Origin of the sequence: Kribbella sp. NPDC026611, from assembly GCF_040638345.1 — a bacterium.
Taxonomy (GTDB): domain Bacteria; phylum Actinomycetota; class Actinomycetes; order Propionibacteriales; family Kribbellaceae; genus Kribbella.
Genome location: NZ_JBEZYC010000004.1, coordinates 734690 through 847052, shown reverse-complemented (window position 1 = coordinate 847052; position 112363 = coordinate 734690). Strand labels below are relative to the sequence as shown.

General features: G+C 68.7%; 114 protein-coding genes (2 of these 114 cut by a window edge). 55 read left to right on the top strand and 59 right to left on the bottom strand.

The window, feature by feature from the left end; all coding sequences use genetic code 11:
- The 4 genes in view from AB0E69_RS21265 to AB0E69_RS21250 are tightly spaced (at most 9 nt apart) and all read left to right on the top strand, a layout consistent with a single transcriptional unit that may run on beyond the window.
- A protein-coding gene (locus AB0E69_RS21265; protein ID WP_360148341.1) for an HlyD family efflux transporter periplasmic adaptor subunit crosses the window boundary here: on the top strand, positions 1-12 show its final stretch. 1392 nt of this gene lie to the left of the window's left edge; only the last 12 of its 1404 coding nucleotides appear in the window; its start codon lies off the left edge, out of view; the stop codon is at positions 10-12.
- Positions 2-694 (top strand): ABC transporter ATP-binding protein, encoded by a 693-nt coding sequence (locus tag AB0E69_RS21260; RefSeq protein ID WP_360148338.1) that lies wholly within the window; start codon positions 2-4, stop codon positions 692-694. Before AB0E69_RS21265 ends, AB0E69_RS21260 begins: the two co-directional genes overlap by 11 nt.
- Positions 694-1923: an ABC transporter permease gene (locus tag AB0E69_RS21255; RefSeq protein ID WP_360148335.1), complete on the top strand. Its 1230-nt coding sequence runs from the start codon at positions 694-696 to the stop codon at positions 1921-1923. Before AB0E69_RS21260 ends, AB0E69_RS21255 begins: the two co-directional genes overlap by 1 nt.
- 9 nt (positions 1924-1932) lie before the next feature.
- A complete protein-coding gene (locus AB0E69_RS21250) occupies positions 1933-2514 on the top strand; it encodes a hypothetical protein (protein ID WP_360148332.1) in 582 nt (193 codons plus the stop codon).
- A 41-nt stretch (positions 2515-2555) separates the two neighbouring features.
- Here the strand turns inward: AB0E69_RS21250 and AB0E69_RS21245 are convergent, their stop codons facing one another.
- The gene (locus tag AB0E69_RS21245) at positions 2556-3353 is read right to left on the bottom strand and encodes a class I SAM-dependent methyltransferase (protein WP_360148329.1); all 798 of its coding nucleotides are present in this window, start codon (positions 3351-3353) and stop codon (positions 2556-2558) included.
- Between the two features lie 49 nt (positions 3354-3402).
- On the opposite strand from AB0E69_RS21245, the gene AB0E69_RS21240 reads away from it, so the two are divergent.
- The 4 genes from AB0E69_RS21240 to AB0E69_RS21225 all read left to right on the top strand — a co-directional run bounded on the left by AB0E69_RS21240 (position 3403) and on the right by AB0E69_RS21225 (position 7973).
- The gene (locus tag AB0E69_RS21240; protein ID WP_360148326.1) at positions 3403-3981 is read left to right on the top strand and encodes a TetR family transcriptional regulator; all 579 of its coding nucleotides are present in this window, start codon (positions 3403-3405) and stop codon (positions 3979-3981) included.
- Between the two features lie 257 nt (positions 3982-4238).
- Complete coding sequence (locus tag AB0E69_RS21235; protein ID WP_360148323.1) at positions 4239-5663, top strand: polysaccharide lyase 6 family protein; 1425 nt, start codon at positions 4239-4241, stop codon at positions 5661-5663.
- Between the two features lie 14 nt (positions 5664-5677).
- Positions 5678-6535 (top strand): AraC family transcriptional regulator, encoded by an 858-nt coding sequence (locus AB0E69_RS21230; RefSeq protein ID WP_360148320.1) that lies wholly within the window; start codon positions 5678-5680, stop codon positions 6533-6535.
- A 10-nt stretch (positions 6536-6545) separates the two neighbouring features.
- The gene (locus AB0E69_RS21225; protein ID WP_360148317.1) at positions 6546-7973 is read left to right on the top strand and encodes a polysaccharide lyase 6 family protein; all 1428 of its coding nucleotides are present in this window, start codon (positions 6546-6548) and stop codon (positions 7971-7973) included.
- Here the strand turns inward: AB0E69_RS21225 and AB0E69_RS21220 are convergent.
- Together AB0E69_RS21220 and AB0E69_RS21215 are read right to left on the bottom strand one after the other, a co-directional pair.
- The gene (locus AB0E69_RS21220) at positions 7970-9343 is read right to left on the bottom strand and encodes an MFS transporter (protein ID WP_360148314.1); all 1374 of its coding nucleotides are present in this window, start codon (positions 9341-9343) and stop codon (positions 7970-7972) included. The genes AB0E69_RS21225 and AB0E69_RS21220 overlap by 4 nt on opposite strands.
- Before the next feature lie 54 nt (positions 9344-9397).
- The gene (locus tag AB0E69_RS21215) at positions 9398-10150 is read right to left on the bottom strand and encodes a glycerophosphodiester phosphodiesterase (protein WP_360148311.1); all 753 of its coding nucleotides are present in this window, start codon (positions 10148-10150) and stop codon (positions 9398-9400) included.
- A 36-nt stretch (positions 10151-10186) separates the two neighbouring features.
- On the opposite strand from AB0E69_RS21215, the gene AB0E69_RS21210 reads away from it, so the two are divergent.
- Positions 10187-11320, top strand: coding sequence for an aminotransferase class V-fold PLP-dependent enzyme (locus tag AB0E69_RS21210; protein ID WP_360148308.1), 1134 nt, complete (start codon positions 10187-10189; stop codon positions 11318-11320).
- Positions 11317-11943 carry a class I SAM-dependent methyltransferase gene (locus tag AB0E69_RS21205; RefSeq protein ID WP_360148305.1) on the top strand — a complete coding sequence of 209 codons (627 nt, stop codon included), beginning with the start codon at positions 11317-11319 and terminating at the stop codon, positions 11941-11943. Before AB0E69_RS21210 ends, AB0E69_RS21205 begins: the two co-directional genes overlap by 4 nt.
- Here AB0E69_RS21205 and AB0E69_RS21200 read toward each other — a convergent pair.
- Genes AB0E69_RS21200 through AB0E69_RS21185 form a run of 4 tightly spaced genes read right to left on the bottom strand, consistent with a single transcriptional unit; the run spans position 11933 to position 17869 of the window.
- Positions 11933-12784, bottom strand: coding sequence for a carbohydrate ABC transporter permease (locus AB0E69_RS21200; protein WP_360148302.1), 852 nt, complete (start codon positions 12782-12784; stop codon positions 11933-11935). The genes AB0E69_RS21205 and AB0E69_RS21200 overlap by 11 nt on opposite strands.
- Entirely contained in the window at positions 12781-13704 is a 924-nt protein-coding gene (locus tag AB0E69_RS21195; RefSeq protein WP_360148299.1) for a sugar ABC transporter permease, read from the bottom strand. Before AB0E69_RS21195 ends, AB0E69_RS21200 begins: the two co-directional genes overlap by 4 nt.
- A gap of 5 nt (positions 13705-13709) precedes the next feature.
- Positions 13710-15038, bottom strand: a complete 1329-nt coding sequence (locus AB0E69_RS21190; RefSeq protein WP_360148296.1) for an extracellular solute-binding protein — start codon at positions 15036-15038, stop codon at positions 13710-13712.
- 56 nt (positions 15039-15094) lie between these two features.
- Positions 15095-17869 (bottom strand): family 78 glycoside hydrolase catalytic domain, encoded by a 2775-nt coding sequence (locus AB0E69_RS21185; RefSeq protein WP_360148293.1) that lies wholly within the window; start codon positions 17867-17869, stop codon positions 15095-15097.
- Positions 17870-18051: 182 nt separating this feature from the next.
- On the opposite strand from AB0E69_RS21185, the gene AB0E69_RS21180 reads away from it, so the two are divergent.
- On the top strand, positions 18052-18957 hold the full coding sequence (locus tag AB0E69_RS21180; RefSeq protein ID WP_360148290.1) for an AraC family transcriptional regulator: 906 nt from the start codon (positions 18052-18054) through the stop codon (positions 18955-18957).
- Here the strand turns inward: AB0E69_RS21180 and AB0E69_RS21175 are convergent.
- On the bottom strand, positions 18942-19628 hold the full coding sequence (locus tag AB0E69_RS21175; RefSeq protein ID WP_360148287.1) for a TetR/AcrR family transcriptional regulator: 687 nt from the start codon (positions 19626-19628) through the stop codon (positions 18942-18944). The two genes, AB0E69_RS21180 and AB0E69_RS21175, sit on opposite strands and share 16 nt — an antisense overlap.
- Before the next feature lie 88 nt (positions 19629-19716).
- On the opposite strand from AB0E69_RS21175, the gene AB0E69_RS21170 reads away from it, so the two are divergent.
- On the top strand, positions 19717-20940 hold the full coding sequence (locus tag AB0E69_RS21170; protein ID WP_360148284.1) for an FAD-dependent monooxygenase: 1224 nt from the start codon (positions 19717-19719) through the stop codon (positions 20938-20940).
- On the opposite strand, the gene AB0E69_RS21165 is transcribed toward AB0E69_RS21170, so the two are convergent.
- Both AB0E69_RS21165 and AB0E69_RS21160 read right to left on the bottom strand, forming a co-directional pair.
- Positions 20908-21366: a PGPGW domain-containing protein gene (locus AB0E69_RS21165; RefSeq protein ID WP_360148281.1), complete on the bottom strand. Its 459-nt coding sequence runs from the start codon at positions 21364-21366 to the stop codon at positions 20908-20910. The genes AB0E69_RS21170 and AB0E69_RS21165 overlap by 33 nt on opposite strands.
- A gap of 19 nt (positions 21367-21385) precedes the next feature.
- A complete protein-coding gene (locus AB0E69_RS21160) occupies positions 21386-23473 on the bottom strand; it encodes a peptidoglycan DD-metalloendopeptidase family protein (RefSeq protein WP_360148278.1) in 2088 nt (695 codons plus the stop codon).
- A gap of 209 nt (positions 23474-23682) precedes the next feature.
- Between AB0E69_RS21160 and lpdA the strand changes: the two genes are divergently transcribed.
- Positions 23683-25080, top strand: a complete 1398-nt coding sequence (gene lpdA, locus AB0E69_RS21155) for a dihydrolipoyl dehydrogenase (protein ID WP_360148275.1) — start codon at positions 23683-23685, stop codon at positions 25078-25080.
- A gap of 44 nt (positions 25081-25124) precedes the next feature.
- Here lpdA and AB0E69_RS21150 read toward each other — a convergent pair whose 3' ends face one another.
- From AB0E69_RS21150 to AB0E69_RS21140, 3 genes are all read right to left on the bottom strand, one after another.
- The gene (locus tag AB0E69_RS21150; protein ID WP_360148272.1) at positions 25125-25946 is read right to left on the bottom strand and encodes a hypothetical protein; all 822 of its coding nucleotides are present in this window, start codon (positions 25944-25946) and stop codon (positions 25125-25127) included.
- Between the two features lie 104 nt (positions 25947-26050).
- Complete coding sequence (locus AB0E69_RS21145; RefSeq protein WP_360148269.1) at positions 26051-26803, bottom strand: metallophosphoesterase; 753 nt, start codon at positions 26801-26803, stop codon at positions 26051-26053.
- Between the two features lie 9 nt (positions 26804-26812).
- The gene (locus AB0E69_RS21140) at positions 26813-28363 is read right to left on the bottom strand and encodes a substrate-binding domain-containing protein (RefSeq protein ID WP_360148266.1); all 1551 of its coding nucleotides are present in this window, start codon (positions 28361-28363) and stop codon (positions 26813-26815) included.
- 80 nt (positions 28364-28443) lie between these two features.
- Between AB0E69_RS21140 and AB0E69_RS21135 the strand changes: the two genes are divergently transcribed.
- The 5 genes from AB0E69_RS21135 to AB0E69_RS21115 all read left to right on the top strand — a co-directional run bounded on the left by AB0E69_RS21135 (position 28444) and on the right by AB0E69_RS21115 (position 33605).
- Positions 28444-29802, top strand: a complete 1359-nt coding sequence (locus tag AB0E69_RS21135) for an NAD(P)/FAD-dependent oxidoreductase (protein ID WP_360148263.1) — start codon at positions 28444-28446, stop codon at positions 29800-29802.
- 29 nt (positions 29803-29831) lie between these two features.
- Positions 29832-30038, top strand: a complete 207-nt coding sequence (locus AB0E69_RS21130; protein WP_360148260.1) for an energy-coupling factor ABC transporter permease — start codon at positions 29832-29834, stop codon at positions 30036-30038.
- 828 nt (positions 30039-30866) lie between these two features.
- Positions 30867-31649 (top strand): SGNH/GDSL hydrolase family protein, encoded by a 783-nt coding sequence (locus AB0E69_RS21125; protein ID WP_360148257.1) that lies wholly within the window; start codon positions 30867-30869, stop codon positions 31647-31649.
- A gap of 121 nt (positions 31650-31770) precedes the next feature.
- Positions 31771-32769 carry a winged helix DNA-binding domain-containing protein gene (locus AB0E69_RS21120; protein ID WP_360148254.1) on the top strand — a complete coding sequence of 333 codons (999 nt, stop codon included), beginning with the start codon at positions 31771-31773 and terminating at the stop codon, positions 32767-32769.
- A 32-nt stretch (positions 32770-32801) separates the two neighbouring features.
- Positions 32802-33605, top strand: coding sequence for an SRPBCC domain-containing protein (locus AB0E69_RS21115; protein WP_360148251.1), 804 nt, complete (start codon positions 32802-32804; stop codon positions 33603-33605).
- Here AB0E69_RS21115 and AB0E69_RS21110 read toward each other — a convergent pair.
- Together AB0E69_RS21110 and AB0E69_RS21105 are read right to left on the bottom strand one after the other, a co-directional pair.
- Positions 33594-35855 carry an excinuclease ABC subunit UvrA gene (locus AB0E69_RS21110; RefSeq protein WP_360148248.1) on the bottom strand — a complete coding sequence of 754 codons (2262 nt, stop codon included), beginning with the start codon at positions 35853-35855 and terminating at the stop codon, positions 33594-33596. The genes AB0E69_RS21115 and AB0E69_RS21110 overlap by 12 nt on opposite strands.
- A gap of 72 nt (positions 35856-35927) precedes the next feature.
- Entirely contained in the window at positions 35928-36473 is a 546-nt protein-coding gene (locus AB0E69_RS21105; protein WP_360148245.1) for a MarR family winged helix-turn-helix transcriptional regulator, read from the bottom strand.
- A 54-nt stretch (positions 36474-36527) separates the two neighbouring features.
- Between AB0E69_RS21105 and AB0E69_RS21100 the strand changes: the two genes are divergently transcribed.
- Both AB0E69_RS21100 and AB0E69_RS21095 read left to right on the top strand, forming a co-directional pair.
- Positions 36528-37238 (top strand): SDR family oxidoreductase, encoded by a 711-nt coding sequence (locus tag AB0E69_RS21100; RefSeq protein ID WP_360148242.1) that lies wholly within the window; start codon positions 36528-36530, stop codon positions 37236-37238.
- A gap of 21 nt (positions 37239-37259) precedes the next feature.
- Positions 37260-38309, top strand: coding sequence for a LacI family DNA-binding transcriptional regulator (locus AB0E69_RS21095; RefSeq protein WP_360148239.1), 1050 nt, complete (start codon positions 37260-37262; stop codon positions 38307-38309).
- A 588-nt stretch (positions 38310-38897) separates the two neighbouring features.
- Here AB0E69_RS21095 and AB0E69_RS21090 read toward each other — a convergent pair.
- The 8 genes from AB0E69_RS21090 to AB0E69_RS21055 form a co-directional block, all read right to left on the bottom strand.
- Positions 38898-39248, bottom strand: coding sequence for a YciI family protein (locus tag AB0E69_RS21090; RefSeq protein WP_360148236.1), 351 nt, complete (start codon positions 39246-39248; stop codon positions 38898-38900).
- 72 nt (positions 39249-39320) lie between these two features.
- Positions 39321-39776, bottom strand: a complete 456-nt coding sequence (locus AB0E69_RS21085; RefSeq protein ID WP_360148233.1) for a carboxymuconolactone decarboxylase family protein — start codon at positions 39774-39776, stop codon at positions 39321-39323.
- A 30-nt stretch (positions 39777-39806) separates the two neighbouring features.
- Positions 39807-40589, bottom strand: a complete 783-nt coding sequence (locus tag AB0E69_RS21080; protein WP_360148230.1) for a sugar phosphate isomerase/epimerase family protein — start codon at positions 40587-40589, stop codon at positions 39807-39809.
- Positions 40590-40592: 3 nt separating this feature from the next.
- A complete protein-coding gene (locus AB0E69_RS21075; protein ID WP_360148227.1) occupies positions 40593-41429 on the bottom strand; it encodes a carbohydrate ABC transporter permease in 837 nt (278 codons plus the stop codon).
- The gene (locus AB0E69_RS21070) at positions 41419-42363 is read right to left on the bottom strand and encodes a sugar ABC transporter permease (RefSeq protein WP_360148224.1); all 945 of its coding nucleotides are present in this window, start codon (positions 42361-42363) and stop codon (positions 41419-41421) included. Before AB0E69_RS21070 ends, AB0E69_RS21075 begins: the two co-directional genes overlap by 11 nt.
- A gap of 6 nt (positions 42364-42369) precedes the next feature.
- Complete coding sequence (locus tag AB0E69_RS21065; RefSeq protein ID WP_360148221.1) at positions 42370-43695, bottom strand: sugar ABC transporter substrate-binding protein; 1326 nt, start codon at positions 43693-43695, stop codon at positions 42370-42372.
- Between the two features lie 9 nt (positions 43696-43704).
- Positions 43705-44847, bottom strand: a complete 1143-nt coding sequence (locus AB0E69_RS21060) for an enolase C-terminal domain-like protein (RefSeq protein WP_360148218.1) — start codon at positions 44845-44847, stop codon at positions 43705-43707.
- Between the two features lie 11 nt (positions 44848-44858).
- Positions 44859-45884, bottom strand: a complete 1026-nt coding sequence (locus AB0E69_RS21055; protein WP_360148215.1) for a hydroxyacid dehydrogenase — start codon at positions 45882-45884, stop codon at positions 44859-44861.
- Positions 45885-45955: 71 nt separating this feature from the next.
- On the opposite strand from AB0E69_RS21055, the gene AB0E69_RS21050 reads away from it, so the two are divergent.
- The 4 genes from AB0E69_RS21050 to AB0E69_RS21035 all read left to right on the top strand — a co-directional run bounded on the left by AB0E69_RS21050 (position 45956) and on the right by AB0E69_RS21035 (position 49092).
- Entirely contained in the window at positions 45956-46843 is an 888-nt protein-coding gene (locus AB0E69_RS21050; RefSeq protein ID WP_360148212.1) for a LysR substrate-binding domain-containing protein, read from the top strand.
- A 34-nt stretch (positions 46844-46877) separates the two neighbouring features.
- A complete protein-coding gene (locus AB0E69_RS21045) occupies positions 46878-47834 on the top strand; it encodes an SDR family NAD(P)-dependent oxidoreductase (protein WP_360148209.1) in 957 nt (318 codons plus the stop codon).
- Between the two features lie 11 nt (positions 47835-47845).
- A complete protein-coding gene (locus tag AB0E69_RS21040) occupies positions 47846-48628 on the top strand; it encodes a putative protein N(5)-glutamine methyltransferase (protein ID WP_360148206.1) in 783 nt (260 codons plus the stop codon).
- A 146-nt stretch (positions 48629-48774) separates the two neighbouring features.
- A complete protein-coding gene (locus tag AB0E69_RS21035; protein WP_360148203.1) occupies positions 48775-49092 on the top strand; it encodes a hypothetical protein in 318 nt (105 codons plus the stop codon).
- On the opposite strand, the gene AB0E69_RS21030 is transcribed toward AB0E69_RS21035, so the two are convergent.
- The 3 genes from AB0E69_RS21030 to AB0E69_RS21020 all read right to left on the bottom strand — a co-directional run bounded on the left by AB0E69_RS21030 (position 49077) and on the right by AB0E69_RS21020 (position 52553).
- Positions 49077-51020 (bottom strand): translation factor GTPase family protein, encoded by a 1944-nt coding sequence (locus AB0E69_RS21030; protein ID WP_360148200.1) that lies wholly within the window; start codon positions 51018-51020, stop codon positions 49077-49079. The genes AB0E69_RS21035 and AB0E69_RS21030 overlap by 16 nt on opposite strands.
- Before the next feature lie 148 nt (positions 51021-51168).
- On the bottom strand, positions 51169-51876 hold the full coding sequence (gene pyrH / locus AB0E69_RS21025) for a UMP kinase (RefSeq protein ID WP_360148197.1): 708 nt from the start codon (positions 51874-51876) through the stop codon (positions 51169-51171).
- Positions 51877-51917: 41 nt separating this feature from the next.
- Positions 51918-52553 carry a maleylpyruvate isomerase N-terminal domain-containing protein gene (locus AB0E69_RS21020; RefSeq protein WP_360148194.1) on the bottom strand — a complete coding sequence of 212 codons (636 nt, stop codon included), beginning with the start codon at positions 52551-52553 and terminating at the stop codon, positions 51918-51920.
- Positions 52554-52790: 237 nt separating this feature from the next.
- Here AB0E69_RS21020 and AB0E69_RS21015 point away from each other — a divergent pair, with 237 nt between their 5' ends.
- Positions 52791-53225, top strand: a complete 435-nt coding sequence (locus tag AB0E69_RS21015; RefSeq protein ID WP_360148191.1) for a VOC family protein — start codon at positions 52791-52793, stop codon at positions 53223-53225.
- Positions 53226-53230: 5 nt separating this feature from the next.
- On the opposite strand, the gene AB0E69_RS21010 is transcribed toward AB0E69_RS21015, so the two are convergent.
- Both AB0E69_RS21010 and AB0E69_RS21005 read right to left on the bottom strand, forming a co-directional pair.
- Positions 53231-53584 carry an alpha/beta hydrolase gene (locus AB0E69_RS21010; protein WP_360148188.1) on the bottom strand — a complete coding sequence of 118 codons (354 nt, stop codon included), beginning with the start codon at positions 53582-53584 and terminating at the stop codon, positions 53231-53233.
- Positions 53585-53648: 64 nt separating this feature from the next.
- Complete coding sequence (locus AB0E69_RS21005; RefSeq protein WP_360148186.1) at positions 53649-54068, bottom strand: VOC family protein; 420 nt, start codon at positions 54066-54068, stop codon at positions 53649-53651.
- A gap of 146 nt (positions 54069-54214) precedes the next feature.
- On the opposite strand from AB0E69_RS21005, the gene AB0E69_RS21000 reads away from it, so the two are divergent.
- The 7 genes from AB0E69_RS21000 to AB0E69_RS20970 are packed head-to-tail and all read left to right on the top strand — an operon-like array spanning position 54215 to position 60967.
- The gene (locus AB0E69_RS21000; RefSeq protein WP_360148183.1) at positions 54215-55798 is read left to right on the top strand and encodes a hypothetical protein; all 1584 of its coding nucleotides are present in this window, start codon (positions 54215-54217) and stop codon (positions 55796-55798) included.
- 29 nt (positions 55799-55827) lie between these two features.
- The gene (locus AB0E69_RS20995; RefSeq protein ID WP_360148180.1) at positions 55828-56820 is read left to right on the top strand and encodes an endonuclease/exonuclease/phosphatase family protein; all 993 of its coding nucleotides are present in this window, start codon (positions 55828-55830) and stop codon (positions 56818-56820) included.
- Positions 56817-57263: a DinB family protein gene (locus tag AB0E69_RS20990; RefSeq protein ID WP_360148537.1), complete on the top strand. Its 447-nt coding sequence runs from the start codon at positions 56817-56819 to the stop codon at positions 57261-57263. The genes AB0E69_RS20995 and AB0E69_RS20990 overlap by 4 nt, the downstream gene beginning before the upstream one ends.
- 58 nt (positions 57264-57321) lie before the next feature.
- A complete protein-coding gene (locus AB0E69_RS20985) occupies positions 57322-57765 on the top strand; it encodes an AraC family transcriptional regulator (RefSeq protein ID WP_360148177.1) in 444 nt (147 codons plus the stop codon).
- Between the two features lie 10 nt (positions 57766-57775).
- Entirely contained in the window at positions 57776-58186 is a 411-nt protein-coding gene (locus AB0E69_RS20980; RefSeq protein WP_360148174.1) for a VOC family protein, read from the top strand.
- Between the two features lie 23 nt (positions 58187-58209).
- Positions 58210-60573 carry an excinuclease ABC subunit UvrA gene (locus tag AB0E69_RS20975; RefSeq protein ID WP_360148171.1) on the top strand — a complete coding sequence of 788 codons (2364 nt, stop codon included), beginning with the start codon at positions 58210-58212 and terminating at the stop codon, positions 60571-60573.
- 49 nt (positions 60574-60622) lie between these two features.
- The gene (locus tag AB0E69_RS20970) at positions 60623-60967 is read left to right on the top strand and encodes a VOC family protein (RefSeq protein ID WP_360148168.1); all 345 of its coding nucleotides are present in this window, start codon (positions 60623-60625) and stop codon (positions 60965-60967) included.
- 76 nt (positions 60968-61043) lie between these two features.
- On the opposite strand, the gene AB0E69_RS20965 is transcribed toward AB0E69_RS20970, so the two are convergent.
- Positions 61044-61835 (bottom strand): alpha/beta hydrolase, encoded by a 792-nt coding sequence (locus AB0E69_RS20965; protein WP_360148165.1) that lies wholly within the window; start codon positions 61833-61835, stop codon positions 61044-61046.
- 10 nt (positions 61836-61845) lie between these two features.
- Positions 61846-62835 (bottom strand): helix-turn-helix domain-containing protein, encoded by a 990-nt coding sequence (locus AB0E69_RS20960; protein ID WP_360148162.1) that lies wholly within the window; start codon positions 62833-62835, stop codon positions 61846-61848.
- A gap of 62 nt (positions 62836-62897) precedes the next feature.
- Between AB0E69_RS20960 and AB0E69_RS20955 the strand changes: the two genes are divergently transcribed.
- Positions 62898-64217 (top strand): hypothetical protein, encoded by a 1320-nt coding sequence (locus AB0E69_RS20955; protein ID WP_360148534.1) that lies wholly within the window; start codon positions 62898-62900, stop codon positions 64215-64217.
- Here AB0E69_RS20955 and AB0E69_RS20950 read toward each other — a convergent pair.
- Positions 64177-65340, bottom strand: coding sequence for a tyrosine-type recombinase/integrase (locus tag AB0E69_RS20950; RefSeq protein ID WP_360148159.1), 1164 nt, complete (start codon positions 65338-65340; stop codon positions 64177-64179). The genes AB0E69_RS20955 and AB0E69_RS20950 overlap by 41 nt on opposite strands.
- Before the next feature lie 127 nt (positions 65341-65467).
- Here AB0E69_RS20950 and AB0E69_RS20945 point away from each other — a divergent pair, with 127 nt between their 5' ends.
- A complete protein-coding gene (locus AB0E69_RS20945; protein WP_360148157.1) occupies positions 65468-66646 on the top strand; it encodes an ATP synthase F0 subunit B in 1179 nt (392 codons plus the stop codon).
- 7 nt (positions 66647-66653) lie between these two features.
- Here the strand turns inward: AB0E69_RS20945 and AB0E69_RS20940 are convergent, their stop codons facing one another.
- Positions 66654-67064, bottom strand: coding sequence for an Ohr family peroxiredoxin (locus AB0E69_RS20940; protein ID WP_360148154.1), 411 nt, complete (start codon positions 67062-67064; stop codon positions 66654-66656).
- A 171-nt stretch (positions 67065-67235) separates the two neighbouring features.
- Here AB0E69_RS20940 and AB0E69_RS20935 point away from each other — a divergent pair, with 171 nt between their 5' ends.
- Positions 67236-68039 (top strand): helix-turn-helix transcriptional regulator, encoded by an 804-nt coding sequence (locus AB0E69_RS20935; protein ID WP_360148151.1) that lies wholly within the window; start codon positions 67236-67238, stop codon positions 68037-68039.
- Here the strand turns inward: AB0E69_RS20935 and AB0E69_RS20930 are convergent, their stop codons facing one another.
- Positions 68040-68684: a GNAT family protein gene (locus tag AB0E69_RS20930; protein WP_360148148.1), complete on the bottom strand. Its 645-nt coding sequence runs from the start codon at positions 68682-68684 to the stop codon at positions 68040-68042.
- A gap of 97 nt (positions 68685-68781) precedes the next feature.
- Between AB0E69_RS20930 and AB0E69_RS20925 the strand changes: the two genes are divergently transcribed.
- From AB0E69_RS20925 to AB0E69_RS20915, 3 genes are read left to right on the top strand one after another with little or no spacing between them, the layout of a single operon-like run.
- The gene (locus AB0E69_RS20925; protein ID WP_360148145.1) at positions 68782-69279 is read left to right on the top strand and encodes a hypothetical protein; all 498 of its coding nucleotides are present in this window, start codon (positions 68782-68784) and stop codon (positions 69277-69279) included.
- Positions 69276-69788, top strand: a complete 513-nt coding sequence (locus AB0E69_RS20920) for a GNAT family N-acetyltransferase (protein ID WP_360148142.1) — start codon at positions 69276-69278, stop codon at positions 69786-69788. Before AB0E69_RS20925 ends, AB0E69_RS20920 begins: the two co-directional genes overlap by 4 nt.
- 30 nt (positions 69789-69818) lie before the next feature.
- The gene (locus AB0E69_RS20915; RefSeq protein ID WP_360148139.1) at positions 69819-70472 is read left to right on the top strand and encodes a nucleotidyltransferase domain-containing protein; all 654 of its coding nucleotides are present in this window, start codon (positions 69819-69821) and stop codon (positions 70470-70472) included.
- 246 nt (positions 70473-70718) lie between these two features.
- Here AB0E69_RS20915 and AB0E69_RS20910 read toward each other — a convergent pair whose 3' ends face one another.
- Both AB0E69_RS20910 and AB0E69_RS20905 read right to left on the bottom strand, forming a co-directional pair.
- Positions 70719-71480 (bottom strand): DUF3626 domain-containing protein, encoded by a 762-nt coding sequence (locus AB0E69_RS20910; RefSeq protein WP_360148136.1) that lies wholly within the window; start codon positions 71478-71480, stop codon positions 70719-70721.
- Positions 71481-71496: 16 nt separating this feature from the next.
- Positions 71497-71892 (bottom strand): tautomerase family protein, encoded by a 396-nt coding sequence (locus AB0E69_RS20905; RefSeq protein WP_360148133.1) that lies wholly within the window; start codon positions 71890-71892, stop codon positions 71497-71499.
- 217 nt (positions 71893-72109) lie between these two features.
- On the opposite strand from AB0E69_RS20905, the gene AB0E69_RS20900 reads away from it, so the two are divergent.
- Positions 72110-72964 carry an aldo/keto reductase gene (locus AB0E69_RS20900; protein ID WP_360148130.1) on the top strand — a complete coding sequence of 285 codons (855 nt, stop codon included), beginning with the start codon at positions 72110-72112 and terminating at the stop codon, positions 72962-72964.
- Positions 72965-73001: 37 nt separating this feature from the next.
- On the opposite strand, the gene AB0E69_RS20895 is transcribed toward AB0E69_RS20900, so the two are convergent.
- The 4 genes from AB0E69_RS20895 to AB0E69_RS20880 all read right to left on the bottom strand — a co-directional run bounded on the left by AB0E69_RS20895 (position 73002) and on the right by AB0E69_RS20880 (position 75477).
- Positions 73002-73520 (bottom strand): cysteine dioxygenase family protein, encoded by a 519-nt coding sequence (locus AB0E69_RS20895; protein ID WP_360148127.1) that lies wholly within the window; start codon positions 73518-73520, stop codon positions 73002-73004.
- Positions 73521-73610: 90 nt separating this feature from the next.
- A complete protein-coding gene (locus tag AB0E69_RS20890; protein ID WP_360148124.1) occupies positions 73611-74171 on the bottom strand; it encodes an isochorismatase family protein in 561 nt (186 codons plus the stop codon).
- Between the two features lie 74 nt (positions 74172-74245).
- Positions 74246-74536 carry a DUF1905 domain-containing protein gene (locus AB0E69_RS20885; protein WP_360148121.1) on the bottom strand — a complete coding sequence of 97 codons (291 nt, stop codon included), beginning with the start codon at positions 74534-74536 and terminating at the stop codon, positions 74246-74248.
- A complete protein-coding gene (locus tag AB0E69_RS20880; RefSeq protein WP_360148118.1) occupies positions 74533-75477 on the bottom strand; it encodes a WYL domain-containing protein in 945 nt (314 codons plus the stop codon). Before AB0E69_RS20880 ends, AB0E69_RS20885 begins: the two co-directional genes overlap by 4 nt.
- 89 nt (positions 75478-75566) lie before the next feature.
- Here AB0E69_RS20880 and AB0E69_RS20875 point away from each other — a divergent pair, with 89 nt between their 5' ends.
- Entirely contained in the window at positions 75567-76499 is a 933-nt protein-coding gene (locus tag AB0E69_RS20875; RefSeq protein ID WP_360148115.1) for a WYL domain-containing protein, read from the top strand.
- Here AB0E69_RS20875 and AB0E69_RS20870 read toward each other — a convergent pair.
- Entirely contained in the window at positions 76481-76915 is a 435-nt protein-coding gene (locus AB0E69_RS20870; RefSeq protein WP_360148112.1) for a GNAT family N-acetyltransferase, read from the bottom strand. The two genes, AB0E69_RS20875 and AB0E69_RS20870, sit on opposite strands and share 19 nt — an antisense overlap.
- 97 nt (positions 76916-77012) lie before the next feature.
- Here AB0E69_RS20870 and AB0E69_RS20865 point away from each other — a divergent pair, with 97 nt between their 5' ends.
- Positions 77013-77921, top strand: a complete 909-nt coding sequence (locus AB0E69_RS20865; RefSeq protein WP_360148109.1) for a toxin-antitoxin system, toxin component — start codon at positions 77013-77015, stop codon at positions 77919-77921.
- 1 nt (position 77922) lies between these two features.
- Here the strand turns inward: AB0E69_RS20865 and AB0E69_RS20860 are convergent, their stop codons facing one another.
- Together AB0E69_RS20860 and AB0E69_RS20855 are read right to left on the bottom strand one after the other, a co-directional pair.
- Positions 77923-78348, bottom strand: coding sequence for a nucleoside deaminase (locus tag AB0E69_RS20860; RefSeq protein ID WP_360148106.1), 426 nt, complete (start codon positions 78346-78348; stop codon positions 77923-77925).
- Positions 78345-79193, bottom strand: coding sequence for an LLM class flavin-dependent oxidoreductase (locus AB0E69_RS20855; protein ID WP_360148103.1), 849 nt, complete (start codon positions 79191-79193; stop codon positions 78345-78347). Before AB0E69_RS20855 ends, AB0E69_RS20860 begins: the two co-directional genes overlap by 4 nt.
- Before the next feature lie 107 nt (positions 79194-79300).
- On the opposite strand from AB0E69_RS20855, the gene AB0E69_RS20850 reads away from it, so the two are divergent.
- Positions 79301-80086 (top strand): sugar nucleotide-binding protein, encoded by a 786-nt coding sequence (locus AB0E69_RS20850; protein WP_360148100.1) that lies wholly within the window; start codon positions 79301-79303, stop codon positions 80084-80086.
- On the opposite strand, the gene AB0E69_RS20845 is transcribed toward AB0E69_RS20850, so the two are convergent.
- Together AB0E69_RS20845 and AB0E69_RS20840 are read right to left on the bottom strand one after the other, a co-directional pair.
- On the bottom strand, positions 80076-80504 hold the full coding sequence (locus tag AB0E69_RS20845; protein WP_360148097.1) for an OsmC family protein: 429 nt from the start codon (positions 80502-80504) through the stop codon (positions 80076-80078). The genes AB0E69_RS20850 and AB0E69_RS20845 overlap by 11 nt on opposite strands.
- Before the next feature lie 32 nt (positions 80505-80536).
- On the bottom strand, positions 80537-81187 hold the full coding sequence (locus AB0E69_RS20840; protein WP_360148094.1) for an SDR family oxidoreductase: 651 nt from the start codon (positions 81185-81187) through the stop codon (positions 80537-80539).
- Between the two features lie 36 nt (positions 81188-81223).
- Between AB0E69_RS20840 and AB0E69_RS20835 the strand changes: the two genes are divergently transcribed.
- Positions 81224-82000 carry an alpha/beta hydrolase gene (locus AB0E69_RS20835; protein WP_360148091.1) on the top strand — a complete coding sequence of 259 codons (777 nt, stop codon included), beginning with the start codon at positions 81224-81226 and terminating at the stop codon, positions 81998-82000.
- On the opposite strand, the gene AB0E69_RS20830 is transcribed toward AB0E69_RS20835, so the two are convergent.
- A complete protein-coding gene (locus tag AB0E69_RS20830) occupies positions 81968-83845 on the bottom strand; it encodes a propionyl-CoA synthetase (protein WP_360148088.1) in 1878 nt (625 codons plus the stop codon). The two genes, AB0E69_RS20835 and AB0E69_RS20830, sit on opposite strands and share 33 nt — an antisense overlap.
- 50 nt (positions 83846-83895) lie before the next feature.
- Here AB0E69_RS20830 and AB0E69_RS20825 point away from each other — a divergent pair, with 50 nt between their 5' ends.
- Positions 83896-84816, top strand: coding sequence for a threonine/serine dehydratase (locus AB0E69_RS20825; protein WP_360148085.1), 921 nt, complete (start codon positions 83896-83898; stop codon positions 84814-84816).
- Positions 84817-84850: 34 nt separating this feature from the next.
- On the opposite strand, the gene AB0E69_RS20820 is transcribed toward AB0E69_RS20825, so the two are convergent.
- Positions 84851-85456: a rhomboid family intramembrane serine protease gene (locus AB0E69_RS20820; protein ID WP_360148082.1), complete on the bottom strand. Its 606-nt coding sequence runs from the start codon at positions 85454-85456 to the stop codon at positions 84851-84853.
- Between the two features lie 108 nt (positions 85457-85564).
- On the opposite strand from AB0E69_RS20820, the gene AB0E69_RS20815 reads away from it, so the two are divergent.
- From AB0E69_RS20815 to AB0E69_RS20805, 3 genes are all read left to right on the top strand, one after another.
- Complete coding sequence (locus AB0E69_RS20815; protein WP_360148079.1) at positions 85565-86728, top strand: Cmx/CmrA family chloramphenicol efflux MFS transporter; 1164 nt, start codon at positions 85565-85567, stop codon at positions 86726-86728.
- Positions 86729-86764: 36 nt separating this feature from the next.
- A complete protein-coding gene (locus AB0E69_RS20810) occupies positions 86765-87718 on the top strand; it encodes a DUF389 domain-containing protein (RefSeq protein WP_360148076.1) in 954 nt (317 codons plus the stop codon).
- An 87-nt stretch (positions 87719-87805) separates the two neighbouring features.
- Positions 87806-88753 carry a LuxR C-terminal-related transcriptional regulator gene (locus AB0E69_RS20805; RefSeq protein WP_360148073.1) on the top strand — a complete coding sequence of 316 codons (948 nt, stop codon included), beginning with the start codon at positions 87806-87808 and terminating at the stop codon, positions 88751-88753.
- A gap of 7 nt (positions 88754-88760) precedes the next feature.
- Here the strand turns inward: AB0E69_RS20805 and AB0E69_RS20800 are convergent, their stop codons facing one another.
- From AB0E69_RS20800 to AB0E69_RS20790, 3 genes are all read right to left on the bottom strand, one after another.
- Positions 88761-89390 carry an HNH endonuclease family protein gene (locus AB0E69_RS20800; RefSeq protein WP_360148070.1) on the bottom strand — a complete coding sequence of 210 codons (630 nt, stop codon included), beginning with the start codon at positions 89388-89390 and terminating at the stop codon, positions 88761-88763.
- Positions 89391-89501: 111 nt separating this feature from the next.
- A complete protein-coding gene (locus AB0E69_RS20795) occupies positions 89502-90263 on the bottom strand; it encodes a peroxide stress protein YaaA (protein ID WP_360148066.1) in 762 nt (253 codons plus the stop codon).
- Positions 90260-91204: an aldo/keto reductase gene (locus AB0E69_RS20790; RefSeq protein WP_360148063.1), complete on the bottom strand. Its 945-nt coding sequence runs from the start codon at positions 91202-91204 to the stop codon at positions 90260-90262. The genes AB0E69_RS20795 and AB0E69_RS20790 overlap by 4 nt, the downstream gene beginning before the upstream one ends.
- Positions 91205-91238: 34 nt before the next feature.
- Here AB0E69_RS20790 and pepN point away from each other — a divergent pair, with 34 nt between their 5' ends.
- The 3 genes from pepN to AB0E69_RS20775 all read left to right on the top strand — a co-directional run bounded on the left by pepN (position 91239) and on the right by AB0E69_RS20775 (position 95730).
- Positions 91239-93695: an aminopeptidase N gene (pepN, locus tag AB0E69_RS20785; protein WP_360148060.1), complete on the top strand. Its 2457-nt coding sequence runs from the start codon at positions 91239-91241 to the stop codon at positions 93693-93695.
- Between the two features lie 198 nt (positions 93696-93893).
- Complete coding sequence (gene sepH / locus AB0E69_RS20780) at positions 93894-95135, top strand: septation protein SepH (protein WP_360148057.1); 1242 nt, start codon at positions 93894-93896, stop codon at positions 95133-95135.
- 187 nt (positions 95136-95322) lie between these two features.
- The gene (locus tag AB0E69_RS20775) at positions 95323-95730 is read left to right on the top strand and encodes a hypothetical protein (RefSeq protein WP_360148054.1); all 408 of its coding nucleotides are present in this window, start codon (positions 95323-95325) and stop codon (positions 95728-95730) included.
- Between the two features lie 137 nt (positions 95731-95867).
- Here the strand turns inward: AB0E69_RS20775 and AB0E69_RS20770 are convergent, their stop codons facing one another.
- On the bottom strand, positions 95868-96242 hold the full coding sequence (locus tag AB0E69_RS20770) for a helix-turn-helix domain-containing protein (protein ID WP_360148051.1): 375 nt from the start codon (positions 96240-96242) through the stop codon (positions 95868-95870).
- Between the two features lie 56 nt (positions 96243-96298).
- Here AB0E69_RS20770 and AB0E69_RS20765 point away from each other — a divergent pair, with 56 nt between their 5' ends.
- The gene (locus AB0E69_RS20765; RefSeq protein ID WP_360148048.1) at positions 96299-97081 is read left to right on the top strand and encodes an NAD(P)H-binding protein; all 783 of its coding nucleotides are present in this window, start codon (positions 96299-96301) and stop codon (positions 97079-97081) included.
- On the opposite strand, the gene AB0E69_RS20760 is transcribed toward AB0E69_RS20765, so the two are convergent.
- A complete protein-coding gene (locus tag AB0E69_RS20760; protein WP_360148045.1) occupies positions 97053-97625 on the bottom strand; it encodes a TetR/AcrR family transcriptional regulator in 573 nt (190 codons plus the stop codon). The two genes, AB0E69_RS20765 and AB0E69_RS20760, sit on opposite strands and share 29 nt — an antisense overlap.
- A gap of 95 nt (positions 97626-97720) precedes the next feature.
- Here AB0E69_RS20760 and AB0E69_RS20755 point away from each other — a divergent pair, with 95 nt between their 5' ends.
- The 3 genes from AB0E69_RS20755 to AB0E69_RS20745 all read left to right on the top strand — a co-directional run bounded on the left by AB0E69_RS20755 (position 97721) and on the right by AB0E69_RS20745 (position 104075).
- On the top strand, positions 97721-99088 hold the full coding sequence (locus AB0E69_RS20755; RefSeq protein ID WP_360148042.1) for an MDR family MFS transporter: 1368 nt from the start codon (positions 97721-97723) through the stop codon (positions 99086-99088).
- 75 nt (positions 99089-99163) lie between these two features.
- Entirely contained in the window at positions 99164-102973 is a 3810-nt protein-coding gene (locus AB0E69_RS20750; protein ID WP_360148040.1) for a discoidin domain-containing protein, read from the top strand.
- Between the two features lie 7 nt (positions 102974-102980).
- A complete protein-coding gene (locus tag AB0E69_RS20745) occupies positions 102981-104075 on the top strand; it encodes a Gfo/Idh/MocA family oxidoreductase (protein ID WP_360148037.1) in 1095 nt (364 codons plus the stop codon).
- Positions 104076-104118: 43 nt separating this feature from the next.
- Here AB0E69_RS20745 and AB0E69_RS20740 read toward each other — a convergent pair whose 3' ends face one another.
- From AB0E69_RS20740 to AB0E69_RS20710, 7 genes are read right to left on the bottom strand one after another with little or no spacing between them, the layout of a single operon-like run.
- Positions 104119-104676 carry a GNAT family protein gene (locus AB0E69_RS20740; protein ID WP_360148034.1) on the bottom strand — a complete coding sequence of 186 codons (558 nt, stop codon included), beginning with the start codon at positions 104674-104676 and terminating at the stop codon, positions 104119-104121.
- Positions 104677-104685: 9 nt separating this feature from the next.
- Positions 104686-105951, bottom strand: coding sequence for an ROK family transcriptional regulator (locus AB0E69_RS20735; protein ID WP_360148031.1), 1266 nt, complete (start codon positions 105949-105951; stop codon positions 104686-104688).
- A 51-nt stretch (positions 105952-106002) separates the two neighbouring features.
- Positions 106003-107256 carry an enolase C-terminal domain-like protein gene (locus tag AB0E69_RS20730; protein ID WP_360148028.1) on the bottom strand — a complete coding sequence of 418 codons (1254 nt, stop codon included), beginning with the start codon at positions 107254-107256 and terminating at the stop codon, positions 106003-106005.
- On the bottom strand, positions 107257-108141 hold the full coding sequence (locus AB0E69_RS20725; RefSeq protein WP_360148025.1) for an NAD(P)-dependent oxidoreductase: 885 nt from the start codon (positions 108139-108141) through the stop codon (positions 107257-107259).
- The gene (locus AB0E69_RS20720; protein ID WP_360148022.1) at positions 108138-109019 is read right to left on the bottom strand and encodes a carbohydrate ABC transporter permease; all 882 of its coding nucleotides are present in this window, start codon (positions 109017-109019) and stop codon (positions 108138-108140) included. The genes AB0E69_RS20725 and AB0E69_RS20720 overlap by 4 nt, the downstream gene beginning before the upstream one ends.
- Positions 109016-109951 carry a sugar ABC transporter permease gene (locus AB0E69_RS20715; RefSeq protein ID WP_360148019.1) on the bottom strand — a complete coding sequence of 312 codons (936 nt, stop codon included), beginning with the start codon at positions 109949-109951 and terminating at the stop codon, positions 109016-109018. Before AB0E69_RS20715 ends, AB0E69_RS20720 begins: the two co-directional genes overlap by 4 nt.
- Positions 109952-109955: 4 nt before the next feature.
- Positions 109956-111347: an extracellular solute-binding protein gene (locus AB0E69_RS20710; RefSeq protein WP_360148016.1), complete on the bottom strand. Its 1392-nt coding sequence runs from the start codon at positions 111345-111347 to the stop codon at positions 109956-109958.
- Positions 111348-111533: 186 nt separating this feature from the next.
- Here AB0E69_RS20710 and AB0E69_RS20705 point away from each other — a divergent pair, with 186 nt between their 5' ends.
- Positions 111534-111899: a VOC family protein gene (locus AB0E69_RS20705; RefSeq protein WP_360148013.1), complete on the top strand. Its 366-nt coding sequence runs from the start codon at positions 111534-111536 to the stop codon at positions 111897-111899.
- 7 nt (positions 111900-111906) lie between these two features.
- Here the strand turns inward: AB0E69_RS20705 and AB0E69_RS20700 are convergent, their stop codons facing one another.
- A protein-coding gene (locus AB0E69_RS20700; protein WP_360148010.1) for a helix-turn-helix domain-containing protein crosses the window boundary here: on the bottom strand, positions 111907-112363 show its 3' portion. 164 nt of this gene lie beyond the right edge of the window; 457 of the gene's 621 nt are visible here — the last part of the coding sequence; the start codon falls outside the window, past its right edge — the gene reads right to left on this strand; the stop codon is at positions 111907-111909.

Genomic DNA, 112363 nt, shown 5'->3' with positions numbered 1-112363 from the left:
CGTGTCGGCTGACGCGCTGATCGACCTCCGCGGCGTCACGAAGACCTACGGCAGCGGCGAGACCGCGGTTCACGCGCTCCAGGGCGTGTCGCTGCGGGTCCAGGCCGGCGAGTATGTCGCGGTGATGGGCTCGTCCGGCTCCGGCAAGTCGACGCTGATGAACATCCTCGGATGCCTGGACGTGCCCAGCCGGGGCGAGTACTGGCTCGACGGCAGCAACGTGGCCCGGCTGACCGAGGATCAGCAGGCGCTCGTCCGCGGTCGAAAGATCGGGTTCATCTTCCAGTCCTTCAACCTGCTTCCGCGCACCACCGCGCTGGCCAACGTCGAGCTCCCGCTGACGTACGCACACCTGCGCCGTGCGGAGCGCCGCCACCGGGCAGCCCGCGCGCTCGAGCTGGTCGGTCTCGCGGACCGCACCGGCCACCGGCCGAACCAGCTGTCCGGCGGCCAGCAGCAACGGGTCGCGATCGCTCGCGCACTCGCGACCGGCCCGCGGATCCTGCTCGCGGACGAGCCGACCGGCAACCTCGATGCTCATTCGACCGAAGAAGTGCTGACGATGTTCGACGACCTGCACGCTAATGGTCGAACGATCATCGTGATCACGCATGAGCACGAGGTCGCGGCGCGCGCCCGGCGGCTCGTGCAGGTCTCCGACGGCCGGATCATGTCCGACGAGGTGACGCGCTGATGTCGCCCCGCGACCTGATGGGCGCTGCCCTTCGTGGCCTCACCGCGAACAAGCTGCGCTCCCTGCTCACCGTCCTCGGGGTCTCGATCGGAGTCGGCGCCGTCATCGTGCTGGTTGCAGTCGGCAACGGCTCGGGCAAGGCGGTCCAGCAGCGGCTCGAGGCGATGGGCACCAACTTGCTGACGGTCTCGACGACCGGCGGGGGAGGAGGCTTCCTGCGCGGTCAGGCAGGACCGGCCAACCAGCAGTACAGCCTTACCCTCAACGACGCGGCCGCGCTCGCCGACAAGCGCCTGGCGCCCGATGTCGCCTCGGTGGCCCCGGTGATGACCAGCTCCGGTACGGCGACCAACGGCGACACCAGCTACACCGTCAACCAGGTGATCGGTACGACGCCGGCGTACCTGCCGGCCACCAACACGCCGGTGCAGATCGGTCGATCGTTCACGCAGGAAGATGTCGACACCTCGCAGCGGGTCATCCTGCTCGGGCAGACCGCCGCGACCGAGCTGTTCTCGCGACCGAACAGCGCGGTCGGTCAAACGATCAAACTCGGCGCGGTCGACTTCACCGTCCTCGGCGTACTCGCGAGCAAGGACAGCACCGGCTTCAACGACCCGAACGCGACCGCGATCGTTCCGATCACCACGCTCCGGGCCACCCAGGCTGGGTACGGCGCCCTGAACCAGATCGTCGTACAGGCGGCCGACACCGACCGCGTGGACACCGCGCAGGCCGAGGTGACGCAGCTGCTGACCGCTCGCCACCGGGTGCCGACGGATCAGACGTCGCCGTTCCGGATCACGAACTCGGCGCAGATCCTGCAGACCAGCCAGGACACCGCGGCGACGTTCACCGCGCTGCTCGCGACCGTCGCCGCGATCAGCCTGGTGGTCGGCGGGATCGGCGTCACCAACATCATGCTCGTCACGGTCACCGAACGGACCCGCGAGATCGGCATCCGGAAGGCGCTCGGCGCGCGCCGGCGGACGATCCTCGGCCAGTTCCTGATCGAGGCGACGCTGTTGAGCCTGATCGGCGGTGCGGTCGGCGTCGGGATCGCGCTGCTCGTCACCCAGTTCCAGCTGGCCGGTGTGCAGCCGGCTCTGGTGCCGTCGTCGATCGGACTCGCGCTCGGCGTGTCCGCGGCGGTCGGCCTGTTCTTCGGCAGCATGCCGGCGCACCGAGCCGCCGGCCTCCGTCCCATCGATGCATTACGTCACGAGTGAGAGGCAGCTATGAGTAACGAAAATCCCGACGAGTTCGCGCAGATCGGGTCCGACGAAGAGGTCGACGCGGCGCTGAAGCCGAAGAAGACCCTCAACCTGCCGCTCGCGACGGCGATCCTGGCCGGGGTCGTCGTCCTCGCCGTCGGGCTGGCCGGCGGCGCCGGGCTGCACGCGGCCTTCGCCTCCAGCAGCACCCCGACCCAGAACCAGGCCGGCGGCCGCAACTTCGGCGGCGGGTACGGCGGCTTCCGCGGCCAGAACGGGCAGAACGGGCAGAACGGGGGCACGGGCCAGAACGGCACCAACCGGGGGTTCCCAGGAGGTGGCGGCACGATCGGTATGGTCGTCTCCGCGTCAGGGACCGAGCTGGTCGTGAAGACGCAGTCGGGCAACGTCACCGTGAAGCTGACCGGCAGCACGACGTACGACATCACCAAGCAGGGCACCTCCGCCGACCTGAAGGCCGGGGAGCAAGTGGTCGTCACCGGTCAGGACAGCAACGGCACCATCACTGCGAACACCGTCCGCCAAGGCGGCACCGGCTTCGGTGGCGGCTTCCGCAACCCGAGCGCGACCCCCTCCTCGCGCTGACCAGGACCGTGCGCCCGGCCAGCACCCCGGCCGGGCGCACGTCATCGCCGGCCTGCGGTGAGCGCGACGACCTCGGAGTCGATCGTGAACTCGCCGCCGGTCGCGTCGATCGCCCCGCCGACGCCGGCGAGGATCGCGTCCAGCTTGCCGGTGGATGCGAGGTGCTGGGCGGTGCCGGCGGTACGGATCTGGTCGAGCCACTTGTCGCGCGTGTAGTGGCGAGTCCAGGGGAACGTCGGGCGTTCGACGTCCTCGAACGCGCCGGTGGCGAGCAGGCAGTCGGCGGTCCGGTCCATGAAGCGCGCGTATGCGGACCCGGGAGCGACTGCGGCCTGCGGATTGAGCGGACTGTCCGGGAGGACCTCGCGGTAGACGGCGGCGAAGGCCTCGGCAAGCTCGGGCGGCGGCTGCAGGACGTACCAGAAGATCGCGAACCTGCCGCCGGGACGCAGTACCTCGGCGGACTTGCGGGCACCGGCTTCGGGCTCGATCCAGTGCCAGGTCATGCCGGCCGTCAGCGCGTCGAACGTCCGACCCGCGGGGTCCCAGACCTCGAACGGCGACACCTCGACCTCGACACCGGTACTGCGGGCGTGCGCCGCCATCCGCTCGTCGACGTCCAGGCCCAGCCCCCGGCACCCTGCCGCCTGGAACTGGCGCGACGTGATGCCGGTCCCGCACCCGACGTCGAGCAGATCGCGGCCCGGAGCGGCGGCGACGACCGCGTCGATCAGACCGGCCGGGTACTGCGGACGGACTCGGTCGTACAGCGCCGGGTCCGTCCCGAAGGACTCCGCCATACCGCGCTGCTGATGGGGCTCGGGGGTTAGAGTGGGCATGTGCCCACAGTAGTGGGCGAATGCCCATTTGCGTCAACAGGAGGTTCCGGTGCCGACCGGTGTGGCGATGCGGGACGCGCGCGAGCAGTTGTTCGACGCGGCTGAGCGGGTGCTGCTCAGGGAAGGCCCGGATGCGCTGACGAGCCGGGCGGTGACGACCGAGGCGGGCTGCGCCAAAGGTGTGCTGCACAAGCATTTCACCGACTTCGACGGGTTCCTCGCGGAGCTGGTGATCGACCGGATCCGGCGGCTCGAGGGACAGGCGGAGGTGCTGCGGGCGTCGGTGGGCCAGGGGAGTGTCGTGGACAACCTGACGGGGTTGCTGACCGAGCTCTTCGCGTCGGTCGCGGTCGCGATCATCAGCCTCACGATCTCGCGGGACGGGCTGCGGGCGCGGCTGCGCGAAGCGGTGCCGACCGGCGTACCGATCCTGACCGAGGCGGGCCGGCACGTGCGCGAGTACCTCGCGGCCGAGCAGGGGCTGGGGCGGATCGCAGCGGAGGCTGACCTCGACGGACTGGGGTTGAGCCTGATCGGTTCTGCACACATGATCTTCGCCGATCGCACCGGCGCACGACCGAACGAAACCGACGTCCGGCGACTGGTCAGCTCCATCCTCGCGCGCTGACTCTTTCGAAGCAGACATCCGATGAGTCATTGACTTGTTCGCTTGGAAAGCGCTATCTTCCGACGAACTGAGCTGCAAAAAGTACAAATTACCCTCGCGTCGGCAGGAGTTGCCCGGATGTTGAGGACGTTGACGCAGGCCGCGGACGAGGCCCGGCGAGCCGGTCTTCAGCCCAGGTGTGGCGTCGGCGGCTGTCTTCCTGTTCCAGCGATCGTTCGCCGGGGGCTGGCCTCGGGTGACTTGAAAGGGTGAGTTCGATGAACCGCCGTACATTCCTCGCCACCGGCGCTGTCGCCGCCGGCATGTCCGTGGCCGCTGTCCCCGCGCACGCACAGGCGGGGGACCGGCGGTACGTCAGTTCGCTTGCCGAGCTTCGGTGGGCGCTTGCCTTTGCCGAGCCGGGCAGCACGATCACGGTTGCTGATGGCAACTACGAGGTTCCGGACGGGGAGTCGATCGCGATCTCCGGGAAGCGTGGGCGTCCTGGTCGTCCGATCACCGTCCGGGCACAGTCGGTCGGCGGGGTGGTGCTGACCGGCGAGCAGAGCTTCGTCCTGGCCGGTTCCTCGGACATCACCCTCGAGGGCTTCGCCTTCCGGCAGCGTGCGACGTTCGACGTACCGCCGGACTGCCGGCGGATCCGGCTCAGCCGGAACGACTTCCAGCTGGCCGACCTCGACGGCGTGCACTGGGTGATGATCCGGGCGGACCACTCGACGCTCGACCACAACGCCTTCCACGGCAAGAGCACGCTCGGCATCTTCCTCGGCGTCGAGGGCGCCGGGGACGACCAGATGGCCCAAGGCGTGCACATCTATCGGAATCACTTCTACGACCACACCTTCCCCGGCGACAACGGTGGCGAGCCGATCCGGCTCGGTCTCAGCCCGCGGGCGTTGTCGGTGGCCGGCGGGCTGGTCGAGTCGAACCTGTTCGAGCGTGCGAACGGCGACCCGGAGGCGATCTCGGTGAAGTCGTCGGGGAACCTGATCCGGCACAACACGATCCGGGACAGCCTCGGCGGGATCGTGCTCAGGCACGGGAACGACAACCGGGTCGAGGGCAACTACTTCCTGTCCGGGAAGAACGGGATCCGGATCTACGGCAACGATCATCTGGTCGTGAACAACTACCTGGAGAACATCGCCGGGACCGCGGTGGTGCTGGGCAGCGGGAGCGAGCGCGACCACACGCCGGGCGAGCCGCCGGAGACGCGGCGCGGCAACGACGCGCCGGACCGGGTCCGGATCGCGCTGAACACCGTGCTCGACTGCGACAACGCGATCGCCGGCGAAAGCCACCGGACCGTCCCGCCGCTCGGATGCTCGATCACCGACAACCTCCTGGTGGGCGATCGAGGACAACTGATGAACATGCCGTTCCAGGACGGGGTGACTTGGGCAGGCAACCTGCACTGGGGCGCGGCGTCGGACGGCAACGCACCCGCGGGTGGCTTCCGCCGGCTGGACCCGAAGCTGGCCGCTGGAGCGGACGGCGTACGCCGCCTGACCGCGAGCAGCCCAGCGATCAATGCCGCGACCCAGACGTACCGCGATGTCGACACCGACCTGGACGGCGACCGGCGGACCGGCTGGGCGGACGTCGGCGCCGACGAATACTCGCGGCGTAAGCCCAGCCGGCACCCGCTGACCGCCGCCGAGGTCGGGCCGCACGCCCGATGACGCACCAACCGTCGGTGAGCCCGCCAGGGCCGGCAGCCGGCGCCGCGCATGACGACGAGGTGATCCGGACGCACCTCGACCGGCTGCGGCTCGATCTGGTGGTGGCGGCCCGGATCACCAAGGTGCACCGGGAGTGGTCGCGGCCGCTCGAGCCCGACCCGTTCTCGCGGCTGTACCTGATCCTCGAGGGCGAGGGCCGGCTGGTCGTCGGCGATGTCGAGCTGTACCCGAAGCCGGGGGAGCTGTGCTACCTCCCGGCCGAGGTACCGGTGTCGTACGAAACGATCAGCGACAACGTGTTCCGCAAGCACTGGCTGCATTTCTCCGCGCTGATCGGCGAGCGCGACCTCGGCGAGGTGCTGAGCCTGCCGTACGTCGTGCAGAGCAAGGCGCCGGCCGAGGCGGCGATCCTGTTTGAGCAGGTTGGCGCCGCGGACCGCGACCCGCCAGGGCTGTCCACTCCGCTGCGGTTGCGGTCTGCCCTGACCGCGCTCTTCGCGCACTACCTGGAGAGCGCGCCGCCCGGCTCGGTTCGACTCGTGCCGCAGGAGACGGGCGAGTCCGGCGTCGTGCAGTACATCCAGGACAACCTCGGCGACCCGCTGGCCGTCGAGGACCTCGCCGCCCGGTACGGCCAGGACCTGTCCACCTTCGTCCGCCGATTCCGGGCCGAGTACGGGCTGTCGCCGAAGCAGTACATCAAGCGGGCCCGGATCGAGTGGGCCCAGCGCGAGCTCGTCACCACCACGCGCCCGATGGAGGAGATCGCCGCCGCCGTCGGCCTGGACCAGTCGTACTTCTCCAAGGTCTTCCGCCAAGTCAGCTCGGTCACCCCGAGCGAGTACCGAAAGCTGTACCGCCCACGCAGTTGAGGAGACTCGCATGAGACGACGTACCTTCCTGGCCGGAACCATCGGCGTCACGGCCCTCGGCGGCACCCGCCCTGCGACGGCTCGGACGGCGGCGGCTCGGACTACGGCGCTGGTGACGTCGTTGTCCCAGCTGCAGTCCGCGATCAACTCGGCCACCGCCGGTACGACGATCACGCTGGCGAACGGCTCGTACGCCGTGGGCTCGAGCGGGATCACCGTCTCCGGCCGCAACGGCACGACCGGTGCGCCGATCACGATCCAGGCCGAGAGCCGCGGCGGTGTCACGCTGACCGGGTCGAAGAGCTTCGTGTTCGCGAGCTCGTCGAATGTCACGATCAGCGGGTTCGTGTTCCGGCAGACGACCACGCTGGATCTGCCGGTCGGCTGCAACCGGATCCGTCTCACCCGCAACGAGTTCGCGCTCGGGTCCGCGGCCGGCCACTCGGTCGTCGTCCGTGGCGACGACGTGAAGATCGACCGGAATCTGTTCCGGGACAAGCCGACCGTCGGCTGCTACCTGGTGATCGACGGCCCGAGCGGTGAGACCGTCGCGCAGCGCACGTACATCTTGCGCAACTACTTCCGCGACCACAGCTTCGGTGGTTCGAACGGCGGTGAGCCGATCCGGCTCGGCGTCAGCAGCCGGGCGCTCGCGGACGCCGACGCGACGGTCGAGTACAACCTGTTCGAGCGGGTGAACGGCGACCCCGAAACGATCTCGGTGAAGTCGTCCGGCAGCACGATCCGCTACAACACGATCCGGAACAGCCTCGGCGGGATCGTGCTCCGGCACGGCAACCGGAACCGGGTGGAGAGCAACTACATCCTGGCCGGGAGCAACGGCATCCGGGTCTATGGCAACGACCACCTGGTCGTGAACAACTACGTGGACAGCGTCGGCAGCGCCGGCATCGTGCTCGGCAGCGGGACCGAGCGCGACCACACGCCTGGTGAGTCCGAGGAGGACCGCCGCGGCAACGACGCGCCCGACCGGGTGACGATCGCGCTCAACACAGTCCGGAACAGCAACGGCGCGATCGCCGGCGAGAGCCAGCGGACCGTTCCGCCGCTGGCATGCCAGGTCGCCGACAACCTCCTCGTCGGAACGAGCGGTCAACTGACCGACTTGCCGTTCCAGCAGGGCATCAGCTTCGCCGGCAACATCCTCTGGGGATCGGCGGCCAACGGAACGATCCCGGCGAGCGGCTTCACCCGGGTCGACCCGAAGCTCACGGTCGGCCCCGACGACGTCTACCGGCTCGGCTCCGGCAGCGCGGCGATCAACGCGGCGGCCGTGAACCACACGAGCCAGGTGGCCGACGACCTCGACGGACACGCCCGCACCACGCCGTACGACGTCGGCGCGGACGAGTTCTCTACCGCACAACCCGTCCGGCGCCCGTTGACCGCGGCCGACGTCGGACCGAACGCGACCTAGACCAGGCTCGGCTGCGTGTTACCCGCTTCCTCGATGCCGCGGCGCATGTCGACGCGGTAGAGCAGCACGAAGCCGATGACGAAGAAGAGGCCAAGCGCGACGATCGCGGGCCGGTACGACCCGGTCAGCTGGTGGACGAGACCGAACACCAGCGTGCCGAGCCACGACGTACCGCGCTCACCGGCCTGGTAGAGGGAGAAGTACTCCGCCTCGCGGCCCTTCGGGATCAGCTGGCTGAAGGCGGAGCGGGACAGTGCCTGCGTCCCGCCGAGCACGATCCCGATCGCGACGCCCATCGCCAGGAACGGCGCGATCTGGCGAGCCGGCAGCAGGAACCCGGCGATCACGATCAGCACCCAGATCACCAGCCCGCCGGAGATCGTCCGGTGCGCGCCGTACCGCTGGGCGAACCGGCCGAAGGCGAGCGCGCCGAAGAACGCGACGAACTGGACGAGCAGGATGGTCGCGATCAGCACCTGGGTCTCGAAGCCGAGCTGCTTCTCGCCGTACGTCGAGGAGACCGAGATGACGGTCTGGATGCCGTCGTTGAAGAACAGGTAGGCGATCAGGAACAGCATCGTCATCGGGAACGCCCGCATGTGCTTCAGGGTCGCGGACAGCTGGCCGAAGCTCTGCTTGACCAGGCCGCCGCTCCGCACCTCGACCACGCTGGTCGGCGGCCGGTCCCGGAGCCGGATGAACGGGATGAACGTGAACAGTCCCCACCACAGCCCGGCGCTGAGCAGGCTGAGCCGGACTGCCGTGCCTTGGGACATGCCGAGCGCGTCGTGCGCGGTGACCACGGCCAGGTTGACCAGGAGCAGCAGGAAGCCGCCGGCGTAGCCGAAGGCCCAGGCCCGGGAGGAGACCGCGTCACGCTGGTCAGGTGGAGCGATGTCGATCAGGATCGAGTCGTAGACGACCAGGGATGACCCGAGGCACAGGTTGCCGAGGAAGAGCAGCAGGGCTCCGAGCGCCCAGCGGCCGCCGCCGACGAAGACCATGCAGCAGGCCGCGAGCGCGCCGGCCCAGGCGAGCGAGCACATCAGCAGCTTCTTACGGGACATCCGGTCCGCGATCGCGCCGACCACCGGCAGGAACAGCGCGGACACCAGCGTCGCCACCGTGACGACGTAGAACGCGAGCGAGCCCGGCGAGATCCCGAGGCCCAGGACGTCCAGGTTGGTGTTGCACGGTTTGTCGGTGGTACCGACGTACCCGCAGGCGGCGGTCTCGGCGACCGAGGTCAGGTACGGCGCGAACAGCACCGTGCCGACCGTGGTGACGTAGCCGGAGTTCGCCCAGTCGTACAGGCTGAAGCCCCAGTACTCACGCTTGTCCACACCCGCGGGGGCGGAGAGAAGTCCCATGCGCGGAAGTGTGTCAGGTCCTGGGGACTGCGCGGCGTACTGGCCGATAACACTTCAGTGCCACTGGCCTCTTTCCAGCAGGACGTCGCGGAGCAGGTCGGTCCGGTCCGTGATCAGCCCGTCCACGCCTTCGTCGAGCATCCGGCGCATGGTGGCGGGGTCGTCGACGGTCCAGACGTGCACCTGCTTGCCCCTGGCCTGCGCTCGCTTGATCAGACCGGGGGTGAGGACCTGCAGGGGACCGTAGTGGTCGGGGATCTGCAGACACGCCCCGCCCGACGGCAGCGCGAACGGGAGGAAGCGGATCAGCACCGTCTCGATGTCGCCGTACCCGGTGCACAGCCGCGGCCCGAGCTCCTTGCGGATCCTGCGGACCCGGGACTGGGAGAACGACGAGACGCAAACCCGGTCGATCGCGTTCGCGGCCCGCAGTACGCCGGCCGCGGGCTTGAGCGCGCCCTCTTCCTTGATGTCGAGGTTGAAGCGGGTGTCCGGGAAGTGCTCGAGCAGCTCGTCCAGGCGGGGGATCGGCTCGTGGCCGTTGATCTTGGCCTTGCTCACCTCGGACCACGGCAGCTCGGCGATCACGCCGGTCCGGTCCGTGACCCGGTCGAGCTTGCTGTCGTGGAACGCGATCACGACGCCGTCGCTGGTCGCGTGCAGGTCGGTCTCGAGGTACCGGTAGCCGAGGTCGACCGCGTGCTGAAACGCGTGCAGCGAGTTCTCGTAGCCGACGTTGTCGGGGTGCTTCGCGCCGCCTCGATGGGCCATGGCGATCGGCCCGTCGTGGTCGAGGTAGGGGTACACGCACCGAAGTATGTCCTGTTTTGTAGCGTTCGGGTGGTGACGGTACTCAGCCCCCGCCCCGACCTGTGGACCCTCGACCCGGACGTCCTCCACCTCAACCACGGCTCGTACGGCGCCGTGCCGCGCCGGACGCAGGAGGTGATGGCCGCGCTCCGGGCCGAGATGGATGCGAACCCGATGGCCTGGTTCCGCTCGGTCGCCGACCAGCTGACCGCGAGCCGGCTGGCGCTGGCGGCGTACCTGGAGACTGACCCGGCCGGCTTCGCCCTGGTCCCGAACGCCAGCGCCGGGGTCACCGCCGCGCTCGCCACGCTCCCGATCCCGGCCGGCAGCCGGCTGGTGCTGACCGACCATGCGTACGGAGCGGTCCGGTATGCCGCCGAGCGCTTCGCGACGGCCCGCGGCGCCACCGTGCTCAATGTCAGCATCCCGTTGGAGGCCGACGACGACACCGTGGTCGCGCTGATGGCCGCTGAGCTCGACGGCGCGTCGGTCCTGATCGTCGACCAGATCACGTCGGGTACGGCGAAGGTCTTCCCGATCGACGCCCTCGTCACCGCTGCCCACGAGCGCAACGTCGCCGTCGTCGTGGACGGCGCCCACGCGCCCGGTCTGATCGACGCTCCCGCCTCCGCTGGCGCCGACTTCTGGACCGGCAACTTCCACAAGTGGCCCGCCTCCCCGCGCGCGACCGCCGGTCTGGTGGTCGCCGAGCGGTGGCGCCGGGCGACGATGCCGCTGATCGTCTCGTGGTCGGAGTACGACGAGCGCCTCCCCGAGCGCTTCGACATGCAGGGGACGTACGACTACGTCCCGTGGATCGCCGCGCCCGAGTCCCTGCGCGTCCTCGCCGACCTCGACTGGCCGACCCGCCGCCCGCAGCTCACCACGCTGATCGAAGAAGGCGCCGGACTCGTTGCCAAGGCCCTGCACACCGGCGTCGCCGACGTCATCCACCCGCCCGCGACGATGCGCCTGGTCGAGCTCCCCGCGTCGGTCGACCTGACCGTCGCCGAGGCCCTCAAGACCCGGATCTCCCAGGAGCTGCACGCCGAAATCACCTTCACCGGCTACGGCAACCGCAAGTTCATCCGCCTCTCCGCCCACGCCTACAACTCCCTCGACGACTTCCGGAAACTGTCGGAGCGGCTCCCTAGAGTCCTCGCGTGAACGACATCCAAGGGTCTTACAACGCCGCTGCCGCCGACTATCACGCGATCCTGAAGGACTACCACCACCGGGACCCCTTCGAGCGGGGTGCGCTGGACTACTTCGCGGCGGTCGTCGGCCCTGGTCCGGTTGGTGATCTCGGGTGTGGCACGGGCCGGATCACGATCGATCTGGCTCAGCGTGGGCTCGACGTGTTCGGCGTCGATCTGACGCCCGGGATGATCGAGGTGGCGCGTGCGGAGTATCCGGACCTTCGGTTCGAGGTGGCGTCGTTGTTCGACCTGGAGCTGAAGGACGGCGAGCTGGCCGGTGCGCTCGCGTGGTACTCGCTGGTGCACACGCCGGGGGAGGACCTGCCTGCCGTGTTCGCCGAGCTCTTCCGCGTGCTGCGGCCCGGCGGCCACCTGCTCCACGGGTTCAAGGTCGGCGGCGGCGTCCGGCACCTGGCGCAGGCGTACGGCCACGAGCTCGATCTGGAGGTGTACTCGTACGCGGTGCCCGACGTGCTGGACCTGCTGACGAACACCGGGTTCACCGAGGTCGCCACGCTGACCCGGACGGCGTTCCCCGGTGAGAAGGACGCCGCCCAGGCCGCCGTGATCGTCCAGAAGGTCAGCCTTTGACGGCCCCGGAGGTGAGGCCGGCCACGATCTGCCGGTTGAAGAACAGGAACATGATCAGCGGCGGGATCGTGATCAGCAGGATGTCCATGAACAGCAGGTTGTACTGCGTCGTGAACTGGCTGGAGAAGTTGTACAGCGTGAGCTGAACGGTCGCGTTCTTGTCGCCGGGCAGGAAGTACAGCGGGTTGACGAAGTCGTTGAAGACGTTCACCGACTGGACCACCACGACCGTGACGATCACCGATCTCAGCAGCGGGAACACGACCTGGAAGAACAGCCGCAACGGTCCGGCGCCGTCGATGATCGCGGCCTCGTCGAGCTCCCGCGGGATCGTCGCCACGAACGCGCGGAACAGCAGGATGCAGAACGACAACCCGTACGCGATCTCGATCAGGATCAGCCCCGGCATCGTCCGGAACAGCCCGAATTTCTGCAGCACCCAGATCGTCGGCACCACGGCCGGCGGGATGATCAGCCCGGCCAGCACCAGGAAGTTGATGAAGCCGTTCCACCGGCTCTTCCGGCGCTGCAGCACGAAGCCTGCCATCGCCGCCAGCACCACCATCCCGGTGACGCTGGCGACGGTCAGGATCGTGCTGTTGATGAACGCGATCACCAGCATGTAGTCGCGGGCCTGGACCACCTCGACGAAGTTCTGCACGAACCGGAACTGGTGCGGCCAGGAGAAGCTGAGGTCGGCCGACTGGGTCCGGTCCTTGACCGCGGTCAGCACGATGAACGCGAACGGGATGACGAACACCACGATCGAGACCAGGATCGCGACCGTGCTCAGGATCCACTTCCGGCCGGGCCGGTGGTCGACGAGCTCCGCCGTACTCACAGGTCCACCTCCTTCCGGTTCAGGAACCATGACAGCGGCAGGATGACCGCGGTGACGACGACGAACAGGATCACGTTCCCGGCCGTCGACAGGCCGTAGAACCCGGCCTGGTACTGCTTGTAGATCACCGACGCGATCACGTCCGAGGTGAACCCGGGCCCGCCGCGGGTCATCGCCCAGATCAGGTCGAACGAGCGCAGCCCGCCGATCAGCGACAGGATGATCACTGTCACCGTGGCCGGCCGGGACAGCGGCAGCACGATCTGCCAGAACTGCTGCCACGACCCGGCGCCGTCCACCCGGGCCGCCTCCATGTACTCGCGCGGGATCGACACGATCCCGGCGATGTAGATCAGCGTGGCCAGGCCGACGCCCTTCCAGACGTCGACCGCGGCCACCGACAGCAGCGCCCATTTCGGGTCGGTGAGCCAGCCCGGTCCGGTGATCCCGAGCAGCCCGAGCGACTCGTTGATCAGGCCCTTCTCCGGGTTCATCAGCACGGTGAAGGTCAGGCCGACGCCGATCGTCGAGACCAGCACCGGGAAGAACACCACCGACCGGAGGTAGCCGCGGGCGATGATCTGCGAGGTGAGCAGGACCGCGAGCAGCAGCCCGAGCACCACCTTCGACCCCGACGTGACCACGGCGTAGATCAGTGTGTTCGTGAAGCCCTTGACCAGCGCCGGCTCCTGGAAGAACAGCTTGAAGTTGTCCAGCCCGATGAACTTCGACTCGAACAGGCTCCAGCGGGTCAGGCTGAAGTAGAGCGAGGCGAAGGTCGGGACCAGGAACAGCACGCCGTAGATGACGGCGGTCGGCAGGTAGAACCAGTTCGAGTACGGCTTGTAGACCTTGGCACCCGCCTTGTCCGCGGTGCGCGCCGTGGCGGGTGCTTCCGGGCGGGTGGACGTGATCGCCACGGACCTCACCAGCCCGCCAGTCCGAGCTGTTGGGCCTGCTTCTTCACATCCTCGTCGTACCGGGCGGCGCCGTCCTTGGCCTTCCGGATCCCCGACCCGACCTCGACCGTGATCTGCTCGAGCGACGGGCCCTTGACCGGCGACAGGAACTCCAGCGCCAGGCTGGACGCGCCCTCCTTGTCGAGGTACGGCTGCATGTCCTTGATCGCCTGCGGTACGTCGGCCGGCAGCTCGCAGCCCTTGACGGCGTACGGACCGGTCGGTGCTCCGGCGGTGTTCTGCGACTTGCAGCCGTCCGGGCTGGCGACGAAGGCGGCGAACTTCTTGGCCGCGTCCAGCTTGTCGCCGGTGGTCGTCTTCGGGATGTAGATCCCGCCCGGCGTCCACACCGTCAGGCCGTTCTTGCTCGCGTCGTCACCAGGCAGCGCGAACAGGCCGACGGTCTTGGCCGCGTCCGGGTAGGTCGCGACCATGTTCGCCACCACGCCGGACAGGATCGGGTAGTGCGCACCCTTGCCGGTGGCAAGCATCTTGAGCCCGTCCGGCAGCTTCGCCGAGGCGAAGTCCTTGTTCTCGTAGCCGGCGTCGTGCACCGCCTCGGTGTGCTCGAACCCCTTGAGCGCCGCCGGCGAGGTCGCGTACTTCGCCTGGTTCTGGGTGTACTTGTCGGCGAAGTCCGGCTCGGCCGCGGCGACGTTGTGGAAGTCGCCGAGGACGAACAGCTGCGACGTCCAGGTCTCGCCGTACGTCTGGATCACCGGCGCGACGCCCGGGTCGCCGGCCTTGATCTTGGCGTTGTTGGCCATGAACTCGGCCCACGTCGTCGGGACCTTGAGGCCCAGCTTCTGGTACACCGGGATGCTGTACAGCACCGCGCCGCCCTGGAAGCCGCCGACCGGGACGCCGTACACCTGGCCGTCGGCGGTCACGGTCTTCTTGAAGTTGTCGTCCAGGTCGCCGATGTACGGCTGGTCGTTGAGCGAGACCAGGTTCTTCTGCGGCGCGATCGCCTGGAACAGTGACCCGGTGTTGTAGTTGAACACCTCGGGCATGTCCCCGGTCGAGAGCCGGGTCTTGACGATGTTGTCACCCTCGGTGCCACCCGGCCGGGTCTCTACCTTGACGGTGATGTTCGCGTTCTTGGCGTGGAAGTCCTTGGCCAGTTGCTCGGCTTCCTTCACGTCCTGGTCCTGGTTCGTGGTCAGGTACGTGAGCTCGACCGAGCCACCGCCCGAGTCCGAGCTGGAACCGAGGCTGCCCGCGCTGCACGCGGTCAGAGCGAGCGAGCAGACGGCCAGAACGGCCAGTCCGCTGGCTGCTGGGCGGAACGTCATCGCGACCTCCAAGGGGATGTGTTCACGGCGGCGGGGCGGTGTGGTTGGGTATTGGGTCAGCTGTTGAGAAGGGTGTCGAGGGTGGCCTTCAGCGCCTCGGCGCTCGGGGTGAAGCCGCGGGGGCTGACCGCGTCGACCAAGCCGGTGGCCGGCTGGTCGAGGTAGCGCTCGAGCCGGGCGGCGAGGTCGGCGTCGTCGGCGACGATGCCGTTCGCCACAGCCGCGCTCGCCAGCGCGGTCCAGGTCGGCTCGTGGTCCATCAGTTGGCGGATGCTGGCCTCGGCGGGCAGCGCGGGTGCCTCGGCGTACGGGTCGGTGCCGGTCCACTCGTGCGTGCCGTGCTCGACCTCGACCTCGCCTTCACCGGGTACTTCGACCCGCGCCCGCGAGCCGACCGGCACGGTGACGCTCAGCTGGACCTGTCCGTCCGAGCGGGTCCATGCGACGGCTGCTTCGCCGTACGGCGTGAGGTGCTTGGCGGAGGCGGTCGTGAGCTGCTCGGTGTAGAGCGGTCGTACGTCGATGACCCGGTAGCCCGGCTCGGCAGGCGCGAGCCCCGCGACCCGGCGGTGCATCCAGTCGGCGACGGCGCCGAGGGCGTAGTGGTTGAACGACGTCATCTGGCCAGGGTTGATGCTGCCGTCGGGCAGCATGCTGTCCCAGCGTTCCCAGACCGTCGTGGCTCCCATCGTCACTGCGTACAGCCAAGAGGGGCAGCCTGTCTGCAGCAGGAGCCGGTAGGCCAGGTCAGGATGTCCGGAATCGGCCAGCGCGTCGGCCATCAGCGGCGTGCCGACGAAACCGGTGCTGATCCGGAAGCCCGACGTACGGACGAGGTCGGCCAGGCGTTCGCCGGCGCGCTGTCGCTGGATGTCGGTCGGCAGCAACGCCCACTGCAGCGCGAGGGCGTAGGTCGTTGCCGCGTCGCTCAATACCCGGCCGCCGTCGGTCGCGTACTCGGTGGCGAAGGCCTGCCGGACGCGGTCGGCCAGCTCGGCGTAGTCGCGGGCGAGGTCGGTCTGGCCGGTGACCTCGGCGGCCTTGGCGACGACCTCGGCCGAGCGAGCCAGGTGCGCGGTGGCGATCACGTCGGGGTCGGCCTTGGCGCGGAACGGGTTCTCCGGCGGGGCCGTCGGGTCGAGCCAGTCGCCGAACTGGAACCCACCGGTCCAGAGCAGGTCGTCGCCGGCCAGGTCGGCCATCCTGTCCACCCAGGCCCGCATGCTCGGCAGCTGCTTCGCCAGCAGGCCGGCGTCGCCGGAGCTGGTGTAGACGACCCACGGGACGATCGTTGCCGCGTCACCCCAAGCGGCCGTGGCCGGACCCGGGTTCCGCAGTACGTCGGGGATGACGTACGGGACCGAGCCGTCCTTCTGCTGCTCGGCCGCGAGGTCCGCGAGCCAGTTGGTGAGGAAACCGGACGTGTCGAACAGGAAGCCGGCGCTGGGGGAGAAGACCTGGATGTCACCGGTCCAGCCGAGCCGCTCGTCGCGCTGCGGGCAGTCGGTCGGTACGTCGAGGAAGTTGCCGCGCATGCCCCAGACCACGTTGGAGTGGAACTGGTTGAGCAGCTCGTTCGAGGACTCGAACCAGCCGGTGCGCTGCAGGTCGCTGCCGACGACGACGGCTTCGAGGTCCTCCTTCTGGAGCGCGTTGACCCCGGTGATCTCGACGTACCGGAAGCCGTGGAAGGTGAGCGGCGAGTCGAGGGTGACTTCGTCGGAGCCGGCCAGGATGTAGGAGTCGGTGGCCTTGGCGGTGCGGAGCGGGCGGACGCCGAGCTCGCCGTTCTCCAGGACCTCGGCGTGCCGGACCACGATCTCGTCGCCGGCGTTCCCACCGCGGACCGTGAGGCGGATGCGGCCGACCAGGTTCTGGCCGAAGTCGACGAGGGTCTTACCAGCTGGAGAGGTGGTGATCTCGACCGCGGGCAGGACGTCGGTGATCCGCACCGGGGGTCCGTCGGGTGCGACGAGCAGGCCGAGGTCGGCGTCGAGGACTTCCACGGGGGACCGCTCTCCCGGCTGCCGACGGAGATCCGTGCGCTGGCCGTCGTACAGGTCGTCGGCCAGGACGGCGCTCTCTCGGGAGGTCCAGCTGTCGTCGGTGCCGAAGGTGTGCACGGATCCGTCGGCGGTGGTGACCTCGAGCTGGGCGAGGACGGCGAGCCGCGTCCCGTAGACCTCCTTCTGGTCCTGGAAGCCGAGACGGCCGCGGTACCAGCCGTTGCCGACCAGGAACTCCAGCGTGTTCTCGCCCGGCTGGACGAGGTCGGTCACGTCGTACGTCTGGTAGCGCAGGCGGAACTGGTACGCCGTCCAGCCGGGCGCGAGCTCCTCGGTGCCGACGCGCTGCCCGTTCAGCTCGGGAAGGTAGACGCCATGGGCGGTCGCGTAGAGCCGCGCCTTCACGATGTCGCCGGGGAGGTCAGCCGTGCCGGCGATCAGCGGTGCGGGGGAGCCGTACGCGTTGTCGCGCGGGCTGACGAAGCGGGCGGACCAGTCGTCGCCGGCGAGCAGCCCGGCCTCGACCGTGGCCGGTTCGCTCCACTCACTCCAGTTGTCGATGCCGCGCACCCGGACCCGGACCTGTGCGGACTCCCGCGACCGCAGCGGCTCGGCCGGCCAGGGTACGAGGATCTGGTCGGGCGACTGCACAGTGAAGACCTGGGTGCGGCCGGTGGTGATCTCGACCTCGTACGCCGACTGTGCATAGCCGGCGTCGGCCGCCGGGACCTGCCAGGAGATCCGGGGTGTCGCGGTACCCACGCCGACAACGGGGGCGGGCCGCTGCTCGAAGCGGAGAGCGGTGGGTGCGGCGAGGTTCGACATGAGACTCCAACCGACGAGTGAAACGATTCATTGGGTGTTCCGGCGAAACGCGACGAGCTGGATGGAAGGGGGTGGCGGGACGTTTCGCCTGTGCACCGATCCTGCGACCGACGGTGGCTCGACGGTAGCCCGAAGTGCACTCGGTCTAGCACGAAATGCACCTCGACCCCTATCGTGAGGCTGTGCCTGAAGGGACCGGCGAGCCGGTCAGGACCCGAGGGACCGTGCTGCACTTCGTCGAAGGGACGGTCGTGCACGCCGGCCCGCACACCCATGCCAGGTCGCACCCGCTGCACACGCACAGTTTCTTCGAGGTGCTGCTCGTGATCGGCGGATCGGGGGTCCATCACAGCCTCGCGGGCCGGCAGCCGCTCGAGGTCGGCGACGCGATCCTGCTGCGTCCGGGGGTCTGGCACGAGTACGTGGACTGCGCCGATCTCGAGGTCTACAACTGCTGCTTCGCGGCCGATCTCGTCCGGCGCGAACTGGCCTGGGCGCGCGAGGATCCCTTACTGGGTTACCTGTTGTGGACCGGACCGTTCTCGGCGCAACGCCGCGGCATGCTCGGCACGCACCTCGATCCACCGGAGCTGGCCGAGGCGATCGGCCACCTCGAGGGCCTGCGTCAGCTCCGCGACCAACCGGTCAGCCGGCACCGCGGGGAGATCATCGGGTGGCTTTCGCTGTACCTGAGTTGCGTCGCGCGGACGGTCGCTGTGCGTGACGAACGCACCGAGCAGACGCACCCCGCTGTCCTCGACGCAATGCGGATGATGGAAGCCGATCCGGCCCGGCAGTGGATGCTGACGGATCTGGCCACCGCGCTGCACCTCGCGCCGGGCTACTTGGTGCGGCTGTTCAAGTCGGTCACCGGCCTGCCGCCGATGGCCTACTTGTCCCGGCACCGGGTCGAGCTCGCGGCCGACCAGTTGTTGCACACGGACCTGCCGATCAGCCGGATCGGGGAGGCTGTCGGATGGCCCGACCAGAACTATTTCGCCCGCCGATTCAAGTCGCACTACGGGCTCTCCGCGTCCACCTATCGACAACGTTTCAATGTCGTGCGGCACGCCTATCCGCGGTCCTGAATCAGTCGTTCTAGGCCGTCCAGGATCCGGTGCAGGCCGAACACGAGGCCCTGGTTCTCGCTGCCGGCGAGCGTTTGCAGGGCAGCGGTCAGATGCGGGAAGCGCGCCGCCTCCGTGCGCAGGATCTCGGCCAGCGACTGGTTGACGTCGTCCTCGGTGAGCCCAGTGGTGGCGCCGGGGAATGTCGTCGACTGCTGCGCGATGTTCCGGACGTGGCTGGTGATGACCAGGATCGAGTCGAACTGCTCGCCGCCGGTGAGTCCGGAACCGGCCAGCGCAGAGATCCCGCTCTCCATCCAGGCCAGCTCGTTCGGCCCGAGCAGCCGGCGGCCGATGGTCGACTGCAGCAGCCAGGGGTGGAGCAGGAATCCGTCGTACAGATCCATCGCCCACGTGTACAGGGACGTGCGCCACGGTACGGCGGGCCGCTGGGGCGGAGCGCCCATCGCGAGATCGCTCATCACGGCGACGAGCTCCGCCTTGCCCGGGACGTACCGGTAGAGGGCCATCTTCGTCACCGGTAGCTCGGCGGCGATCCGCTGCATCGAGACCGCATCCAGGCCCTCGGCGTCGGCGATCCGGATCCCCACCTCGGCGATGGCGGCCAGGGTGACAGCCGGCTTCGGGCCGCGGCTGGGGAGCGGTTGCTTGCCCCAGAGCAGTTCGGTCATCGGTGCGTCCTTCCGAAATCGCTTGAACTGTGTCTACCATACACTTTACTGTGTCCAGCGGACACAATTAATCGATCGGGAGGCGACGATGAAGGTTCTGGTATCGGGTGCGAGTGTGGCGGGTCCGTCGGTGGCGCTCTGGCTGGGGCGCGCCGGGCACGAGGTGACGGTGGTCGAGATCGCGCCGGCGCTGCGCAAGGGTGGGTACGCCGTGGACTTCCGCGGCGAGGTGTTCACGACGGTCCTGCGCCGGATGGGCGTGCTGGACGAGCTGCGCTCGGTCCAGACCGGCGGGACCGCGATGCGGTTCGTGGACGAGTCGGGCAAGCAGCTGATGCGGTTGCCGGTCGAGTTCGCGGGCGGCGAGCTGGAGGTACTGCGGGCAGACCTGTCCCGGGTGCTGTACGAGCACAGCCGCGCGGAGGCGACGTACCGCTTCGGAGACTCGATTGCGAGCCTGCACGAGCACGCGGACGGCGTGGACGTGCGGTTCGAGAGCGGGCTCGAGCAGACGTACGACCTGGTGGTCGGTGCGGACGGGATGCACTCGGTGGTGCGTCGGCTCGCGTTCCCGGCGGAGCGCGTGCGCGAGCGCCATCTCGGGTACTACGTCGGCGGCTGGGAGGTCCCGAACACGCTCGGGGTGACCGGAGACACGCTGATGTACAACGTGCCCGGCAAGCTCGCGAGCGTCGGCGTGGACCGCCGCGACCCGGCTCTGGCGGGAACGTTGTTCGTGTTCAAGTCGCCGGAGCTGAAGTACGACCGGCGCAATCTGGACCAGCAGAAGGCGATCATCCGCCAGCATTTCGCTGGCCTCGGCTGGCACGTCCCGGAGCTGCTCGAAGGGTTGCCGGCAGCAACGGAGTTGTACTTCGACTCGATCAGCCGGGTGCACGTGGACAAGTGGTCGCTCGGCCGCGTCGTCCTGCTCGGAGACGCCGGGTACGGCGCGACGTTCGGTGCACTGGGCACCGGGACAGCGGTCGTCGGCGCGTACATCCTGGCGGGGGAGCTGGCCGCGGCCGGGGGCGACTACCGGACCGCGTTCGACCGGTACGAGACGCGGCTGCGCAAGTCGGTCTCGACCGCGCAGGACGGCTCGCGCTCCGGCCAGTTCATGGCGCCGGCCACCCGGTTCGGCATCGTGGCCCGGAACCGGATCCTGAACGTGCCGTTCTTCCTCCACCAGATGCTCAAAATGGCGCAGAACCTGAGCGAACTGGTTGACCTACCCAACTACCCCAACTACCCCAACTACCCCAACTACCCCAACTACTCAGTGCAGGAGGGGGAGCTGGTGGAGGAATGACTCCCACGAGTCCGGCAGCCAGCCGGGCACGCCCAGGACGGCCATATACAACCAGATCGCGACCAGCACGCACACGAACAGCGCGAACGTCCCGAGCGCCTTCAGCCAGGCGGGCTGCTTGCCGGTCCAGGCGGTGAGTGCCTTCACCCAGTCCTTCACCCGGTACAGCACCCGCTGCGCCCACTCGAACTCGCTCGCCAGCACGGCCAGACCCGCGATGAACAGGGGGATGCCGCCAGGGCCCGGCAACCAGCCGGTGAGCGGTGCCGCGATCAGCAGCAGCCCACCGACGACGCCCACGCCGATGCGGTAGATCAGGTGTTTCCTCGGGTTCGCCCGGATCCGGCGCCGCCACTCCCACCGGTCGTCCTCAGCGTCCAGGGTGATGTTGTGATCAGTGCGGTCGGGGCTTCTCTGCTCGGCCACGGTCCCAGACTACCCAGGACTACGTGCTGGCCGGTTTGCCGAACTCCCAGTGCCACGGTTCCTCGCGGCTGCCGCCCTGGTCGGCCCAGGCCGGGTGCACCCAGCCGAAGTGCCCGGCGTGGGACTTCATCCACTGGTACTGCGCCGTGCCGTACTTGTCGACGCCGCCGCACAGGTCCACCGCGACACCCCAGCCGTGGTTCGACGTACCCGGGAGGGCGGCCAGGGACGGCTTGCGCTGGTACAGATCGACCTGGGAGGCGTACGAGCGGTAGGAATCGGTGATGCACAGCGACTTGCCGAACTGGGAGCGGTAGGCGGCCGACAGCTGCTGGTACGCCGCGGACGCGTCGCAGCGGAGCATGTGCCCGGCCGTGCCGATGCTGCACAGCTTGTTGGACGGGATCATGCCGTTGCTGTAGCCACCCCAACCAGTGGTGGCCGAACCGGTCGCGAGGAACGGCATCGGGTTGACCGACTCGCCGCCGAGGCGGACCTCGAAGTGCAGGTGCGGGCCGGTCGCGTTGCCTTGCTGGCCGACGGCGCCGATCTGCTGCCCAGCGGTCACCTGCTGCCCGTCCGTGGCGTCGATCCGGCTCAGGTGTGCGTAGAGCGTCTCCAACCCGTTGCCGTGGTCGATACGGACCAGGTTCCCGGCCCAGGCGGGGTGCTCGATGTGGACGGTGCCGGACGTCACCGCGCGGACCGGCGTACCGATGGCGGCGGGGAAGTCCTGGCCGGTGTGGTAGCCGGTCGACCACATCGACCCGGCCTGACCGAACGGCGTACCGATGTCGTAGGTCCCGTCCGGCAGCGGCCAGGTCCAGTCGCCCGAGCCGACGTTGTACGACGTCGCGGTGTTGCCGCAGCGGAACGACTCGGCGCCGTCGGACAGCTGCGGCGCGACCTGCGGGGTGGACGGCTTGCCGAGCGTCGGGCGGAGAGCGGCGTACAGGTTGTCGGGCACGCGGGTGACCGTGACCGAGCCCTTGGACTCGTCCGCGGCGATCATCTGGTTGTCGTCGAGCGCGATGCCGATGTGGACCAGTCCGAGCGAGTTGCTGCCCATCACGAGGAGGTCGCCGGGCTGGATGTCGTTCACCGGGACGGCCTGGTAGTCCGGGTAGACCTTGGTGACGTCGTTGGGGAGCGTGACGTACGGCAGCCAGGCGGTCCGCGCTGCGCCCAGGCAGCCGTAGCTGCCCGGGCCGGTCCCGCCGACGGCGTACGGCTTGCCGACCAGGAGGAATGCCTGGTTGACCGCACGGATCGTTTCGGCCGAGAGGACCTTGAGGGTCTTGCCGCCGGCCACGGCGACGGCCGCGACACCTGGGACGGCGACGCCGCCGCTGGTCAGCGCCGAGAGCCCGGCCGGGAGCTTCGACGGGTCCTTCAGCAGGGCAGCGGCCGGGGGAGTGATCTTCGCGGCGGCCAGCTCGGCCAGGTAGGTCTGCCACTGGTTGCGCGCCTGCTGCACACGGGCGATCTGGATCTGCTTGGACAGCTCAGACGCGCCGTCCAGGTCGGCCGTCTGGTCCGCCATCATCGCCGTAGCGGCCTCGGCCTTCTTCTGCACGTCCTTGCTGAGCTGCTGCGCCTTGGCCTCGGCCTCGTTCGCGGCGGCTCGTTTGGCTGCTGCCTCGGCCTTCAGCTTGTCGGAGACGGCGCCGGCGTTCATGGCTGTCTGGTACTGCGACACCTGGGTGCTGCCGAGCTGCTGGATGGCCGTCTGCCGGTCGGCGATCTCCTGCAGGTTCTCCGCGACCGGGGCGAGCGACCAGAGCATCGACTCGGTGCCCATGACGGTCGGGATGCCCAGCTGGTACGCCTGCGCGGTGATCACACCCAGTCGCCGGCGCTCCTCGTCGGCCTTGCCCTTGGACACGGTCGCGTTCGCCTCCGCCTGCTTCGCGGCGGCCTCGGCGGTCTGAGCCAGCTTGAGGGCGTTCGTGTAGGCGATGGTCGCCTTGGCGAAGTCGGCCTGGACCTGGGCGGCTTCGGCCTGGAGCTGCTCGAGCGAGCGGTTCACGTCGGTGACGGACGCCGGCGGCAGGTCCGTGGTGGTGGGCGGCGTGGGGTCATCGGCGTACGCCGGCAGTGCTATCACTGCCAGCAACGTGCCGAGTGCCGCGAGCCTGAGCCCTCGGCGGCTCCCCAGATGCATCATTCCCCCATATCAGCTCGCCTCACGCCAGGCCAGCGTAGGCGGCGAACGGTCCTTACGGAACCCTTCTCTACACACGGTGACCATGAGCGGGGTCACAGTGGTCGACGGGCCTGTCCGCGCGCCTGGACCGACCCACTAAAGTTCATGGCATGGCCTCGCACTTTGACGTTGTTGTCCTCGGCGCAGGTCCCGGTGGGTACGTCGCGGCGATCCGCGCCGCCCAGCTGGGGCTGAAGACCGCCATCATCGAGAAGAAGTACTGGGGCGGTGTCTGCCTGAACGTGGGCTGCATCCCGTCCAAGGCGCTGCTGCGCAACGCGGAGCTGTCGCACATCTTCCGGACGGAGGCGAAGACCTTCGGCATCAGCGGCGAGGTGACCTTCGACTTCCCGACCGCGGTGCAGCGCAGCCGGAAGGTCGCGGACGGCCGGGTCAAGGGCGTCCACTTCCTGATGAAGAAGAACAACATCACCGAGTTCGACGGCTGGGGCTCGTTCACCGACGCCAACACCCTGGACGTCACGCTGAACGACGGCTCCTCGGAGACGGTGACGTTCGGCAGCTGCATCGTCGCCACCGGCGCCACCACGAAGCTGCTGCCGGGCACGCAGCTCAGCGAGCGGGTGGTGACGTACGAGGAGCAGATCCTGACCGAGGAGCTGCCGGGCTCGATCGTGATCGCCGGCGCGGGCGCGATCGGCGTCGAGTTCGCGTATGTGCTGGCCAACTACGGCGTGAAGGTGACGATCGTCGAGTTCCTCGACCGCGTCGTACCGCTCGAGGACGTCGAGGTGTCCAAGGAGCTCGCCAAGGCGTACAAGAAGCTCGGCGTCGACGTCCTGACCGGGACCCGGGTGGACTCGATCGACGACTCCGGCGCCTCGGTCAAGGTCACGGTGACCGGTAAGGACGGCGCGCAGAAGACGATCGAGGCCGACAAGGTCATGCAGGCGATCGGGTTCCAGCCGCGGGTCGACGGGTACGGCCTGGACAAGATCGGCGTCCAGCTGACCGAGCGCGGCGCGATCGGCGTCGACGGCTTCTGCCGGACCAACGTGCCGAACATCTTCGCGATCGGCGACGTGACCGCGAAGCTGATGCTCGCGCATGCGGCCGAGGCGATGGGCGTGATCGCGGCCGAGACCATCGCCGGGCACGAGACGATGGAGCTCGACTACAAGATGATCCCGCGGGCGACCTTCTGCCAGCCGCAGATCGCCAGCTTCGGGTGGACCGAGGAAGAGGCCCGGCTGGAGGGCTTCGACGTCAAGGTCGCCAAGTTCCCGTTCACCGCGAACGGCAAGGCGCACGGCCTCGGCGACCCGACCGGCTTCGTCAAGGTGATCAGCGACGCCAAGTACGGCGAGCTCCTCGGCGCCCACCTGATCGGCCCGGAGGTGACCGAGCTCCTCCCCGAGCTCACCCTGGCCCAGAAGTGGGACCTCACCACCAAGGAACTGGCCCGCAACGTCCACGCCCACCCCACCCTCAGCGAAGCCCTCCAAGAAGCCTTCCACGGCCTCGAAGGCCACATGATCAACTTCTGACCAACCACTGCAGCAGAACGGGCGCCCGGCCGGGCGCCCGTTCGTCATTTCAGCGTCGCGTGCATCCGGGCATAACCCGGCGCGAATTCGCGGATGATTTCCGCAGCGGCGAACAATTCACCACGAACCAGCGGGAATTGGGCCCGGCCGAGCAATCGCGCCTGCCCGCGGGAAATCCGGGCCGCCGCTTCGGCGCCGATCCGCTCCAGCCAGGTGCCGGCGTCATCCAGCCGGCGGGCACCGGAGCGCAGGATGAAGCCGCCCAGCATTTGCAGCAGCTGGACGTCGATCCCGTCCTCGAGCTGTGCGGCCAGCCGGAGGGCGTGGGTGGCAGAGTCCTTCGAGAGCCACTCGACCGCGCGCGGGATCGAGGCGCGGAGCGCGTCCTCGACGGCGACCTCGCGGAGGCGGCGGAAGCCGGTGCGGAGGACGTACGGGCCGGCGCAGGCGAGCTTCTCTGCTCGCCAGGACTGGACGAACTGGTCGATCGGCAAGGTGGCGTACGGGAAGCCTTCGGGGTCGTGCATGACGACGGTGTCGCCGACCTCGAGTACGACGACCCAGTGGTCACCACCGATCGCCGTACCCGCCGCCCACGGCTGGTGTGTCAGCAGACCGATGTCCACCGGCCCGACCAGCACCGGACCGTCCGCACAGGCAGCCCGCAACCGCTCCAACGCCTCTCCCGGCGTCCCGCCCTCGCTTCGCTCGCAGGTCCACCCCATCAGCTCGATGGCCGCGTCCAGTCCGAGGTCCGGGTTCCATCCGGGGGGATCGAAGAACGCCAAGCCGGAGTCCTCGAACTGCATGCCGAACGGGGACCCGGTCAGCACCTCGATCGCTTCTGGTGGGAATTCACCCGTCACCATCGCCAGTGAATTCGCGTAACAGTAGGTTCCGGAACCGATATAACTCGTCATGCCCGCAGGATGACAGCTTGAATTTCTCTTGTCAGCCTGGGAATTGTTGTTCAGGGGAAGCGGTAGAAGGTTTGGAGGGGGTCGGTGGGGGTGTGGACGTGGAGGGCGAGGCCGGGGTGGGCGGTGGGGTCGACGGGGGAGTCGGTGGGTAGGGGTGGCTCGAAGGGGAGGGGGACCGTCGAGCGGATGCCGGGGGCGCCGAGGACCTGGTGACCGGCGAAGGTGGTGACGACGGCGTTGTGGACGTGGCCGGTGAGGATCGCGGTGATCGGTTTGCCGGTGAGGACCTCGGCGAGCGGTTCGCGGTCGAAGAGTTTCCACTGGTCCATGACCGGGTGGTGCAGGTCGAGCGGCGGGTGGTGCATGGCCAGGAACAGCGGGCCGTCGTGGGGGTCGCTGAGGGTTTTCTCCAGCCAGTCGAGCGTTTCCGCGGAGAGCAGACCGTGATCTTCACCAGGGACCGTGCTGTCCACCAGCACGAAGCGCGCCTCGCCAACGTCCCTCACCTGATGCACAGGGTGGTCAGCGCCGGGCGCGTCGACGTACGACGTCAACCCCGCCCGCAACGGCGAGCTGACGTCGTGGTTCCCGGGGAGCATCAGCACCGGCACGTCCAGCGAGAGCTCGCGCGCGACCTCGGCGTACTCCTCCGCGAGCCCGTGGTCGGCGAGGTCGCCCGTCACGAGGACCACATCGACCGGCCGGGTGTAAGCGGCCAGGTACGCCGTGATCCGCCGCAATCGCGACCGCGGTTCCGCAGAGCCGTCGAGATGAGGGTCACTGAGGTGCGCGATCACATACATGTCAGCACACTAACCGCAGAACCCCGTCGGTAGATCGCTGCAGGGAACCAGCCCGCCGCGCTCCAGGACCGGCTTGGCCTGGGTCGAGCGGACGTAGTCGAGGAAGGCCGCCGTCAGCGTGCCCTGCGCCGGGGTCTTGTACGTGTACGCGTGCTCCACCTCCCAGAATCGGTACGAGCGGTCCGCGACCTTGGACGTGTCCGGTACGACGTTGTCGATCGTCACGACCGCGAGATCCGGGTACTTCCGCGCGCTGCCGAGCTCGGCGTACCCGATCGCCCCATCGATCCCGTTGACGCGGGTCAGCAGCTCCTCCGTCGTACCGACCTCACACCGGTGGTACTTCGTCACCGCTGCGTCGTCGTCCGTCCGGCAGTCGTCCGACGTGATGCCGAGCTCCTGATCGCCGGCCAGCACCTTCTCGCGGAATACCAGCCGCGACCCGGACGTCGGCCCGACCCGGCTGACCATCCGGATCGGCAGGTTCTTCCCGCCGAGCTGGTTCCAGTTGGTGAGCTTGCCGCCGTAGATGTCGCGCAGCTGGTTCGTGGTCAGTGAGGTGATGTCGGCCGCCTTGTTCACGACCACCGCGAACATCACCACCGCGACCGCGTCGCCGTGCAGGTTCGGCGCGTTCTCGGCCGGCCCGTCGGACATCGCGATCTGTTTCGCGGCGGCGGCCGGGTCCTGCGCACCGAGGTCGTTCAGACCGCGTACGCCGTCCCGGCTGCCGTTGGCCGCGATCGTGATGTCCGCGCGCGAGCACCCGGTCGCGTACGTCGAGCGCAGCTCCCGCATCGTCGGCTCGACCGCGGTCGACCCGATCACCCGCAGCTGCCCGGACTCGCAGTCGTCCGGCGGCTGCAGTACGTCGACCAGGAACAGCGCGACCAGCGCTCCGACCAGCACGAGCGACAACGCCCCGAACATCAACGTACGGCGGCCCGGGCCGCGCGGCCGCGGCTCGTGGTACACCCCGCCACCGGTCGACCCGCCGGCCAGGTACCCGGAGTGGCTGACGCCTCTCCCCGTCCCCGACAGCACGAGCAGGAACTTGAAGTGGTCGCCGCGGTTGATCGCGATCCGCGGCAGCACCAGCTTGCTGGTGTCCACGAAGTTGGCCGGCACCATCCGCCGCTGCAGCATCTCGCCGAGGGACTGCGGCTGCGCCTCGGTCACCCGGAGCCCGACGATCTTGCGGTCCGGGAACGCGAACGACACCTTCTCGTGCATGTCGTGCGGGTCGATGTCCATACCGCCGGCGTTGTCCAGCCGGAGCAGCACGATGCTCGGGTCCTCGACCACCACCCCCTGGTGCCGGACCTCGACGTCGACCATCCGCTGGGTCTTCTCCTCGCCCGGGTAGACGCCGATCCGCGCGTCCACCTGGACCCGGTACACCAGCCGTTTGCGGCGGAGGATGTAGCGGTCGACCAGCCAGGCGATCGCCGTACCGATCAGGGCGATGGCGGCGATGACGGTCTCGAGGTTGATGTTGCCGAAATTCGAGAAACTGAACAAGACTCCCCACTTCTCCGAGCCCTCGACCGTAGTGGTCACCGGTGAACGGCTGCTTACCGCGCGATGACGCGCCGGGTGAGGACTTGGCCGGGTTGGGGCCGTCTGGGAGATTGGTCCGCATGGCTGAGAACGTGGATGTGGTTGTGGTCGGAGTGGGCGTCGGCGGCGAGGAGACCGCCGGCCGGCTGGCGCTGGCCGGGCTGCGGGTGGTCGGGATCGAGTCCCGGCTGGTCGGCGGCGAGTGCCCGTACTACGGGTGCATCCCGAGCAAGATGATGATCCGGGCCGGCAACCTGATCGCCGAGACCCGCCGCGTCGAGGGGATGGCCGGTACGTCGACGGTCCAGCCGGACTGGGCGCCGGTCGCGCGGCGGATCCGCGAGGAGGCCACCGACACCTGGAACGACAAGGTCGCGGTGGATCGCCTGGTGAACAAGGGCGCCACGATCATCAAGGACAAGGCGACGATCACCGGGCCGAGCACGGTCCGCGCCGGCGACCGCGAGTTCGAGGCGGCCCGGGGCATCGTGATCGCGACCGGCACGATCCCCGCCGTACCGCCGATCGACGGCCTCGCCGGTACGCCGTTCTGGACGAACCGCGAGGCGATCGAGGTGGAGACGCTGCCGGCGTCGCTGCTCGTCCTCGGCGGCGGCGCGATCGGGATGGAGCTGACCCAGGTGTTCGCGCGGTTCGGCGTGGATGTGACCGTGATCGAGGGTGCGCCCGAGGTGCTCGCGATGGAGGAGCCGGAGGCCGGGATACTGGCCCGCGAGGCGCTCGAGCGCGACGGCGTCACGTTCCGGCGTGGCGCGCACGCCACCAAGGTCGAGTACGCCGGTGACACGTTCACCGTGACGCTGGCCGACGGCGCGGTCGTCTCCGGCGAGAAGTTGCTGGTGGCAACGGGTCGGCGGATCGCCACCGACGATCTCGGGCTGGAGCACCTCGGGCTGGACCCGAAGGCCCGCCGGATCGAGGTGGACGAGCACGTCCGGGCCGGCGACAGGGTCTGGGCGATCGGCGACGTCACCGGGGTCGGCGTGTTCACCCACAACGCGATGTACCAGGCCGACATCGCGGTCCGCGACATCCTGCAGGAGCCGGACGCGCCGACCGCGAGCTACCACGCGATGCCGCGGGTGACGTTCACCGACCCGGAGATCGGCGCGGTCGGCCTGACCGAGCAGCAGGCCCGGGACGCCGGGCTGAACGTGCGGACCGGACTCACGCAGATCCCGGCGTCAACCCGCGGCTGGATCCACAAGGCCGGCAACGAGGGCTTCATCAAGCTCGTGCTGGACGCAGACCGCGGAGTACTGGTCGGCGCAACAAGCGCAGGCCCAACCGGCGGCGAGGTCCTCAGCGCACTCGCGGTCGCGGTCCACGCCGCCGTACCCGTCCACACCCTCCGCCAAATGATCTTCGCCTACCCCACCTTCCACCGCGCCATAGGCGCAGCCCTCGCGGAGCTGTGAACTCATTCGGTCGCATTTAGCTTCAGAATGTGGCCGCGCATGTCCCTGATGGGTTCTTCGACGGTCCGACGTCCGCGGCCACCGGCCTGCTCGCAGCCGGGGCGGTCGGGTTCAGCCTGCGGCGGGCGAGCCGCGAGACGGGTCCGGCGCTGGCCGGGCTGGTGGCGGCGTTCGTGTCCGCCGTACAGATGGTGAATTTCCCGGTGGGTTCGGGTACCAGTGGCAGTGGAGTTTGACCGAAGATCTCGCCGAAATGGCTGTAACCGGTCGCCGCGATCAGCGCGTGGGAGTGGTAGTCGTTCTCGATCAGCCCGTTACGTCTCCGCACATATCAATTCCGCAGACCGAAGTCGTCGGTAGCGAAGGTCCCTGGCCCCCGGGACTCGATGCCGGGTTTGTCCTCCCGCCATTTCTGAAGGTGACTGATGTTGGGATGATGCGTCTTCGAGTCCTCGAAGCCAGCCGCAGACACGGGCCGACCGCCGACCTGCGTCGACGTGCGTTCTGACACACTGACGCGGCTAACTCCCAGTCGGTCACGGAGCCGGCCACCACTCTAAATCTCTTCTTTTCTTTGATCTTGTTCTTCAATCTCTTCTCTCAAACCTCGCCGAGACTTCTGAATAGCCCTCTCTTCTGTTCTTTGCTCTGGTCTTTCATCACTCTCGTCCTGGCTCGCAGACTCAGGACTTCCTGAATAGCCGTCGTTGTAGTTTCGTGTAGAAAACCTCCGGCCAGGCACTGAAGCCAGTCACTAATCTATCTCTTCTTTTGCCTTGCCTTTTCTTCAATCTCTTCCCTGAGAGCTCAGCCCGTACTTTCTGATTGCCCCTCTCTTACCTTCTTTCTCTGAGGATCTGCCGGCCGGGGCGGGCTCGTCGGTGGGTGCTGGCCGCTTCCGCCGGGGCTGGCCGGCCTCCTGCGGCGACTGAACGTGGGCTACCGGGGGTGGCAACTGGTGGTGAATTTCTTACCTGGGTCTTGTGTGTTACCCGTGAGTTGGGTGATGGTGACTTTGAGTACTTCCTTCGCCACCCCCCGCAACATGCAAAGGCGGTCCGCCCATGAAGTCCATCGCCAGTTTGCTGTCCGTCGCGGCTGTCGGCGCCGCGATGATCCTCACGCCGGGAGTCGCGCACGCCGCCACGAACTACGTGGCGCTCGGTGACTCCTACGCCTCCGGTGTCGGCACCCGCACCTACATCTCCAGCAGTGGGTCCTGCCAACGATCCACCAAGGCGTACCCGTACATCGACGCCGCCCGGATCGGCGCCGCGCTGACGTTCGTCGCCTGCTCCGGCGCGAAGGTCGCCGATGTCACCGCGAACCAGCTGCCGTCGGTGACGAGCTCGACCAACATCGTCTCGGTCCAGGTCGGCGGCAACGACGCCGGCTTCTCGTCAGTGATCACCGAGTGCGCCAAGCCGTCGTGGCTCGGTGACTGCACCGGCGCGGTCGCGAACGCGCAGGCGATCATCAACAACACCCTGCCAGGCCGGCTGAACACCCTCTACGCCTCGATCCACAGCCGGGCCTCGTCGGCCACGGTCGTCGTGGTCGGGTACCCGCGGCTGTTCAACGGCACCGACTGCAACGCCGGCACGTTCTTCAGCCCCGACGAGATGACCCGGCTGAACGCGACCGCCGACCTGCTCAACTCGAAGATCCAGGCCTCCGCGAACGCGGCCGGCTTCCGGTTCGTGAACCCGACCAGCCTGTTCATCGGCCACGCGGTCTGCGGCAGCCCGGAGTGGATCAACGGCCTGTCCAACCCGATCAGCGAGTCCTACCACCCGAACGTCACCGGCCAGGCGAACTACGCCAACCTGGTCCAGCCCCAGCTCTGAGTCCAGCCCAGCTCTGAGCCGGCCGAATCGCCCCCGCGACCTGGTGCGCGGGGGCGATTCTCGGGTTCGAGATGCGGACTGGCCCAGTTCGTGGTGTCATGCTGGGGTGGCGCGGAGGTCGGTGGACTGGCTACTGGCGGCCAGGATGCAGGCCAACAGCCTCGCGCGTCCGGTGAACGAGGCCGGCCCCGGAGGGGTGGCCGACGTCGTACGCCGGACGGGGGGACTCCAGGCGCAGACCTGGCGAGGCGCCGCGTACGCCGTCCGCGCCCGCTCCACGGCCACCACTCTCGCCGATGTCTCCGTCGCCCAGGAGGACGACCGCTCGGTCATCCGCGGCTGGTTCATGCGCGGCACCCTCCAACTGGTCCCGACCGAGGACGCCGGGGCGTTGCTTGCTCTGCTCGCCCCGAAACTGATCAGCGACACCGAACGCCGGTACGGCGAGCTCGGCCTCACCGAATCGATCCGCGCGCAGGCGGCCGACGTACTCGAGGAACACCTCCTGGCGCACGGACCGTCCAGCCGCGCCGAGCTGGCCGACGTACTGGTGGCCGCCGACCTCATTCCCGAGCCGAAAGGCCAAGCGGTCTACGCACTCATCCGCCACACCGGCCTGCTCGGCCGCCTCTGCTACGGCCCGGGTCACGACCGCTCCGAGACCTGGGTCGCCGTCCGAGCCTGGCTGGGCCGGCCGTTGGTCCTGGAGGGCGATCTCGAAGCCCTGGCCCACCGCTACCTCACCGCCTACGGTCCCGCCTCACCTCAGGACTTCGCCACCTGGTCCGGCCTTCCCGTCCCCATCGCCCGCCGCGGCCTGCAGGCGGCCGCCACCACAACCTTCAACATCTCCGGCACCGAGCTGCTCGCCGTCGCCGACCTACCGGGCTGCGAGGACCTCCGCCTGCTCGGCGAGTTCGATCCCTACCTCCTGGGCCACAAGGTCCGCTACCAGGACCTGCCGGCCCAGATCTTCCCCGGCGGCGGCATGCTGCGCCCGGCCATCGTGCGATCCGGCCGGGTCGTCGGCTCCTGGCGGCACGCCGACCGCAGCACCGAGCTCTTCGGTACGGCGGTCGACCTGTCCGCCGAGCTCGCCGACCTGGCCCGCTTCGCTTGATCGTATATGCCTGAGGCGGTATATATGGAGTCATGACCGAGACCCTGAGTGCGGAGAACGGCCGGACCGTCCTACGGATGCGGCGCGAACTGCGGCATCCGGCGGAGAAGGTGTGGCGCGCCATCACCGAGCCGGAGCAGCTCGTCGCCTGGTTCCCGACGGCGGTGGAGCTCGAACTGCGGGTGGACGCCCCGATGACGTTCACCTTCCAGCGCGACCCGGGCGCGCCGGTCGACAGGCAGACGTACGGCGTGGTCCGCGTGGTCGACCCACCGCGCCTGCTCGAGTACTCCTGGGGGGACGAGCTGCTCCGCTGGGAGCTCACTCCCACCAGCACCGGCTGCACGCTCGACTTCACGGCGACGTACGACGACCGCGCCGGATCCGGGAGCTTCGCGGGTGGCTGGACCCTCTGCTTCGACGCCCTGCAACGCGTCCTCGGTGACACCGTGCCGGAGCAGGACTACCGCGTCGTCCACGAACACTTCGTGAAGGTGTTCGGTCTTGACGAGGGTGCGGTGACCGACGGCGGCGAGGTCCGCTTCGAGCGGCAACTGGTCGAGCCGAAGGAAACGGTGTGGGAGCGCCTCGCCGGCCCGGAGACAGTCCGCGTCGGCGCCCCGCCACCGTCCGGGTTCGTTGCCAAGGGCATTGAACCCGGACCGGTTACGAAGGCTGACGTGCCACTCGAGCTGACCTACTCGTGGTCCGATGGTGAGGTCACCTGGACCCTGCGGGACGGCAACGGCGGCGCGCGCGTGACGCTCACCCAGACCGGCGCGGCCGCGGAGTATCTGAACGCGTGGCACGACCTGATCGAGGAGCTAGCCGGCTGAGACGTACTGCCGGAGGTGCTCGGCGGTCACGGTCGGACTGCTCTCCACCAGGTCGGCCGGCGTACCGGTGAAGACGACCCGGCCGCCGTCGTGACCGGCGCCGGGGCCGACGTCGATCAGCCAGTCGGCGTGGGCCATGACGGCCTGGTGGTGCTCGATCACGATGACCGTGTTGCCCTGGTCGACGAGCGTGCCGAGCATCGCCAGCAGCTGATCCACATCGGCGAGGTGCAGCCCGGTCGTCGGTTCGTCGAGGATGTAGATCGACCCGGTCTTGCCCATGTTGATCGCGAGCTTGAGCCGCTGCCGCTCACCGCCGGACAGAGTGGTCAGTGGCTGCCCGAGGCCGATGTACCCGAGACCAACCGTCGCCAGCCGCTCCAGGATCGCCCGCGCCGGCCCCTTCACGAAGAACTCCCTGGCCTCGGCCACGGTCATCCGCAGTACTTCGCTGATGTTCTTCCCGCGCAACCGATAGAACAGCACCTCCGCGGTGAACCGGGCACCGTTGCAGTCCTCGCACACCGACGCCACCTCGGCCATCATCGCAAGATCGGTGTAGACCAGCCCGATGCCCTTGCAGGTCGGGCAAGCACCCACCGAGTTCGCGCTGAACAACCCAGGCTTCACCTTGTTCGCTTTCGCGAACTCGGCCCGGATCGGGTCCAGCAGCCCGGTGTACGTCGCCGGGTTGCTCCGCCGCGAGCCGCGGATCGGCTCCTGGCCGGCGATGATCACGCCGTCCCGGCCGGCGAGCGAACCGTGGATCAACGAGCTCTTCCCCGACCCGGCCACACCGGTGACGACAGTCAGCACCCCAAGCGGTACGTCGACGCTCACGTTCCGCAGGTTGTGCAGCGTCGCGTCGGTGATCGCCAGCCGGCCGGTTGGCGTCCGTACGTCGTCGCGCAGGCGGACGCGATGATCGAGGTACCGCCCGGTTAGCGTCCCGGACTTCTTCAGGCCGTCGAGGTCGCCGGTGTAGCAGAGCCGCCCACCGGCCAGACCGGCGCCGGGGCCGAGGTCGACGACGTGGTCGGCGATCCGGATCGTCTCCGGCTTGTGCTCGACGACCAGCACGGTGTTGCCCTTGTCCCGCAGTTGCAGCAACAGGTCGTTCATCTGCCGGATGTCGTGCGGATGCAGGCCGACCGTCGGCTCGTCGAACACATACGTCACGTCGCTCAGCGACGACCCGAGATGCCGCACCAGCTTGACCCGCTGCGCCTCGCCACCGGACAACGTAGCCGACTCGCGGTCCAGGCTGAGGTACCCGAGTCCGATCGTCACGAACGACTCGAGCGTCTGGCGAAGCCCGTCCAGCATCGGTCCGACGCCCGGATGCTTGACCTCGGCAACGAAAGCCGCGAGGTCGCTGATCTGCATCCGGGAGCACTCGCCGATCGTCCGCCCGTTCACGGTCGCGCTCCGGGCCGCCGCGTTCAGCCGGACACCGCCGCACTCGGCACAGACCTCCTGCTGGAGGGCGCGCTCGGCGAACGCCCGGGCCTGCCGCTGCATCGACTGCAGGTCCTTGCTCAGGTACAGCCGCTTGAGCTTGGTGATCAGGCCCTCGAAGCTCAGGTTGCTCTTGCCGACCTTCACCTTCGTCGGCTCGGCGTAGAGGAACTGTTGCCAGGCCTCGGCCGGGTAGTCCTTCAGCGGCAGGTCGGGGTCGAACAGCCCGGAACGTGCCATCAGCTGCCAGTACCAGCTGTCGACGGCGAACCCGGGCGCCTTGATCGCGCCCTGGTTCAGGCTCTTGTCGCGGTCGACCAGCTCGTCGAGGTCGAACGACGTGGTCCGGCCGAGGCCCTCGCAGACCAGGCACATCCCCTCGGCCCGGTTGAAGCTGAAGGCGGAGGGCGGTCCGACGTACGGCGTGGCCGCGCGGCTGAAGAGGACCCGGAGCATGGTGTGCGCGTCAGTCGCCGTACCGACGGTCGATCGGGCGTTGGCGCCGATCCGCTCCTGGTCCACGATGATGGCGGCGGACAGGTTCCGCAGCGCGTCCACGTCCGGGCGGCCGAGGCTGGGCATGAAGTTCTGCACGAACGCGGTGTAGGTCTCGTTGATCAGCCGCTGCGACTCGGCGGCGATGGTGTCGAAGACGAGGGAGGACTTGCCGGAGCCGGAGACCCCGGTGAAGACGGTGAGCCGGCGTTTCGGGATGTCGAGCGAGACGCCGCTGAGGTTGTTCTCGCGGGCGCCGCGCACCTGGATGACGTCATGGCTGTCAGCAGGAAGCATCCTTCAATGGTGTCATTGAACCACCCATGCAAAGTTTCCCTTGCCTGCGTGGCCTGAGCTTCCGTGGAACCCTCAACGCCGCGACGAAGGTTTGCGGGCCACTCGGCTGACCTCGTCGAGCAGTTTCTGCAGTTGGGTCGCCAGTCGGTCCCGGGCGTCGGGGGACAGGGACGCGATCAGCTCGGACTCCCGGACCAGGACCTGCTCGACCGTCCGCTCGACGAGGTCGTGCCCGGCCGCGGTCAGCGTCACCACCACCGCGCGGCTTCCGTCGGCTGCGGCCCGCCGGGTGACCAGCCCGGCGTCCTCCGCCCGGGCGACCCGCTGCGAGATCGCACCGGCGGTGACGAGGGTACGGCGGCTCAGCTCGCGCGTGCTGAGCTCGTACGGCGTGCCCGCGCGCCGCAGCACGCTGAGCAGGTCGAGCGTCGCCGGATCGACGCCTGCGTCGGCGAGCACGCGGCGCCGGTCGTCGGCGAACAGCTTGGCCAGCCGCCACAGGGGAGTGACGATCTCGATCGAGTCGGTCGGCGTACCGGGTCGCTCGCGCTGCCAGGCGCGGGCGATCTCGGCCGCCGGGTAAGGGCTCGGTGGATCGAACGGGTAGTTGTCGGGCACGCCCACCATGCTACGTTTAGGTCTAAACATTTAGGTCTAAACGTGAGGATCGAGATGCGAACGATTGTGGTGACCGGGGGAGCGACGGGGATCGGCCGGGCAACCGCCGAGCGGTTCCGGGCCGACGGCGACGAGGTCTACATCACCGGCCGGCGAGCCGACGTCCTCGCGAAGACCGCAGCGGATCTCGGCGCGCACCCGGTGGTGTGCGACGCGACCGACCCGGAGCAGCTCGAGCGGTTGCTCGGCGAGCTGCCGAAGCAGGTCGACGTGCTGGTCAACAACGCCGGCGGCAACACCGACTTCGGCCGCCCGGACGGGGACCTGGCCCAGCTCAAGGCGAACTGGCTGGCCAACCTCGACGCGAACCTGGTCAGCGCAGTCCTCACGACGACAGCGCTTGCGCCACGCCTCACCACCGCCGTCATCCACCTCGGCTCGATCGCCGGTGCCCGCGGCGGAGGTGGGTCGTACGGCGCAGCCAAGGCCGCGCTGGCCGTCTGGAGCGGCGACCTCGCAGCCGAACTCGGTCCGCGGGGCATCACCTCCAACGTGGTCGCGCCCGGCTTCACCGCGGAGACCGAGTTCTTCCAGGGCCGCCTGACCGACCAACGCCGGCAGACCTTGCTCGAACAGACCCTGACCAAGCGCGAGGGCCAGGCGGCCGACATTGCGGACACGATCCACTTCCTCGCCTCACCCGCGGCGCGGCACCTGACCGCCCAGGTCCTGCACGTGAACGGCGGTGCTTACCGAACGCGGTAACCGGGTGTGACAATGGGGCCTATGCGTCCCACCGTCAAAGATGTCGCGAAACTGGCCGGCGTATCGCCGAAGACGGTGTCCAACGTGATCAACGGCGTCGTGTTCGTCCGGCCGGAGACCCGGGAGCGGGTCGAGAGCGCGCTGGCCGAGCTCGACTACGTTCCGAACATGAGCGCCCGCGGCCTGCGCAACGGCCGGTCGGGGATGATCGCGCTCGCGCTCCCGGACCTGCTCCGGCCGTACTCCGCCGAGATCGTCCACCTGGTCGTCGAGCTCGCCCACGAACGCGGCTGGGGTGTGCAGATCGAGCAGACCGCGGCCGAGCCGAAGCGCGAGTTCGAGCTGCTGTCCAAGGCTCGCGCGTACCTCGTCGATGGCCTGATTCTGAACCCGGTGAACCTCGACGACAGTGCGGTGACGACGGCCGGCCCGCTGCCGCCACTGGTGCTGATCGGTGACGTCGACCAGGACGTGGTGAGCCAGGTCGCGATCGACAACGTCGTCGCCGCCCGCGACCTGACCAAGCATCTGCTCGACCAGGGCTGCCGCCGGATCGCCGCCGTTGGTGCGCCGGAGATCCCGCGCGGCTCGAGCGGCGCCGGCGTCCTGGCCGGCTCGGCCCAGGCCCCCGGTACGGCGGCGTCCCGGCTGCGGACCCTTGGGTACCACCAGGCGCTCGAGGAAGCCGGCGTACCGCGTGATCCGGCGCTCGAGATCGCGCTGGACCGGTGGCGGCCGGAGGGTGCCGCGACCGTGGTGGCGAAGTACCTGACCGAGCACGAGCTGCCGGACGCGTTCTTCTGCTTCACCGACTCGATGGCCTCCGGCACGCTGTCCGCGCTGTGGAGCGCGGGCATCGACGTACCGGGCCGGACGCTGGTCGCCGGGTTCGACAACATCCTCGAAAGCCAGTTCATGATCCCGCCGCTGACGACCATCGACTTCGACCGCCGGGCGTTCGTCGCGGCCGCCCTCGACCTGCTCGCGGAGCGGATGGCAGACCAGCACGCGGCACCACGACGCGTGATCATTCCACACCGCGTGATCGAACGCGCCAGCACCGAACGCTAGCGGCCGCGGGATTGCTACCACCGGCTTCGGTGGTCAGTAGTTCCTTTCTGGGCAGCGATCTGGACACAGGTTCCGGCCCGCGGGATTCCGGTCACCATCCCTTGAAAACGTGATCACTCTCAGCGAGGGTTGCCTGATCAACAACCCCTCGGGGGTACCACGAAGAGAAGGGGGACGTGTGTCTGCGATGACAAGGCTCGCCGAGCAGTGCCGTGATGTGAGGAGTCACGGCAACGAGGGCCTCGGACGAGCCGCAATCCAACCAGCGGTCTGCACCGGCATCCACGAGGTGACCTCGTCGATCCCGTCGGTCCGGCCGCGACGCGTGGCGGTGCTCGAGCTGAGCAACGGCATCACCACCACGCTTCGACTCCGTGCCGGAGAAGAGCTCCCGGCACGCGGTGCCACAGTGTTCGTCCGCGGAGGCCGAGGGATGGGCGATCAACCCGCTTCAGGTGGGGTCGTCCTCGCGTCGGTCGCACCGCGCCGGACACGCATGGGCTGAGTCAGCGACTCGCCGGTCCCAGCTGCCAACGCCCAGCTGAGGCCGGCAAGTCCCTGGACAGCCAAGGCTTCCTGAGCAGGCTCTCAGGTCTCGAGCGGATCGGTGAACGACCTGATCTCGATCGGTGAGTAGCGTGCCTCCGGCAGCCGGGTCGCGATCTCGGTCGCCCGCTCCAGGCTGCAGTCGACGATGTAGTAGCCGGCCAGCACTTCCTTCGCCTCGGTGAACGGGCCGTCGGTGATCGCCGCTACGCCGTCGTTGACCGTGACCACGCGGGCGCCCGCCGCGGTCAGGCCGATCCCGTCGACGAATTCGCCCTTGGCCATCAGTTCCTCGGAGAGCACGCGGTGCTGATCCAGCACCCCGTCGATGCCCTCGGCGTGCAGCGCGTCCCAGGTCTCTTGGTTCCCGTAGATCAGCAGCATGTACTTCATCGGTCTGCCTCCATTCACCCGGTACGTCGGAGCGCCGGACATCTCCTCGACATCCGGCGCTCCAAGCTACCGCTACCAGGTGGCGCCGGCCGGCGCCCGCACCGTGGTGTTGAGGCGGTTGAACAGATTGGTCAGGGCAATCATCAAGATGATCGCGGACAGCTCCGTCTCGTCGAAGTGGTCCGCGGCGGCGTCCCAGATGTCGTCGGTGACGGCAGTCGGGTTGTCCGCCAGCCGGGTCGCGGCCTCGGCCATCTCCAGCGCGGCTCGCTCGCCGTCGGTGAACAGGTCGCTGTCGCGCCACGCCGCGACCTGGTGCAGCCGCTCGTCGGTCTCGCCGTTCTTCAGCGCCGACTTGACTCCGCCGAAGACGCACGGCGAGCAGCCGTTGATCTGGCTGGCCCGCAGGTGCACGAGCTCGAGCACCTTGCCGTCGGTGCCCGACTGCCCGATGGCCTTGTAGATGTTCTGGATGCCCTTGGTGGCGTCCGGGAGGAGTGCGGTCGGGTTCTGCATCCGTGCTGACATGGGAGGTTCTCCGTCTCGAGTGTGTTGATCTCACTCGGTTGACGGATACTGCGCGGCGGATGTGACAGCAGTGCGCAGATCTTTTTCCAGCCGGTCCTCGACCGGTACGGCGGGGTCAGAGTACTGCCCGGTGAGACAGATCGGCCCGCTGTAGTTGAGTTTGTGCAGTGCGGCGAACACGGCAGTCCAATCGGACAGCCCGTCCTCGGCCTGGACGAAGTACGTCTTCCAGCTGCCGTTGCTGCGAACGTAGTGGACGTTCTTCAGGTTCACGATGCCGAGGCGGTCGGCGCCGAGCTCGAGTGTGATCGCGGGGTCGTCGCCGGCGAGTGCGTCGTGTGCGGCGTCCCAGATCAGCTTGAACCGGTCCGGCAATCCGTCGAGGAGTTGCAGTACGCCGAGCGTCGATGAGATGAACCGGCCGTGGTGCGGTTGTACGCCGACCTGTACGTCGTACCGCTCGGCCAGCACCGCGGCCTCTTCCAGCCGCTCCCGGTTCCGCCGTACCGAAGCGGCGTACCCGTCGGGGCCGAGCTCGGCCATGATGCGGATCATCGGTACGCCGGCTTCGGCGCAGGCGGCGAACACCTGCTCCGACAGGTCGGAGGCGACGCTGATCGGTTCGATGCCTTCGGCCCGTAGTTGCGCGGTGAACTTCGGCAGCTCGGCCTCGGCCGTCGCCGCCGTGACGTACGCCGTGTCGCGCACCGGCAGCTCGATGCCTCGGAAGCCGAGCCCGGCGACGAGCCTCGCCAGCTCGTCGCCCGGCAGCCCGGACCAGGGCTTGGTGAAGACGGACCAGAGATACGTCATTGCTCAGCGGCCTCCCAGCCCACTCATGGTGATACCTCGGACGAACCAGCGCTGCGTCAGGAAGAACAGGATGATCAGGGGGATCGTGGTGACGGTCGCTGCCATCAGCAACAAGTTCCACTGGGTGCCGTTGGTGTCCTGGAAGACCTGGAGGCCCACGGACGCCGTCCGGGTGGCGTCGCTGTTGGAGATGACGAGTGGCCAGAGCAGGTTGTTCCACTGGCCGATGAACTTGAACACGGCGAGCGTGGCGATCGCGGGGACCGCCAACGGGACGATCACCCGGACGAACGCCTGCCAGCGGTTCGCGCCGTCCAGCCGGGCGGCCTCCTCGTAGTCGCGCGGGATGCCGAGGAAGAACTGCCGGAGCAGGAAGACACCGATCGCGGTGAACGCGTGCGGCAGGATCATGCCGGGCCAGGTGTCGATCCCGTGCAGCTTCGCGACCAGCACGAACTGCGGGATCAGCGTCACCTGCGACGGGATCATCAGCGTGCCGAGGTAGATCCCGAACAGCCAAGTCCGGCCGGGGAACTGCAGCCGGGCGAACGCGTACGCCGCGAGCGCGGCCGTCACCGTCTCGAGGATCGTCGTACCGCCGGCGAAGTACACGGTGTTCAGCAGGTACTTGCCGAGCGGGACCAGGTCGAAGGCGCGGGTGAGGTTCTCCGGGTGCCAGCTGCTCGGCCAGAACGACGGCTTGGCGGCCATCGACTCGGCGTCGGACTGGAACGCGACGAGCACCATCATCACGACGGGGATCAGGGTGAGGGCGGTGACCAGGAAACAGCCGAAGACGATCAGCTTGCGGCGCACGTCAGTTGTCCCGTTAGTTGTCATAGTGGACCAGCCTTCGCTGGAAGAGGAACTGCGCGGCGGTGATGATCACGATGAACAGGAACAGGACCAGCGACTGCGCGGCGGCGTACCCCTGGTCGTAGTTCTCGAAGCCGGTCCGGTAGATGTACATGACCAGCGTGGTGGTGCGGGAGCCCGGACCGCCGTTGGTCATGATGAGGGCCTGGTCGAAGACCTGGAACGAGCCGATGATCGAGGTCACGATCACGAAGAACAGCGCCGGGGAGAGCATCGGCAGCGTGATGTGCCGGAAGCTGTTCCACGGCGACGTACCGTCGACGCGGCCGGCTTCGTAGAGCTGCTGCGGGATGGCTTGCAGACCGGCCAGGAAGACGACCATGCCGAAGCCGAAGCTCTTCCAGACGCTCATCAGGATCAGCGCGGGCATCGCCCAGTGGTCGGAGATCAGCCAGGCGGGCCCGTCGATGCCGAACCAGCCGAGCACGGCGTTCACCAGGCCGTCGTGCGGGATGTAGAGCCAGATCCAGACGAACGCGACCGCGACCGTGATGGTTGCGTAGGGCAACAGCAGGAGCGAGCGGAAGACCGCGATCCGCCGCAGGCCCTGGTTGAGCAGCAGCGCGAGGGCGAGGCTGACCAGGATCGTGAGCGGGACGCTGACGAGGGTGAAGTACGCCGTGTTGCCGAGCGCGGACCAGAACGTCGGGTCGGGGCCGAGGCGGGCGAAGTTGTGCAGGCCGGCCCAGCGCGCGGGGCTGAACAGGTTCCAGTCCAGCAGCGAGATGACGCCGGCCGCGACGACCGGGCCGGCGGTGAAGATCAGGAAGCCGATCAGGCTGGGCAGGATGAACAACCAGGCGGTGAGCGACTCCCGGTTGCGCCAGCGCGGTGTGGGCTTCGCGGCGGGTCGCGGTGGTGCGTTCGTGGTTGTCGCGGGGACGGTGTCGACGGCCATCAGGGGTCACCCCTTCCTGGCGGTGGCTTGGCGGAGGTTGTCCTGGTGCTGGCGCATCAGGACGTCGAGGCGGGGCGTGAGGCCGTTGATCGCGTCCGGGACCGAGACCTGGCCGAGGAAGGTGCGGGGGAGGTCCTGGCCGAGCAGCTGCTTGACCTGGTTCCAGTTCGTGGTGACGTCGAAGGCGTGGCCGCCGGCGACCTTGCCGGCCAGGATCTGCTGGACGATGCCGAGGTTGTCGGGCGGCGGCTGGAACGCGCTGCCGGCGCTGAGCCGGGCCGGGTTGTTCCGGCCGGCCTTGGCGTAGATGTCCAGGGCGCCGGTGCTGGTCAGGGTCTTGAGCAGCTTCCAGGCGAGGTCGAGCTGGGCGCCCTCGCGGACCCCGGACGGAATCGCGAAGCTGGAACCGGAGACCCGCGGTGTGCTCCCGGCCGCACCGGCCGGGAACGGGATGATGTCCCAGTCGAACTTGGCCTTCCGCGCGTTGACGACCTGCCAGGGGCCGTTCTGCATGAACGCGACGTTGCCCTGCAGGAAGTTGGACAGCGAGCTCTCGGTGACCAGGTTCTTGATCGGCGGCGTCACCTTGTCCTTGACGAACAGGTCGATCACGAACTGCAGCGCCGCCATCGCCTCCGGGTCGCCGAGGATACTGCGGTCGGCCGCGTCGTTCATCACGTTGCCGCCGGCGCAGTAGATCCAGGAGACCAGGTCGTCGATCGCCGGCGCGCAGGTGAACCCGTACTGCTGCCCGGGTGTGGTGAGCTGCTTGGCCAGGTCGCGGAAGGTTGCCCAGGACATCGGCTCGGTCCTGCTCGGGAGCGGGATGCCCTGCTTCTTCAGCAGGTCCTTGTTGTAGTACATGACCGTGGGCGCGACGTCGAACCCGATCGCGTAGGTCTTGCCGTTGAAGCTCGAGATCCGCCGGCTGGTGGGGTAGAAGTCGTCGAGCGTGAAGTCGGGGTCGGCGGCGATCAGGTCGTCGAGCGGGCGGTGCGCGCCACGGGCGGCGTACGTCGGGATCAGCGTGCCGTTGAGGGCGGTGACCAGGCTCGCGGTGCCGCTGACGAGCTGCAGGTCGAGCTTGGTCGGGTAGCCGGTCGACGGGGTCAGGGTCGCGACGGACCTGACCTTCAGCTGGTTCTCGACGTACTTGCCGAAGTCTTGCCAGACCTTCTTCTCGGCGGCACTGCTGGACCACATGGACCAGGTGGCGGTGCCTTGCGGTGGTCCGGACGAGCAGCCGGCCAGGCCGGCGGCGAGCCCGGCACCGGCCAGACCCGTCCGCGCGAGGAAGCTGCGGCGGGACAGCGTAGGGGAGTGAATGGGCACTGTTTCTCCTCACCGGTAGAGCAGGTCGATCGACTCGGCGCGGATGCGCTCCTCGTCGACCTCGACGCCCAGACCAGGGGCGGTGGGGACCGTTGCGACGGCCTTCGTGATGCTCAGCCCTTCGACGTACAGATCCGTCAGCAGCTCCGGCCCGTTGAGCTCGGCGGGCAGGGCGAGCTCGAGCTGACTGAACACGTGCAGCGCGGCGGCGAACGCGACGCCGCAGTCGGTCAGACCGCTGGCGAGCAGCTCGACGCCGCCGGCAACAGCGGTCTGGGCGGTCTTGAGCGCGTTGCGCAGACCACCGGACTTGCAGATCTTGACCACGACCAGGTCGGCGGCGTCCAGCCGGATCACGCGGGCCAGATCCTGGGCGGAGAAGCTGCCCTCGTCGATCGCGATGGGCAGGTCGATCAGGCCGCGCAGCCGCTGCATCGCGAGCGTGTCGGTGCTCGGCACTGGTTGCTCGACGCAATGAATCGTGCGGATCGCCCGGGTCCGGTCGAGGAGTTGCTTCAGGGCGGCCGGGCGGTAGGACTGGTTCGCGTCGAGCCAGAGCGGCTTGCCGCCGGCCACCTCGGCGACGGTCTCGATCGCTGCGGTGTCGGCGTCCAGGTCACCGCCGATCTTGACCTTGTACGCCGAGTAGTCCGACGACTGGAGCGCGTGCTCCCGGATCGCGTCCGGATCGCCGACGCCGATCGCGGAGCAGAGCGGGATCTCGTCGACGAGCTTGCCGCCGAGCAACGCGTGCACGGGAACCCCGGCCAGCTTGCCGGCCGCGTCGTGCATCGCGACGTCGATCGCGGCCCGGGCGAACGGGAACCCGTTGGAGACCGCCGGGCTGAGCCGTTTCGACGCCCGTTGGTGGAAGAGCTCGACGTCGAACGGCGTCAGCTCCAGCAAGATCGGCGCGAGGTGCCGCCGGATGACGACGGCCATCGTCTCGGCGGTCTCGTAGCTCCAGTTCGGGAGCGCTCGCTGCTCACCCCAGCCGACCACGCCGTCCTCGGTGGTCAGCTTCACGAAGATGACCGCGGCAGCCTGGTCGGGCGCCGTGTCGGGAGCGCCGACCGCGCCGCTGCCGAGCACGAAGCGGCGAGCGAACGGGACCGCGACGGGAAAGACCTCAACCTGTGTGATGCGGGACATCGGTCGTCCTTTCAGGCCGCGATCGACCAGGTGGCGGGATCCACGAAGCTCGGACCTCTGCTTCCGGTGTCGAGCCAGCTCAGGGCGTCCTCGACGACGTACCGGGCGAGCGCGAGGTGACCCTCGGCGGTGTCCCCGGCGACGTGCGGTGTCAGGAGCAGGTTCTGGGCACTCAGGACGTCACCGTTGAAGTTCGGCGGTTCGGGGTCGTAGACGTCCAGCGCGGCGTAGATCCGTCCTTGCAGCACATGGTCCAGGAGCGCTTGTTGATCGATCGCCGGCCCGCGCGAGGAGTTCACCACTACCGCACCGTCGGGCAGGTCCGAGATCAGCGCGCGGGTGATCATGCCCTTGGTCTCAGGCACGTTCGGCACATGAATGCTGAGGAACCGACCGGACGCAGCCTCCTCCAGGGTGGCTATGCGGACGCCGAGCTCTGCAGCGTGCTCGGGTTTCAGGTACGGGTCGTAGACGACGACGTCGCAGCCGAACGGCTTGAGCAGCATGATCAGCGCCCGCGCCGTGCTGCTCGCGCCGATGATCCCGACCTTGGCGCCGGCGAGTTCGTGACCGCGGTACTCCGTCTGCTTCCAGCCGCCCGCGCGGATCGCGCCGTCGAAGCGTGGGAGACGGCGGGCCAGGGTCAGCATCGAGGCGAGGCAGTACTCGCCGACCGACCACGCGATCCGCGGTCCGGCCGAGAACACGGCGACGCCTTGGTCGAGGATGGCCGGGTCGATCAGGTTCTTCACCGAGCCGGCTGCGTGCGCGACCACCTTCGGGCCGGCGCCGTCGGACCACAGTTCCTTGCCGAGCGACGGCGTACCCCAGCTGGTCAGCAGGACGTCCGCGCCGGCGGCGAGCTCGGGAACGGCGGCCGGGTCCAGGGCCGGGGGTTTGGCGGCGGATCCCGAGCCGACGGCGTGCGCGGACGTTGCCCACACCACCTCGAAGCGGTCCTCGAGCCAGCGGCGGGTGTCCGGGTCGACGACATCGGTGGCGCGTTCGGGGGAGAAGAGGGCAGCGAGTCTCGGCATGGAACCGACGGTAAGCGCGTTCCGTTATGCAGGTCCAAGCCCATTTCTGAATGAACCGATACCGTGAGCGCATGGATCTCTCGCTGCAGCAACTCCGTGGTTTCGTGGCGGTCGCCGAGGAGCTCCACTACGGTCGCGCCGCCCAGCGCCTCAACCTGACCCAACCGCCGCTCACCCGGCAGATCCAAGGTTTGGAGCGCACGCTCGACGTCCGGCTCTTCGACCGAACCGGCCGCGGCGTCCGGCTGACCGCGGCAGGGGACGTCTTTCTCGAGCACGCCCGCCGCGTGCTCGCGTTGCTCGAGGTTGCCCCGGAGGCGACTCGTCGCGCGGCCGACGGGACCACGGGAACGCTGCGGCTCGCGTTCACGGCGATCGGGGCGTACGCCGTTCTCGCGGATTTCCTGACCGCGGTCGGGAAGCGCACGCCCGGCGTGACCGCGGAGCTGACCGAGCTGGTGAGTCCGGCGCAGTTCGAGGCGCTGGCGAACCTGGAGATCGACCTCGGGTTGGTGCGGCCGCCGATCCCGTCCCAGTTCGAGTCGATGCTGGTGCACTCCGAGGACCTCGTGCTCGCCGTACCGGCCGCGCATCCGCTGGCGTCGGGCGACGGGCCGGTGTCGCTGGTGGACGCGACCGAGGACTACATCGGATACAGCCCGGAGGGATCGCAGTACCTGCACGACATCTGCGCGGCGATGATCGGCATGGACCGGTACGCCGTCAGCCAACTCGCCTCGCAGGTACCGACGATGCTCGCGCTGGTCCGCGCCGGCCTGGGATGTGCGCTGATCCCGCGGTCGATCAAGGCGATGGGCGTCGAGGGCGTCCGGTACCGCGAGCTGGAGGCGACCGATGCGCACTCCGTGACGCTGCACGCGTGCTGGAGCCCCGACAACCCGAACCCTGCGCTGCAGCGGCTGGTCCAGTCGTTACGGGACGACCCGTACGCGCCTTGACTTTGAGCGCACTCGAAGCCGTACGGTCGGTGCTATGACTGCATCGACGGCACAGCACAAGATCGGCTCGGGGTTCGGGCACGACAGCACCGCGGACGAGGTCCTCGCCGGCATCGACCTGACCGGCAAGCTCGCGATCGTCACCGGCGGGTACTCCGGCCTCGGCCTGGAGACCACCAAGGCGCTCGCCAAGGCCGGCGCGTACGTCGTCGTACCCGCCCGGCGGCCCGACGCTGCCCGGGAGGCGCTGGCCGGGATCGACAACGTCGAGGTCGACGAGCTGGATCTGGCGGACCTGGAGAGCGTCCGGGCGTTCGCCGAGCGCTTCCTCGCCTCCGGCCGGTCGATCGACATCATGATCGACAACGCGGCGATCATGGCCAGCCCGGAGACTCGGGTCGGCCCGGGCTGGGAGGCGCAGTTCGCGACCAACCACCTCGGGCACTTCGCGCTGGTGAACCGGCTCTGGCCGGCCATCGTGGCCGACGGCGGTGGCCGGGTTGTCTCGGTGTCGTCGACCGGCCACCGGCGGTCGGACATCCGCTGGGACGACCTCGAGTTCCGCCAGGGCTACGAGAAGTGGCAGGCGTACGGGCAGGCGAAGACCGCCAACGTGCTGTTCGCGGTCCAGCTGGATGCCCTGGGCAAGGACTCCGGTGTCCGTGCGTTCGCGCTGCACCCGGGCGGCATCATGACTCCGCTCCAGCGGCACCTGACGCGCGAGGAGATGGCCGGCTACGGCTGGCTCGACGAGGACGGCAATCCGGTCGTCGGTTTCAAGACGCCGGAGCAGGGCGCCGCAACGCAGGTCTGGGCCGCGACGTCGCCGCAGCTCGACGGGCTGGGTGGCGTGTTCCTGGAGGACTGCGAGGTCGCCGAGGTGTCGACCGACGACGCGCCCGGCGTTCGGCCGTACGCGATCGACAAGGAGTCGGCGGCGCGGCTGTGGACCCTGTCGGCGGAGCTCACCGGGGTCAACGCCTTCGGGTAGGTTCGGCTTTCGTGTCTGCCTCCTCTGCTGTCGAGCTCGGTCCGGTGATCGAGCGGCTGCGTGCTTCCGGGTGTGTCTTCGCCGAGGACGAGGCAGCGTTGATCGCGGAGACCGCCCGGGACGCCGACGAGTTGGCGGCGATGGTCGACCAGCGGGTTTCCGGGTCGCCGCTGGAGTACGTCGTCGGGTGGGCCTCGTTCTGCGGGTTGCGGATCGCGGTCGATCCGGGGGTGTTCATCCCGCGCCGGCGGACCGAGTTTCTCGTCGCGGAGGCGCTGAAAGTCACCGCTGTGGATGCCGTGGTGGTGGACTTGTGTTGTGGGGCAGGTGCGTTGGGTGCGGCGGTCGCCTCGGAGCGGCAGGTGTCGTTGTACGCCGCCGACATCGAGCCGGCCGCGGTGCGATGTGCCCGGCGCAACCTGGCTGCGTTCGGCGGGAACGTGTACCAGGGCGATCTGTTCGCCGCGCTGCCGGTGCGGTTGCGCGGGCGGATCGACGTACTGCTGTCGAACGTTCCGTACGTGCCCACCGACGAGATCCGGCTGCTGCCGCCTGAGGCGCGGCTCTACGAACCGCACGTGACACTCGACGGCGGGCCGGACGGTCTCGCGACGCTGCGCCGGGTGGCTGCCGAGGCACCGGACTGGCTGACGCCCGGCGGCCACCTGTTCGTCGAGACGAGCGACCGCCAGGCACCACTCGCCGCTGCCGCCATGCGCGAGCACGGGTTGGCGACAGCGGTCACGACGGACGACGAGCTCGGCGCGACGGTGGTACGCGGTACCTGCCCTTAGAGGCAAATCCGTTGGTCGCCGAGCTGGTACGACGCGGTCCCCGGGTCACGTACGCGACCGGACCCGCGTTCCGCAACGCGGCTGTTACGGCAGGCGCCGAGTTCGTCGAGCTGGACTAGGCGCCGAATCGGCCGGACCTGCACGTCGTGTTCGTGCCGCGCGAGTTCCAGGTTGCCGGCGACACCTTTAACGAGAACTCGGTGATGGAGGCGCTGCTGTATCGGGTGCCGATGGCAACCTTTCCGCAGACGCCGGAGCAGCAGCTCAATGCTGAGCGCGTGACCGAGCTCGGGTTGGGCCGGCGGCTGGCCGATCTGGATCCTGGCGCGCTGCGGGACGTCGTCGACGCGGTTGCCGGCGACCCGCTGGTCCGGGAACAGCTGGAGGTGATGGCCGGTCACCTCCGTCGCGCCGGCGGGGCGGTGGCGCCCGCCGACGCGGTGGAGGCTTACACCCGGCGCTGAACGTGCAGCAGGTACTCGCGGCGGTTGAGCGGGTCGTGGTCGGTCCGCGGGCGGCTCGGGACCGGGCCGGTCACCGGCTGGTAGCGCTCGAACGCGGACTCCAGGACGCCCTCGCCGCGGGTCAGCGCAGGGAGTTGCTGGTCGAGCTCGTAGACCGCTGCCGCGGGGATTTCTCCTTCCAGGGTTGAGGTTTCCGCGGCCAGCGCCGGCACCTGCGGGACGGCGCGCAGGCGGGCAAGGGTCGCGAGGACCGCGCGGGTGGTGTCGGTCGGGATCTCCAGCTGGAAGCGGTGCATCGGCTCGTGGACCGTCGTACCGGCGCGCTGGATGGCGGTCATCAGGACCAGCGGGGTCAGGTTGCGGAAGTCACCGGCCGTGCTGGACATCGACTTGTCGAACACGGCGTGCGCGTGGCTCTGCCGGGCCCAATAGCCGGAGTGCGTCATCATCACGGTGGCGTCGGGGATCTGCCAGCCGTGGATGCCCTGCTGCAGGGTTTCGCGGACGGTTTCCTCGACGGCCTTGATGAACGCGTACGGCATCGAGCCCAGCTCGACCTCGAGACCGAAGGTGACGCCGGCGCCGGGCGGCGCGGCGTCGACCCGGAGGCCGATCGTTGCCAGGAACGGGTTCGGGTCCTTCTTGTTGAACTCGACCGCGGCTCCCGAGCCCCGCAGACGCTCGATGCAGATCGTGGTCGTCTCGCGGAACTCGACCTCGATGCCGAACTCGGTGGCCAGTGTGGTCTCGATGACCTCCTTCTGGACCTCGCCGTACAGCGAGACGTAGGTCTCCTGGCGAAGGTCGTCCTGGCGGAGGTTGATCAGCGGGTCCTGCTCGGCGAGCTGCGTGAGCGCGACCCGCAGGTTGCCCTTGTCGGACTGCTTGCGCGGCGCGACAACGGTCTCCAGGGTGGGCGGGGCGAAGTACGCCGTCGTGGTCCGCGGGACCGGTTCGTCGGTGATGCGGTCGCCGATCTGGACGTCCGGTAGCCCCCAGACCTTGGCGATCTGGCCGGCCTGCGCGGTCGTCGTACCGCCGAACACGTGCAGGGCGGTGACCTTCGCGTCGTGGTCGCCGTACCGGACCTTGTCGCGGACGTGGAGCGCGCCGGTGTTGAGCCGGACGTACGCGATCTTCTCGCCCGCCCGTCCGCGCTCGACCTTGAACACCTGCCCGTCGAGCGGTGTCGTGGCGGTGCCAGCGCGGGGGAGGAGCTCGCGAATCCCGTCCGTGAGCGCCTCGGTCCCGGCGCCGGTGATCGCCGAGCCGGTGTACACCGGATGGACCCGGGCCTGCTGGGTCTGCTTCCGCAGCAACCTGTCGAGCCGGCCGAGCTGTTCACCGTCGACGTACCGCCGCAGCAGCTCGTCGTCCTGCTCGGTCAGCACCTCGAGCAGGGTGTCCGTCTGCACGATCGGCTTGAAGCCCGCGTTCGGCGTCCCCTGGAGCACGGCCTCGCCCATCGGCACGATCGCCGGAGTGAGCTTGGCCCGGATCTGCTCCAGCACCGCGTCGTACTGCGCGCCCGCGCGGTCGAGCTTGTTGACGAAGATCAGCGTCGGGATCCGCAGCCGCTGCAGGGTCCGCATGATCACGCGGGTCTGCGCCTGCACGCCCTCCACGGCCGAGATCACCAGCACGGCACCGTCGAGCACGCTCAGCGCCCGCTCCACCTCGGCGATGAAATCGGGGTGCCCCGGCGTGTCGATCAGGTTGACCATCAGGTCCCCGATCGCGAACGACGCCACCGCGGACTTGATCGTGATCCCGCGCTGCCGCTCCAGCGCCAGCGAGTCGGTCTGGGTGTTCCCGTCGTCGACGCTCCCCACTTCGTCGATGACGCCGGCGGCGTACAGCAGCCGCTCGGTCAGGCTCGTCTTCCCGGCGTCAACATGCGCCAGAATCCCAAGATTGAGTACTTTCACGCAGCTTCATGTCCTTGTTCGAGGTGACAGTCCTTTCCGCGACAGACATGAAGCGAGCTCGCATCTCAGTACTCCTTGCTAGGTGGTTTCCTCGAGTACACCAACCGACAACCAACCAGCACAAACCATTTAGCCGCCACCTACAACCTCAGCTGACCAAGGTCCCCACCTGGACACCGTTGGTGATGGCGGCGGCGGCGCCGGGGCGGTCTATGTCGAAGACGTGGAGCGGGAGGTGGTGGTCTCGGGCGAGGATGAACGCTGACTGGTCCATGACGCCCAGGCCGCGGTCGATGACCTCGGCGTAGGTGAGGTGGTCGAAGCGGCGGGCGTCGAGGTGCCGGTTGGGGTCGGCGTCGTACACGCCGTCGGTGCCGTTCTTGGCGACGAGCAGGGCGTCGGCGCCGAGCTCGACAGCCCGTTGGACGGCGGGGTAGTCGGTGGTGGTGAAGGGCTGGCCGTTGCCGCAGGCAAGTACGACGATCGAGCCCTTCTCCAGGTGGCGGAGGGCGCGGAGGCGGATGTACGGCTCGGCCAGGTTGTCGATCGGGATCGCGGTCATCAGGCGTACGCCGTGAGCGCCGAGCGCGGCGACCCGGCCGCGGAGGAGGACCGCGTTGATCACCGTGCCGAGCATGCCGATGTTGTCCGCCTCGACCCGGTCGATACCCCACTCCTCGGCGCGGTTGCCGCGGAAGATGTTGCCGCCGCCGACGACGACCGCGACCTGTACGCCGGTGGATCGCAGCGCGATCACCTCTGTCGCGAGGTGGGTCAACCGGTCGCTGCTGAAGCCGAACTCGGCGGAGCCGGCGATCGCTTGTCCGGACAGCTTGAGGACGAGCCTGCGGTACATGCCGCTCCGTTTCTGCGCTTTCTGACTTGTGTAGTTGGGCGTCAGAAGGCGGTGATGGTTGCCGGGGCGCGTTCGGCCCGGGTCAGCGCGCGGACCACGGCGGCCGGGCCGTGGCGCCGTACCGACAGCCGTGTCAGCAGATCTATCACGGCGGTGGTCACGCTCGCCGGGAATTCCGGCGTTGCGATCCCGGCGCTGACGGCGAGGTCGTCGGCGTGGACGACCAGTTCCATCGTCCGAGTGAGCAGCATGTCGTCGAGCGCGAGCGACCACGGTCCCCAGAAGGCGATCCGGACCGGGCGGTTGGCGGTACTGCGGAGACGCGCCCGCAGCTGTTCCAGCGTGCTGGTCAGTTGGGCGGCCAGTGCTGTCGGACCTTCTGCGGCGACCTCCTCGCCGCCGGTGCGGATGCGCACGTTGATGTCGGCATCGAGGTCGGCGTCGACCCAGGCGACGCGGGCGTAGTGCTCTTCCACCGGGACCATCGGCTCGGCCGGGTGCGGCGCTTCGAGGATCTGCGGAATCGCGAGCACCTGGAACGCCAGATGCCCCGCAAGCCCCGCCACGCTGAACTCCGCCAACGCACTCGGTTTGTCCCAGGCAGCTGCGACCGCCGGATCCGTCAGAAGCTTGGCTGCGACCTCGCCGGCCGCGATGAAGTCCTCCCGAACACCCATGCCGCCATTCTCAACCCGAAGCTCTGTCGGCGCCCCCACCTAAGGTGTGCCTGACACTGCGACCTGCCCGAGGAGCCCGCGATGACCCACCCCATACCACCCGACTGGCGCAAACTAGTCACCTCCCTCCACACCCGCTACCCCACCACCTCCCTGACAGAGTCAGCCAACTTAGCGACCGCCATCGCAGCTCACGTTAGTCCTGGGTCCCCGGAGGTTCGGCTTGGTGGGACCTTCGTGGATGTGAAGGTGGAGTCGGCTGAGGTTGCGGAGCGGATCAGCCAGGTGGCTGCGGACCTTGGGCTGAAGGCAGATCCTTTGCAGGTGACCAAGCTGGAGGTTGGGCTCGACACCTCCGACCGCGAGCTGGTCGGTCCGTTCTGGGCGGCTGTTCTCACCGGTGATGCGAAGAACTTCGACGAGATCGAGGTCTGCGACCCCACCGGCCGCTTCGACGCCCTCTGGTTCCAGCTGACCGACGCCCACGAGACCCCACGCCAACGCTTCCACTACGACCTCTGGCTCCCGATCGAGCTGGTCCCCGCCCGCATCGAAGCAGCCGTGGCCGCCGGCGGCACCGTCGTCTCCACCGACGAGGCGCCGGCCTTCACCGTCCTCGCCGACCCCGAAGGCAACAAGGTCTGCCTCTGCACCTCAGAAGGCCGCGACTAGAGCTGTCAGCTCGCATCAAGGAAGGCGGTAACGGCGTCGAGGACGAGAGCGGTGCGGGCGAGGCCGGTGAAGTGCGTGGTGCCGGGGAAGACGGCGAGCTGCGAAGGTGGCAGGACCTTCATCCCGCCGACGGCGCCCGCGTTCTCCGGCCGGTCGCCGGAGGTGTCGAACGAGACCGACGAGAGGATGGCTTTGCGCACGAGCTCCGGGTTCCTGATCACCAGGCGGAGCGCGACCGCGCCACCGACGCTGAAGCCGAAGAGGTCGACCTGCGATACGTCGAGGTGCCCGAGCAGCCCGACGACGTCCGAGGTCGATGGTGAACAGGCCGCCGTGGAGGAGCAGCAACGGAGTACCACCGGGATCCGTGGATCTCGTAGTACATCCGCAGGTCACCGAGCTCGGCGTACCCGGTTTGCATGGTCATGGAGTTCCGACGAGTAGACAGAACGGGTGGCCGGCCGGGTCGGCCATGACGTACGACGGCTCCAAGCCCTCGCCGGTGCGGTCCAGCAGCAGCTGAGCGCCGAGCTCCTCGGCCCGCCGCCGGTGACGGTTGAGCTCGTCGAGCGACGGTACGGCGTAGTCGATGTGCAACTGCATCGGTACCTCGGCCGACGGCCAGGTCGACGGCTTCAACTCATCCACCCCCTGAACCGCCAACTGCCGCTGCCCGTCGTCGTCAACCAGCACCAGCCAGTCCGCGTCATCCGTCGTACCGTCGGCCGGCGGCTCGTCGCCGTCCCGGTACCGCAACCCGAGCAGGACCCGGTAGAACTCGGCCAGCCCGCGCGGGTCGGTGGTGTCGAGCGCGGTGTGCATCCGTCGTGGATACGTACCCATCCCCAACCTCCAGATCGAGGGCTTCATTCGACAATGCTCTGCCGTCCGGGGCAACCCCCGAGAGCGGCTGCGGGCTGGCGCCTGGCGCGGGAGAATGGGAATCCCCTGCTGAACGTTCCGCCCGCGGTCAGCTGGAGGTGGTTGTGGTGGTTGAGGGGATTTCGCGTCGCGATGTGCTGAGGATCGGTGGGCTCGCGGCCGGTGGGCTCGTCAGCGGGGTGGTGCCATCGCGGGCCTCCGCGACGGGAGTAGCGGTCGACTACACCGCGCGGGAGACGTTCGATGCGTGGGATCGGCTGTTCCAGCAGGGCGGGCCGGGGCAGCCGGATCAGCCCAACGACAATACCAACCGAGACGGCCGGTCCGGGATGCTCGCGTGGAGTCAGTCCTATGTGTTGCTGGGGCTGGTGAGGATGTACGAGCGGTACGGCGACACGTATTACCTCGACCGGCTGGTCGACAACGTGGACCAGGTGCTGGGAGTGCGGGACAGCGTTCGTGGCGTAACGGATTACCGCGGCCTGTCGCTGCCGGCATGGCGGGCGGACCACCCGTACACGACCGGCTACGCGACTCTTGCCGACAGCAACGGCCGACCGCTGCTCGATCTCCGGGAAGCGCTCTCGTACGCCGAGGACACCGTCGTCACCGTGTCCGCCGGATCGCGTCCGGACACGTTCTCGGTGCAGCTCGTGAACACCTCCGTGAACCGCCAGACAACGCTCTCCGATCTCTCCCTGGATCCCGCCGACGCGGACTACGCGGTGAACCGGATCTACGCCGCCGCCCCAGGCCCACTGCAACTCACCGCCGCCGACCGCCGAGAAACGCCCAGTGCCGGCGATCTCCCCGCCCTCGGCGAGTACCAGATGCACACCAAGCCGGTGATCTTCGCCGTCCACACCGGCATGATCACCTACCCGATCGCCAGCTTCGTCCGACTCGTCGTCAGCTCGCCGCGACTGAACAGACGCTACCGCCGCAAGGCCATCGAGTACCTCGACGCCTGCCGCCAAGCCGTCGCCGTCCACGACTGGGAGTACCGCGAGGACGGCGGCTACCTGATCTGGCCGAAGGGACAACCGCTCCCGTACGACGGCTGCGAACAACCGATCAACCAGACCGTCGCCCTCGGCCAGACGCTGGTCGAGCTCGCCCTGGCCACCCGCGACCGCGACTACCGCCGCAAGGTCGCCGCCATGGCCAAGATGCTGACCGGACAACTGACAGTCGACGCCGGCGACGCCTACCAATGGCACTACTGGCCGTCCGGCGGCCGGATCTACGAAGGCTTCACCAAGACCGGGAGCCCGGAGACCGATGTCTCGATCTTCACCCCGTCAGCCGGCCCGGCCCGTCAGTTCGAGGACATCAGCCACGGCGCGATCGACGTCGAGTTCGCCGTCCGCGCGTACCGCGCGCGCCTGGCCTTCACCGCGCAGGACATGGCCCGCATCGCTCGCGCCTTCACCCAGAACATCGCCACCACCGACCCCGCCGGCCTGCCCGCCGTCCACACCACGGTCGCGGGCGGCCCTATCGGCGCCGCGTCCGTGGCCCACCAGGCTCCCCGCTGGATGCAGGCGACCGCCTGGGACCCTCAGATCCACGCCCACTGCGTGGCCCTCTACAACCGCTACCAACCCACGCCCGAAGTCGACGGCCAACAGGCCATCGGCTTCGGCTGGCTCCTGGCCAACGTCGCCTACCTCAACTGGGCCGCCCGCTGATCACGACGCCGTGTGACACTAGGAGGGTGGTGGGGAGCGAAACAGGGGTGGGGACAGGTACGTCGTCCGTGCGGAGCCGGCGGTACGCCGGGCTCCTGGTCGGGGGATTGTTGCCGTGGGCATGGTTCCTGGTCCGGGACCGGCTGGGCGTGGTCACGGACGTGGCAGCGATCCTGCTGCCGCTGCTCGCGGCGGGTACGGCGCTCGTCGTCGGGCTGCTCGGGAGACGCCGCCGCGCGCTGGTCGCGTTCGCGATCTCCACGCTGCTGGTCGGGATCGTCGGAACCGTGGTCCCGTGGATCCCGGACGGCGTCGGGGCCGTGGACACCAGCCGGGGCGTTCGGATCGCAGCGGGCAACATCGGGATCGGCGAGCTGGACGGAGCTGACAACCTGCTGGCGCTCAAGGCCGACGTTCTGGTCGTGTCCGAGATCGGGCCGCCACTCACCGGACGGCTCTCGCAGTCGTACCCCGAACAGGTGCACGAGTGGAACGGCCCCGCGATCGGGATCTTCAGCCGCTGGCCGCTCGAGATCCTGGAACGGCCGGGACCTGACCTGCCCGGATTCATGCTCCGGGTCAAGGCGCCCTCGGGTGACTTCGACGTGATCGCGGTGCACGTTCCGCGGCCGTGGTGGACGTCGGGCGGGTCGACGTACAACTCGAGCACCGACAACGGAGCGTCGTACCAGACGACCGTGGCTGGGCATCACCGGTTGATCGAGCAGATCGCGCTCCGGGTCGAGCGCGCCGAGCAGGAGCACACGCCGGTCGTCGTCACCGGCGATCTCAACACCACGGACCGCGGCCGGGACTACCGCGTCCTCACCAAGCACCTGGACGACGCGATGCTCGACCGCTGGGGACGCCCGTCGGAGATCGGGAAGTGGACCGCTCTGATGGTCCGGATCGACCACCTGTTCGTGAGCCCCGGCTGGTGCGCGGACGACAGCGAGTGGTATCCAATCCCTGTGTCCGACCACAACGGCCTCGCCGCAACGATCGGCCCGTGCCGACGATGACCGAGCTCGAGCAACTCCTGGAAACCCTCGAAAGCCTCCGGGCCGGGGTCCTCAAGAAGCTCGCCGGCCTGAGCGAAGCCGACGCCCGCCGCACCACGGTCGACTCCGGGACCAATATCGCCGGCCTGATCCAGCACCTCACCTTCGTCGAGTCCCACTGGTTCGAGGAAATCGTCACCGGCGGCAAGCCCAGCCGCGGCAAGCGCTCCATGCAGGTCGACCCCGCGACCAGCCTCGCCACCCTCCGCGCCAACTACCGCGCCGCGTGCGCCGCCTCGAACGACATCGTCACCAACCTCGGCGACCCCGACACCCCCGTCACCCGCAGCGGTAAGACCCACAACCTCCGCTGGGCCATCCTCGCCGTCATCAACGAAACCGCCCGCCACGCCGGCCACGCCGACATCATCCGCGAACAGCTCGACGGCACGACCGGCCGCTGAGGATTCGGTCCCGGCCGGAGGTATGACTTCCGTGCCTGGCCGTGGCACGATCTCAGGGATGAGTACCGGGACGAGTGACGCGCAACGGCTGGCCGATCTGGTGCGGCTGCGGCGGGTCAAGGATCGGATCGACCGCGAGTACGCCGAGCCGCTCGACGTCGACGCGCTGGCCCGGGGTGCGCACATGTCGTCCGGGCACCTGAGCCGGGAGTTCAAGCGCGCGTACGGAGAGTCGCCGTACGGGTACCTGATGACGCGCCGGATCGAGCGCGCGATGATGCTGCTGCGGCGCGGCGACCAGAGCGTCACCGACGTCTGCTTCGCGGTCGGCTGCCAGTCGCTCGGCACCTTCAGCACCCGTTTCGCCGAGCTGGTCGGGATGCCGCCGAGCGTGTACCGCGAGCGCGCGGCCGACGCGACGCTCGGGATCCCGTCGTGCGTGGCGAAACAGGTCACCCGACCGATCAGGAATCGAGAAGCATCACCGGCGTCCAGCACGTAGCGTGACGCCCATGGACCTCAAGATACTGCACAGCTTCCTGCCGCACACCGACCCCGAGGCGGCGATCACGTTCTACCGCGACGTCCTCGGCTTCGAGGTACGCAACGACGTCGGGTACGAGGGGATGCGCTGGATCACGGTCGGCCCGGCCGGTCAGCCGGACACCTCGATCGTGCTCACTCCGCCGGCCGTCGACCCCGGAATCACCGAGGACGAGCGCCGTACCATCCTCGAGATGATGGCCAAGGGCACCTACGCGACGGTGGTGCTGCAGACCGACGACCTGGACGGGTTGTTCGAGCGGCTGCAGGCGACCGACGCCGAGGTGATCCAGGAGCCGATCGACCAGCCGTACGGCATCCGGGACTGCGCCTTCCGCGACCCGAGCGGCAACCACATCCGGATCAACCAGGCCTCCTGAGCCAGGACCACGAGGGGACACCGATGGCCGCCAAGCAGCACGAAGCAGACAGTCACGACCTGATCCGGGTCACCGGTGCGCGGGTGAACAACCTGAAGGACGTCAGCATCGAGATCCCGAAGCGCCGGCTCACGGTGTTCACCGGGGTCTCCGGCTCGGGCAAGAGCTCGCTGGTGTTCGGCACGATCGCGGCCGAGTCGCAGCGCCTGATCAACGAGACGTACTCCGCGTTCGTCCAGGGCTTCATGCCGAACCTGGCCCGCCCGGACGTCGACGTACTCGACGGCCTGACCACCGCGATCATCGTCGACCAGGAGCGGATGGGCGCGAACCCGCGCTCGACGGTCGGTACGGCGACCGACGCGAACGCGATGCTGCGGATCCTGTTCAGCCGGATCGCCACGCCGAACGCCGGGCCGCCGACGGCGTACTCGTTCAACGTGCCGAAGCGGATCGCGACCGGCTCGATGACCGCGGACAAGGGCGCCGGTGAGCGCAAGGTCGTCCGCGAGGCGGTGTACGCCGGCGGCATGTGCCCGCGCTGCGAAGGGATGGGGTCCGTCACCGACTTCGACCTGACCGCGCTGTACGACGCCGAGAAGTCGCTGAACGAGGGCGCGCTGACCATCCCCGGCTACAGCATGGAGGGCTGGTACGGGCGCATCTTCCGCGGCTCCGGCTACTTCAACCCGGACAAGCCGATCAAGAAGTACACCAAGAAGGAACTGCACGACCTGCTCCACCGGGAGCCGACCAAGATCAAGGTCGAGGGCATCAACCTCACCTACTCCGGCCTGATCCCGGCGATCCAGCGGTCGTTCCTGTCCAAGGACGTCGAGGCGATGCAGCCGCACATCCGCGCGTTCGTGGAGCGCGCGGTGACGTTCACGACCTGCCCGGACTGCGGCGGGACGCGGCTCTCCCAGGAGGCGCTGGCGTCGAAGATCAAGGGCAAGAACATCGCCGACCTGTGCGCGATGCAGATCACCGATCTCGCCGCCTGGATCCGGGCGCTGAAGGAGCCGTCGGTGGCGCCGCTGCTGAAGGCGCTCGGCGACGCGCTGGACTCGTTCGTCGACATCGGGCTCGGGTACCTGTCGCTCGAGCGGCCGGCGGGCACGCTCTCCGGCGGTGAGGCGCAGCGGACGAAGATGATCCGGCACCTCGGGTCGTCGCTGACCGACGTGACGTACGTGTTCGACGAGCCGACGATCGGCCTGCACCCGCACGACATCCAGCGGATGAACGACCTGCTGATCCAGCTCCGGAACAAGGGCAACACCGTGCTCGTCGTGGAGCACAAGCCGGAGACGATCGCGATCGCGGATCACGTCGTCGACCTCGGGCCGGGTGCCGGCTCCGGTGGTGGCGAGGTCGTGTTCGAGGGTTCGATCGAGAAGCTGCGGACGAGCGGGACGCTGACCGGACGGCACCTGGACGACCGGGCCTCGGTGAAGCCGACGGTGCGGACCTCGTCGGAGGTGCTCGAGGTGCGCGGCGCCTCGACCAACAACCTGCGGGACGTCGACGTCGACATACCGCTCGGGGTACTCGTGGTCGTGACCGGGGTGGCCGGATCCGGGAAGAGCTCGCTGATCCGCGGTTCCGTCGCGGACCGTGAGGGTGTCGTGGCGATCGACCAGGGCGCGATCCGGGGGTCCCGGCGGAGCAACCCGGCGACATACACGGGCATGCTGGAGCCGATCCGGAAGGCGTTCGCGAAGGCGAACGGGGTGAAGCCGGCGCTGTTCAGCGCCAACTCCGAGGGCGCGTGCCCGGCGTGCAACGGCGCGGGCGTGATCTACACCGAGCTGGGTGTGATGGCGACGGTCGAGTCGCCGTGCGAGGAGTGCGGCGGGAAGCGGTTCCAGGCGTCGGTGCTCGAGTACAAGCTGGGTGGCCGCGACATTGCCGAAGTACTCGCGATGCCGGTGTCGGAGGCGGTGGCGTTCTTCGAGGACGGCGACGCGAAGGTGCCGGCCGCGCACAAGGTGCTGGAGCGGCTCGCGGACGTCGGGCTCGGCTATCTCTCGCTGGGGCAGCCGCTGACGACCCTGTCCGGCGGCGAGCGGCAGCGGCTGAAGCTCGCGACGCACATGGGGGAGAAGGGCGGCATCTACGTCCTCGACGAGCCGACCACCGGGCTGCACCTGGCCGACGTCGAGCAGCTGCTCGGGCTGCTGGACCGGCTGGTGGACTCCGGCAAGTCGGTGATCGTGATCGAGCACCACCAGGCGGTGATGGCGCACGCGGACTGGATCATCGATCTGGGGCCGGGCGCGGGTCACGACGGCGGCAAGATCGTGTTCGAGGGGACTCCCGCGGAGCTGATCGCGAAGCCGAAGACGCTGACCGGGAAGCATCTCGCGGAGTACGTCGGCAACTGATCAGGAATCAAGAAGCACCGGGCGGGGCCGGGCGCCTAGCGTGATGGACATGACCACAACGCAAGGAATTCAGACCGTGCTCCACCCGGTGACCGACCTCGAGAAGGCCAAGACCCTGTACGCCGCCCTGCTGGGCGTCGAGCCCGCCGCGGACTCGCCGTACTACGTCGGCTTCGAGGCCGAAGGCCAGCAGATCGGACTGGTCCCGAACAGCGACATGGCCGCGCCGATCTCGTACTGGCACGTCGCGGACATCGAGGCCAAGCTGGCCGAGATCACGGCGGCCGGGGGCACCGTGAAGTCCGCCTCGAAAGATGTCGGCGGCGGCCGGTTGGTTGCCACCTTCGCCGACCCCGACGGCAACGTCCTCGGTGTCCTGCAGGACCCGTCCTGATCTGTCCAACGTGATCGAGGGGGAGAGACCTGGTCTCTCCCCCTCGAAAGGTGGTTGCCCAATGTGCAGACTTCCCCTAGACGTCCGCGCCGCCCTGTACGGCGGTGAGGCTGTTGGCTTTCAGCCAGGTGTCGAGGTGGGACATGGTGGTGTGCAGGATGGCGCCGGTGAGCAGCATGTGGTCGGCGTCGGTGAGCTCTGTGTAGGTGGCGTTGGCGTACTTGCCGGCCGTGGTGCGGCAGATGGCGGGGACGACGGTTAGGTCCTTCTGACCACCGAAGACGAGGACGGGTGCGGAGACGGCCGCGTAGTTGACGCGGGAGGCCTTGCGGCGGTCCAGCTGCGGAAAGGCCATCTCGCAGTACGCGCGGCCGGACTCGCAGACGAGGTCGGCGTACAGCTCCCTGGACGCCTCCTCGGTCTGGGTGATCCGGCCGCCGGTGTGGAACGCCTTCCAGGTCGGGTACAGCGGCTTGTTCCACGGGCGCGGCTGGAGGTAGTGGTGGAGGAACAGCCGGCTCATCGACGGGTACATGGCGAAGATCCCCTCCGCCGGGGCCGGGCAGACCAGGACGAGACCCGCGAGCTCGGTCCGCGCCGCGACCAGCTGGACGATGAGACCGCCCAGGGAGTGACCCAGGAGGATCGGTGGCTCGTCCAGCGACTCGCACAGCTCGACGAGGTCGTCCGCGTAGTCGGTGAGGCTGAGTGGGGCGATCTTCGTCGCGCCCTCCTGCAGCGAGAGTTCGTGGTGGCGCAGGGTCGGCGTGTGCACGACGTACCCGCGTCCCTCGAACTCGGCCCGGGCCTCGTGCAGATGCTCGCCACGACCCCAGGTGCCGTGGACCATCACCACATGCTTCGCCATGGAGCACAACCTAGTCGCTCGGCAGGCCGACCGCGGCCAGCTCGTCGCCGAGTGACGTGCGCCAGTAGAGGACCTCACGTCCCGACCTGCGTCTTACGACCGTGGCCGCCTCGAGTAGGACCCGGAGGTGGTTGCCTACCGCGCCGAGCGGCAGCCCGGTGAGCGCGGCAAGCTGGGTGGTCGATCTTGGCTCGTCGAGGAGGAGCAGGACTCGGGCGCGGTTGGCGCCGACCAGCCTCGCCAGACCGTCTGGTGACGACCGCTCGACCTCCGCCAGCGCGCCCGAGACCGGGTAGACGAGAGCGAACCGGTCCGGCAGGTCCCACGCGGCCCAGTGGCCGTGGCTGTGCACAGGGACGAACGAGAGCTCCTTGGCGGCGGTCAGGTCGCGGCTGGGGAGGTCGTAGCCGTTGATCTGGAGGTGGCCGTCGCCGACCCAGCGGTGCCGGGAGCCGAGGCCGTTGAAGACGCCCTCCCAGCCCTGCTTGGCCAGCTGGCTCGTCCTCGACACAACGTCTGCCTCGAGCACGCGCCGGCGGCGTGGCCAGTCGGAGAGCAGCGTGGCGGTCCAGACCCAGCGCAGTACGTCGGCCATCGCCTCGCGCAGACCTGGTCGTTGCAGGGTCGTCGGCAGCGGACCGCCGGTCATCGTGCTGATCTCGGTGCGGATCCGCTCGTCGTCCCACGTCTGGAGCTGGGCGAGCTCGTCCTCGAAGGACGCGTCGGGGCCCAACGGCGGGAACGAGACGAAGTCGACGAGCCAGCCGGGTTTGACGCCGCGCGGCCGCCAGAGTCGCTGGGCGAGGTCCCGGCGTACGTCGTCCTCCGCGAGCATCTCGGCGTACGCCTCATGGTGCTGGCTGTAGAACGTGCGCTGCCAAGGCGCGGCCGGCGGGCGCGCGTCGCTCAGGATCATCAGCGCGGCGACGGTCTCGGTGAAGCGGGACACGACGAATCGGCTGCGCGCCAGCAGGTCGGTCGAGACCACCCAAGTTCCCATGTTTTCGCCTCCTCGCGAATCATTATCGCCCCGGCTTTCGGGGGCGGCACGATCTCTGAGTGATGACGTATCGGGAGTTGTTCGCTGTCCGCGAGTTCCGGGTGCTGTTCCTCAATCGCTGCGCGGTGATGATCTCGGTGGCGGCGTCGGGGCTGGCGCTGGGCACGGTGGTGTACGACGCGACCGGGTCGGCGTTCCTCAGCGCGTTGTCGATGTTCGGGGGACCGCTGGTTGCGCTGGTGACCTCGCAGTTCTTGCTGGCCACGTCGGATCTGGTCCGGCCGCGGACTGCGTTGATGCTGCAGATGGTTGGTGCGTTCGTCTCTCATGCGCCGCAGGTGATCCCCGGGTTGCCGTGGCAGTTCCGGTTCGTGTTGCTGGCGATTCCATATGTGGTGAACTCGATGTTCTCGGGGACGCAGTGGGTGATCGTGCGAGACATCGTGCCGGCGGAGTCGTTCGTGCTGGCTCGGTCCGCGCTGAACCTGGCGGTCGGCGCGATGCAGGTCGTCGGGTACGCCGCCGGTGGGGTCGCGCTGATCTGGTTGACGCCGACGGAGCTGTTCATCCTGGCGGCGGTGGCCGATCTGGTGTGCGTCGTGAACATCGTTGCCGGGATCAAGGATCGGCCGGCCCGCGGCGGTGGCGGTGGTGGTGGCGGGAGCGTCGTACGGCGTACTCGTGCGGTGAACCGGCGGCTGCTGACGTCTCCGGTGACTCGGCCGCTCTACCTTGCGTTGTGGGTGCCGAACGGGCTGATTGTCGGGTGCGAGGCGCTGTTCGTGCCGTATGCGCACAGTCCGGCCGGTGGCGCTGTGGCGGCGGCCGGGTGGCTGTTCGCGGCGTCCGCGGCGGGGATGATGCTGGGGGACCTTGCGATCGGACGTTATGTCAGGTCTGGTCTGCGGGATCGGCTGATCGAGCCGTTGCGCTTGCTGCTGGCGGTGCCGTACGTCGCGTTGCTGCTGTCGCCTCCGTCGGTGGTGGTTGCTGTGCTCGCGTTTGTCGCGTCGGCGGGTTATGCGGCTTCGTTGCCGCTGCAGGATCGGTTACTGCATCACACTGACGAGGCGTCGTCGGGTCAGGTGATGGGGCTCTATGGCCAGGGCATGATGATTTGGCAGGCCGTGGGGGCTGGGATCGCGGGGGTTGTCGCCGGGGTCGTCGCGCCTGCGCGGGCGATGGGGATCATGGCGGTCGCCTCTGTCGTGGTCACGCTTCTGCTGACCCGTGGCCTCCGCCGGTCGGTGGTCACCTCGCCCGCCTTGCCCGACAGCGATCGCAGCTCGGGCGGCACGAGCGGCACTGACCACACCGGCGACACGGCCGGTTCGGGCGGCGTCAGTTCGGGCGGCGGAGATGGCGTGGTACAGCCGACATGACGCGGCCGAGGTCGTCGGTGATGGCGGCGACGCGTTCGGAGCGGCCGTCGTCGTCGATGTAGATCATCACGGTGCGGACGTCGGCATGACCGGACAGCTCCTGGATGTCCTCGGCACCCAGGCCGCGACGCTTCTGGTCGGTGATCGCCGTTGCTCGGAGCGCGTGCGGGGTGACCTTCTCGGGACGAGGGATGCCTGCGGCCTTCGCCAGGCGGCGAAGCATGCGGGTGACATCGTGCCGGTCCAGGCGTTGGCCGGTTGCGTCGACGATCAGGGGTGCAGGGCCCGTGCCGGTCCAGCGGGGGCGGATTGCGACGTACAGGTCGAGTAGTTCGGCGACGGTGGTTTCGAGGGGCACGCGTACCTGAAGGCCGCCCTTGCGGGTGATGACCAGCCAGGTGCGGCGGCCTTCGTCTTGGCGGTCGGCGTCGTTGGCGGCGCAGAGCTCTGAGACGCGTAGCGCGCCGGTGAAGAGGATGCCGACGACGAGGGCGTCGCGGACATCGGTGGCGGCGGCGACGATCGCGCGTACGTCGTCTGCCTCGAGCACCCGCGCTGACGTGGCTCGGCGGCCGCGGCGGAACTTGGGCCGGTGGTCGTCGTCCGAGATCGGGCTGACGACTTGGAGGCCCCAGCTCGCGGCGTACCGGTAGAGGCTCGAGAGCGTGGACAGCCGACGAGCGACCGACGACTCCGCAGCGCCGGCGTCCTGCTGCTGGGTCAGCCACATCGTCACCTCGGCTCGGGTGAGATCGAGTGCGAACCGGTCACGACCCAGCTCACGCCGCGCCCAGTCGGCCCAGAGCAGGAGGTCGTCCGCGTAGGCGATCCGCGTCTGTGGGCTCGCGCGCCGGGTCCCGCCCAGCCAGAGCACGGTCAGCGCGACCACCTCCGGCGTCAGCGCTTCACTCAGCAGATCGAGCCTGTCGACTATTTCTGGCGTTGGGCCGGGGGAGTCCGGGGTGGTGGTCTCGGGGGTTCGCCTGACACCGATCGGTTTCCTGGCGCCGAGCGCTCGGCGTACCGCGGCTTCGGTGGCGGCGTCCGGGCGGGGATCCTCTACGGCAGTTCCTGGAACAGTCCGGACCAGTTCTCGGGATGCGTCATCGCGCTCGTCGTCCACCTCGCCGAGACTAGCGCATAACGGGGATTATGCGCTATCTCATCGTCAGTTTAGTTTAATCGAAATCGACGTAATGGAATGGACTTAAGACGAAACAGAATGGACCGAATCGAGTAGGATGCGATCCATGACAACGGCTGAGACCGACGTGATCGCGCCGTCCCGTGGCGGTTTGTGCGAGTTCCCGGGCGTCGACTGCCCGAACCCCAAGCAGCTCGACCCGGGGACGCCGGGGCGGCCGCCGAAGTACTGCGGGGTGGAGGGTCCTGGCGTCGACGGGCGCCTGGTGCTGCACAACAAGGCGAACGCTTGGGTCGCGAAGAACACGGTGAAACGCCTTGTGGAGCGCGGGACCGGCGACCTGTCGGAGTCCACCGGGCTCAGCGGGGGACTGGGTAGTAGGCCTGGCGCGGGGGCTCGGCGTGCCGGGGTTGCGTCGGGTCCGGTGACAGGCGCTCGGGTGACGCTGGAGAAGCAGATGGGGGAGTTGCCCGTCCGGCTGGAGCACCTACAGACGTTCCTGACCGGTGTCGTGGACGCGGTCCGCGCGTACGGCGACTCCGCGGCCGTCGCCGCCGAGGTCGAGCAGCTGCAGGCGGCGTCCCGCGCCCAGCTGGCCGAGGCCGAGCGGCAGCGTGGGGAAGAGGAACACCGCCGGCGCCAGGCCGAACAGCGCGCCGCCGACGCAGAAGACGCCCGCGACGAAGCAGACGCCGCCGCCCAGGACGCCGTCCTGGCAGCCCAGGAGGCCGCGGCGGAGTTGGAGGCAGCACGCGCCGAGCTCGCAGAGGCGCTGAAGGCCGCCGACCAGGCGCGGCGCGAGGCCGACGCCGCCCGAGAGGGTGCCCGGGCTGAGGTGGAGCAGGCGCGAGCGGAGGCCGAGGATTCGGTGCGAGAGTTCCGGAAGACTGCCGACCGGCAGATTCAAGAGGCCCGCACCGAAGCCGAGACCGCCCAGATCGCCCGAGTCACGGCCGAGGCGGAGCGCCAAACCGCCCAGCAATCAGCAGATCGCCTCGCCACCGAGCTGCAGGAAGCGCTGCAAGAGCTCAGAGACTCCCGCGACCACCACCGCCGCGAGCTCGACACCCTGAGAGCCGAACACCGAGCCGACCGAGACCAACTCCGCACCGACCACCAGTCCCAACTAGCCGACGTCAAACAAGCTGCGACCGATCGCCTGGCCGCCCTGACCACTGCCCATCAAGCAGCCGAAGAGGTCGCTGCCACCCTCCGCCGCCAACTCGAAGCGCACACCCGCCCGTCCAACCCGGCTCCGGAGGAGTCTGAGACGGCGGGGGAGTAGGGCCTCGCTACTCGGCGCGGATTTCGACTGCGATGTTGCCCTGGACCGCGCGGGAGTACGGGCAGGTGTTGTGGGCGGCTTCGAGCAGCTTCTCGCCGGGCTCGCCGCGGAGATGGTCCGGGAGCGCGACGCGAAGTACGCCGGCCAGGGTGAATCTGCCGACAGTCGGGACGAGGCTCACCTCGGCGGTGACGGAGACGTCCTTGGCGTCCAGCCCACGGAGCTCGGCCAGGCGGTCGAGGGTGGTGGAGAAGCAGGCGGCCCAGCCGGCGGCGAAGAGCTGTTCTGGGTTCAGGCCGTCGCCGGTGCCGCCGAGTTCCGGGGGAGAGGCGAGTTGTACGTCGAGTCGTCCGTCCGAGGTGACGGCTCGGGTGCCGCGGCCGGACGAGGTTGCGATGGCGGTGTAGGTCGGTTTCATGTCGGGTCCCTCCAGAGCGGGTCAGGTTGCGAACGTCCTCAACGATCGCGAGCCGCGGGGGAGAGGCTCAATTACCTCTTTGGTGCAGTGAATCGCGTTACCCAGCAGGTAATGGATGGTCGGCCCGGCAGCGCCGTACGCTGAGCTGGCGACCGAGACCTTGGGGATGCGATGACCGTTCTGGACGAGCCACGGAGTGTCGGTGAGCTGCTGCGGTTCTGGCGTACGCACCGGCGGTTGAGTCAGCTCGAGCTGGCGCTCGAGGCCGAGATGTCGACGAAGCATCTGAGCTTCGTGGAGACCGGCCGTGCGCAACCCAGCCGGCAGCTGCTGGCGCACCTGTCCAACCATCTCGACCTGCCGATGGCCGAGCGAAACCGGTTGCTGCTGGCCGGGGGATTCGCGCCGATGTACCTCGATCAGCCGTATGAATCCAAGTCGATGCAGCCGCTGCGGGACTCGCTCCGCCGGCTGCTCGACGCCCACATGCCCAGCCCGGCGCTCATCGTCGACGGCCTGTGGAACCTCATCGACGCCAACCCAGCCGCGTCGCTGCTCTGGGACGGCGTGGACCCCGAGCTCCTGAAGCCGCCCATCAACCTGCTCCGCCTGTCGGTCCACCCCGGCGGCATCCCCAGCATTTCGTCGATGACCGCGGCCTGCAGCGTGCCGCTCATCCACCAACTTCGCCGCCGATCCCGCGAGGACGCCAACCAGGCGCTGTCCGACCTCCTTGAAGAAGTCGAGCCCTACCTCCCGGACACCCCGCTGACCGCCGCGGCCCAGCAACCGATGGTGACCCTCAACCTCCGCACACCACTAGGCGAGGTCACCCTCTTCAGCACGATCGCCACCATCGGCGCCCCACTGGAAGTCACCGCCGCAAGCCTCGCGATCGAGACCTTCCTCCCGACCGACCCCACAAGCGCAAGCCGCCTCCGCGAGCTCTTTCCCGAGGTTGGTACGACGCAGTAGTCACGAGTGCAGCGGTAGGAAGGTCTCGCAAGCTTCGACGTTGTGAAGCGTGATGTCGTCCCGGCGACGCTTCTCCCAGGCATCTCGGGTGAGTCGCCAGCAATTCAGAAGAGCTGGCTCGCCTCGGCGCGTAGCCCAGTCGGCGCCGTTGGGTTCGTAGCCGAGGGTTTGTGAGATGGCGTTGGAGCTGTGGTTGTCCACGAACGCGTCGCTGGTCGCTTCCTTCGCGTCGAGACCCTCGAACCCGAGATGCAGAATCGCCTCGCGCATCTCCCGCCCGAGCCCGCGGCCGCGCAGGTCCGACGACAGCCACGAGAACGTCGTGAACGTCCCGAAGGTCGAGAAGTTCACGCCGCAAAGGTCCTGCATCCCGACCGGCCGCCCGTCGACCACCACCACGAAGTACAGCCGCCACTTCTCGGCGTCGACGTGACCTCGCCCGCGCCAGATCGCCCGCAACCACTTGGCCACGCGCAAGTCGGGATCAGGCTCGTAGAGCGAGATCGGATCGTCGTACGGCAGCGGCTCAGCGTGCGTCTTCCCGGCACGCACCACGTCAGCGAGCTCAAACAACAACTCATCCGAAGCACCCTGAAGCTCCAACCGCGGCGTACTGACCCGCACATCGAACAACGGATAGCTCACACCGGACCCACCACTCGCCATGCGCCGATCTAACCCGAAGCCCCACGCCGACGCACACGGTTTAGTCAGGCATGAGCGAGGCGGGTACGGTGCTGACATGCGGGCCCGATGGGAAGATGACGAAACCGGACGCGGCGTCGGGGACGCCAAGCGGTTGGTCGCCGGTGCGAGTGATCTGCTCGCGGCCTTCCAGGAGTCGCTGTGGGTCGCCGAGCAACCCGAGGATCATCTCCTGCCGCATGTCGAACGATGGTGTCAGGACGACGGGCGGCTTGCGCTGCGAACTACTTCGATCGACGACCAGCACACCTTTGTCCTCGACCTCGAGTGGCGCGGCGAGCTGACGGGCGTGGGGCAGGTACGCGCGGCTGTGTTCTCGCTCATCGGATCGTTCGCTGAGAGCGTCACGTATGTTCGCCAGCGCCGGATGCTGAGCGAGAGTGACGGGTCACTGGAGGCGCTGCGGTTCGAGATCGGAACCGGCGAACTAGCACCCGACACAAGATTCCACCCGCACGGCCACACCGTAGTCATCAACGTGACCGGTGCTGTCGCGGCAGGCAGTCAGCGCGGTAGTGGTTCGCTGGTGCGGTGACGATCCAGATCCGCCTCGCGACTCAGGCCGATGTCGAGGACCTCGTTGCGCTCGAGGGTCGGTTGTTTGCTGTGGATGCCGGCGTGCACGATCCCATTGTCGACACCACGTGGCCGCAGCGGCGTGGGGCCGCCGACTTCGCGGGGTTACTGGGCAACGAGAAGGCACTGGTGCTGGTCGCCGCGGACGAGTCAGGAGCGTGCGGGCATCTGGTCGGCTGGGTGAGCGAGTCGAGTGAGGTACGCCGGGGTGTGGTGACTGGCTATCTGCGCAGCCTGTTCGTCGAGGAACGCGCCCGCAGGCACGGCGTGGCCAGGGAGCTCGTGGAGCGGTTCGTGGCGTGGGCCGAGGGCGAGCATGGTGCTGTCACGGTCTCGGTCACGGCGTACGCCGATAACCAGAACGCCCGCGCGTTCTACGCAGACCTCGGCTTCGAAACCCTCAGCGTCGTACTGACCCGCGCCCGCCGACTCGGTCAAGCGACGCCGGACACACCCTCGTCCCACTAGCCGCAAAGCAGCCTGGATAGCCTCCGTCGGGTGATGCGGGATGAGGCTCGGAGTGTGGTGGCTGCGTTGGCTGCTGGGCGGGCGCGATGGTTGGCGGAGACTGTGCCGGTGCTGCAGGCCGAGGGAGTCTGGCTCGTTGGTTCGCTCGGGTCCGGAAGGGGCGACGAGTGGAGTGATGTGGACATCATCGTTGTCGGCGGGGAGTGTGTACTCGATGAGACGCTGCTGACCCTCGACATGCCGGCCAACGGACCGGCCGGCGGCGGGTATGTGGGGGCTATGTACGACGTTGGGACCCTTCCGCTGTGGGTCGATTGGTATCTGTGGCCGCCGGGTGCGCCGATACCCCGAGAATCTCGGCTGCTGGCCGGTGCCGCAACGGCTGGCAACCTCGGCCTGTCGGAGACGCTCGAGCTGATGGGCCGCGGTCTACCGGGGCCTGCGCCGGACCCAGACGTGTTCGCCCTTGCCATGCTGCCGCTGGCGGCGAAGCACATCGCTCGAGGCGACTTGGACAAGGCTGCGGAGATGGCGGCGATGCTCAATGCGCCCTCCGACGTGGAGGTCGGCGCCGGACTGTCCGTCGTACTCTCGCGGGTCGAAGGACACAAGACAGCTTCTGCAGCGGTTCGTCGCTATCTGGAGGTTGTGAGAGCTATCGCTGGACCGGGTTCTTGGGAGTAGCTCGTGTGGCTGCGTAGCCGAGGGAGTCGGCACCGGCCAAGGTGGCGTGCCCCATCGCCGTCGCGACTGGTGGCGCTCAGGCGCGAGTCGCCGGACTCGCGCCCGCAGAAGTCAGCGCCCTCCAGCAATGGATGACCGACGCCCTCCTCAAGCAGGCCCTCGAAACACCACCGACCTGAGAGACCCGTGCACTGATCGTCGACATCAAAAACCTGAGCCCGCTAAGTGCCGATAAGGAGCATTATGTCAACTAATGGGTTCTGGGGCGCTCCCCGGTTGGGTTTTGCGGCCGAAGCGGGCCAGGCAGTGCCAGAGGTGTTTTAGGTCTTGGGGTGGGGCGTCTGCGGTTGTGAGGACTGCGGGGGTCAGTTCGGGGCCTAGGGATTTTGCGAGGGTGATGATGTGGGGGCCGCGGTAGGTGGGATCCAGGTCTGAGGGTGTTGCGGTGAAGCCGGGGTGGAATTCTGTTGGGCAGCCCAGGTGGGCGGCTGCTGTGTGGACGGGTGTGTTGGCGAAGGACGGGTCCAGGACGAGCGCTTCCACGTCGGTGGTGAAGTTGACTGGGCCGTGGACATGGGCCTCGACATAGTTGTCCAGGTCGTCCAGGGCTGGGTCGTCGGCCAATGTGCACAGGTGTGGGAGCAGGGTTTTGTCGCCGAAATCCTGTGGGTCTCGGTAGGAGTCCGGGAAGCAGAAGGTTGCCCGGTCGACGGCCTCCGGGCGAAGTCGCAGGTATGACGAGCCGAAGCGGATGGCGCCGCCGTACGGGTCGGCGCGGTGGTTCCAGGCGCCGTAGACCGGGCGAGTGTGGGCGGGCTGGTCGTCGTACCGGCCCGCGAAGAGCCTGCTTTCCCAGCTCCAGCGGGCGCCGCCGGGGAATGCCGTCAGTCCCCCGTTGGAGATTCCGATGACGAATTGGGAGAAATAGCATCCGTCGGCAGCCATGGATTCGATCACCAGGCGGCCGTTGTGCAGCCGGTCCGGATGGAAATGCAAGGTGATCGACACGGTACTCCCCGGGTAATTACACGTTGACCTTGAAACCGAGGTCGATATCTGTGGCTGCTTGGCCACCGCGGATTCCCCAGCTTTCAGCAGGAAAGTCGCGGACGAGGATTGTGATGTGGTTGGCGGGGATGCCGAACGGCTCCAGGTTGGTCACGAGCGCGCGGTAGAGGTTGCGTTTGGCATCGAGTGAGCGGCCGGCGAAGCAGTCGATGTTCACGATCGTGGCGAACTCCGGGTGCGCAAGGCCCGGTGGTACGGCGAAACGGTGCGGCGCGTGGACCACCAAGCGGACGTGCTTGTCCCCCGGCGGGATCCGGAACGCGCTCACGAGCGCTGCGTGGACGGCGTCGATCAGGGCGACCTCGTCGGCGTCCGAGTACTGCCGGCGTACCTCGATGAGCGTGCTGGGCATGGTTCCTCCGTGCGGGGAGAGCTCGAGGGTACGACGATCCCATCGGCGCCGTGGCGGCTCAACCGCGTTTTGCCCTACTCCCCCGTCACAGCCGCGAAGAAAATCGCTCAGAAAGCTGGACGGAATTGCCGGGGAGAATTATCCTGGCGGGATGGAGAATACCCAAAAGAATGCATTCTCTACTTCTAACTTATCACCAGGAAATGGGGAGTGCAAGTTGACGGAATTCTGGCAGTTGGGGGACGTCGCGGTACGGCGGGTCGGGTTCGGCACGAAGCGGTTGGCGGGCGCTGACGGGAGCAACTCGCGCGAACAGGCGGCGCGGCTGCTGCGCCGGGCGGTCGAACTCGGGGTGAACCATCTGGACACCGCGGCGTTCTACCCGTCGGTATCGCCCGAAGGAGACAGCAGGCAGTTCGAGGGGCTGGACTGGGCGAACGCGGTGGTGCGGGACGCGCTGGCGCCGTACCCCGATCAGTTCGTCGTCGCGACGAAGGTCGGCCCGACAAGGCACGGGCTGGCGCGACCGGACGAGCTCCCAGCTCTGGTCGAGCGCGATCTCGGCCAGGAGACGCTGGACCTGGTGTACCTCCGGCAGACCGGGCTGACCTCGATCGCCGAGCACTTCGGCGTACTGGCGGGCCTGCAGGAGAAGGGCATGATCCGGCACCTCGGGCTGTCCAACGTGCGGATCCCGCATCTCGAAGAAGCCCGGCAGATCGCGCCGGTGGTCGCGGTGCAGAACAGGTACGGCGTCGGCTTCGGGCGGGTCAACGACGCCGTTGTGAGCTGGTGCGGCGAGCGCGGGATCGCCTTCGTGCCGTTCTTCGCCCTCGCGGCCGACGCCCGCGAAGCCGGCGGCGTCTCGCAGTCGGACACGATCCAGGACATCGCCCAGCGGTACGACGCGACGCCGGCGCAGGTCCGGTTGGCGTGGACGCTGAGCAGGGGCGACCATGTCCTCGCCATCCCCGGGACTTCAAGCGAGCGGCACCTCGAGGAGAACCTGCAAGCGGCCGACCTCGACCTCTCCCCCGCCGATCTGGACCTGCTGGACAGCTTCATCGACTGAAGCGACCCGAAGCGATTGAGCAGACTGAGCCGACAGATCAGTCGTAGTACCGGCGCGCACTCGACCCCACGCGGGTGACGTCGGTGCCGTAGATGTGGAGCGAGATGGCGGTCTCCGGATAGGTGTTGTGGACTCGGTGGATGTCACCAGGCGGTGCAAAGGCGCTGACCTCGCCGACCTGGTTCTCGGCCGAACCGACCAGCCGGAGACCGTCATCGGTCATCGTGTACAGATCTTCGTGCTCGGTGCCTTGCAGTACGCCGACGACGCACCAGGTGATGTGGTCGTGGATGCGGGTGATCTGCCCATGGCGCCACACGATCGCGATGATCGAGAACGAGCCGTCCGGCTCGACATGCAGCGTGTGGCTCTGGTAGTTCTCCGGCGAACCGAGCCGCTGCTCCGCGGTCAGCACGTCCGGACCCGGCAGATGCCGGCGGAGCTGATCACCGACGAGCGCGGCGGTCGCACTCCAATCGGCGTGCTCGTCGACCGCGGTCCGGACGCCGGCGATCAGCTCTGTCAGAGTGCTGGTGGTGAGCGCTGTAGTAGTCATGTTTCGAGAGTGCGTCCGCCCGACCCATGACGTCTAATGCCAACTTTCTCGCTCATTCATAGACAGACTTGATACATCCACGACACCCATCTACTCGGTGCCAGTGAAGGTCACCTCTTCGGTGGTCTGGACGGCGGCGGTGCGGCCGGGGGCGCGATGGTACTGCCAGTAGAGGTTGGTGTGGGCAATGACCTTGTCCGGGGTCGGTGCGCCCCACTCGCTCATGTCCTCGGTGGTGTGGGCGTCACCGACCAGCGTCACGTCGTACCCGCGGACCATCGCGCCGTGGATGGTCGAGCGGATGCACTCGTCGGTCTGCGCACCCGAGACGAAGACGCGGCCGATGCCGCCCGCGGCGAGGACCTCCTCGAGGTCGGTGTCCTCGAAGGAGTCGGCGTACGTCTTGTGGACGAGCGCCTCGGACTCATCGGGTTTGAGCTCGGGGACGAACTGCCACTCGTCGCTGTCCTTCACCAGGTTCTCGCTGGAGTGCTGGACCCACACGACGGGCACGCCGCCGGCGCGGGCCTTGCTGACCAGAGTGCTGACGTTCGCCACCACCCGGTCGCGCTCGTGTGCGTTGCCGACGACACCGTTCTGCACGTCGATGACCATCAGGGCTGTGTTCGGCCGGCCGGCCAGCGTGGACATAGGCGCAATCCCTTCCTCGGATCAGGTACCGCGAACGCTAGACCCGGCCACCGACAGTTTCCGCCGAACCGAACCTAGGCCCGGATCCGCAACCGCACCATCGGTACGTCGCCGTCGTCCAGATCCTCCGCCCGCCGCACCGACGTCTTGATCGGCAGCACGTACGCGCCGTCCTTCGGGAACATCGACGTGTCCCACACCGTGCCGCCGATCTCCGCGGTCACCGGGATCATCCCCCAGCCGTAACTGACGAAGCCGGACTCGGCCTGGAAGAACGCACACTCCTCGTCCGGGACCGTGATGAAGTACCACGGCGCCGGCCCGCGCCAGTACCAGATCTCGCCGGCGAACTCGATGTCGCTCACGCTTCCGTCGCCTCCAGGAGCCGCTGACCGAGGGCCTTCGACGCCGCGATGATTTCCGGGCTGCCAAGAATGTGGTACGTCGACCTGATCGCCGTCAACTGCGCCGCGTACCAGTCGGGCTCGTCGGTGCTGGCCAGCAACCGGGTGTGGGTGGCGTCGATCGCTTCCATCCGGCCCATCGAGCGCGCGATCCACCACGACGCGTCCTCGAGGCTCGCGTCGATCACGACCTCGATCGGGTACCGCCAGCCCATCGCCAGATGCTCTTCTACCGCCGCCAACGGGTCGAGATCCGCGGGCGGCGTGAAATCAAGGTCCAGCACTTCGACCCGAGTGACCTTGTCGACGCGGAGTACCCGCTGCGCGTCCTTCGTGTGCGACCACCCCAGCAGGTACCACCGGCCCCGCCGTACGACGACCGCCCACGGGTCGACCTCCATCGGGAACTCCTCGTGGTGCCGGCGGTACTGGATCCGGACCCGCCGGCAGGCCGTGCTGTAGCTGACGAGCTGCGCCGTGATCTCCGGATCCGGCGTCCGCGCGCCAGGATCGGGCCCGCGTGCACTGACCTTCCGGATCGCGTCGGTCGAGCGGGCCATTCGCTCCGGGAGGACGCGAATGATCTTCCCGAGCGCGCTCTCCACCGGATCCGCGGCGCCCCGCGGGCCCTCGAGAACGGCCATCACCAGGCCCAGGGCCTCGGTCGTGCTGAACATCAGCGGTGCCAGCCGCAACCCGCGCCCGACCCGGTACCCGCCGTACGGCCCGCGGACCGACTCGATCGGGATGTCGGCCTCGCGCAGGATCGCGACGTACCGGCGGGCGGCGCGCTCGGAGACGCCGAGCTTCTCGCCGAGGTGCTCGGCGGTGATGCCAGGACTGTTCTGGATCAGCTCCAGCACCATCAGCGTCCGGGCCGTCGGACTCACGTCGTGCGCCATTGCTCCCCGTTCCGGAAGGCATCCGTCCGCAACAAACGTAGTACAAGAAGTGCTCAGCGGGTGAGCGCTTTGTCTGCGACGATCAACGGGTGAGGGCGGATCGGTTGGTGGCGGTGCTGCTGCTGATGCAGTCGCGCGGCCGGGTCACGGCGGCCGAGGTCGCCGCGGAGCTGGAGATCTCGGTCGCCACCGCCCGGCGCGATCTCGAAGCGTTGTCCACCGCCGGGATCCCGGTCTATCCACAGCCCGGCCGAAACGGCGGTTGGCAGCTGGTCGGTGGCGCGCGGACCGATCTCAGCGGCCTCAACGCGACCGAGGCCCAGGCACTCTTCCTCCTGGTCGGGCCGGCCGCCTCGATCGCGCCAGAGGCGAAGGCGGCGCTCCGGAAGCTCGTTCGGGCGCTGCCCGGCACCTTCCGGGAACACGCCCAGGCCGCCGCCGAGGCCGTGGTCATCGACCCGGCGCGCTGGGGTGCACACGTCCGCGAGCGACCGGAACTCGTCCGGCGGCTGCAGGATGCCGTCGTACGGCGACTCCGCGTCCAATTGGTCTACTCCGGCCGGGACCGGCTCGTGGATCCGCTCGGGCTCGTCGACAAGGACGCCATCTGGTACCTGATCGCGGGGACCGACCACGGCCGGCGGACGTTCCGGGTCGATCGCATCCAGGACGCCGGCGTCACCGGCGAGTCGTTCGAGCGACCCAACGACTTCGACCTCGCGCAGGCCTGGGAGGAGATCGTCGAGCGGATGGAAGAACGACGCTCCGGTCTCACCGCGACCGTGCTCATGGACCGCAAGCACGTCTGGGTCATGCAGGACCGGCTCGGCCGCAACTGCGAGGTCGACGGCGAGGTCGGCGACCGCGTCCGTCTGCGGATCACCGCGCCGACGCCGCTGATGATCGCTCAGGACCTGGCGGGTTGGGGCGGGTTGATCGAGGTCACCGGACCGCCCGAGGTCCAGGCCGAGCTGGCCCGCCTCGGTCAGGAGCTCGCTGCGCGCTACAGCGGGATCGTGTAGACGATGAAGCCGCGGTTCTCCGCCACCTGGTCGTAGAGCCGGCGCGCGGTGGCGTTGCTCTCGTGAGTGGACCAGTACACCCGTCCGCACCCGCGTTCCTTCGCCCACTCGGTCACCGCGGCGATCAGCAACCGGGCTGCTCCTTGCCCGCGCGCCTCAGGTGCGGTGAACAGGTCCTGCAGGTAGCAGGAGTCCGGCGCGGTCGTGCTGGCGTGGGTCAAGAAGTGCACGATGCCCACCAGCCGTCCGTCGAGGTACGCACCGAGTGCATGGACCTCCTCGTCATGCTGGAACCTGTCCCACGCGTGGTCGTAGAACTCGTCCGGCATCACCCGTCCGTAGAACTCGTTGTAGCCGGCGAACAGCGTCTGCCAGGTGTCACGGTCTGTAGGCGTGAGTGGGCTGATGGTGAGCATGTACCGAACGGTGTCACGGAGGCGGTCCAGTGGACCACTGAGGTGAGTAGGGTGCGATGGTTCAGCGTGTCCCGACAAGCAGGTACAGGATCGATCCGTGACCACATCCCCTCCTCAGCCGCCCCAGGGCCCGTACGCCGGTCAGCCGGGCGGCTACGGTCCGCCGCCGCAACAGCAGTTCCCGCAGTACACGCAGCAGCCTGACCAGCAGGCCCAGCCGCCGCAGTACGGCGGTCAGCCGTACCAGCAGGAGCCGTACCAGCAGCAGGCTCCGCAGCAGGACCAGGGCCAGTACCCGCCGCCGTACCAAGGCCAGTACGCCCAGCAGGACCAGCACTCCCAGCAGCAGTATCCGCAGTTCCCGCAGCAAGGTCAGCAGCCGGGCTTCGCTCCGCAGGGTCAGCTGACGTGCAGGTTCTGTGGCGGCTACCCGGCGGTCGACGCGACCGTGCGCGGCCACCAGGGCCTGGTCATCCTGATGCGCTTCCTCAAGCTGCGCGGCCCGTTCTGCAAGACGTGCGGTACGGCGTCGGTCCGGGACATGACCTCGAAGAGCCTGTGGCAGGGCTGGTGGGGTATCGGGTCGTCGATCATCAACCCGATCACGATGCTGACCAACATCGGACCGAGCCAGAAGTTCAAGAACCTCCCGGAGCCGACACCGGGTCAGGGCCGGCCGATGGATCCGGGCAAGCCGCTGTTCCAGCGCCCGGCGATCTTCGGTCTGCTGATCCCGATCGCGGTGATCGCGCTGATCGTGATCGCGAACCTGAACTCGACCGAGTCGAAGGCCCAGGTCGGCGCCTGCGTGGTGAACAAGGGCACCTCCGGCAACCCGAACGTGAAGGTCGTCGACTGCACCTCGACCGAGGCCGAGTACCGGATCGTCGGCAAGATCGACGACTCGACCGACGACAGCAAGTGCGACCAGTTCGCCGGCGCGGAGGCGTCGTACGTCTACGAGAGCGGCTCGACGAAGTACACGCTCTGCCTCGCTCCTAAGTAAGTCAGCTGTAGTACCCGTCCACCGGCACGCGTGCCTCGTCGTACAGCGCGGGTCCTTCCTGCGGTACGGCGGGGAACGCGCCGGTGGACTTCAGTCCGTTCAGCTGCTCCCCCGACAGTGCGTACACCACGCCGCCGAGTCCGGAGCGGGCCAGCGCGCCGGTGCACATCTCGCACGGCTGGCAGCTCGTGTACATCGTCGTACCGGCGGCCACCTCGGGCGTCAGCTCCCGCGCGGCCCACACCGCGAGCTTCAGCTCCGGATGGAAGCTGATGTCGCGGTCGGTGATGGTCGTGTTCTGCGACTCGATCAGCACGGTCCCGTCCGGGCCGACCAGCAGCGAGCCGAACGGCGGGTTGCCGGCTTCGCGCGCGGCGGCGGCCAGGGCAATCGCCCGACGGAGAAAGCCTTCGGCTTCGGGGGTCATGTCGTCTCCTTCTGTCGGTGCGCGGCGATCGTCGCCAGCGCTTGCCAGGCCGGTTCCGGCCGTTCGGTCTCGGACGGGTCTCCGACGAACGGATCGAGTACAACGCTCCGCGCGCCGAGCTCCCGCAGTACGTCGAGGTCGGCGAGCACCTGGTCCAGCGAACCCTCGCCGGCGACGCGCTCGTCCTCGGGCAGCGGGGACGTCGTGAGCCGGAGCAGGATTCGGGGCGCGAACTCCGGTACCGGCCGGTCCTCGGCGGCGGCCAGCTCGCGCAGCCTGACTGTTGCCGTGCGCAACCAGTCGGTCCGGTTGCGGAGCGGGTGCCAGGCGTCACCGAAGCGGACGACACGGCGCATGGCCGCCGTACTGCCGCCGCCGACCCAGATCGGGATCTGGCCGCTGCCGTAGTCGGCGGTGTCCTTCCAGACCCGCCGCAACTCTGCCAGGACGAAGTCGGTCTGCCGCCCGCGCTCAGCATGATCCGCGCCGAGCGCTTCGAACTCTTGCTGCGCCCAGCCCGCGCCGACCCCGAGGACGAACCGCCCGCCGCTGAGGTCGTGCAGGTTGGCTGCCATCCGGGCGACGAGCAGCGGATGCCGGTACGGCGCGATCAGCACGGTCGTGCCGAGCCGGATCCGGTCGGTGATGCCGGCCAGCCAGCTCAGTGTTGTGAACGGCTCGTAGAACGGCGCCGGGTACTGCTCCGCCACGTCCGGTGTGACCACGACGTGGTCGGAGACCATGAGCAGGTCGTAGCCGAGCCCTTCGACTGTCCGCGCCCAGTCGCGCAGCCGCGCCGGATTCGTCCCCGGGCCGAAGTTCGGCACATTCACCCCAAGCTCCACGCCCGCCAGGCTATCCACCCGGCCGGTCAGCCGCAGACAAATTCTCCTGACAACCCGGCGCGCCGCGCACACTGCCGGGGTACGTTGCGGCGGCATAAGCTGACGAGGTGCGGCTGCTCGTCACCGGAGCCACTGGACTCCTGGGGAGCGAGCTCCTGCGACTGGCCGACCACGAGCTGATACCGGCGTACCACTCTCAGCCGATCGCCGGCGGTGTCCGGCTTGATGTACGGCGACGGTCCGAGGTCTTCGAGGTACTTCGTGCTGTCCGCCCCGACGGCATCATCCACACCGCCTACCGCCAGGACGACTGGACCGCGACCGCCGACGGCGCCGTCAACGTGGCTCTCGCCGCGGACGGCCGACGGCTGGTCTTCGTGTCAACAGATGCGGTCTTCGGCGGACGCCCCACGCCGTACACCGAAGACGAGCCGCCGTGCCCGATCACCCCGTACGGCGCCGCCAAGGCAGCTGCGGAGACGGCGATCCGCGCGATCGTGCCCGATGCGGTGATCGCGCGTACTTCGCTCATCGTCGGCTCGGACGGCAGGTCAGCCGAGGAACGCCGCGTCCACCGTGCCGCGACAGGACAAGGTGGCGCGTTCTACACCGAAAACATCCGCTGCCCGATCCACGTCACCGACCTGGCATCCGCACTCCTCGAGTTGCTGGAGTCAGATGCATCCGGCGTAGCCCACGTGGCAGGCCCCGAACCCCTCAGCCGCCTGCAGTTGGGCCGGCTGATCGCGGCAAGAGACGGACTCGACCCGTCGCAGCTGCCGTCGATCCCCGGCGACCTGTCCCACATCCACCTCGACACCACCAGAACAACCCAACAGCTGAAAACGAGGCTCCGCCCGCCGGCCGAGTTCTTGGCAGTCCTCAGTCGTTGACGGTCGTCGTGACCGGCGTGCCGAGCTCGACGGTCCGGCTGACCGTGCAGAGCCGGTCGTGCGACATCTTGACCGCCCGCGGCAGCGCCCCGCGCGCCTTGTCGCCGTCCTCACCGTCGGGGAAATGGATGGTGAACTCGACCGCAAGGTTCTCCATCCGGTTGCCCTCCTCGGCGTCCCGGAGCTTGTCCCCGCGGACCACCGCGCGGAACTCGGTCGGCTCGGCCCGCCGGCTGACCACGACGTCGACGTCGATCGCCGAGCAGGTCCCGATCGCCGCTAGCAGCAGCTCGACCGGCGTGAAGTCGGTGTCCGCGCCGCCCGACCCGATCCGGAGCGTGCCGCCGCGCTCGTTGCGCACCTCGTAGCTGCTGTTGGCCAGGCGCTCGAACGTCACCTGCCGGAGAGTGTCCGCCATATCCCGTCACATTCCCGTTGCTTGTGGCAACGTCAGAGGTTCTTCAGGGCCACGCTCACCGCGGTGTCACCGGCGATGAGCTCGAGGGTCCGGCCGATCGCGGCCGGGGTGTCGCACAGGCCGGCCAGGACCAGCGCCACGTCGTCGCGGCTGATCCGGCCACGGCCGGTCTTGTCGCCCAGCAGCACCTGGCCGGTGCCGGGGTCGTTCGTCAGGCTGCCCGGCCGGAGCACGGTCCAGTCCAGGTCTCGCGCACGCAGGTCCTCCTCGGCCGCCCACTTCGCCCGGAGGTAGATGGTGAACGTCTCGTCGTCGGTCAGCGAGGGTGCGGAGTCCGCACCCATCGAGCTGACCTGCAGGTGCCGCCGTACGCCGGCCTCCTCGGCCGCGTCGGCGAACAACACCGCAGCACCGCGGTCGACCGTGTCCTTGCGCGCGTTCCCGCTGCCCGGCCCGGCACCGGCCGAGAAGATCGCGACATCGGCACCACGCAGTACGTCGGCCACTGCCGCCGGGTCGGCCTGCTCGAGGTCGAGCACCGCGGCCTGCCCGCCGGCGGCCGCGATGTCGGCTTCGTGGTCCGGGTTGCGGATCAGTCCGACCACCTCGTGCCCGTCCGCGCTCAGCAGTTTGGTCAGCCGCAGCGCGATCTGTCCATGTCCACCCGCAATGACGACTCGCATACCCCGAGCCTAACTCGCGTACGGGACACTGCTGCCGTGCCGTACGCAACTACCGCTGACGAATGCCGGATCGCCTACCAGGTTCGGGGCGATGGGCAACCACTTGTGCTGCTCGCTGGGCAGTCGAACAACCACACGTGGTGGGATCCGATCCTGGAGGACTTCGAGAGGTATCGCCTGATCACCCTCGACTGGCGAGGTACGGGCGCGAGCGACAAGCCGGACGAGGTGTACAGCACGCGCGGGTTCGCAGCCGACGTGGTGGCGGTGCTGGACGCAATGGGGCTGGACCGTGCGCATGTCTACGGGACCTCGATGGGCGGCCGCGTTGCGCAGTGGCTGGCGATCGACTACGCGGAGCGGGTGCAGGCATTGGTCCTGGGATGCACGTCCCCTGGAGCCAAGCACGGCTACGAGCGGAGCCAGGAGATCCGCAAGGCGCTCGCCGCGGACCAGTCGCAGCGCGTGCTGCTCGAGCTGATGTATACCCCGGCGTGGCTCGCGCAGAACCCCGGCCCGTACTACGTCCTCGGCGACACGACCATGCCGTCGTACGCGAAGGGCCGGCACCTCGTCGCGAGCGACAAGCACGACGCCTGGGACGGTCTCCCCAGCATCCAGGCACCCACGCTGGTCCTGCACGGCAGCGACGACATCTTCAGCCCGGCCGCCAACGCCGAACTGCTCGCCGAGCGCATCCCGAACGCCCGTGCTGAGCGGATCCACGGCGCTAGGCACGCCTACTTCCACGAGTTCCGGGAGGTCGCGAGCCCGCTCGTCCTAGCCTTTCTCGACGCGCAGGACCGGGCGTAGCGCGTCGAGCACCGCCGGATCCTCGATCGTCGACGGCACCGGTTCGTCCCGCCCGTCGGCGATCCCGCGCATCGTCCGCCGCAGGATCTTCCCGGACCGGGTCTTGGGCAGCGCATCCACGACCGACACGTCCCGGAACGCGGCGACCGGTCCAATATCCCGGCGTACCGCAGCCACCAGTTCGTCCCGCAGTACGTCGTCGGCCACGGTCGCGCCGGCCTTCAGTACGACGAGCGCCCGCGGCAGCTGACCCTTCAACGGATCGTGGACCCCGATCACCGCGCACTCCGCCACGGCCGGGTGTGCCGCGACGACCGCCTCGATCGAACCGGTGGACAACCGGTGGCCGGCCACGTTGATCACGTCGTCGGTCCGGCCCATCACGAACAGGTAGCCGTCCTCGTCGAAGAAGCCGCCGTCACCGGTCAGGTAGTAGCCGTCGTACTCCGTCAGGTAGGAGTCGATGTAGCGCTGGTCGTCACCCCACAGCGTCGGCAACGCGCCCGGCGGCAGCGGCAGCTTGATCGCGATCGCGCCCTCCTCGTGCGGCTGCAGCTCCTTGCCCTGCGGGTCGAGGACCTGCACGTTCCACCCCGGCATCGGGACCGTCGCCGAACCCGGCTTCGTCGGCAGCGGCTCGAGCCCGCGCGGGTTGGCCGCGATCGGGTACCCGGTCTCGGTCTGCCACCAGTGGTCGACGACCGGTACGCCGAGATGCTCGTGCGACCAGTGGTACGTCTCCGGGTCGAGCCGCTCGCCCGCCAGGAACAGCGTCTTGAAGGTGTCGATCGGGTACTTCGCCAGCTCTGCCGCCTCCGGGTCGACCTTCTTGATCGCGCGGATCGCGGTCGGGGCGGTGAACAGGGCCTTCGCGCCGTGTTCCGAGATCACCCGCCAGAACGCGCCGGCGTCCGGAGTACCGACCGGCTTGCCCTCGTACAGAACTGTGGTGGCGCCGACGAGGAGGGGCGCGTAGACGATGTACGAGTGGCCGACGACCCAGCCGACGTCCGAGGCGGTCCACCAGACATCGCCGGGGCCGATGTCGTACACGTTGCGCATCGTCCAGGCGAGGGCGACCGCGTGGCCGCCGTTGTCGCGGACGACGCCCTTCGGCTTCCCCGTCGTACCCGAGGTGTAGAGGATGTAGAGCGGGTCGGTCGCGGCGACGTCGACCGGGGCGGCGCGCTCCGCTTGCAGCGAGGACCAGTCGAGGTCGCGGTCTCCCAGCTGGGCGACCGCTTGCGGGCGTTGCAGGACGATCGTGTGCTCGGGCTGGTGCTGCGCGATCTGCAAGGCCTCGTCGATGATCGGTTTGTACTCGACCACGCGGGTGGGCTCGATGCCGCACGAGGCCGCGATGATCACCTTGGGCTCGGCGTCGTCGATGCGGGCGGCGAGCTCGCGGGGGGCGAAGCCGCCGAAGACCACGGAGTGGATCGCTCCCAGTCGGGCACACGCGAGCATCGCGACGACTGCTTCGGGGACCATGGGCATGTAGATGATGGCCCTGTCACCTTGTGAAACACCTAGCGACTTCAGAGCGCCCGCGAACCTGGCGACCTCGTCGCGGAGCTCGGTGTAGGTGTAAGCGCGGCCGGTGCCCGTGACCGGTGAGTCGTAGATGAGCGCGGTGCGGTCGCCGTGGCCGGCTTCGATGTGGCGGTCGAGGGCGTTGTACGACGTGTTCAGCGCGCCGTCGGGGAACCAGCGGTAGAGCGGCGCGTTACTCGCGTCCAGGGCCCGGGTCGGTGGGTGGCTCCACGAGATCGCTTCCGCCGCCTCCAGCCAGAACCCTTCCGGGTCCTCCAGGCTCCGCCGGTAGCTTTCGTCGTACGCGCCCATCCTGTGGCCTCCCGTCCGTCGACTAGTGCCCATCGTGGCAGGGTTGTCGTATGACGGTAAGTCTCGACGACATCCAGGCGGCGGCGGAGCGGATCCAGGGCCGGGTACGGCGTACTCCGGTGATCGAGGTCGCGCCGGGGCTGACGTTCAAGCTCGAACTGCTCCAGCACACCGGCTCGTTCAAGCCGCGCGGCGCGTTCAACCGGTTGCTCAGCGCGAAAGACACCGGCGAGCTGACCGGCACCGGGATCGTCGCGGCCTCGGGGGGAAACCACGGACTCGCTGCGGCCTACGCGGCGCGCGAGCTCGGGGTGCCGGCGCGGATCTTCGTGCCGGAGACGGTACCGGCGGCCAAGTTGGCGAAGCTGCGCACGCTCGAGGCGGACATCGTGCAGGTGGGCAACGAGTATGCGGAGGCGTACGAGGCTGCACTGACCGCGCGGGATGAGTCTGGGGCGCTGCTGGTGCATGCCTTCGACCAGCCGGAGGTGGTGGCTGGGCAGGGCACGGTTGGACTGGAACTGCTCGAGCAGGCGGGGATGTTCGACACGGTGCTGGTCGCGGTCGGCGGTGGCGGGCTGATCGGCGGTATCGCGACAGCGATCGGCGACAACGCGCAGGTCGTGGCGGTCGAGCCCGAGGCGGCGCCGACACTGCATCGCGCCCTCGAGGCGGGTCAACCGACCGACACCGTCGTGGGCGGAGTGGCCGCGGACTCACTCGGAGCCCGCCGAATCGGCGACCTGGCGTTCGCGGCAGTCCAGCAGTTCGCGGTGAAGTCCGTCCTGGTCACCGACGACGCGATCATTGCCGCCCGCAACGACCTCTGGCGCAACCACCACCTAGCCACCGAACACGGCGGCGCCACCGCATACGCCGCACTCCTGTCCAGCACCTACCGCCCCGCGGCCGGCGAACGGGTCGTCGTAGTGGTCTGCGGCGCCAACACCGACCTGACCACCCTGACCTGACGACGAGCGCGGAGCACTCAACCCAGGTCAGCCGCTACCTCGTCTTCTGTTTGTCGTCTGCGAGCACCCAGGCCGAGAGGATGCCGGCTATGCCGCCGAAGAGGTGGCCCTGCCAGGAGATGCCGTCTTGGGGTAGGAGGCCGCCTAGGAGGGCGCTCCCCCAGACCATCACGACGAGTACGCCGACCAGGACCTGGCCGAGCCGGCGGTTGAAGAGGCCGCGCATGATGAGGTAGGCGGCGTACCCGAAGACCAGGCCGCTGGCGCCGATCGTGATCGTGTTCGGTGGCGACACCAGCCAGGTGCCGAACCCGCCGATGACCACGACGATCGCGGTCACCTGGAACAACCGGGCCGCGCCGCTCACCGCGATCAGGGCGCCGAGCGTCACCAGCGGCAGCGTGTTCGAGATCAGGTGACCGAAGCCCAGGTGCAGGAACGGCGCGGTCAGGATCCCGATCAGCCCGCGGGGTTCGCGGGAGATGATTCCGTACTGGTCCAGGGATCCGTGGGTCGCGGTGTCGATCACCTCGCTGAGCCACATCAGCCCCACCAGCGCGACCAGCAGCTTCAGTCCGCCACCGATCTTGCCGGTGTCGACGCTACGCCCGGTCCGCTTCGCCGGGGTCTGGGAGCTCATACCTCCACGATGCCGCATCACCCCAAGTCTCAGCCCGTGGCGGACGCGGCGACAGCGGACAGTGATCTCTGAGACACTGCGAGTGGCCATCGCCAGTGAGGGGGAACGATGCCGATAGCTGTCTACGTCCTGGGTCTGAGCATCTTCGCGCAAGGCACGTCCGAACTCATGCTGGCCGGCCTGCTGCCCGAACTCTCCACCGACCTGCACGTGTCGATCCCACAGGCCGGCCTGCTCATCTCCGCGTTCGCGGTCGGCATGCTCCTCGGCGCCCCGATCCTCGTGGTCCTCACGCTCAGATGGTCCAGACGTACGGCGCTGCTCCTGTTCCTGGCCGTCTTCGCACTGATGCATGTCGCCGGCGCGCTCACCACGAGCTACACGGTCCTGCTCGCCACCCGCATCATCGGCGCCTTCGTGTACGCCGGCTTCTGGTCCGTCGCCGCCGTCACCGTCGTCGCGCTGGTCCCGTCCACCAGCCGGGCCCGAGCGATGAGCATCGTGACCGGCGGTCTCACCATCGCGACCATCGTCGGGCTGCCACTCGGAACCGTCCTCGGCCAGCACCTGGGTTGGCAATCCGCGTTCTGGACCGTCGCCGCGCTCTGCGTCCTAGCCATGTCCGGCGTCCTCGCCACGGTCCCCGCCGAGAAACCCGACCCAGCGACCGCTCCCCGGCTCTCCGCCGAGCTGAAAGTCCTGGTCAACGCGAGACTGTGGCTGGCCTTCGGCACCACAGCGTTGGTGACGGCAACGATCCTGGTCGTCTTCAGCTACCTCGCCCCACTGCTCACACGCAGCACAGGCCTCTCAGCGGGAGCTGTCCCCGCGGTGCTCGCTCTCTACGGTCTCGGGTCATTCATCGGGATCACTGTCGGCGGCCGATTCGCCGACGCCCTCCCGTTCCACACGTTGTTCATCAGCATCACCGGCCTGATCGCCCTCTCGGCCGCGCTCGCCCTGACGGCGACCACTCCGGTGCTCGCGATCCTCGTGATCAGCCTGCTCGGTGGCTTCGGGTTCGCGGCCAACCCCGCGCTGAACGCGCGCGTCTTCAGTCTGGCCGGGGACGCGCCGACGCTGGCGACCGCGACCAACTTCTCCGCGTTCAACGTCGGCATCACGGTCGGCCCGTGGCTCGGTGGGCTGGCGATCGACGCCGGCGCGGGCTACCCGACGCTCGGCTGGATCGCGGTCGCCACCGGGTCCGCCGGCCTGCTCACCGTCCTGCGCGCGGCGTTCCTGCCGCTCAGCAGGGAGTGCGTCACGTAAAGCTTCACACTGACAGCTGGGAACATGTGCCGTGTGATGCACCTTCGACTCATCGTGCCGCCGGATCGCAGCGAGCGCGTCCTGGACCAACTCGTCACCGACCCGCGGGCGACCAGCATCGTTCGGCTGCCGGGCGCCGCCCACCGGCCGGACGGCGACGTGATCGAGTGCGACGTCACCCGGGAGGCGACCTCGGACATCCTGTCCTGGCTCAAGAGCCAGGGCCTGTACGACGACGGCGCCGTCGCGCTCAGCTCGGTCGACTCTTCTCCGTCGCGGAATGCCCACGCAGCGGAGAAGGCCGCACCGGGTGCTCCCGACGACGCGGTGATCTGGGACGCCGTCCTCGACCAGGCCTACAACGAGGCGAGCGGTTCCTGGGTGTACTACGCCTTCCTCACCTTGGCGACGATGATCGCATCGGTGGCGGTGATCACCGACTCGTCGATCCTCGTGGTCGGAGCGATGGTCGTCGGCCCCGAGTTCGGTGTCGTGGCTGCACTGGCCGTCGGGCTGTTCCTGCGCAAGGGCGGCCTGACGCGACGGTCGCTCTCGTTGCTCGTCCGGGGCTTCGTGCTCGCGATCGCCCTGACCGTGCTGGCCGCGTTGCTCGCCCGCGCGGTCGGCTGGGTGGATGCCGGCGATGTCACGGCAGCACGACCCCTTACCGGTTTCATCTGGCGACCTGATCGCTGGTCGGCAGTCGTCGCCGTCCTGGCCGGCTGCGCCGGGGTTCTGTCGCAGACGGCCGGCCGCGGCAACGCGCTGGTCGGCGTCTTCATCTCGGTGACCACGGTGCCGGCTGCGGGCGACCTGGCGTTGTCGCTGGCGTTGTGGGCACCCCGCCAGATCGGCGGCTCCGCGGCGCAACTCGGCATCAACCTCGCGGGCATGACCGTGGCCGGCGTCGTCACGCTGCTGCTGCAGCGGGTGGTCTGGCGCAGCTACCTGCGGGTGAAGCGTAAGGCGGGCGCGCGCGTTGAGGCTTGACCGGGCGTCCCCTGTCCGGTCCGCGCGCGCCCAGCATCTGTAGGCATACCCCACCAGAGGGGCACCTGCACCAGATAGTGTGATCGAATGCTGGAGTCGCTGGGGGTCGAGCCTGACGACGAAGCGGCCTACCGAGCTTTGCTGCAGACGCCCGGGTGCACAATCCCCGAGCTCGCTCAGCACCTCGGCTGCGACGACCAGGACACCACCGCCCGCGTCGGCCGCCTGGAGAAGCTCGGCCTGCTCACCATGACCTCCGACGAGCCGGCCCACCTGTTGCCGACCCGGCCGGACGTCGCAGTCGACGCGCTGGTCGCAGTACGGCGTGCTGAGCTCGACCGGGTCCGCGCCGAGGCCCGCGTGATGCTGTCGGAGCTGCGGGCGCAGGAGCAGCACCGGCCGGAGAACCTCGTCGAGGTGATCGTCGGGCAAGAGGCGATCGCCGCCCGGTTCTTCCAGCTGCTCAACGGCACGCAGCAACAGCTCCTCGTCCTCGACCGGCCGCCCTACGCCTCAGAGGCCGACGAGTCGGACACCCAGGTCCGCGGGTTGCTGAGCGAGGGCGTGGTCGTGCACGGGATCTACTCCCCCGACTCGCTCGACATCCCGGGCGGCGTGGACGAGGCCTTCAGCGCTGCCGATGCCGGTGAGACGTCGCGGGTGCATCCGCAGGTGCCGATGAAGCTGGCCGTGTTCGACGGCAAGGCCGCGCTGCTGCCGTTGTCGGTCGACCAGCTCGTCGACAGTGCCCTCGTCGTCCACCCGTGTGCGCTGCTCGACGCGCTGAGCGAGATGTTCTGGCTGCTGTGGGAGCAGGCCGTGCCCGTCGTACCGCGCACGACGACCGACCCGACCGACGCCAGGCTGATGACACTGCTGACGGCCGGGTTCAAGGACGATGCGATCGCGCGGCAGCTCGGCCTGAGCAGCCGGACGGTCGGGCGGCGCGTGGCCGAGCTGATGGAGGCGCTGGGCGCACGGACCCGGTTCCAGGCCGGCATCCACGCCCAGCGCCGCCAGTTGCTCGAGGACTAACCAAGGACTAACAGGTCCCGAGCATCTGCTGGAGAGCAGTCTTCTCAGCGGACTGCAGCGACAGGCCGTAGGTGTACTTCACCCAGATCCACTCGCGCGCGTAGATGCAGTGCACCGATGCGTTGGTCGGCTGCCACGAGGCCGGGTCGGAGTCGCCCTTCGACCGGTTGCTCGACGCGGACACAGCGATCAGCTGCGAGATGCTGAGGTCGTTCGCGAACTGCTGGCGGCGAGCCGTCGTCCAGGCGTTCGCCCCGGATTTCCACGCCTCGGCCAGCGGCACGATGTGGTCGATGTCGACACCGGACGAGTCGTTGATCCAGGTGGCGTCGTACACGCTGTACCACTGACCGGCGGTCGGGTGGCAGCTGCTGTCGACGGTCACGCCGGTGCCGTCACGCTTCAACACCTGCTCGCGGGTGTCGCAGGTCCCGGACTGGATGATCCAGTGCGGGAACAGGTCGCGGCTGTAGCCGCTGGTCGAGCCCTCCGTCTTCACGGTCAGGCTCGCGAGCTCGCTGGTGGCGGTCGAAGCGGACGGCGGGGTGGGTGGGTAGGCCAGCGCCGGTCCGGCACTCAGGCCCCAGGCAGTGGTCGTGGCAACGATGGCTGCCACGAGCGCAGTGAGACGTCGCATCGGTCAGGTCCTCCGAAGGGTAGGGCGGATCCCCCCTGACGTTGCTTGCCCTTCAGCCTTCCCCGATCACGCTGTGTAGGAAACCACTCACCAGTGACCGTCGAGTGAACGTCAGTCGTGTTCCACGACGGTGAGAGTCCAGCCCGCGGCCGCGCGGTCCAGCTCGGCGTTCCAGCGCTCGTTCACCAGCTTGTGCAGGGCTTTCGGCGTACCCGGGTCCTTGCCCGACTCCAGCAGGTGCCGCGCGACCAGCCCGCGGGCGTGCTTGGCCATGTGCGAGACGACCGACCGCATGCCGTCCCGCTCACGCACCACGTTGACCGACACCCACTTGTTCGCCTGATCACCGGTCGGCCGCCAAGCAGCGACGTACGTCGATGAGCGGCAGTCGACGATCACCCCGTCGACGTCGGCCAGCGCAGCGCGCAACGGATCACGCCACACCGACGCCAGCGGGCCGTGCCCGGGGAGCGTCGTACCCATCGAGAGCCGGTACGGCGGTACGCGGTCCGCCGGGCGCAGGGCGCCCCACGCGGCCGAGATGACCAGGAGCCGGTTCGCCGCGCGGCGCTTGGTGCCTGCGGAGAGCGTGGAGTATCCGAGGGCGTCGTACAGGACACCGGAGTACAGCTCGGAGACCGGCACCGACGGCTCGGTCCGCCAGCGGGTGTTGCGCTCGACCTCGTGCCGCAGCGAGGCGCCGACGTCGAGTACGTCGAAGGCGTCGGCGGACGCGGAGACCTTGGCCAGCGTGTCGAGGACCTGTTCGCGGACCGCGTTGAGCTCCGGGAACGAAAGCGCTGCGAGGTCGACGGCACGGCCGCGCGACCGTCCGGTCTTGCCTTCGGACGGCGGCAGGAGGATCAGGGTCACGTGAGCTCGTCCAGGATGGCCAGGTCGGCCGGGGTCGGCTGCCAGGTGCCGGCCGCGACGTTCTGCGCGATCTGCTCCGGCGTCGTCGCGCCGGCGATCACCGAGGCGACCGCAGGCTGGGCCGCGAGGCCGCCGATCGCGACGTCGATCATGCTCAGGTCACGCTCGGCCGCGAACGTCTCCAGCGCCTCGAGCTTGTCGAAGTCGGCCTTCGCGAGCCGGTCCGGCTGGGTGGCCAGACGGCTGCCGTCCGGGGCGGCCGCGTCCCGCTTGTACTTGCCGGTGAGCAGACCGGAGGCGAGCGGGAAGAACGGCAGGATGCCCAGGCCGAGGTGCTCGCAGGCGGGCACCAGCTCGTCCTCGACGTCGCGCTCCAGCAGCGAGTAGTGGTTCTGGGCGCTGATGAAGTGCTCCAGGCCGTTGGACCGGGCGGTCCAGTCCGCGTCGACCACCTGCCAGCCGGCGAACTGCGAGCTGCCGAGGTACCTCACCTTGCCCTCGGCAACCAACTCGGAGAGCGCCGCGAGCGTCTCCTCGATCGGGGTGACCGGGTCCGGGACGTGCAGCTGGTAGAGGTCGATCCAGTCGGTCCCGAGCCGCTGCAGGCTCGCCTCGACCGCCTTGCGGATGTACCGGCGGGAGCCGCGGACGCCCCAGTCCGGGCCGTTCAGGCCCTGCATGTCGCCGCCGAACTTGGTCGCGACGACCACCTGGTCGCGGCGCGCGCCGAGGGCCTTGCCGAGCAGCTCCTCGCTGAACCCGTGCTCGCCGCGGTACACGTCCGCGGTGTCGAACAGCGTGATCCCCGCGTCGACCGCGGCGTTCACCACCGCGTCGGTCCGGCCGGCATCGAGCCGCCGCCCCAGGTTGTTACAGCCCAGCCCGACCACACTGACGGTCAGGCCCGAGTCACCAAGCTGCCGGTACTCCATATCGCTCATGTGCTCAGCCTAATCTCGGCATACAGTGGCCCCCATGCCGAGCCTCACCATCGACGGCGCCCGCACTCGGGCCGCCGCCCTCTCCGTCCAGTCGTACGACGTCGATCTCGACCTCACCCAGGGCGAGCGGACGTTCGGGTCCACCACCACGATCCGGTTCACCGCGTCGAGTCCGTCCAGCTGGCTGGACGTGAAACCGGACGAGCTGACCTCGGTGACGCTGAACGGTACGCCGGTCGACGTCGCCGGACTGAACGACGGACGGCTCGAGCTGAGCGACCTCCAGCCGGAGAACGAGCTGGTCGTGGTCGCCTCGATGCTGTACTCGCACGATGGCGAGGGCCTGCACCGCGCGGTCGACGCCGCCGACGGTCTCGTCTACACGTACGCGATGTCGTTCCTGGACGCCGCGCCGCGGATCTTCGCGTGCTTCGACCAGCCCGACCTCAAGGCGCCGTACCGGATGAAGGTGACCGCGCCGGAGGACTGGCTGGTGCTCGGCAACGGCGCCGCGACGCAGGTCTCCCCCGGCCGCTGGGAGCTCGCCGAGACCCAGCCGCTGTCGACGTACTTCGTCACGGTCGTCGCCGGGCCGTACCACCAGCGCACCGACTCCCACGACGGCATCCCGCTGAGCGTGGTGTCGCGGCAGTCGCTCAAGGACGCGCTCGACCGCGAGGCCGCCGACATCTTCGAGGTGACCAAGCAGTCCTTCGACGAGTACCACCGGATGTTCGGCTACCGGTACCCGTTCGGCGAGTACCACCAGGCGTTCGTGCCGGAGTTCAACGCCGGCGCGATGGAGAACCCGGGCTGCGTGACGTTCCGCGACCAGATGGTGTTCCGGTCCGCGGTGACCGACGGCGAGCGGAGCAGCCGGGCCCGGACGATCGTGCACGAGATGGCGCACCAGTGGTTCGGCGACACCGTGACGATGAAGTGGTGGAACGACCTCTGGCTGAACGAGTCGTTCGCCGAGTACATGGCGCACCGGGTCTCGACCGCCGCGACGCGGTACACCGACAACTGGATCGACTTCGCCTACATCCGCAAGTGGTGGGGCCTGCAGTCCGACCAGCGGTCGTCGACGCACCCGGTCGCCGCCGACGCGGTCAAGGACGCGCTCGCGTCCCTCGACGACTTCGACGGCATCTCCTACGCCAAGGGCGCGGCGGTGCTCAAGCAGCTCGCGGCGTACCTCGGCGACGATGTCTTCCTGGCCGGCGTCAACGCGCACATCGCGGCGCACGAGTTCGGCAACGCGACCTTCGCCGACCTGCTCGGCAAGTGGACCGAGGCCGGCGCCGTCGACATCGAGGGCTGGGCGCAGAGCTGGCTGCGGACCGCGGGTGTCGACACGATCAGCGCGTCCCGTACGGCGACGGGCATCACCCTGCAGCGGAAGGCGCCGGCCGAGTTCCCGGCCGCGCGGCCGCACAAGCTGACCGTTGGCGGGTACGACGCGGACGGCCGCGGTACGACGGTCGACGTACTGCTGGACGCTGACGTGGTCGAGGTCGCGCTCGATCCGTCGGCCGCTGTCGTGATCCCCGACGCGGGCGACGACACCTGGGCGAAGATCCGGCTCGACGCGGACAGCCTCGCGAATCTGCCGGCCGTGCTGCCGAAGATCGCCGACGGCGTCACGCGGGCCGTCGTCCTGAACAGCCTGCGGGACGCGATCGCGGATGCCGAGCTCGACCCGAAGCTCGGGTTCGAGGTGATCCTGGGGCTGCTGCCGACCGAGGAGAGCGACATCGCGGTCGGCACGATGCTGAGCTGGGCCAACGCGCACCTGCTCGGCGTCTATCTGCCGTACGAGCCGAACCGCGGGCGGCTGGCCGAGGTGCTCGCGGCGCGGCTGGAGACCGTGCCGGCCGGGACGAGCGTGCAGCTGTCGGTGGTGCGCGGGTTCGCGCGGTTCACCGACGACGTCGAGCGGCTGAAGGGCTGGCTCGCGGGTGACGGCGTACCCGAGGGCGTCACGATGGACGCCGATCTGCGCTGGATCGTCACCCTGCAGCTCGCGCGGCTCGGCGCCATCGGTACTCCGGAGATCGACGCGGAGCTCGAGCGCGACGCGTCGTCGGAGGGCGTCGTGCACGCGACCCGCTGCCGGGCGGCGTTGCCGACCGCGGCGGCGAAGGAGCTGGCCTGGACGCAGATCATGACGGACGCGGACATCGCGAACTACGAGCTGTACGCCGCGTGCGACGGGTTCTGGCACCCGACGCAGGCCGACCTCACCGCGCCGTACGTCGACCGGTACTTCGCCGAGATCGCCGGCACCGACAAGCTGCGCTCCGGCTGGGTCGTGGCCACCACGGCCACGCGCGCGTTCCCGCGCTTCGCGATCGAACAGCGGGTCGCGGACCGGGCCGGGGACCTGGTGGCGGACGAGTCGCTGTCGTCCGGGATCCGTCGGGCCGTCGGTGACAGCGCCGACGACCTGAGGCGTGCGCTTGCGGTGCGTTCGCGCTTCGGAGCGTAAGCTCCGCATTCCGCGGAGTTCGCCGTCACACCGTGTTGTGACTACTGTGACTGATGTGACCAGGAGGACCCTGGTGACCAGGCAAGATGTGATTTCGTGACGTAACCTCCACAATGACCGCGCGGCACGGCGCGCCGGTCTTGGTCAGGCCCAGCGTCCGGGAGAGACTGTCTAGAACCGCACAGGAGAACAAGGTCAATGCGCGAGGCGAGGCTCGTCGGTCTGAGCCAGGACGGTCAACAACTCGTCCTGGCGATGGCAGAGACGGGTGAGGAGTTCGCCGTTCCGGTCGACGACCGGTTGCGTGCGGCCCTCCGCGGCGACCGTGCCCGACTCGGCCAGCTGGAGATTCAAATGGAGAGCGCGCTGCGCCCACGAGACATCCAGGCTCGTATCCGCGCCGGCGAAAGTCCCGAGGCGGTGGCGGCCGTCGCTCAGATGCCGATGGAGCGCGTGATGGCGTTCGCCGGCCCGGTGCTGGCCGAGCGCGACCACATTGCCAGCCTCGCGCAGCGCGCCTCCGTCCGGCGTCGTGGTGGCGGCGACGCCCCGACGCGCAACCTGGGCGCCTGGGTGACCGAGCGGCTGCGCACGCGGGGAGTGGATCCCGCGTCGGCCGAGTGGGACGCCTGGCGGCGCGAGGACGGCCGCTGGGCCGTGCGCGTCTCGTACTTCGTCGAGTCCGAGGACGAAGCGGAGAAGAAGGACGAGAAGATCGCCATGTTCGCCTACGACGCCCCGGGGCGGTACGCCGTACCGGATGACGACGAGGCGCGCTGGCTGGTCGGCGAGCAGGCGCAGGTGATGCCCACTCCCGTGCAGCCGCAGCCTGGTGAGCGTCGGCTGACCGCGGTCGCCGACATCGACCCGACGCTCGCGCCGGACCATGGTGCGGACGTCTACGAGGCCGGCTTCGAAGACACGATCAGTCTCCCCCGCCGCAATCACCCCGCTCCGCGCGAGCCCCGCGAGAGCGTGCGTGACCTCCCGCGCGAAACCGCTCGGGACAGTTCTGGGCAGGCGGAGCGTGGCGCTCGGCGGGTGCATTCGGTCCCGGATCCGGACGAGGAGCCGACGCTGATCGACGTACCGGTCGACCAGCCGCCGGCGCCGCGCCCGACGGTGCGGGCTGTCGAGCGACCGGCCGATCCGCCGGCGTTCGCCTCCCCCGCCCACGAACCTCGTCAGCCCGAGACCCGTCGGACCCAAGAGCCGGAAAAGCAGCAGGACCCCGAGCCCGTTCGCGAACAGGTTGCCCGCGAGGCTGTGCAGCCGGCCGCTCCGCCCGTGGAGCAGAAGCCCGCCGCTGAGCAGCCCGTGGGTGACGAGCCTGCGGCCGAGGAGACTGCGGCCGAGCCGAAGAAGAAGGCGGCCCGGCGCGGGAAGCGGGCCAGTGTGCCCAGCTGGGACGAGATCATGTTCGGCAAGAAGGCCGACTGACCCGTCACGGACCGTCGTCCCAGATGGCGGACGGTGTTTGGCAGTGCCCCCGGGCTCTGCCATGATCTTCGGCATGCAGATGCTGCTGTGTTGTTGCTGTTGTCGCTGACGCGCGCCGACTCTCGGCGCACGAGGCCCTGTCCTTTCCGTGGCCCGCCCGCCGACACAGCACTCACAGGAAGATCGCATGAATCTCCCGGCGTTCGCCGACCTGCTCGCGTCCCGTGGTCTCCGGCTGCTCCCCGGTTCGCACGCCGTCCCGGTCGAGCTGCTCGTTCAGTTGCCTGACGCAACGATTGCCCGGTTCACCGCCCGCGGCACCACGCTCCGGCTGCGCACCTACGCGCCCGGCGCGCTGACCACGATCACCATCCCGGCCGAGTGCGGCTGCGGCGACCACCACCCGCAGAGCGGCCCGTCCCGCGTGACGCTGAGCCGGTACGCCGTACCTCTCGAGGAGCGCATCCTCGACGGCGAGCTGCTCTTCGGCTGGCAGCACCACGAAGCCGGCCTGCTCTCCCTCGCCGACGCCGGCACCCACTTCTTCACGCTGCTCGAGACCGTCCGCTCCCGCCAACTCGTCGGCGTCGCCTGACCCCGCTCGAGGGGATAACCCCTTCAGTTGAGGCTTCTCCCCTGGTATGCGAGGGGAGAACCCTCAAGTCAAGGGGTTATCCCCTCGAACGGGCGTCGGCGGGCCGGCCGCGGGCGGGGTAGGGGCGGGCGGTTGGGTTAGGGGCGGCGGTGGGCGGGTTCGGTTTCGTCGAAGTGCCGGCGGGCTGCGTCGACCTTCGCGAGGTTGCCTGACCATTCGGCGAGCGAGCGGAAGAGCGGGGCGAGGCTGCGGCCGAGGTCGCTGATCTCGTACTCGACCCGGGGCGGCACCTCGGCGTAGTACTCGCGGACGACCAGGCCGTCGCGCTCGAGTTGGCGGAGGCGCTGCGTCAGGACCTTCGGCGTGATCACCCCGATCCGGCGCTGCAGCTCGATGAACCGCATCCGGCCGTACTCGTTCAGGGTCCAGAGGATCGGGGTGGTCCAGCGGCTGAAGACCAGGTCGACGACCGGCGCGATCGGACAGGCTTCGAGGGCTGTGGGCTCGCTCACAAAGCCAATACTATCCTCTAGGTACCTACTATCCCGCGGCCAGTAGCGTCATGGCCATGATCGTGATCACCGGAGCCACCGGCAACGTAGGCCGCCCACTCGTCGACGCCCTCGCGGGCCAGACCGTCACCGCCGTCTCGCGCGCGGACGGCGTCGACCTCACCCACCCCGAAACCCTCAAGCCGGCCCTCGACGGCGCGGACGCACTCTTCCTCCTCACCGCCGGCAGCTTCCTCGCGAACGGCAGGATGACCGACGTCATCGAGGTCGTGAAGTCCGCCGGCGTCCCGAAGGTCGTGCTGCTGTCCAGCCAAGGCGTCGCGACCGGCCGTCACCCGTCCGTCCACGAGGACGCGGTCACCGGCTCCGGTCTCGACTGGACCATTCTCCGCGGGAGCAACTTCGCCTCCAACGCCTTCCAATGGGCCGAACCCGTCCGCACGCAGCGCATCCTCGCCGCACCCTTCGGCGACGTCGCCGTACCGGTCGTGGACCCCGCGGACATCGCCGCGGTAGCCGCCGTCGCGCTGACCCGACCCGGCCACACCGGGCAGGTCTACAGCCTGACCGGCCCGGCCGCCCTCACGCCGCGGCAGCAGGCCCAGGCCATCGAGGACGCGCTCGGCGATCCCGTGCAGTACGTCGAGCTGACCCGCGCCGAGGCCCGGGCCGGCATGCTCGCGTTCATGCCCGAGCCGGTCGTCGACACGACCCTCGACATCCTCGGTACGCCGACGCCGGAAGAGCAGCAGGTCAGCGACGACATCGAGACCGTGCTGGGCCGCCCGGCCGGGACGTTCGCGGACTGGGTCAGCCGGAACCTTCCCGCCTTCCGTTGATCAGTGGCAGGAAGACGTCGTCGACGAGCTCGACGAGCGTCGACGGCGTCACGGGCTCCCGGGCGAACAGCATCTCGTACCGGAGCAGGTTGGTCGGGGCGGTGAGTACCCGGTCCGGGACCTCCACGGCCGGGATCTCGCCGCGCTCGGCCGCCCGCTTCACTAGGGTCGCCATCGCGCCGGTCATCCGCCGGTAGATCTCCGGATCCAGGTCCGGCGCCTCGGACAGCAGCCCGTGGGTGATCTCCGGCCCGATCGTGGCGAATCGGTCGGCCATCCGCTGCAGCAGGGCCAGGGTGTCGCCGCGGAGGGTCCCGGTGTCGGGCAGGTCCTCGACGATCGACCCGGTCCGGTGCCGCATCGCGGCGATCACCAGGTCCGCCCGGTTCCGCCAGCGTCGGTACAGCACCTGCTTGCCGGTATGCGCCCGCGCCGCCACGGCCTCCATCGTGAACCGCGCGTACCCGGACTCGTGCACCTCGTCCCAGGCGGCATCGAGCAGGGCGGCCTCGAGTTCGGCACCTCGCCGGCGCTGCTGCTCCATCGGGCGACTCCTAACAAGAGACCTTGCGTCTCTTACCTCGACGAGCTTACTCTAGCAATCGATAAGAGACGCATAGTCTCTAAGGAGATTGCTGAATGACCACCACTACGACAGGCCTCGACCGGGGCGTGCTCAAGCTCGCCTCGGTCCTCGTCCTCGGCGCACTCGCACCACTGCTCGACAGCACGATCGTCACGGTCGCGCTACACACCCTCGGCTCCGAGCTGCACGCGCCGGTGTCCACGGTCCAGTGGGTGAGTACGGCGTACCTGCTCGCCCTGGCCATCGCCATCCCGATCACCGGCTGGGCGTCGAACCGCTTCGGCGCCAAGCGGATGTGGATCGTCGCGCTCGCCCTGTTCCTGACCGGGTCGATGCTGTGCGGGATCGCCTGGAACATCGAGTCGCTGATCGGGTTCCGGGTGATCCAGGGCATCGGCGGTGGGCTGATGCTCCCGATCATGCAGACCCTGCTGCTCCGCGCCGCCGGCCGGGACCGGATCGGCCGGCTGATGGCGGTCGTCTCGCTGCCCGCACTGATCGGACCGATCCTCGGTCCGGTGCTCGGCGGCGTCCTGGTCGGCCATCTCGACTGGCGCTGGATCTTCTACGTGAACGCGCCGATCTGTGTCCTCGCGATCGTCTTCGCGGTCCGCGTCCTGGCGCCCGACCCGAAGCCGACCGCCGCGGCTCTCGACGTACCAGGACTGTTGCTCATCTCCCCCGGTCTCGCCGCCATCATCTACGCGCTCAGCCAGGTCGGCGACCGAGGCGGGTTCGTCCACCCGAGTGTGCTGATCCCGCTGGTTGCCGGAGTGCTCCTGCTGGTCGCCTTCGTCCTGCGTAAGACTGCCGAGCCGATCATCGACCTAGCGCTCTTCCGGACAAGGTCCTTCACCGCCTCGACCGCTCTGCTCTTCCTGACCGGCTTCGCGCTGTACGGCGCGATGCTGCTCCTCCCGCTCTTCTACCAACAGGCCCGCGGCGAGACCGTCACCGCAGCCGGACTTCTCCTCGTCCCGCAAGGTGTCGGCAGCCTGCTCGCCCGCGTCGCCGGCGGCCTCACCGACCGGTACGGCGCGCGCCCGGTCGTGCTGATCGGCATCGCGCTGACCACCCTCGGCACGATCCCGTTCGCCTTCAGCGGTACGGCGTACTGGATGCTGGCGATCGCTCTGGTGATCCGTGGGGCCGGACTGAGCGCGGTCAACCTGGCTGTGCTGGTCGGCGCCTTCCGCGATCTCGAGCCGGCACAGCTCCCCCACGCGAGCAGCACGACGCGGATCCTGCAGCAGCTCGGCGGGGCGTTCGGCGCGGCGACGCTGGCGGTGATCCTGCAGAGTCAGCTGATCGGGCACGCGCCGTCAGCGGCGTACGCGCACAGCTTCGCGTGGGCGATCGGGTTCATGGCGGTGGCCGCCGTACCAGCCCTTTTCCTGCCGCGGCGCCGGGCTCTTGAATAAGTAACACGCTTGGTTTAACTTATCCGCGCAGCTGCTGTCTCGTGTCCTTCCAGCCCGCCACCTGGAGGTTCCACCATGTCCAGACGCCTGCTCGCGCGGGTCCTCCCCGCACTACTACTCACCAGCGTCCTCGCCGTACCAGCGGCGCACGCCGCCACGATGTACCCCAGCGGGGTCGGTGCCGACCTCGGACCGACCCCGACCACGCTCGGCGTGCAACCCGCTGCCGGTGACGATCCGGCCGGGCTGCGGACCGGGACCGAGCAGGGCAAGACCTACTGGCAGACGAACCAGGCGGCCGGGACGGGCTACCTCGAGTTCGATGTCGACCACGATTACGTCGACGAGATCGGTACCGACGACGTCCTGGTGACGGTGACCTATCTCGACAACGGCTCGGGCACACTCGAACTGCAGTACGACGCCAAGGCCGACCCGGCGCAGGACGCGACCGCCATCCAGCTGACCAACAGCGGCCAGTGGAAGACCGGGGTGTTCTCGCTCGACGGCATCTCGTTCACCAACCGGCTGGGTGACGCCGACGTGCGCGTCTTCGGCAGCACTGACGTCACGATCAACCGCCTGCGGATCAGTACCGCCGGCGCCTCGGTCCAGCTCGGCACCGCGCCGGTGCAGAACGGGATCAGTCCGCGGGCCGGTGACGACGGCTCGCACCTGATCACGGGTGTCGTCGACGGGCGTTCGTACTGGCAGACCGACCGGACGGCCCCGCCTCCGGGCACCAGCTTCTTCTACCTGAACGTGGCTGACACCTACCTGTATGACAACCACGGGCTCGTCCTGGTCAGCATCGACTACTTCGACGAGGGCAACGGCCAGTTCGGGCTGCACTACGACTCGCCCGGCGAGACGGTCCCGGAGAAGTTCAAGAACTCCGAGGTGGTGCGGTACGGCGACACCAAGACGTGGAAGACGTACACGTTCGCGCTGCCGGACGCGGTGATGACGAACCGGTCGAACGGCGGCGACTTCCGGATCCACAACGGCGACGGGTCGGTCGACCTCAAGGTGGCAGCCGTCCGGGTCGCGAAGGTCGCGTCGACGCTCGACGTCACCGAGGGGCTGGTCGACCTGATCGACCAGGCCGCCCGCGTCGAGAAGGCTGCGCGGGAAGGGACTCGCGACGGGCAGTTCCCCGCCGGGAGCAGGGCTACCTTCCGGGCTGCGATCGACGACGCGCGCGCGGTCGCGGCGACGCCGGGCGTGACCGACGTACAGGTCAAGGCGGCGCTGCGGACGCTGCAGGTCAAGCTGGACGCCTTCAACGCCTCGGTCGTCGACACCAACTTCGCGGACGACGGTACTGCGTCGGCCAGCGGTGGCACCGGCGCTACGAACGTCAACGACGGGAACCACGACACGGCCTGGACGAGCGGGCCGGGCGACTCCTGGCTGCAGCTGGACCTGGGCAAGCCACGGCCGGTGAACGACGTCCGGGTGGAGTGGGCGCAGGCGTACTCCCCCGACTACACGGTCCAGGTGTCGAACGACGGCAAGAACTTCACCGCAGTCGGCCGGACCGGCTCGCCGGGCGGGAACCAGATCAGCCGCACGCGGTTCGCAACGGTCAGCCCGCGGTACGTTCGGGTCGCAATGACCGGCGCGGACTCCTTCATCGTCAATGAGCTGCAGCTCCGGCTGGCCCCGGTCATGACTCCGAAGCCGCGGCTCGTCCAGACCGCCAATCCGACCGAGGACGGCGTGGTCGCCGACTTCGACGCGACGCAGTACGGCGCTGATCGCACGGGCCGGCGGGACTCGACCAAGGCGATCCAGCAGGCGATCTACGCGTGCCAGGACGCGGGTGGCGGGACGGTCTGGCTGCCGGCCGGGACGTACAAGGTCACCGACACGATCGAGGTGCACGCCTTCTGCAGTCTGCGCGGTGATCACGGGCCGAAGCTCGGCACCGGCACGGTGATCGTCGCGGATCTGGCTCCCGGCGACGACGGACCGAGCCTGTTCCGGATCGGCGGCAGCGCGGGCGTCCTCGGCGTGACGACGTACTACCCGAACCAGAACGCGGCGGACCCGGTCCCGTACAACTACACCTTCGAGATCCCGGGCGGCGCCTGGATCGGTAACGAGAACTACATGATGTCGACCGTTTCCGACGTCACGATGCTGAACTCGTACCGCGGGATCGGCGTCAGCACGATGCCGAACGACCATGGCAACGCACCGAGCTCGGGTCAGGTACACGAGTCCACCACGATCCGCAACGTGACCGGTACGGCGCTGCTCGAAGGCGCGCGCGCCTACAACGGCGCCGATGTCGGGACCTGGGAGAACGTTGCCTTCAGCAACTCCTACTGGGCGTCGGCGCCGGCCGCCTTCCACCCGCCGGCCCGGGCGGCGCTGGACGCGTGGACCCGGGCGCACGGGACCGGGCTGGTGCTCGGTGATCTCGAGTGGGACCAGTTCTACCGGATCTCGCTGTCGGACTACGCAGTCGGCGTGCACGTCGTCGCCGGGCAGCGGGCGCAGTTCACCGGGAGCATCCTGCAGCCGGACATCCGGCGGACCGGGACCGGCGTTCTCGTGGACGTGATGGACGACCGGTGGGGTATGACGCTGGCCGGCGGGCACGTCGAGGGCGGGATCACGAACAACTCGCGCGGCTACGTGAAGCTCACCGGCACCGAGGTCACCGGGCCACAGTCCGGGATCATCCACCACATGTCGGGTACGGCGCCGACGTACACGCAGAAGCCACTGCCGAAGCCGGTGCAGAGGCTGTACGTCGTGGACGCGCCGCACGGAGTCGGGTACCTGCCGGCCGCGGACGCGACGCGCGCCGTACAGCAGGTGCTCGATCGCGCCGGGCGGGACGGGGGCGGGATCGTGTATCTCCCGGCCGGCTGGTACCGGATCGGCACGCATCTCAGCGTGCCGGCGAAGGTCGAGCTGCGGGGCGCGTCCGCCGTACCGAACCGGGATCAGGGTGGGGCGAGCGGCGGGACCGTTCTCCAGGCGTTCGAGCGAAACACGGACACGGCCCTCGTGACGCTCGGGAAGAGCGCGGGTGTGCGCGGGCTGCGGGTCTTCTACCCGGAGAACAACCCGGGATCCGCGGCCGGGGTCGTCGCGTACCCGTACGCGATCCGCGGGCACGCCGGCGCGAACTACGTGATCAACGCCGGGTTCCCGAACGCGTGGAACGGGATCGACCTCAGCGGTGACGACGTCGTGGTCCGGAAGGTCGCCGGGGCGTTCTTCGACCACGCGATCGCGATCGGTCCGGGCCGCAACGGCCGGGTCGAGGGCGTGCTGTCGAACGGGAACGCGGTCACCCGGGTCGGGTACCAGCAGCCGTACTGGATGAACGAGGGCAGCATCTTCGAGCTCGTCATCGACAAGTACATGCGCAAGATCGCGAAGATCGTCACCGTGGACGGGGCCCGCGGGCTGACGTTGCTGAACGTGTTCGCATACGGGTTCCACGACGGACTGGTGGTGAACTCGGGCCAGTTGGCCGCGTTCAACCTGGGCACCGACAACCTCGGCGCTGACGGGCACACGATCCAGGTGGTCAGCGGTGACGTCGAGGCGACCAATCTCGCGCGCTACAACGGCGCCACGCTGAGCGGGCCGGCGACGTTGCACAACGTGATGGTGATCAACGTCGTGCAACGAAGCATCAAAGTCGGGGCGAGTGGGAACGGGACCGTCGCGATCGCCGGGAACGAGTCGGAGCCCGGGACGTACGAGGTTGGCGCGCAGGTGACCGTGACGGCGGCGCCATCTTCGGATAGCGTTTTCCAGAACTGGACCGTCGATGGCACAGTGGTGGCGACGACGCCGTCGTACACCTTCACCGTCAGCGCAGATCAGATATTGATCGCCAACTTCACACCCCGGTAGGAGCGAGATGGCTGACACACCTCAGCAGCAGGTCGCGATCGTCGGCTGCGGCATCATCGGCCGCACCCACACGGACACCATCGCGGCGCGGCCCGACGCGGTCGTGACGGTGCTCGTGGACCCCGATTCCGAGGCCAGCGCGGCGCTGGCCGCCCGGTTGAAGGAGGCGGGGCAGCCGGCGCCTCAGGTGTACGACGACCTCGGCGAGGCGCTGAGCGGATCGCCGGAGGTGACGCTGGTGGCGATCTGTACACCGAGCGGGACGCACGCGGAGCTGGCCGAGCAGGCGATCCAGGCGAAGAAGCACGTCGTGATCGAGAAGCCGCTCGACGTCGACCTGGGTAAGGCCCGCCGGCTCGGAGCGGTGGCGGCCCGGACGGCGAGCGAGGGGCTCGTGGTGTCGGTGATCAGCCAGCACCGCTTCGACGCCGGGAGTGCGGTGATCAAGCAGGCGATCGACAGCGGGCGGTTCGGCCAGCTAACCTCGGCGACGGCGACGGTCGCGTGGTGGCGAAGCGACGAGTACTACGCGTCCGCCGGGTGGCGCGGGACCTGGGCGCAGGACGGCGGTGGGGCGCTGATGAACCAGGGCGTGCACACCGTCGACCTGATGCTGTGGTTCATGGGCCGGCCAGTCATCATCCAGGCCCAGGCACTGCGGGCGGCTCACCACGCGATCGAGGTCGAGGACACGGTCGTCGCCACCCTCACCTTCGAGACCGGTGCCGTCGGCACGCTCCACGCCACCACCGCCGCGTTCCCCGGCGGCCGCACCCGCGTCGCGGTCCACGGCACCGAAGGCGGAGCCGAGATAGAGGACGACCTGCTCAGCCGCCTCAACCTGGACGCGACCAAGGACGAGGCCCCGACGGACGTCGGCGATCCCGGCGGCCACAAGGCGCAGTACGCCGACATCCTCCAGGCGATCGCCGACGGAGGCCAACCTGCCATCACCGTCCAGCACGGCATCGAGGCTTTGGCCACCGTCCGGGCCGTCTACATCGCGTCCACCCTCCAACGCCCGGTGAAGTTCCAGGACGTGCTCGAGGGCAAGTACGACGACGTCGACGTCTCCCGCAGCGTCGGCCTCCCACCCAGCTGATCCACCGACAGCTGATCCACCGACAGCGGGCCCGGCGTCGCGGTCAGGCGCCGGGTTCGCGGTCGTTGAGGATCCTTTGGTAGAGGTTGCAGTCCTGCCAGGCGCCGCGGATGTGCAGGTAGGTGGGCGCGAAGCCGATCTGCTGGAAGCCGGTGCGTTTCAGGACTGCTTGGGAGGGGGCGTTGCTGGTCATGCAGCTGGCCTCGATGCGGTGCAGCTTGAGCTCGTGGTCGGCGATCTCCGCGACCGCGTTCACGGCGAGGGTGGCCAGGCCTTGGCCGACGGCGTCGATGGCCAGCCAGTAGCCGAGAGCCGCGCTGCGGAACGGACCCGGGACCAAGTCGTTCAGCGTGAACCCGCCCAGGACCCGGCCGTCCGAGATCAGCAGCCACGGGACTGCCTGGCTGTTCCGGTAGCGGGTGAGGTTCGTCTTCAGGCGGTCGGCCTGGGCCTCCGGGGTGAACCAGTTGTCGGGGCGGGCGGGTTCCCACGGTGACAGGTGGTCCCAGCTGCGGGCGTACGCGTCGGCCAGGGCAGGAGCATCGTCCAGGTCGGCGATGCGGAGCTGAACCTGGGGCGTGAGTTGGCGGGGTTCGATCACTGCGGAAGCCTACTTCGGCAGCCGCCGCGCCTGACTCGACCCCGACACCCGCGGTGTGAACGCATCGTGGAAGATCGTCGACGCCGCGCCGACGGCGGCCGCGTCCTTTTGCAGCATCGACTCCTCGACCGCCACCTCGCGCGTCTCCCGCGCCAGCGGGTGTGCGTTCACCGCCCGCCCGATCTCGCTCAGGAAGATCTCCGAGACCTCCTGCGAGTACGCAGGCCCGCCGAGCACCAGCAGGTCGATGTCGAGCAGATCGACGAGCCCGACCGCGCCCTGCCCGATCACCCGCGCCACCTGCCGCACCGCCCGCACAGCGGCCTCGTCCCCGGCCGCGGCCGCCTTGCACACCGCCTTGTACCGCCGCGCCTCGTCCGTCGCGCCCGGATCGGTCTCGACGTACCCGAACTCCGCCGCGATCACCGGCAACGACGCCGTCGGGTTGCACTCCGGCACCAGCCGCGGCCCGTTCTCCGGGTCCCACTCCCCCATCCGCAACGCCGCGACCTGCCCGAACTCGCCGGCGTTCGACGTACCGCCGCGGTAGATCGACCCGTTCAGGATCAACCCGCTGCCCACGCCGGTCCCGAGGTACAGGTACGCGAAGTCCCGCGCCCGCGCCGACCGCCCGATCCACCGCTCCCCGATCGCGGCCGCCGTACCGTCCTTCTCCACCAGCACCGGATGGTTCAGCCGCTCCTGCAGCAACTGCCGGATCTTCAGCCCGCGCCAGGCCGGCTGCAGCGGCAGCGCCAGGAACGACCCGTCCGTGTCGATCGGACCCGGTACGGCGACGCCGACGCCGAGCATCGAGTCCAGGTCGACCTGGCTGATGCTCAGCGCCGCGGTCACCGTCGCCGCGGTCAGATCGACGAGCTTCCCGGCCTCCAGATCCTCGGCCAGGTCCACGGTCTCGCGCCGGACGATCTTCCCGTCCAGGTCGACCACGGCGACCGTGAGCAGCTCGGGATCGATGTGGATCCCGACCGCATGCGCCGCGTTCGACCGCATCCGGACCGGTGTCCGCGGCTTGCCCAGCCGTTCGGCGCGCTCCTGTGCCTCCTCGACCAGCAGACCCTGCTGCAGCAGGATCCGCAGGATCCGCGACACCGACTGCTGGGTGAGACCGGTCCGGCGGGAGATCTCGGTCCGGCTGATGATGCCGGCCAGCCGGATCGTCTCGATGATCACGGCCTCGTTGAACGAACCCAGGTCGTACTGGTTCGCGCCCGCCTGGCGCAGCTCCGCCAGTTTTTCTCCGGAGTCAGCCATCTCCCACCTCCCCGTCTCCATTCAGCGGATCGTACTGCGGGTAACCACCAACTACGGTGCTTCCAGCGCCCCGTCGATGCGTCGTACCCCGGCAGCCCACTCGTCGTGACCGGACAGTTGCGCGGGATAACGGGCCGCGGCCTCGAGATCGAGGTCGATCCCCCAGCCCGGCGCGTCGTTCGGCCGCAGCCAGCCGTCCTCGATCCGCAGCGTCCCCGGGAACACCTCGTACGTCGCCTCGTTGTACAGGTGGCCCTCTTGGATGCCGAAGGCAACCGACGTCACGTCCAGCGCCACGTTGGCCGCGGCACCGATCGGCGACGTGTCGCCCGGCCCGTGCCACGCCGTACGCACCCCGCACAGCTCGGCCAGGTCGGCCAGCTTCCGCGCCGGCGTCAGGCCGCCGATGTCCGAGACATGCGACCGGATGAAGTCCACGCCCAGGTCGCGGATCAGCCGGACCGCGTCGGTCATCGAGGTGGTCAGCTCACCCACGGCCAGCGGCACCGGCGACGCAGCGCGCACCTCGGGCAGCCGGTCCCAGTGCTCCGGCGGCAGCACGTCCTCAAGGAAGAACAGGCGGTGCGGCTCCATCGATCGCGCGAGCAGCACGGCCTCCTTCGGCGTCAACCGCGAGTGCACGTCGTGCAGCAGCTCGATGTTGTCGGGCAGGGCGTGCCGTGCCTCAGCGAGCAGTTCCGGTGTGGTCCGCAGGTAGTCCCGAGCCGACCAGCCGTTCCGGTACGGCGCGTCCGGGTAGAGCGTTGGTACCTGCGGAGCGCCGTACCCTCCGCCGCCTGGTGTGGACATCTGGAGGCGGATGTGACGCCAACCCTGAGCGATGAGCTTCTGCGCGTGGTCGATCGTCTCCTCGATCGTCCGCCCGCTGGCGTGGATGTACGTGTCCGCGGCCGCGCGCACCTTGCCGCCGAGCAGCTCGTAGACCGGCATACCGGCCCGTTTACCGGCGATGTCCCACAGCGCTTGGTCGATGCCGGAGATCGCGTTATTCGTCACCGGTCCGCCACGCCAGTAGCCGGAGTACGACGCGAGGCGGGTCAGGTCGCCGATGTCACCGGGGTAGCGACCGACGAGCAGCCGGGACAGGTGCTCGTCGACGAAGGTCTGGACGGCCTTCCACCGCTGGGTGAACGTCGCGCAGCCCAGCCCGTACAGGCCCGGCTCGGTGGTCTCGATCTTCACCACCACCAGCGGGATGCCCTGAGGTGCGGTGACGACGGCCTTCACCTCCCGGATCCGGAGGTCGTCGCGGACCGGCCACGGCTGGTCGAAGTTCGAGGGCATTCACAGCTCCTGTGCGGGAAGGTCGAGGGTGGGCAGGTCGAGCTCGTGCCGGGCCTGGAACCCCAGGACCGAGCGGATCGCGGTCAGGTCGATCGGTACTTCACGCCCCACGAACGGCCGCAACCGCGGCACCCCTGGGGCGTAGGCGTCCAGCAACGCCTCGGTCGGGTACGGCGCGATGGTCGTGTCGGCGGTGGCGAAGAACGTGTACGCACCGAACAGCGGCGCGGTCAGCCCGAGCTCGATCGAGTACGCCGCGTCGCGGGTGTCGAGGTAGCTCCACGCCTCCCGCATCCCGCTTCGCGGCTCTTCCCGCATCCGGTCGGCGATCCGGTGCAGCTCCGTCGGCGAGTTGACGTGCGGGAACCGGAGCGCGACCACGTCGATCCCCCACCGGCGCCACGCCATCCGGGCGGTGTTCTCGTCGTTCTGCTTGGACAGCGAGTACCAGTCGCCGATGTCGGTCGGCAGCCGCTCGTCCCACGGGAAGTACGCCGGCTTGATGTCGTGCGGGTTGAACGGCATCCCGGTCGCGTTGATGCTGCTCGCGATCACCGCCCGCCGGATCCCCCGCGCCCCCGCCTGGGCGAGCACGTTGAAGGTCGACACCACGTTGATCGTGTAGACGTCGTACGGCGTCCCCGCCGACGGATGCGCGAGCGCCGCCAGATGTACGACGTACTCCACCTCGTCGAGCGCCGCCGCCACGTCCGCCTCCGACCGGGTGTCGCCGATCAGCACCCGGTCCGCCTTCAGATCCGGATTCTCGACGTCGGACAGCGTCGTCACCCGCGCACCCACCTCGTTCAGGTGCCGCACAGTCGCCATCCCGATCCGCCCCGCACCCCCCGTCACCAGCACCCGCCGGCCGTTCAGTTCAGTCACTCCTTGATTCCTCCTGCCATTCCCACGCCGCGCAGGAACTGTTTCTGGAACACCAAGAACAACACCACAGGTATCAGGACCGCCAGGAAAAGGGCACTCATTTGCAGCGAGATCTCTGTGGTTTTCTGTACCCGCGGCAACGCCACGGAGATCGGCTGGAGCCGTGGGTCGGGGAGGACGAGGAGGGGCCAGAGGTAGTCCTTCCAGGAGCCGATGACGGTCAGCAGGGCGACGACGCCGACGATCGGCTTCGAGAGCGGCAGGATCAGGGCGGTGAAGAGGCGCAGGTTGCTCGCGCCGTCGATGCGTGCGGCCTCGATCAGCTCGCGCGGGATCGAGTCGAAGTACCGCTTCATCACCAGGACGTTGAACGCCCCGGCCGCCGACGGCAACCAGACCGCCCAGAACGTGTTCTGCAGGCTGATCCCGAGCAGCGGCATCCTCAGCACGGTCATGTACAGCGGGACCAGCGAGATCACGCCCGGCAGGAACAGCGTCGCGAGTACGGCGCCGGTGACGACCGGGCCCCATTTCGGGCGCAGGATGCTGAGCACGAAGGCTCCCGTCGTACAGACGAACAGCGTCGAGATCATCGACCCGATCGCGATGAACGCGGTGTTGCCGAGGTACGCGCCGATCTGGACCCGGTTCCAGGCGTCCGGGATGTTCTGCGGCTGGATGCCGGACGGCCAGAGCTGCATCGGGCCGCTCAGGATGTCCTGGCTGGTGGAGACGCCGGACTTGAGCAGCCAGAGCAGCGGACCGACCCCGGCGATCAGGACCGCGACGAAGATCAGCACCTGGATCGCCGGCAGTCCGTAGCGGATGACGCCGCGATGGCGGTCCGCGGTCGAGATGATTCCGCGTTCGTGGCTCATGTGGTGCTCCAGCGGCGGGTGACGAAGTGGTAGACGACCGACAGCACGCACAGCACGCCGGCGAGCAGCACGCTGAGCGCGGTCGCGGCGCCGAAGTCGCCGTTGATGAACGCATACCGGTAGATCAGCAGCAGCACCGTCGTGGTGGCGTTGTTCGGGCCGCCGCCGGTGAACAGGAACGGCTCGGTGAACACCTGGAACGTCCCGATCAGCTGCAGCAACATCATGATCAGGATGATGCCGCGGATCTGCGGCAGCGTGACGTGCCAGACCCGGCTCCAGATCCCGGCGCTGTCGAGCTCGGCCGCCTCGTAGAGCTCCGTGCGTACGCCGGTCAGCGCGGCCAGGTAGATGATCGAGGTGGCGCCCGCGCCGGCCCAGGTCGCCTCGAGCACGATGGCCGGCATCGCCAGCGACTGCGAGTTCAGCCAGGCGAACGGCCCGATCCCGAACCAGCCGAGGATCGAGTTGAACACGCCCGACCCGCTCGGGTCGTAGAAGAACGTCCAGAGCAGGATCGCGGCCACCGGCGGTACGACGGCCGGCAGGTAGGAGATCACGTTGTAGAGCCAGCCGGTCTTGCGCAGCTCGCTGATGAACACGGCCAGGAACAACGGCACCGGGAAGCCGAAGATGAGGGCCAGGACGGCGAAGTACAGGGTGTTCAGGGCCGCCTGTGGGAGCTGCGGGTCGGTCAGCACGTAGCTGAAGTTCGCCCAGCCAACCCACTCCGGCGGGGCGACCAGGTTGTTCTTCTGGAAGCTCAGCACCAGGCCGCGGACGATCGGGCCCCAGGAGAAGTACAGGAAGATCAGCACCAGGGGCAGGGCGAAGAAGATGCTGCTGAGCCCGCCGGAGCGGTACCAGGTCGCAATGGACCTGGCACCGCCCTGGCTCTGCGTCTCTGTTGACGGCGTACGTCGCTGGAACATCGACTCACCGCGCCAGGCGTGCGTCGACCTTCGAGGCCGTGTCGCTCAGCAGCTTGTCGATGTCCGCGTCCTTCTTGGTGAGGACCTGCTGGACCACTGGGTCGAGCAGGGAGTAGACCTCCTGGCCCTTGTTCGACGGCTCGGGCAGCAGTTTCAGCGACGTGGTCGAGTCGATGTACCCCTGGAACTGCTTGACCGGGACATTGACGTACGGCTCACGCCACTTGTTGAACCGGTCGTAGGTCTCCTGGCTCAGCGGGGTGATGCCGGGCCGGCCGACGAAGCCCTTGTCCGCGATCGTGGTCTTCGCGTCCTGGACCGCGACCGACTCGGTCGTGTACTTGTCGAACTGGTCGAACTTGATCCACTTCAGCGCCGCGACGATCTCGTTCTTGGTCGCCTTCGGGCTGATCATCTTCAGCGAGCCACCCGTCAGCGTGCCGTACGGGCCGCCGTCCTGCGGCAGCGCGCCCTCGCCGAAGTCGGCCGGCTTCATGCCGAAGTTCTTCACGCTCATGTCGTAGGCGTCCGGCGCCTGCAGCACCATGCCGATCTTGCCGCCCGCGAAGTCCTGGCGGACCTCCTCCTGGTTGTACAGGAACCGGCTGCCCATCGAGTTGTCGGTCCAGCGCATGTCCTTCAGCAGCTGCAACGCCTTCTTGGTCGGCGCATCGTTGAACGTGCTCTTCATGCCGTCCGGGGACTCGACCGTGCCGCCCATGCTGTAGGTCATCGTGGTCAGCATCCAGCCACCGGTGTTGTTGGTGGTGAGCTGGGCGTACCCGGCCTTGCCGGTCTTCTCGCTGATCTGCTTGGCGTACTGGCGTACTTCGTCCCAGCTGGTCGGCGGCTTGTCCGGGTCGAGTCCGGCCTGCTTGAACAGCGCCCGGTTGTAGGCCAGGCCGACCGAGAAGACATCGATCGGTACGCCGTAGATCCGGCCGTTCGCGTCCTGGACGATCTTCAGCACGTTCGGGTTCAGGTCCTTGGTCAGGTCGACCAGCTTCAGCTCGTCGGTGATGTCCGGCAGCTGTTTGTTCGGGATCATGTTGGCCGGCTCGGTGAAGCTGATGTTCATCACCGTCGGCAGCGTCCCGCCGGCCACCTGGGCCTGGAAGGTCTGCGCCTGCCACGAGGTCTCGGTCGACTTCACGGTGATGTTCGGGTTCTTCGCCGTGAAGTCCTTGATCTTCTGCTCGAACGCCTTGATGTCGTTCGGCTTGTCGGGGGTCGGGCGGTCCCCGATCGTGATGGTGACCGGCGCGTTCTGGTCGATGTCGCCCGCCGCGCCGGACGACGAGGGCGTCGTGCTCTTCGCGCACCCCGCCGCCGCGAGCGCCAGCCCGGCGACCCCGAGGACCGCGCCGAACCGGCCCCACCTGTTCACTCTCGTCATCGGAACTCCTCAGGTTTCCGGATGCCGCCGATGTGCTCTGAGCCACACACCGGCCAGGTCCCGAGTAAGTTAAACCAAGCGTGTTACTAACTCAAGACCCAAGCCGGCGGCAGTCACATTCGTTATGTCGAGACCCTCGGCGAGGCTCCGACGTCCCCGATGACAGCGACGACAAAGGAGGAACACATGGCGAACCAGGTTGTGCACTTCGAGATCATCGGGACCGATCCGGCCCGGCTGCGGGACTACTACCGCGACCTCTTCGGGTGGAGCTACGATCTCGGCGACACGGTTTCCGGACAGGTGTCGGAGCCGGGGCAGTACGGGTTCGTCGGCAACGCCGGCCTCAACGGCGGAGTCGGCGGCGGTACGTCGCTGCGGGCGAAGGTGCTGTTCTACGTGGGCGTCGACGACGTCGGTACGGCGCTCGCCCGCGCCGAGGAGCTGGGCGGCACGCGTGTGTTCGGCCCGGACGGCGTACCCGGAAAACTCGTCGTCGCCCAGTTCACCGACCCCGATGCCAACCTGATCGGCCTCGCCGGCCCTCAGTAGTCCCGCTTCAGGAAACCCGCAGGACCAGCCGCTCGGCGGCGGTGGCCATGAGCTCCGTCACCTCGTCGACCGGCAGGCCCCGCCCGGTGTAGAGCTGATCGAAGAACTCGAACCCGGTGACTGCCCACAACAGATGGGCCGCCTCAGCGGCGCTGACGCCTCGGCGGAGCGCGCCTTCGGCGGCCAGCCGTTCGGCGTGCCAGGCCAGACCTTCGGCACGGCCCGTGCCCAGTCGCTCCACGACGCCGCCAACGGCCCGCGGGTCCAGTGCCGCCATCGAATAGAGCGCTCGCAGCACCGACCGGTGTTCGGCGAAGGTCGCGACCGAAGCCCGGATCGAGTCGAGCAGGCTTCGGCGGGCATCCTGGTCGTTGCCCCCGTTCGGCGCGCGGTGAAAACCACCACGCCGGCGCAGTTCGTCGCCGAGGGCGTCGAACAGTCCTGCCCGGGACCCGAACGCCGTG

Coding starts and splice junctions, on each gene's coding strand:
- AB0E69_RS21255 (WP_360148335.1), top strand. CDS start 694: ATGTCGCCCCGCGACCTGATGGGCGCTGCCCTTCGTGGCCTCACCGCG.
- AB0E69_RS21250 (WP_360148332.1), top strand. CDS start 1,933: ATGAGTAACGAAAATCCCGACGAGTTCGCGCAGATCGGGTCCGACGAA.
- AB0E69_RS21245 (WP_360148329.1), bottom strand. CDS start 3,353: ATGCCCACTCTAACCCCCGAGCCCCATCAGCAGCGCGGTATGGCGGAG.
- AB0E69_RS21235 (WP_360148323.1), top strand. CDS start 4,239: ATGAACCGCCGTACATTCCTCGCCACCGGCGCTGTCGCCGCCGGCATG.
- AB0E69_RS21225 (WP_360148317.1), top strand. CDS start 6,546: ATGAGACGACGTACCTTCCTGGCCGGAACCATCGGCGTCACGGCCCTC.
- AB0E69_RS21220 (WP_360148314.1), bottom strand. CDS start 9,343: ATGGGACTTCTCTCCGCCCCCGCGGGTGTGGACAAGCGTGAGTACTGG.
- AB0E69_RS21190 (WP_360148296.1), bottom strand. CDS start 15,038: ATGACGTTCCGCCCAGCAGCCAGCGGACTGGCCGTTCTGGCCGTCTGC.
- AB0E69_RS21185 (WP_360148293.1), bottom strand. CDS start 17,869: ATGTCGAACCTCGCCGCACCCACCGCTCTCCGCTTCGAGCAGCGGCCC.
- AB0E69_RS21175 (WP_360148287.1), bottom strand. CDS start 19,628: ATGACCGAACTGCTCTGGGGCAAGCAACCGCTCCCCAGCCGCGGCCCG.
- AB0E69_RS21170 (WP_360148284.1), top strand. CDS start 19,717: ATGAAGGTTCTGGTATCGGGTGCGAGTGTGGCGGGTCCGTCGGTGGCG.
- lpdA (WP_360148275.1), top strand. CDS start 23,683: ATGGCCTCGCACTTTGACGTTGTTGTCCTCGGCGCAGGTCCCGGTGGG.
- AB0E69_RS21145 (WP_360148269.1), bottom strand. CDS start 26,803: ATGTATGTGATCGCGCACCTCAGTGACCCTCATCTCGACGGCTCTGCG.
- AB0E69_RS21135 (WP_360148263.1), top strand. CDS start 28,444: ATGGCTGAGAACGTGGATGTGGTTGTGGTCGGAGTGGGCGTCGGCGGC.
- AB0E69_RS21125 (WP_360148257.1), top strand. CDS start 30,867: ATGAAGTCCATCGCCAGTTTGCTGTCCGTCGCGGCTGTCGGCGCCGCG.
- AB0E69_RS21115 (WP_360148251.1), top strand. CDS start 32,802: ATGACCGAGACCCTGAGTGCGGAGAACGGCCGGACCGTCCTACGGATG.
- AB0E69_RS21110 (WP_360148248.1), bottom strand. CDS start 35,855: ATGCTTCCTGCTGACAGCCATGACGTCATCCAGGTGCGCGGCGCCCGC.
- AB0E69_RS21100 (WP_360148242.1), top strand. CDS start 36,528: ATGCGAACGATTGTGGTGACCGGGGGAGCGACGGGGATCGGCCGGGCA.
- AB0E69_RS21095 (WP_360148239.1), top strand. CDS start 37,260: ATGCGTCCCACCGTCAAAGATGTCGCGAAACTGGCCGGCGTATCGCCG.
- AB0E69_RS21090 (WP_360148236.1), bottom strand. CDS start 39,248: ATGAAGTACATGCTGCTGATCTACGGGAACCAAGAGACCTGGGACGCG.
- AB0E69_RS21085 (WP_360148233.1), bottom strand. CDS start 39,776: ATGTCAGCACGGATGCAGAACCCGACCGCACTCCTCCCGGACGCCACC.
- AB0E69_RS21080 (WP_360148230.1), bottom strand. CDS start 40,589: ATGACGTATCTCTGGTCCGTCTTCACCAAGCCCTGGTCCGGGCTGCCG.
- AB0E69_RS21075 (WP_360148227.1), bottom strand. CDS start 41,429: ATGACAACTAACGGGACAACTGACGTGCGCCGCAAGCTGATCGTCTTC.
- AB0E69_RS21070 (WP_360148224.1), bottom strand. CDS start 42,363: ATGGCCGTCGACACCGTCCCCGCGACAACCACGAACGCACCACCGCGA.
- AB0E69_RS21060 (WP_360148218.1), bottom strand. CDS start 44,847: ATGTCCCGCATCACACAGGTTGAGGTCTTTCCCGTCGCGGTCCCGTTC.
- AB0E69_RS21055 (WP_360148215.1), bottom strand. CDS start 45,884: ATGCCGAGACTCGCTGCCCTCTTCTCCCCCGAACGCGCCACCGATGTC.
- AB0E69_RS21050 (WP_360148212.1), top strand. CDS start 45,956: ATGGATCTCTCGCTGCAGCAACTCCGTGGTTTCGTGGCGGTCGCCGAG.
- AB0E69_RS21045 (WP_360148209.1), top strand. CDS start 46,878: ATGACTGCATCGACGGCACAGCACAAGATCGGCTCGGGGTTCGGGCAC.
- pyrH (WP_360148197.1), bottom strand. CDS start 51,876: ATGTACCGCAGGCTCGTCCTCAAGCTGTCCGGACAAGCGATCGCCGGC.
- AB0E69_RS21020 (WP_360148194.1), bottom strand. CDS start 52,553: ATGGGTGTTCGGGAGGACTTCATCGCGGCCGGCGAGGTCGCAGCCAAG.
- AB0E69_RS21005 (WP_360148186.1), bottom strand. CDS start 54,068: ATGGGTACGTATCCACGACGGATGCACACCGCGCTCGACACCACCGAC.
- AB0E69_RS20990 (WP_360148537.1), top strand. CDS start 56,817: ATGACCGAGCTCGAGCAACTCCTGGAAACCCTCGAAAGCCTCCGGGCC.
- AB0E69_RS20985 (WP_360148177.1), top strand. CDS start 57,322: ATGAGTACCGGGACGAGTGACGCGCAACGGCTGGCCGATCTGGTGCGG.
- AB0E69_RS20980 (WP_360148174.1), top strand. CDS start 57,776: ATGGACCTCAAGATACTGCACAGCTTCCTGCCGCACACCGACCCCGAG.
- AB0E69_RS20975 (WP_360148171.1), top strand. CDS start 58,210: ATGGCCGCCAAGCAGCACGAAGCAGACAGTCACGACCTGATCCGGGTC.
- AB0E69_RS20970 (WP_360148168.1), top strand. CDS start 60,623: ATGACCACAACGCAAGGAATTCAGACCGTGCTCCACCCGGTGACCGAC.
- AB0E69_RS20965 (WP_360148165.1), bottom strand. CDS start 61,835: ATGGCGAAGCATGTGGTGATGGTCCACGGCACCTGGGGTCGTGGCGAG.
- AB0E69_RS20960 (WP_360148162.1), bottom strand. CDS start 62,835: ATGGGAACTTGGGTGGTCTCGACCGACCTGCTGGCGCGCAGCCGATTC.
- AB0E69_RS20955 (WP_360148534.1), top strand. CDS start 62,898: ATGACGTATCGGGAGTTGTTCGCTGTCCGCGAGTTCCGGGTGCTGTTC.
- AB0E69_RS20945 (WP_360148157.1), top strand. CDS start 65,468: ATGACAACGGCTGAGACCGACGTGATCGCGCCGTCCCGTGGCGGTTTG.
- AB0E69_RS20940 (WP_360148154.1), bottom strand. CDS start 67,064: ATGAAACCGACCTACACCGCCATCGCAACCTCGTCCGGCCGCGGCACC.
- AB0E69_RS20935 (WP_360148151.1), top strand. CDS start 67,236: ATGACCGTTCTGGACGAGCCACGGAGTGTCGGTGAGCTGCTGCGGTTC.
- AB0E69_RS20925 (WP_360148145.1), top strand. CDS start 68,782: ATGCGGGCCCGATGGGAAGATGACGAAACCGGACGCGGCGTCGGGGAC.
- AB0E69_RS20905 (WP_360148133.1), bottom strand. CDS start 71,892: ATGCCCAGCACGCTCATCGAGGTACGCCGGCAGTACTCGGACGCCGAC.
- AB0E69_RS20895 (WP_360148127.1), bottom strand. CDS start 73,520: ATGACTACTACAGCGCTCACCACCAGCACTCTGACAGAGCTGATCGCC.
- AB0E69_RS20890 (WP_360148124.1), bottom strand. CDS start 74,171: ATGTCCACGCTGGCCGGCCGGCCGAACACAGCCCTGATGGTCATCGAC.
- AB0E69_RS20880 (WP_360148118.1), bottom strand. CDS start 75,477: ATGGCGCACGACGTGAGTCCGACGGCCCGGACGCTGATGGTGCTGGAG.
- AB0E69_RS20870 (WP_360148112.1), bottom strand. CDS start 76,915: ATGCTCACCATCAGCCCACTCACGCCTACAGACCGTGACACCTGGCAG.
- AB0E69_RS20860 (WP_360148106.1), bottom strand. CDS start 78,348: ATGACCCCCGAAGCCGAAGGCTTTCTCCGTCGGGCGATTGCCCTGGCC.
- AB0E69_RS20845 (WP_360148097.1), bottom strand. CDS start 80,504: ATGGCGGACACTCTCCGGCAGGTGACGTTCGAGCGCCTGGCCAACAGC.
- AB0E69_RS20840 (WP_360148094.1), bottom strand. CDS start 81,187: ATGCGAGTCGTCATTGCGGGTGGACATGGACAGATCGCGCTGCGGCTG.
- AB0E69_RS20830 (WP_360148088.1), bottom strand. CDS start 83,845: ATGGGCGCGTACGACGAAAGCTACCGGCGGAGCCTGGAGGACCCGGAA.
- AB0E69_RS20825 (WP_360148085.1), top strand. CDS start 83,896: ATGACGGTAAGTCTCGACGACATCCAGGCGGCGGCGGAGCGGATCCAG.
- AB0E69_RS20820 (WP_360148082.1), bottom strand. CDS start 85,456: ATGAGCTCCCAGACCCCGGCGAAGCGGACCGGGCGTAGCGTCGACACC.
- AB0E69_RS20815 (WP_360148079.1), top strand. CDS start 85,565: ATGCCGATAGCTGTCTACGTCCTGGGTCTGAGCATCTTCGCGCAAGGC.
- AB0E69_RS20810 (WP_360148076.1), top strand. CDS start 86,765: ATGCACCTTCGACTCATCGTGCCGCCGGATCGCAGCGAGCGCGTCCTG.
- AB0E69_RS20805 (WP_360148073.1), top strand. CDS start 87,806: ATGCTGGAGTCGCTGGGGGTCGAGCCTGACGACGAAGCGGCCTACCGA.
- AB0E69_RS20800 (WP_360148070.1), bottom strand. CDS start 89,390: ATGCGACGTCTCACTGCGCTCGTGGCAGCCATCGTTGCCACGACCACT.
- AB0E69_RS20790 (WP_360148063.1), bottom strand. CDS start 91,204: ATGAGCGATATGGAGTACCGGCAGCTTGGTGACTCGGGCCTGACCGTC.
- pepN (WP_360148060.1), top strand. CDS start 91,239: ATGCCGAGCCTCACCATCGACGGCGCCCGCACTCGGGCCGCCGCCCTC.
- sepH (WP_360148057.1), top strand. CDS start 93,894: ATGCGCGAGGCGAGGCTCGTCGGTCTGAGCCAGGACGGTCAACAACTC.
- AB0E69_RS20775 (WP_360148054.1), top strand. CDS start 95,323: ATGAATCTCCCGGCGTTCGCCGACCTGCTCGCGTCCCGTGGTCTCCGG.
- AB0E69_RS20765 (WP_360148048.1), top strand. CDS start 96,299: ATGATCGTGATCACCGGAGCCACCGGCAACGTAGGCCGCCCACTCGTC.
- AB0E69_RS20760 (WP_360148045.1), bottom strand. CDS start 97,625: ATGGAGCAGCAGCGCCGGCGAGGTGCCGAACTCGAGGCCGCCCTGCTC.
- AB0E69_RS20755 (WP_360148042.1), top strand. CDS start 97,721: ATGACCACCACTACGACAGGCCTCGACCGGGGCGTGCTCAAGCTCGCC.
- AB0E69_RS20750 (WP_360148040.1), top strand. CDS start 99,164: ATGTCCAGACGCCTGCTCGCGCGGGTCCTCCCCGCACTACTACTCACC.
- AB0E69_RS20745 (WP_360148037.1), top strand. CDS start 102,981: ATGGCTGACACACCTCAGCAGCAGGTCGCGATCGTCGGCTGCGGCATC.
- AB0E69_RS20735 (WP_360148031.1), bottom strand. CDS start 105,951: ATGGCTGACTCCGGAGAAAAACTGGCGGAGCTGCGCCAGGCGGGCGCG.
- AB0E69_RS20730 (WP_360148028.1), bottom strand. CDS start 107,256: ATGCCCTCGAACTTCGACCAGCCGTGGCCGGTCCGCGACGACCTCCGG.
- AB0E69_RS20720 (WP_360148022.1), bottom strand. CDS start 109,019: ATGAGCCACGAACGCGGAATCATCTCGACCGCGGACCGCCATCGCGGC.
- AB0E69_RS20715 (WP_360148019.1), bottom strand. CDS start 109,951: ATGTTCCAGCGACGTACGCCGTCAACAGAGACGCAGAGCCAGGGCGGT.
- AB0E69_RS20710 (WP_360148016.1), bottom strand. CDS start 111,347: ATGACGAGAGTGAACAGGTGGGGCCGGTTCGGCGCGGTCCTCGGGGTC.
- AB0E69_RS20705 (WP_360148013.1), top strand. CDS start 111,534: ATGGCGAACCAGGTTGTGCACTTCGAGATCATCGGGACCGATCCGGCC.